We start from the raw sequence: 115,343 nt of genomic DNA, 5'->3' as shown, positions 1-115,343 counted from the left end.
CAAAAATTTTGAAAATTGAAAAGCTCGATGTGCTAGAAAGAGAAATTAGCCTTTTCAACAATATTGCAATTGTTAACACTCTTGAAAGTCGTCAAGGCAAATATTTGAGTCTTCATTTTAAAGCAAATTATCGGTTAACAAGAACTTGGAAATTCTGTAAAAATAAATGGATTTTAATTGCAACAAGTACCGTTATAATTTAGTTTATTAAATTTTTTTTTAAAATTTGAGCATACATTAAAATTAAAAATCTTATGACATCACACGAAATCGATTACCAAATTTTTGGTGAAGAAATGCAATATGTGGAAATTGAACTAGATCCGCAAGAAGCCGTTGTAGCAGAAGCCGGAAGCTTTATGATGATGGACAACGGCGTTTCAATGGAAACCATATTTGGGGACGGATCCAACCAAACTCAAGGCGTAATGGGAAAACTTTTCTCGGCCGGAAAACGTCTTTTAACAGGCGAAAGTCTCTTTATGACTGTTTTTCTAAACCAATTTCACGCAAAACGAAAAGTAAGCTTTGCTTCTCCTTATCCAGGAAAAATTGTTCCGATTGATTTGACAAATTATGGCGGAAAATTTATTTGCCAAAAGGATGCTTTTTTATGCGCTGCCAAAGGAGTTTCAGTGGGAATTGAGTTTTCAAGAAAATTGGGCAGAGGTCTCTTTGGAGGCGAAGGTTTTATCATGCAAAAGCTTGAAGGCGACGGAATGGCGTTTATTCATGCCGGAGGAACTTTAGCCAGAAAAGAACTTGCCGTGGGCGAAGTTTTAAAAGTTGATACTGGTTGCATAGTTGGTTTTACACAAGATGTAAATTATGATATCGAATTTGTTGGCGGTATTAAAAATACAATTTTTGGAGGCGAAGGTTTGTTTTATGCCACATTAAGCGGTCCCGGAATTGTTTATATTCAATCGCTTCCGTTTAGTCGATTGGCAGGAAGAATTTGGGCCACAGCACCACAAGCCGGCGGTAAACAGCGCGACGAAGGAAGTTTGCTTGGCGGAATCGGGAATTTGCTTGATGGTGACAATAGATTTTAAACTTATAACCATTTCAGAAAATCGTGTAAGATGATTTCTTTCGATAATTCTCAACTTTGTAGTCAACCTAAAAAACAATGATTATGAAAGGAATTGACAAATACATTTTCGCATTTTTGCTGATCGCATCATTGACAATGATTTTTGCTTCTTGTAAACAAACAAATAGCGAAGAAGATGCCGTTATGCAACAAAACTCAACGACTGAAACAGAAAAAACATACACAAGTGAAGGCACCATAAGTACTGGAACCAAAGACACCATGAACGACCACACAAATGGTGTTGATAATTCAAAAATGGACAACACAGCAGGCGAAGTTCCTGTAAAGGGGGAAATTCCGCCAGCAAGAAATTAAAACTTAGTATTATTTTTGGTCAAAAAAGTCACTCTCGCAGTGGCTTTTTTATTTTAAATTACTTGATTAAATATTTACAATAATTCCGTAATTTCATCATCTCAAAAAATTTACCACATGAAAATTAAAACGCTCTTGTTATGTCTGTTCTTATTAGGAACAATTTCTACCGTAAAAGCTCAAGAAAAAGCTTCGGTAATTCTTGAAAAAGCAATGACTCAGGCTAAAAAAGAAAATAAAAAAGTATTTGTAATGTATCATGCTTCCTGGTGTAGTTGGTGTAAATTGATGGAAAAAAACATGAATGTTCCGTTAATTAAACCTTTTTTCGACAGAAGTTATGTGACTGTTTTTTTAACCGTAAATGAACGAGGCGATAAGAAAAACCTCGATAATCCGGGAGCTTTGGATATGTTGAAAAAATCAAAAGCTGAAAATTCAGGAATTCCGTTTTGGCAAATTTTTGATACCGAAGGAAAACTTTTAGCCGATGCTTTTGATTCAAAAGGACAGAACTTGGGATGTCCATCGACGCAAGAAGAAGTGGCTGAGTTTACTTATAAATTGAAAAAAACTTCTGATTTAGACGAATCAGAAAGAAGAAATATCGCCACTGTTTTTACGGAGAAAAAGAAAAAATAGTTTTTAGCAATCATCAATTTTAAAGGCCCGATGATGACGTCGGGCCTTTTTATTTTTACGAAGTCAATATGGAATATGATAAATTTATTTTCAGTCTGGAAGCAGTTCCAGATGTAGAAAACGAACATGAAACAGAAACCACAAAAAGCTTGGAACAGCTCGCCATCCAAGGAATTGAAAGTATTTACCAAGTTTGTGATACTATTGAAAGTTTAGAAGAAAGTCTGACCGCGCTTCTTTATGACGACCACAATTTTACCAATTATGAGATCATTTATTTGGTGATGAAAGGCGAAGAAAATAACATTTGCTTGAACAATTATTATTACAGCTTGGAAGAAATTGCTGAACTTTTTGAAGGAAAAATGCGTGGAAAGATCATTCATTTTGCCAATTCAAAACCTTTAGATTTGACAGCCGAAGAATCGCAGTATTTTTTAGATATTACCGGAGCGCGCGCTATTTCTGGCTATGGAAATTACACCAGCAAAGTTACAAGCAGTAATCTCGATAAAGTTTTTTTCAGCTTATGCCAAGACGAAGATGACGTTGTGGAAATTGTGGAAACATTACACGAAAAACATTATACGATTTGCAAATTGCTTGATTTTCGGCTTTATTACTAGAAAATAATTTATAAAAAAAATCCAAGATTGGAAATTACCATCTTGGATTTTTTTAATTTATATGTAGAATTTTAAGAAAGTTCCCTTGTCAACCAACCTCTTTTTCCTGCAGTTGCAATTGCGTAAGGCATAATCCAGAATAATCCGAAGGTGTATAAAATACTATAAGTGTATGCCCAAACTGATTCTGAGATTCCGTGGCGTTTTGCGTAGAAAAATACTGGAAAACTTGCCGCAATCAAAATTCCTGCAAACGTTGAAGCAATAAATAATAAAGGATGTACCGCGATGAAAAAAAGCATAAATAACAAGAACGGATATGCCATTGCAATTGACAAAAATTGATTGATATACAATAATCTTGCTCCCGCTTTTGATTCTTTTCTGAAATTTGTAAAGACAAATTTTGCCATCATCAAGTTCTCACGAACGTTACTTCTTCCCCATCTGATGAACATTTTATATAATCCGGTGTATCTTTCTGGAACGTTTGTCAAAACATAAGAATTTCTTTGGAACAAAACAGTTTTCCCTTGTTTTAAGATCATATTTGTCATTGCTCGATCTTCACCAATATCAGATGGTTGGCCCATAAAAGTTTGGTTAATCCATTCTGGAAGACATTTAAAAACCGCTGAACTTCTGTAAGCGGCCAAAGCTCCTGGCGTGCATAAAACCGTTCCCAGCATGCTTTCTACCGAACGAATAAATTCAAAACTCATAACGAAACTTACATTCAACATCTTCGGAAGCATTGCTTTTTGATTGTTCAAAACTTGCACATTTCCTGCAACAGCTCCGCAATTTTCATTGGTTATAAATGGCGAAACTAAATTTCTTAAAGTATCTGGTTTTACAATCGAATCACTATCAATAGTTACAAAAATTTCTCCAGTTCCAAGATTAAATCCACGGTAAAGTGCGTGACGTTTTCCTGCATTTTTAGGCTGTTGAAAGATCTCAACGCGGTCGCCTAATTTCTTTTTGGCTTCTTGCATCCAATACCAAGTATCGTCTTTACTTCCGTCGTCGATCGCCAATAATTGCATTTTTTGCTCTGGAAAATCGCTTGCCACGACACTCATCAAAGTGTCATAAACCAACTTTCCTTCGTTATAAGCAGGAACAATAACGGTAACCGTTGGAAGTTCTTCATCACTCACAGACTCAATTGGCTTGTATTTGAAATATAAAACGACATTGTAGATAAAGAAAGAAAGTTTGAAAAAAAACAGCGCTCCGGCAACAATCATAAATGATAATCCGATTGTTGAATTCATTCTATCTAAATTAAACTGCTCAAAATCGTCTTGAAATTCATAAGCCAAATAAGCACCGCCAAATAACAACGCAAAAGTTCCCAAAATCACCAAAGTATTTAGTTTGCTGATTCTTGCAAAAGCGTTATCTAAAAAAGTTTGCTTAAATGTTAATTTGTTTACTCGAAGGATGAAGTTATTTAAAACTTGTTCATCGATAATCCCTGCATCATGTTCTGGGGAGTAAAATTCTTTTGATGTAATTGTATCGCCTTCCATACCGTTTGTCTTATTTGGTTTACATTTTTTTGTGGTGTAAACAATAGAGCAATGGTCGTGCCAACGAACATTTTGTAGCAAATACAGCTATTTCGGAGGTTTTAAGGTGGGTAATTGTGTGGAATTATTGCATAATTTGCACAATATTTCTACAATTATTTGTGTGAAGTTTCTCCTAATAAAGGATATGCCTCAATTTAATTTTGTTAATCAACATTTGATTTTGTAGCAGAATAAAAATGGTAAAAAAATAAATATCCATATATTTGGTCATTTATAAGAAGCCAACACTTTGATTTTAAAATACCTAAACGCAAAATATTTAAAAGCTATATTTCTTTCTATTTTGTTTTAAAAAAAACAGCTATTTTATTTAGAAAATCTTTAATAAATATTAAATTTGTAACATAACTTAAATAAAAATCATGAAAGATTTAATCGAGAAAATCAACGCAGAATTTGAAACATTTAAAACAGAATCAGAATCGTTAACTGAAAAAGGTGTAAAAGCTGCAGGTGCAAGAGCGCGTAAAGCAACTTTAGAGCTTGAAAAACTTCTTAAAGAATTTAGAAAAGTTTCTATCGAAGAGTCAAAAAAATAATATTTTGATGTTATAATTTTAAAGGCCGTCATAACAGACGGCCTTTTTTTATTGAAGTTTTTGTAATTTATAGGAAAACTAAAAATTCAATTCGATTAATCAAACGGGATTAAAATTAGTTTAAATATTAGTAAGCCAATAATTCTCTCAAGGCGTCTTCAAATCTTACTTTGCTTAAAAATTGGTCTTCAAGTGCTTTTGTAAATGGAATTGGAGAATCTAAACTCGCCACACGTTTCACGGGTCCGTCAAGATATTGGAAACATTCTTCCATAATCATTGCCGAAATATCGCTTGCAATTCCACCAAACATCGTGTCTTCTTGCAAAATAATCACTTTTCCAGTTCTCTTTACGGAAGCAAAAATAGCTTCGGTGTCCAAAGGTTGCAAACTTCTCAAATCCAATAAATCAGCGCTAATTTCTGGATTATTTTTTAAAGTATCCAATGCCCAATGAACCGCAGCTCCGAAAGCGATAATCGTTACATCTTTTCCCTCTTTCAATAAGGAAGCTTTTCCTAACGGAAGCGTGTAATAATCCTTCGGAACATCCTGGTAAACGCTTCTGTATAATTGTTTGTGCTCAAAAAACAACACCGGATTTGGGTCATTAATTGAAGTATTTAAAAGTCCTTTTGCGTCATAAGGAAACGCCGGATAAACTACTTTTAAACCAGGAGTTTTGGTAAACCAAGCTTCATTTGTTTGTGAATGAAACGGACCAGCTTGGGTTCCACCACCGCAAGGCATTCTAACCACAACATCAGCGTTTTCTAGCCAGCGGTAATGTGATTTAGCCAATAAATTTACAATTGGATTAAATCCTGTGGAAACGAAATCGGCGAATTGCATTTCAACGATTGCTTTGTGTCCGTTGATGGAAAGCCCCATTCCTGCTGAAACTACGGCACTTTCACAAATTGGCGTGTTGATTACTCTTTCTTTTCCAAATTGCGCCACAAAACCATCGGTAATTTTAAACGCGCCACCATATTCTGCAATATCTTGGCCCATGATTACTAGGTTTTCGTGGCGTTCCATCGATTGTCTTAAACTCTCCGAAATCGCATCTATCAAACGAATATTTACGATTTTTTCTGAAGGCGTAATTTCCTCAAAATCATAAGGTTTATACACATCATTTAATTCTCCTTCGTAAGTTGCTTCAATTTCTGGTTCAGCTTGAACAATTGCCCAATTTTCATCAATTTCTTTCTTGATTTCAGCACGAATTTCTTCGTCAACTTCCTCAGAAAGTACATCGGTCAACTTTAAATATTTTCTGTAATTATCAACAGGATCTTTGATTGCCCACATGTCCATCAAATCTTGTGGCACATATTTAGTTCCGCTCGCTTCCTCGTGGCCACGCATTCTGAAGGTTTTAAATTCCAACAAAACAGGACGCGGCGTTTCAATCATTGACGCTTTTAATTCTGATAATTTATTGAAAACTTCCAAGATATTATTTCCGTCTATAATATGTGATTCCATTCCATAACCGATTCCTTTATCGGCTAAATTTTCACAACGATATTGTTCATTCGTAGGAGTTGAAAGTCCGTAACCATTATTTTCGATGACAAACATCACCGGCAATTCCCAAACAGAAGCGATATTCAAAGCTTCGTGGAAATCTCCTTCGCTGGTTGCTCCTTCTCCTGTGAAAACGGCGGTAACTTTTCCGTTTTTCTTTAATTTATTGGCCAAAGCAATTCCGTCAGCAACCCCCAATTGTGGTCCCAAATGCGAAATCATTCCGATAATTTTAAATTCTTGTGTTCCAAAGTGAAAAGAACGATCTCTTCCTTTCGTAAATCCGTTTGCTTTTCCTTGCCATTGTGAAAATAATCGGTGCAACGGAATATCTCTTCCTGTAAAAACACCAAGGTTTCTGTGCATTGGTAAGATATATTCGTCTTTATCTAAAACCGCAGTTACGCCGCAGGCAATAGCTTCCTGCCCGATTCCTGAAAACCATTTGGAAACTTTTCCTTGACGGATCAGAATCAGCATTTTTTCCTCAATTAATCGAGGTTTTAAAATTCTTTTATATAAGTCTAATAATTGCTCGTTGGTCAGATTTTTTCTATCGAAATTCATAGTGGTTTACGAAAAGGTTTGCGTGATTTTATAGCTCGCCCAAAAGTATAAAAAAATAACAGTAATTAAATTGATTGTTATAGAATTTTCTGCAGTGGTTTTCGCCACGAATTCACAAATTAAAAAAGTCTGGAAATATGGGGTTATTCTTTTCAGCTCAGATTCAAATTAATTAGAAAAATTCGTGAATTCTTGGCTAAAAAGAAATCTGCGAATCTGTGGTAAAAAAATGTTGATAACTTTTGAAATTAGATTCTCAAAATAATTGATACATTTGTGATAATAAGGCTTAAAGCCGAGCAAAGTTATTAACATCTATTTTTAAAAGAGTATGCAAAATATTCCTAGTGTTGACTTGCGTGATTTCCTTTCGGACGACCCGAAACGTAAACAAAAATTTGTAAATGAAATCGGAAAAGCATTTGAAGAAATTGGCTTCGTTGCTTTAAAAGGTCATTTTTTAGATGACAAATTGGTGGATGAATTGTATGGCGAGATTCGAAACTTCTTCTCGCTTCCACTAGAAACCAAATATTCTTATGAAATCCCAGGAATTGGCGGACAGCGTGGTTATGTTTCCTTTGGAAAAGAGCATGCAAAAGGCAAAAAAGAAGGCGATTTAAAAGAATTTTGGCATTTTGGTCAATATGTTGACAAAGATTCAAAATGGGCTTCTGAATATCCTGATAATGTTGAAGTTAAAGAATTGCCTCGTTTCAATCAAGTTGGAAAAGAAGCGTATCAAATGCTTGAAAAAACAGGAATTTATGTTTTGAGAGCTTTGGCTTTACATTTAGGTTTGGATGAATTTTATTTTGATGATTTTGGAAAAGAAGGAAATTCAATCTTAAGACCAATTCATTATCCGCCAATTACACAAGAACCAGAAAATGCAATTCGCGCTGCGGCACACGGGGACATCAACTTGATTACGCTTTTAATGGGCGCTCAAGGAAAAGGTTTGCAGGTTCAAAATCACAATGGAGAATGGATTGACGCAATAGCAGAACCAGACGAATTGGTGATTAACGTTGGCGATATGCTTTCTCGTCACACCAACAATAAATTAAAATCTACAATCCATCAAGTGGTAAATCCGCCGAGGGAATTGTGGGGAACTTCAAGATATTCGGTTCCGTTTTTCATGCATCCGGTAAGCGATATGCGTTTGGATTGCTTGGAAAACTGTATCGATGAAGAGAATCCAAAATTATACGAAGACATTTCTGCTGGAGAATTCTTGCATGAACGCTTGGTTGATTTGGGATTAATCAAAAAATAAGTTTTACTTTTATATATTTGAAAAGACATTGAGTTTTGCTTGATGTCTTTTTTAATTTGTAAAATAGATTTTTTTAATCTGTCTCTAAAACATGTAGTTTACTTGGAACACAGATTAAAAAAATTTGAAAAATGGAGAAAATAAATTTAAACGCCAAACACAATTTTACATGAAGAACTTTCCGCATCAAGAATTGACGAAAAAAATTATCGGGATTTATTATGATGTTTATAATGAACTTGGTTATGGTTTTCTAGAAAGAGTTTACCAAAATGCGATGGTTATTGAATTGAAGAAAAGAGGTTATCAAGTTCAATGTAATAAAAAACTCGCAGTCTATTATAAAATGGAAGTTGTCGGAGAATATATCCCTGACATTATTATTAACGACTTAGTAATTCTTGAACTCAAAGCAGTCGAATATTTAACTGAACCTCATGAAAATCAAATCTTAAATTATTTAAAAGCTACAGATTGTGAAATTGGCTTGGTTTTGAATTTTGGGAAAGACCCGCAATTTATAAGAAAAATTTTTACTAATGATTTTAAGAAAAATAGATTTTAATTTTTTTTAGCAACACAGATTTGAGAAATTTTAAAAATCAAAAAAATGTAGCATCACTTAAAGATTTCTCTTATTTTTCCAATTTTTAAAATCTGTGTCCAAAACACATAGATATTTTTAGCAAGACCAATTTATGAAATTTACGTAATTGTAAAAATTGAAGCTCCACATGAGAAATTTCTCTAATTTTTAAAATTTCTCAAATCTGTGTTGCTAAAAAAAACAGAAAATTTTATGTCAATATAATATTATCTAATTAAAAATGGATTTACAAGACCAATTAAAAAACCTTTTCCCAGATCACCAACCTTCCCATGAAGTCGAAGAAACTTCCTCTGAACCAAAAGAACTTTGGGTACAGAAAGAACCAATGATCTGCAAATATGAAAAACGAAAAGGAAAAGCAACCACAATAATTTCAGGTTATACAGGCGAAGACGAAGATTTTAAAATTCTTGCCAAAGAAATAAAAAGCAAATTAGCCGTTGGTGGCAGTTTTAAAGACGGAGAAATCATCATCCAAGGCGATTATCGTGACAAAATAATGACTATTTTAAAAGATAAAGGCTTTAAAGTAAAGCGAGTAGGCGGTTGATCTGCCTCAGAAGCATTCAATTTTTAAATATTTAAATCATTCAATTACCAATGATACAATCATCAGAATTAATATTAAATCCGGATGGAAGCGTTTACCATTTGAATTTAAAACCAGAACATATTGCACACGATATTATTTTTGTGGGCGACCAAAACCGTGTAGAAAAAATCACGCAGTTTTTTGACAGCATTGAATTTTCTACGCAAAAAAGAGAATTTAAAACCCAAACCGGAACTTACAAAGGAAAAAGAATCACGGTAATGTCAACCGGAATCGGGCCTGACAATATCGACATCGTGATCAACGAATTAGACGCTTTGGTCAATATTGATTTGGAAACGCGCCAGCCGAAAGAAGAATTAACTTCACTAAACATTATCAGAATTGGAACTTCGGGTTCTTTGCAGAAAGATATTCCCGTGGACAGTTTTGTAATGTCAAAATTTGGATTGGGTTTAGACAACATGCTTCGCTCCTATTTGATTGACAAAATTACCTCTTATGCGATCGAAGAAGCTTTTTTAAACCACACTAATTGGGATATCCGAAAAGGAAAACCTTACGTTGTAAAATGTAGCGAAAAATTAGAAAAACTAATCGAAAGCGATAAGATTTTCAAAGGAATTACCGCCACAGCCGGAGGTTTTTATGGACCGCAAGGAAGAGTTTTGCGTCTTGAAATCCAAGACCCAGAATTAAATGCAAAGATGGACAACTTCAATTTTGACGACAATAGAATTACCAATCTTGAAATGGAAACCGCCGCAATTTATGGACTTTCAGCTTTGCTTGGCCATAATGCTTTGTCATTAAATGCGATAATTGCGAATCGCGCAAACGGCACTTTCAGCGAAGATCCGTATAAAGCAGTTGACGAATTGATTACTTACACTTTAAATAAATTGGTGGAATAGTTTTTGAATACAGACTGTCCACAATTTGCAATAAACAATAATGAAAACAATAAAAATAGCCGGAGTTCCAGAACATTTCAACTTGCCTTGGCATCTTTGCATTGAAAACGGTGAATTTGAAGCCGAAGGAATCGACCTTCAATGGTCTGATGTTCCAGAAGGTACAGGAAAATTATGCCAAATGCTTCGTGATAAAAAAACTGATATTGCCGTAATTTTAACCGAAGGAATTATCAAAGATATCGTTGCCGGAAACCCTAGCAAAATAGTGCAAGTTTACGTGCAATCACCATTGATTTGGGGAATCCACGTAGATGCAAAATCGAAACACGAAACACTTTCCGATCTAGAAAATACTAAAGTCGCCATCAGCAGAATCGGTTCTGGTTCGCAATTAATGGCTTACGTCAATGCTCATAATCAAGGTTGGAAAACGGATGATTTGCAATTTGAAATCATAAATACCATTGACGGTGCAGTTGAAGCTTTGTCAAACGGAACCGCCGATTATTTTATGTGGGAACGTTTTATGACTAAACCTTTGGTTGACAACGGAACGTTCCGCAGAATCGACGATTGCCCCACTCCTTGGCCATGTTTTGTGATAGCTGTTCGAAATGAAATTCTTGAAAATCATCCTGAAATCATCGAAAAAATATTGGAAATCATCAACCAAACGACTGAAGAATTTAAGGAAATTCCAAGCATTGACCGAACGCTTTCTGAACACTACAATCAAAAACAAGAAGATATTCAAGAATGGCTTTCGTTAACAGAATGGTCTCAAAAACAATTAAGTGAAAATATGTTAAACAAAGTTCAAAATCAACTCCTTGAACTTTCTATTATCGATAAAAAAGGTACTTTTGCTGAAATCGTCGCTGGTTAAAAAGCCTGCGCCATAAATTTGGAATGACAAAACTCGGAAACATTAATTTAAAAGAAATAAAAGCCAAGCTCCAGGTTAAAAAACCTTGGGACAGCGTGATTATTTTGCTATTAAATATCTTGATTGCGATTCCGGTTTTCATCATTATTCACCAGAAATTAATTGACCCGCAATGGCCATTTCAGCTCGATAGAATCCTGCTTTTCCTCGGAATCTTAATCGTTATTCAATTAATATTAAGACTCTTACGAACAATCATCATTGTTTGCATCGTTCTTTATTTATTGGTTTTAATCTTTGGAAGTTTGTTCGGAAACTACGGTTTTAACAGCGTTTTTGAAGATTACCGCTCGATGGTTTATGCCATGTCAGACGACCCAAATCCGCAGGACATCATCATCTCAAAACTGCTTCCGTTTCCCAATAAATCGAAGATTCTGAACGCAATAGAGTACGATAATCCAAAGGTCAGAAACTTTGCGCTTTTGGCTACGACCAAATATTTTAAGGACGTAAAAGGCTATCACGAATACCGTTTGCAAGTCCAATGTTTTGCTGTTTTTAAAGAAATTCAAAACCGTTGGAACTACGTGAACGACCCAAAAGGAAAGGAATATATCGCCCGCGCATCAGAATCGCTCATCCATTTTTCTGGCGATTGTGACGACCACGCCATTCTTATGGCCGCTTGCGTTCGCGCCGTCGGAGGCACGCCAAGGCTGATTCACACTGGAGGTCACATTTATCCCGAAGTTTTAATTGGCGATAAAAAAGACCTCGAAGCCATCAACTATTTGGTCAAAGAAGTCCTTTTTAAAGAAGAAAGCAAGGGAAAAGAATTGCATTATCACATTGACGAGCGCGGAAATATCTGGCTGAATTTAGATTACACGGCAAAATATCCAGGCGGTCCGTTTATGTCAGAAGAAATTCTTGGAGCCCTGACTTTAGGGTAGTTTTATTTTTATTTAAAGCCAAACAAAAGGCCTTTTTTAAACGAAATTCCTGCTGCAGGAACTCGCTTTCAACGGCTTTGTTCAGCCGTGAAAGAGCTCAAACAATTCCAGCATCAGGGCTATAAATCAAACTTTTAGGCTTCTTTTAAACGTCGTAACCTACTTTGTCGATAAACTTTGCTTGCAATAATTACCAGTGAATATCTTGTTTTCCAAGCGATTTCAAATAATTATTCGCTTTGCTGAAATGCTTATTTCCAAACCAAAAACCACGATTGGCACTCAACGGCGACGGATGTCCCGAATTTAAAATCAAGTGTTTGGAACCATCAATCAGCGATGCTTTCTTTTGAGCGAAACCGCCCCAAAGCAGGAAAATCACATTGGATTTTTCATCAGAAACTTTTTTGATAACCGCATCCGTGAAGGTTTCCCATCCTTTTTTCTGGTGGCTTCCCGCTTCGCTTTGTCTTACTGTTAGTGTTGCATTTAATAGCAAAACACCTTGGTCTGCCCAGCGTTCCAAGTTACCCGTTGGCGGAAGTGATACATTTAAATCGGTAGAAATTTCTTTAAAAATATTTTGCAAAGAAGGCGGAAACGGAATTCCGTCATTGACAGAAAAACACAATCCGTTGGCCTGATTTGGTCCGTGATACGGGTCTTGACCAATGATAACGACTTTTACATCGTCAAAATGGCAATGGCCGAAAGCCGAAAAAATTTGGCTTCCTTTTGGATAGCAAGTGTGTGTCGCATATTCCGACTTGACGAAGTTAATTAGATTTTCAAAATAAGGCTTTTCAAATTCCTCTGACAAAACTGATTTCCAAGAAGGATGAATGTTGACTTGCATAAATTGGGTTTAGCCACAAATTTCGGAAAGTTTTTCTGAAAAAGCGCTAAACAAATTATAAATCATTTAGCATTTACAATCGAAACAACTGCATTTCTTTGGCATAGTTTTTCGTATTTTTGCTATAAAATTCGCTAGCACAAAAAATGATAAGCATCACAGATAAAACATTACAAGATTTAGAATTTAATACCGTCTTGGAAGCCGTTTCCGAAATCTGCAACACCGATTTGGGAAAAGAAAAAGCGCTCAAAATCACGCCTTTTAGAAATAAGGAAGATTTGATGGACGCGCTGCACCAGACGTCAGAATACGTTTCTTCGTTTACCAACAATAACGCGATTCCCAACCACGGTTTCGAGTCGATTAATCACGAAATTAAATTTTTGGCGATTGAAGACAGTTTTCTGGAAGTGGGAAGCTTCCGAAAAATTGCGACTATTTCAGAAACGGTAAACGTTTTGTTGCTTTTCCTGAAAAAATTCAACGATTATTATCCAAAACTAAACGTAAAATCCTCGCAAGTCGAATACACCAAATTCATCGCCCAAAAAATTGATGAGAAAGTGGACAAATACGGAGAAATAAAAGATAGCGCTTCGCCGGTTTTAGTGGAAGTTCGCCGAAATATGAACTTGGTTCGTGGAAAAATAAACCAGAGTTTCGGATTAGCTTTGAGCCAATATAACGGACTTGGATATTTGGACGATATAAAGGAAAGTATTGTTGAAAACCGTAGAGTTTTGGCGGTTTCAGCGATGTATCGTAGAAAAATGAAAGGCACAATTTTAGGAAATTCTAAAACAGGAAGCATTACATATATCGAGCCAGAAGCAACTTTAAGATATTCACGAGAATTAAGCAATCTTGAATACGAAGAAAAAGAAGAAATTACCCGAATTTTAAAGCAATTGACGAACGATATTCGTCCGCATTTGGAGCTTTTGAAGACCTATCAAGCGTTTTTGAGTGACATTGATGTGGTTTCTGCAAAAGCAAAATACGCGAATAAAATCAACGGAATTCTTCCGAATATTATTGAAGAAAAAAGATTATTTTTTAGGGAAGCCTTCCATCCTATTTTGTATTTGAATAATAAAAAGAAAGGCGAAATTACGTTTCCGCAAACCATAGAATTGACTGATAAAAGTCGAATTATCGTAATTTCTGGACCAAATGCAGGTGGAAAAACGATATCGCTAAAAACAGTTGGATTACTTCAGCTAATGCTACAAAGCGGCATGCTGATTCCGGTTCACGAACGAAGCGAAACTTTTTTATTTGATAGAATTTTGACTGACATTGGAGACAATCAATCCATTGAAAATCATTTGAGTACATATAGCTACCGCTTGAAAAACATGAATTATTTCTTGAAGAAATGTAATGATAAAACATTGTTTCTGATTGATGAATTCGGGACGGGTTCAGACCCAGAATTAGGCGGTGCTTTGGCAGAAACTTTCTTAGAAGAATTTTACCATCGAGAAGCTTTTGGAATCATAACAACACATTATTCCAACTTGAAAATCTTGGCAAACGAATTGCCTTTTGCTTCCAATGCAAATATGCTTTTTGACGAAAAATCGCTGGAACCTTTATATAAATTGATTCTCGGTCAAGCCGGAAGTTCGTTTACCTTTGAAGTAGCGCAGAAAAACGGAATACCTTTTGGTCTAATCAATCGTGCGAAAAAGAAAATAGAAGGTGGAAAAGTGCGTTTTGACAAAACGATTGCCAATTTGCAAAAAGAACGTTCTAAATTAGAAAAAACTTCTCAAAATTTAAAGGAAGAAGAAGTTCGCGCGCGTGAAGAAAGCAGTAAAATGCAGAATATCAATGTGAAGATTCAAGACAAATTAGAGCGTTACCAAGAGTTGTATGACGCCAACCAGCGCTTGATTTATATGGGACAAAAGGTTGATGATATTTCTGAAAAATACTTTAACAACAAGAATAAAAAAGACTTGATTGGAGAGTTTCTGAAAATGGTGGAAATTGAAAATTCGAAGCGTAAAAAAGTTACGGTAAAAGAAAAGAAAGCCAAAGAAGTCATACAAAAAGAAATCATCAAGGAAGTTACTGCCAAAGTTGAAGAAATTCGTGAAGAGAAAAAAGAAAAGAAAATCAAGGCGATAAAACTCGAAGCAGAAAGGCCGAAACCTGTATTGAAACTTGGCGACCGAGTGAGAATGACCGATAGCAAAGCCATTGGAACAATTGACAAAATCGAAAAGAAAAAAGTGACTGTTAATTATGGTATTTTCACATCAAAAGTTAACATTGAAACTTTAGAATTGGTTGAAGCAAAAAAATAACTTATGGAAAATCTTCCAAAAAATAAAAAAATAATTCTGTTTGACGGTGTCTGCAACTTATGCGATTCGTCAATTCAGTTTATAATCAAGCACGATAAAAACGATATTTTTCGTTTTGTAGCATTGCAATCTGATTTGGGTTTAGAAATCATAAAACACATTGGCGTTGATGTTTCAAAAACAGATTCTATCATTTTATACGAACCTGGAAAAGCTTACTATTACAAGTCTGAAGCCGCTTTAAAAATAGCCAAAGAATTAGGCGGAATTTATTCGTTTATTAGTTGGTTTTCTGTTTTACCGAAAGGCCTGACCAATTCGGTTTACGATTATATTGCCAAAAATAGATATAAATGGTATGGAAAAAAAGATGCTTGCATGATTCCAACTCCTGAATTAAAAACTAAATTTTTGTAATAAAAAAAGCCAAACTTTAAAAGTTTGGCTTTTTGCTTTATTAAAAAATAGATTAGTTTTTGATAATCTTTTTAGTAATTGTTCCTTGATCAGAAGCAACGTTCATCATGTAAACTCCTGCAGATAAATCAGAAATGTTTACTTGAGAAGTAGATTCACCATTCAATTTTAAAGATTTTACAGTCCTACCATTTAAATCTGTAATAGTCGCTGAAATCATTCTAGCATTTAAGCCATTAGAAATATTAACAATTCCGTTAGATGGGTTTGGATATACTGAAAATGCTGTAGCATCAAAACTATCAGTACCTAAAGATGCTCCACAAACAATTGTACGGGTTCTATCAGTATTTTGAGTTCCACAAACGTTATTTGTATGAATATAAAACCTAATAACTTCTGTAGCAGTAGCAGTCCATGTAACTGGTGTTGTTCCTGATGCAGCGATAGCTGTTGGCGCAGCAGTTGTGCTAATTTTAATGAAATCTGTAGCTACAGAACTCTGAAATCTGTAAGTTTGACCAGCAACTACATTTATGTTAGAATATTCACCCGCATAAGTATCCGTAACTATTGTATTTGCAGTAGTTCCGTTACACGTTGTTGGCGTGTAGGCGGCGGCAGGATATAATGTCCCATCTAAACATGTTGCTGTTGGTGCAGCTGGTGCCGCACCTGTTGTAAAACTATATATTGTAGAACAACCAACCGCATCTCCACTTGCATTTGTAGGTAATGCTTGCCAATAGTAAGTTGTATTAGGTAAATTACCTGTAATAGTTACTGTTACATTTGCTGTTGTTCCCAATACTGTTAAACCAGCAATCGTTGTTCCATATCTTATTTTATAACCTGTTGGAGCACCACCAGTTGTTGGAGCGGTCCAAGCCAAAGTCAAATTGTTTGTAGGATTTGCAAGTGCCACATTTGTTGCCATGTTGGCTGGTGTGTTTAGCGTTGCACATCCTGGTACTTGCGCGTTTGCAATGAATATAGAACTAAAAAATAGTCCTACGATAAGTAAAGTTGTTTTCATATAAATATAATTTTTAAATAATAATACGAATGTATACATATTTATGATATAACGTTTTTTTATACAGTTAAAATTTTAACAAGATTTTACTTTTTGTCGAGTAAAAAATAATCAGCAATTACTAGCGCTGCCATTGCTTCAACGATTGGAACCGCTCTTGGGACAACGCAAGGATCGTGTCTTCCTTTTCCTTGCATTTCAACCAAATTTCCGTGAACATCTAACGATTCTTGTTTTTGCATAATTGTGGCTACCGGTTTGAAGGCAACTCTAAAATAAATATCCATTCCGTTTGAAATTCCTCCTTGTATACCGCCAGATAAATTTGACTTTGTAGTTCCATCTGTGTTGTGCAGATCGTTATGCTCACTGCCTTTCATCTTTGCTCCACAAAAACCGCTTCCGTATTCAAAACCTTTCACAGCGTTTATCGAAAGCATCGCTTTTCCTAATTCTGCGTGGAGTTTATCAAAAACTGGTTCGCCTAAACCAATTGGAACATTCTGAATTACGCATGTTACCGTACCACCAACAGTATCGCCTTCCTTGCGAATTTGCTTGATATATTCTTCCATTCTTTGCGCAGAAGCTTCGTCAGGACAACGAACCGCATTGCTTTCAATTTTACTAAAATCTAAGGCTTGATAAGGTTTGTCGATAAAAATTTCTCCTACAGAAGAAGTAAAAGCATTGATTTTAATTTCAGGAATCATTTGTTTTGCAATAGCTCCGGCCACTACTCTGCTTGCCGTTTCCCTGGCAGAACTTCTTCCGCCACCTCGATAATCTCTGATGCCATATTTTTTTTCGTAAACATAATCAGCGTGGCTTGGACGAAAAGAATCTTTTATATGTGAATAATCATCAGACTTTTGATTGGTATTTGGAATAACAAAACCAATTGGCGTTCCTGTTGTTTTTCCTTCAAAAATTCCTGATAAAAAATGAACTTCATCATTTTCTTTTCGTTGCGTTACAATTGAAGATTGCCCTGGTTTTCTGCGTTCCATTTCACGTTGGATAGCTTCAAAATCCAATTCAATTCCGGGAGGACATCCGTCAATAATGCCGCCTAAAGCTTCGCCATGAGATTCTCCAAAAGTGGTTACCTTAAATAGATTCCCAAAAGTATTTCCTGCCATTTTATTTTGATTTAAAGCAAATGTAAGGATTATGGTTTAGAAAATTCCTGCAATCCATACAGAATTAAATCATCAAAAGTTAACCTTGAAATAAATATCAGTTAATACTTGAAGATTTAATTTGTAAAACTTTAAATAACATCAAATTGAAAAAAAGAGCTGTAGAACTCGTAGTAATTTCAGATGTTCATCTTGGTACTTTTGGCTGTCACGCAAAAGAGCTTCACAATTATCTTTCTTCGATAAAACCCAAGATTTTAATTTTAAATGGTGATATTGTTGACATCTGGCAATTCAGAAAATCATATTTTCCAAAATCACATTTAAAAGTCATTAGGAAAATTATTGATTTTACTTCTAAAGGGACTCAGGTTTATTATATTACGGGAAATCATGACGAAATGCTTCGTAAATTTAGTGATTCCAGAGTTGGGAATTTTTCGATAATTGACAAACTCGTTCTTGATTTAGACGGAAAAAAAAGCTGGTTTTTCCACGGAGATATTTTTGATTCGTCGGTACAACACGCCAAATGGATTGCAAAATTAGGCGGTTTGGGATATGATTATCTTATTCTTTTAAACAGATTTATTAATTGGTGTTTAAAGAAATTAGGAAAAGAGCCTTACTCTTTTTCAAAGAAAATAAAATCGAGTGTCAAAAAGGCTGTTAAGTTTATCGGAGATTTTGAAGAGGCAGCAATTGACCTAGCGATCGAAAATAAATATGATTTTGTCGTTTGTGGTCACATTCATGAACCAAAAATTTTAAAACAGAAAACCAAAAAAGGGGAAACTCAATATTTGAATTCTGGCGATTGGGTCGAAAATCTAACTGCTTTAGAATACAATAAAAAGCGCTGGAAACTTTACAAGCACATTGAAAATATTGAAACTGTTGAGGAAGATTATTTTGAAATGGAAACGATTATAAGTGAAAAATTTATAACTGAGTTGCTGATTGCAAAATAGTTTCTTGCCCCGTTTTTAAGAAAAAAAAGTGTTATAAATATCATAATTTTAATGAGATAACTCGTGTATATTATTAACTTGTAGTAAACTCTAAATAAAATAAATTATGAAAAAACTATTTTTATCAGCATTTATGCTAGCAGGAATGGCGTTCTCGGCTCAAGCGCAGTCGATTGCAAAAAACGCTCTTGGACTTAGACTCGGAGACAACGACGGATTTGGAGCAGAGGTTTCTTACCAAAGAGGTCTTGGTGACAATAACCGTTTAGAACTTGATTTGGGATGGCGTGATTCAAAATATTATGACGCCGTAAAATTAGTTGGTTTGTACCAATGGGTTTGGAACATTGAAGGTGGTTTCAACTGGTACGCCGGTGTTGGTGGTGGTGTTGGAACATTTGATTACAATTATGATGGTCCAGGTCCTTTTAACAACGATTATGATGACAACGGAACTTTCCTTTTAGTTGCAGGTGATATCGGTATCGAATATAAATTTGATTTCCCATTGCAACTATCGCTTGACTTCAGACCAGAATTATATTTTGGTGATGATTACAGAGACGACAACTTTGGGCCAGACATCGCTTTAGGTGCTCGTTTTACATTTTAAAACAAACAAAACATCATACAAAAACATCCCGAGAATTTCGGGATGTTTTTTTTTTTAATTCAACTGAAATTTATTGAAAAACGATTTCCTTCGTAGAATTTATTTTTACAATTGTGTAAGGATTTGTGATTGCCATCGTAGCCATTTCGCCAGATTTTGGAGCTGTCTCTTGAACCGAAACATAAATCTTACCTGCTTTTTCTGAAACATCTGTTACTTTGATTGAAAATCCTCCAGAATTTTTCTGTCCTAAAAATAAAGCAACAATTCTTTCTTTAGAAAAATCAACTTTTGGGACTTGTTCGTCATTCACAGCTTGATATAATTTATGTAAAGATTGAGCGTCTTTAACTACTTCAAAAGATTTTGTTTCCTTTCCCTGATAATCTGACTCGCTTAAAACGGTATAGAGTTTTGCAGAAGCCTTTTGCTCTGTCACAGGTCTTTTATCTGATTCTGCCGTTTTTTTCGTGCTATTGCAAGAGAACAAAAGAATGGCAAACGGAACTAAAATTATCTTTTTCATAACAATATTTTTTTATTTAAAGCTTTTTCATAAACCGCTTCATACAGCGGAAGAATGTTCAAGATATCAAATTGTTTGGCAACTCCCAAGGCATTTTGCTTAAATTTATGTAATTCTTCATCGCTAATTAAAATTGAAACTGCATTTTTCGCCATAGCATCAATATCTCCAACATCGCTTAAATATCCAGAAATGCCTTCAAAATTAACCTCTGGAAGTCCTCCCGAATTACTTGAAATTACAGGAACTCCGCAGGCCATTGCCTCTAAAGCCGCAAGACCAAAACTTTCTGTCTGCGACGGAAGCAAAAATAAATCAGTATAACAAAGAATTTTGTCAATATCATTACTATTTCCAAAGAAAATCACTTTGTCGCTTATTCCAAGCTCTTCACAAAGCTGTTCTGCTTTTTCTTTTTCTGGACCTTCGCCCACCATCATTAATTTTGCCGGAATTTCTTTTTGAATTTTGTCAAAGATTTTTACAACGTCTGGAATTCTTTTTACTTCTCTAAAATTACTGATGTGTGTAATAATTCTTTCTCCTTTTGATGCCATCAAAGCTCTTTGGCAAGGCGCATTTTCGTCGATACGATTTTTATTTACTTCAATAAAATTCGGGATGACTTCAATTTCTTTTTTGATATTGAAAAGCTTGTAGGTTTCATCTTTTAGACTTTGCGAAACCGAAGTTACAATATCAGATTTATTAATACTAAACGTTACCGCAGGTTTGTAAAAAGGATGACTTCCTACCAACGTGATATCAGTTCCGTGCAATGTGGTTACCATCGGAATTTTAATTCCCTCATCTTTCAGCATTTTCTTTGCCATGTAACCTGCGTATGCGTGCGGAATGGCGTAATGTACGTGAAGTAATTCAATTTTATGAAGCTTCACCATATCCACCAATTTACTGGAAAGCGCCAATTCATAAGGTTGAAAATGAAACAGCGGATACTCTGGAACGTTAACTTCGTGATAGTGAATATTTGGATTCAAAAGTGCCAAGCGAACGGGCTGGCTATAAGTGATAAAGTGTATCTCGTGTCCTTTTTTTGCGAGCTCAAGGCCTAGTTCTGTGGCAACTACACCGCTTCCGCCAAAGGTTGGATAACAAACAATTGCGATTTTCATAATGAGGTATAAAATATAGTACGAAAGTACTTAAAAAAGAGAGGAAAAATATTAATTTAAATAAATTTAACGTCGTTAAATCATTCTTGGAATCATGAGTTATAAAATCAAAAATTCAAATTTAATAAAATATTATTAAGAAAAAAATTATGAATTTAATTAAACTTATTGATTTTTTATTCATATTTGCAATCTAACCAAAACCAATTATTATGAAAAAATTATTTTACGCAGTTGCCGTGATGGCTTTTATGTTTACTGGTTGTTCGAGTGATGACGACAGCTCGAATGCGGAAGCAACAAACATTATGATTGACAATGTGCCATTTAACCAATCTGGTGCTGTTGCTCCTTTTTTTAGTGCAAGTACAATGTTTGATTCTGATGATGAATCTAAAATGAGATCATTTCAACTTGCAAGTTTCGGTAATGGCACTTCTGCTGCTGAACAAATCGCTTTGTATATTACTTATCCTGCTTCACAAGCGAGCATCAACGGAACCTATCCTGTCGATTCTTTTGATGATGCGAATGCTGACGGCGGTTACATGAAAGGTGAAGACGGATACTTTTTTGAAGAAGGAACAGTAACAGTTACTGACTTGGGGAATAACAAATATAAGTTGCAGTTTAACAATGTTATCGCTGTTGATGAAGCAGAAACATTGCCAAATAAAACTTTCACCGGCTCTTATGAAGGTGTTTTTACTTCAATGTAATTTTAAAAAACAGCTAATTTTAAAGCCAATGCAATTGCATTGGCTTTTTTTGTTTCTGAAGTTTTTTTGAATTGAAATGTAATTTTCAGTAATTATACGCTATCGTTTTTTAAGCTATTCGTAATTCTTTTTGTTTAGTCGATGTTGTGACGATGTTCACCGATTAAAAAGTAAAATCCTAAACTAACCCTGATTGGCTGCAGTAGCTTTTTTTAATCCGTTTACGGTTAAAAAAACTACTGCAGAAAGCGGGAAAATGGATAACAAAAATGCCTGAACTTTTGTTTCAAAAAAAAATTATTTTTCGATGGCATCATAAATTACTTTCTGAATATTCTCGCGAACATTTTCTTTAGAAAGCGTGTTTGGCGCGTTTGAATCTGGGTAAGTTCTGTTTGACAAGAAGATATAAATCAAGTCTTTTTCTGGGTCGGCCCAAGCGATCGTGCCCGTGAAACCGGTATGCCCAAAACTGGATTTTGAAACGCCAGAATAAACCGGACCGGCGGTTCCCGGAGCTTGTGGCTTGTCAAAACCGAGCGCTCTTCTATTGCCTTCTTTGGCAAAATATGCGGTGTTGAACGCGTCGAAAGTGGCTGGCGAAAAGTAAGTTACGCCACCATAATTTCCTTTGTTCAAGTACATTTGCATGATTTTGGCAAGGTCAATTGAGTTGGAAAAAATTCCGGCGTGACCGCCTACTCCGTCTTGCATTGCCGCAGCCATATCGTGAACGTATCCTTGAATTGTGGAATATCGCCAATATTTATCTTCTTCTGTTGGCGGAATTATGCTCATGTCAAATTTTCTCAACGGATTGTAAGTGGTGCTGTTTGCGCCTAATTTTTTGTAGAAATTTTGCTCAGAAACGACGTCTAATTTTTTAGCAGTCATTCTTTCCACATATTCTTTTAAGATGATAAACGTGAAATCGCTGTATTTGTATTCTTTTTTTGGAAGCAACTTGCTACCAGCGATTTTCTTGATAATTGTGTCTTCGTAATCATTTCTCAAGAAAAGATTTTCTGAAACCTGCGATGTAAAATCAGGCATCATTGTTTTTCTATAATATTTTTCACTCGGAACTTTTTGTTCGTCAAGCGTGGATTGGTAAAACGGAATCCAAGCTTGAAGCCTTGCATAATGCGATAAAAGTTCTTTGAAAGTGATGTTCTTTTTGTCTGTATTTTCAAAAATCGGAAGCATTGTTCCTAATTTTGTTTCTAAAGTCACTTTCTTTTGGTCATACAATTGCATCACGTCTGGCAAAGTCGAAACCATTTTTGTCAACGACGCAACGTCATAAATATCTGTATTTTTAACTTTTACCGTATTTGTATAATCGTGAGAACCGTATGATTTTTGGAAAATTACTTTTCCTTTTCTTGCTACCAAAACTTGCATTCCAGGCGCCATATTTCTTTGAATTGCATTTTTTGCAATCAAGTCAATTCTATCCAAAACCTTTGCATTCATACCCACATTTCCTGCTGATGTAAATCCAAGACGGTTGAGTTTTTTGGTTCTGAGTCCGTCGTTTGTTTTAAATGCGGTTCCGATTGAAACGGGAAGTTTTCCCTTTGCTTCCACAGCTCCAAAAATCATTTGTGCCGAAACACTTTGCGCTACATCACTGTTTTGATATGAAACGACCAAACCTTCAATGTCACTAAAACTATTGATCGGAATTAACGAATATGGTTTTGTAAAAACGTCAAGAATTACTTTATTGTTCTTAGAAATTTCTTGGATTTTTACAATTTCATCCACCGTAAAATCGTGTTTTTTCCAAGCGCCGTCTGCTTTGTGATAACCGATAATTACGGTTGTGTATGCTTTTAAATCTTCAATCAATTTGGGCAAACTATCATTTGAAACTTCGGTGACTTCTGTATATTGTTTCAAAGTTCCTACGAAAGAACTATTTGAGTCATCGCCTAATTTTAAATAAGCAATCTTCTCGTTCTCAATATCTTTTATAGGAAGGATTTCTTGGTCATTTTTTAATACCGTAAGTGCATTTTCATACAATTCATATTGCAAATCTTCAGCCTCCAAACTATTAATATCGTCATACAAAAACGGAATATCGATTGGTTTGTATTGGTTTAAACCTGCCAAATATTTGTATTTCAAAATCTTTTTAACTGATTTTTCCAAACGCGATTCTGGAATCACCGTATCTTGAATTGCCACACAAATTTTCTCTAAAGCTAAAGGCACATTTTCTGCAAAAAGAAGAATGTCGTTTCCTGCTAAAAAAGCTTCCAAATCAATATCTCCGGGTGATTTAAAATTGCTGGCACCTTTCATATTCAAGGCATCCGTGAAGATCAATCCGTTGAAATGAAGGTCTGTTTGAAGAATATTTGTAACTACGTTATAAGAAAGCGAAGAAGGGTAATTTTCACGAGGTTCTAAACTTGGAACGTTCAAATGCGCCACCATTACGCTCGCCAAACCTTCCTTGAAAAGTCTTCGGTAAGGATAAAATTCCACCTGCTCGATTCTTTCTTTAGAGAAATTTACCGTCGGAAGTGTGTGATGCGAATCTGTTGAAGTGTCGCCGTGACCCGGAAAATGCTTTCCAGTTGCGAAAACGCCTTGTTTTTGAATTCCTTTCATCAATGCGGAAGCTCTTTCGGTCACATTAAATTTGTCTTCTCCGAAAGAACGGTTTCCGATAATTGGATTTTTTGGATTGGTATTGATGTCCAAAACCGGAGCGAAGTTGAAATGAACGCCAACTCTTCGGCTTTGTTTTCCGTACTGCTCGCCCACTTTTTCAATCAATTTCATATCTTGGATGGCGCCAAGAGTCATGTTCCACGGATATTTTATGACAGAATCAAGGCGCATTCCTAATCCCCATTCGGCATCAATTCCGACAAAAAGCGGAACTTTTGATTTTTTTTGGTAACGATTTGTCAATTTTGCCTGACGCATCGGGCCACCTTGAAAAAAGATGACACCACCGATATGATTTCTTTCAATAAGTCTATCGATGGAATTTACGTGCGCAGAATCTTTGTTAGAATAAGCGGCAACCATAAAAAGCTGTCCGATTTTTTCTTCCATCGTCATTTTATTATAGATGCTGTCCACCCAAGCAATTTCCTTAGTTCTATCTATTTTTATAAAATTTGAATCAGGAACGCTAGATTGTGCAAGAGCAATCTGACTGAAAAACAGTAGGCTAATAATAAAATATCTCATTAAAAAGTAAAATTTGTTTTTTAGAAAAAACGGCTATGCCAGCTTTCATTTGCAGGAACTTCCCAATATTCGTGCCATTCGCCAACAGTATTAACGAGATTATTAAAGACAATAGTATTTCCGGAAACGGCTTTTTCTTTTGCCATTTTCTTAAATTCAATCAACGGTTTGTGGGCAATGTGCTCCCCAAGTTTGAAAGTCACATTCATTTTATCTAATAAATCTACTGCGTATTTTTTCTCCAAATCTTGGATAAATTGCACAGAACTATCTATTGAACAACCGGTTGCATTTTGAACTTCTTGGTTTACGGACAAAATAATGAAACGATTGTATTTTAATTGGTAAGAAGCTTCAAGACTGGTTCCGTGTGCGGCCCAATTTTCTACAAAAGCTTTTAAATCAGTTTCGATTTCAGCCATTTCTTCATCTGAAAATTTTCTATTTGATTGGTAAATCCAGATTTTTGATTCGTCTGGTAAATTTTCAAAAGGAATGTACATAATTTTATATTTTTTTAATGCCTTGGATCACTTTGTAATATCTAAAATCCTTGGCTTTTGTATCATAGAATTCTTGTTCCCAGTAATCAACGGAAACTTTATCATTTTTCTTTAAAATCATATCTGTCAACAGATTAGAATCTTTAAAAAAAGTGAGCACCATCATTGAATGCGACCTTCCGGAATTATCTTTTACTGTAACAGTCAAAAATTGTTCTGGCTTGATTTCAACAATCTTGCCTTCAAGTGTGAGCGCTTCCTGTTCTTGTTCATCCTCTGAGCCAAACCCACTTTCAGCAAGTTTTAATAACACGTCTGGACAAATTGACGCCATTTTTAAGCCTACATCCATACCTAGTTGTTTCATCGAAGTGTCAGATTGAAGCACATCGCCATACTTTTGGATCACTGCCTCTTTGTGGGCCGAATAACTGGCAACAATACAAAAACCAAGTTCTAATTGAACTTTAGAAGACTCTTGTGCTTTTAATTCGTCGACCTTTGAAGCTGCGCAACTGCATACTTCATTGCCAACAATATCTAAAATATCTTGGCTGTTTGCGTTTACAAAATATAATGAAAATAAAAAAGCGAGTAGTGATTTTTTCATAGATTAATTTATTATAAATCTTTTGCGTTTGCAATAAGTTCTGCAATATCCATCACTTTAACTTGCGCTTCTTTTTCTTTATTTTTGACACCGTCAGTAAGCATCGTGTTGCAGAAAGGACAACCTGCGGCAATAATATCTGGAGCGGTTTCTAAAGCGTCTTCTGTTCTTTCAACATTGACTTCTTTATTTCCTGGCTCTGCGTCTTTAAACATCTGTGCGCCACCAGCTCCACAACACAATCCGTTGGCTTTTGAACGTTTCATTTCTACCAATTCCACATCTAATTTTTCAATCAAATCTCTTGGAGCTTCGTAGATTTTATTGGCTCTGCCCAAATAACAAGGATCGTGAAAAGTGATGCGTTTTCCTTTAAACTGACCGCCTTCAATGGTTAATCTTCCTTCGTCTAAAAGTGATTTCAAAAATTGCGTGTGGTGAACCACTTCATAATTTCCTCCTAATTCTGGATACTCATTTTTAAGCGTATTAAAACAATGCGGACAAGCCGTAACGATTTTTTTTGCTTCATAAGCGTTCAAAACCTCGATGTTCATCATCGCCTGCATCTGAAAGAGAAATTCGTTTCCAGCGCGTTTTGCAGGGTCGCCCGTACAGCTTTCTTCCGTTCCAAGAACCGCAAAAGAAACTTCAGCTCTGTTCAAAATTTTAACAAAAGCTTTGGTGATTTTTTTTGCTCTATCATCAAAGCTTCCGGCACAACCCACCCAGAACAAAACTTCTGGTTGTTTTCCTTCGGCTAACATTTCGGCCATTGTTGGCACAGATAAAACTTCTGACATCTTTTTTAGTATAATCGGTTAATCGTAAAAATGTTTAATCGGTTAAACACTTAACCGATTAAACGTTGAATACTACTCGTGTTTTCCGTCGTCAAAAACTTGGATGGTCACTTCTTTGTCAACCAAATCAGTGAATTTTCCTCTATAACGTGTTGCTTTAACCAAGTGATTATCAATCCAATGGTAGTTTCCTCCACGCGGTTTTCCCATTACCATTCCGTGGTATTTGAAACCGTGTAATTTTAACCATTGTTCTGTCACATCGCGGTGCGCTTCCGTTCTCGAAGTAAAGAAAAATATAATGTGCCCTTCGTCATACCAACGGTTTAATGTTGCTAATGCATCTGGATATAATTCTGCGGTAAGCATTCTTTCAGGCTCTTCATTTGGAATATCATCACAGATAGTTCCGTCAATGTCGATAAGATAATTCTTGATTCCTTCTGGAAGTATCGGACTGATTGCTTCTCCGTTTTCTGAAACGGCCAGTAAGTTTTTGTCGATGTCTTCTGTTTTCATTGTATTCTAAAATTTAGTGTGTTGAGGGGTAAGTTTTAATCGCAAGAAATGAAATTAATTTTCGTTTTTCCAATTCAGACGATCTTGCTGGCTATATTGCCAAGGTGCTCCGTTATTTTCAACGTTGGTCATCATTGCATTTAACGACATTGGTGCCGCGCTTTGTTCCATAACCAAGAAACGACGCATATCCATAATAATTGATAACGGACTAATATTTACTGGACATTCTTCAACGCACGCATTACAACTTGTGCACGCCCAAAGTTCTTCTGGCGTAATATAATCGTTCAAAAGCATCTTATTGTCTGGGACAAAAACGCCATTGTTTGCATCAATATTTTTTCCGACTTCTTCCGCTCTATCACGCGTATCCATCATGATTTTTCGAGGAGACAATTTCTTGCCCGTGATGTTTGCCGGGCAAGCCGATGTGCAACGACCGCATTCCGTACACGTGTAAGCGTTCATCAACTGCACCCAATTTAAATCTTGAACGTCGCTGGCGCCAAATTTCGTTGGAGTTGCATCTGCATCAGGCGCTGGCGCTGCAAAAGGATCAGCATTGGGATCCATCATCAATTTTACTTCGTTTGTAACCGATTGAAGATTGTCAAATTTCCCTTTTGGATTTAAATCTGCAAAATAAGTATTTGGGAAAGCCAAAAGAATATGCAAATGTTTAGAGAAATAAATGTAATTCATGAAAACCAAAATTCCTGCGATGTGCAACCACCAGAAAACTCTTTCGAAAACTATCAAAGTTCCAACCGACATCGATTCGAACATCGGAGCAATAAACTGACTGATTGGAAACGCTCCAGCTTTTGTGTAATGCTCCGCTCCTTTTAATTGTAATGCTAAATCTGATCCGTTTAAGAACAAGAAAAGTAGCATCAAGGTAACTTCAAAATAAAGAATGTAATTGGCATCGCTTTTTGGCCATCCTTTCAAATCACTGTGAATGAATCGCTTCAACTTGATGATATTTCTTCTTCCTAAGAAAACCAGAACAGCTACCAAAACTAAGAAAGCTAAAATCTCAAACGAAGCAATCAAAACATCATAAAATCCGCCCATAAAAGCGAAAACACGATGCGTTCCGAAAAGGCCGTCGATGATGATTTCAAGAAGTTCAATGTTGATTATAACAAAACCAACATAAACAATAATATGCAAAATTCCGGCAACGGGACGTTTGACCATTTTTGATTGGCCAAGCGCGATCATCGCCATATTTGCCCAACGCTCTTTTGGATTGTCAGAACGATTCACATCTCGACCTAACTTAATATTGCGGATTAGTTTTTTTACGTTTAAAGCAAAATATCCGAAACCTAAACCAAGTAATATGGCAAACAATATATTGTCTATGTAGCTCATCAGGCCGTTTTATTTAATAGTATCTTTTACCTTTTCGTCCTCTTTTGGAGCTACGTAAGGTTTTGGTTTTTTACCGAAAACAGAAAAATGCACGTAACGTTTTGGGTTTTCTTTCAAATCTTGGACAAGTTGTTTCATTTCTAAAGAAGCCCCTTCTAAATTATCATACATTCCGTCGTCTTTAAGCAATTTCCCTAAAGAACCTTTTCCAGATTGAACGTCGTTTACAATTTTGTCAACGTTTGTCAAAGCTTTGTCTAACTTTTTCATTGCGGCACCAATATTAGCGTTGTTCAATGAATCAGAAAGTTTAGAAAAATTGGCGGTTGCGTTGTCTAAGTTTGTGAAAGTTCCGTCTAATTTAGTTCTGTTATCTGCAATCAATCCGTTCACTCCTTTTGCAGCAGCGCTAAACTCTTTCATCGTTACAGACAATTCTGCGATTGATTTTCTAAGATTATCTTGTGTATTTCTATCAAAAACATTGTTCAAAGCCATTAATAAACTATCAGCTGTAACCACAGTTTTTTCCACTTTTGTTTGAAGTGGAGACAATCTGTCACCAATATTTGAAAGCATTCCCGGTTTTACATTCGTAGAAAGTTGCTGTCCATCTTCTGCTTCAACAGGGTTTTTAAAATCTGGAATAAGCGCGATGCTTTTTCCTGCTAATAATCCTGGCTCATAAATGGTAGCGACAGTAGATTTTGAAATTGGAAAATCAGTTTTAACTTGAATTTCTACCAATAATTTTCCGTCATTATGAAGCGTGATGCTTGTTACTTTTCCAACAGCGAGACCGTTGATAGTTACCGGAGCCGATGGTGCAAGGCCTTCGACTTCGTCATAAACAGCATAAAATGTTTTGTAATCGTTAAAAAGGTCTCTGCCTTTTAAGAAACTGTATCCCCAGATGAATAACAAAATTGATGAGATGACAAGAATCGCGGTTTTAATTTCTCTAGATATTTTCAAAGCTTGGTGTTTTTAAACAAATTTAAGTAATAAAATCAAAAGGATTTCATAAAATTATTTTAATGCTTCCTGCAAAGTGATTTTTTTACCGTTTTTAAATGCAATTAAGTAGGCCGTTGTAAAACCTTTTGCTTTTGCTTCCGCTAATTGCTGTTTTGCGGTGTCGTAATTATCAGATGATCCATACATATATTTATAAAGATTTCCTTCAGAAACTACACTAACTCCGTTCAAACCTTTAAAGTTGCTTGGCGTTAAATCTAATTTTGTACCGCTTGCAGAAATCTGAACTTTAAAAGTTACTCCTTTTGAGTCGGCTTCTGGTTTTGTTTCGGTTTTAACTTCTGGCTTTTTAACTTCTGGCTTTTTAGTTTCTGGAGTTTTTGTCGCAACCGTTTTTGAAGTATCTGGTTTTACAGGAACCACAACTTCTCTTGGTTTCTCTACTTTTAATTCTTCTTTATCGATTCTATTTTCGATTGAAGTTCCTCCAAAGTATTCTTTCTTATAATTCATAATCGCATCGGCAATCGCTTTTGCAATTTCGTTTTGACCTTCGTCTGAATTCAAATAAGCGCCTTCATTTTTATTAGAAATAAAACCCATTTCAATCAAAACCGCTGGCATCGCCGTTTTGTGCAAAACCATGAAAGGTGCTTGTTTAACACCACGGCTTTTTCTTTCTAATTGCGTTTTAAATTTATCTTGAACCACACTTGCAACCGCCATACTTTGGTTCAAATTTTCCTCTTGAATCAAAGTAATCCCAATTAAAGATTCAGGAGATTTTGGGTCATAACCCGCATATTTTAATTTATAATCAGACTCTAATGTGATTACCTCATTCTCGCTTTTTGCAACTTGAAGATTTGATTTTAATTTGGTCAAACCCATCACATAAGTTTCTGTTCCAGAAGCTTCAGAATTGTCGTTTGAATTACAGTGAATTGAAACAAACAAATCTGCTTTTGCGTGGTTTGCAATATTGGCACGTTCTACCAATTCTATGAAAACGTCAGTATTTCTAGTGTAAACCACATCAACTTTTGGCTGTTTGTCAAGTAATTTCCCCACTTTTAAAGCCACTGCAAGAGAAATATTCTTCTCAACAAAATTATTTTTAATAGCGCCATAATCTTTCGCGCCGTGACCCGCATCAAGAGCAACTTTAAAATTATCGCCCGATTGGCTAAAAGCAGAAACTGAGATGAAACAGGCGAATAAAGCGAATGATTGTTTAAATTTCTTGTGAATGTCCATATTTTGTTAAAGTTTATTTTAATAAAATTCCTATGGTTATAATTTTGTTATTTCCTTATTTTTGATGAAAAATATATGTAAGTTTGGCACGTCAAAAAGTGAGCCATATTTTTACAAAAATAGTATTTAAACCTTTGCGTACAAACTTATTTCATATCGTTTTATCAGCAATTTTCCTAACATTGGGAAGTGCGACACTTTATTCTCAAGAAGGAAGAAACAGAACTATCACAGTACCTGTTGAAAAACAGCCAACTAAGCCTTCAGACACGGCTTTTCAGACTGTAAATGTTGCTGATATTTTAATTCCAAAAGATTCTACAAAAATTGATTCGCTAAAGCCTAAAAAAAATCTTTTAGAAGGAATTGTAAAGCGAAAAGCAGTTGATTATGAAAAGATGGATCAGAAGAAAAAACTTTTGACACTTTACAACCAAGCCGAGCTTTATTACCAAGATTTTGAGCTAAAAGCGGGAGTGATTGTAATGGATTATTCTAAGAATGAAGTCTATGCAGGACGTTTCAAAGATTCTTTAGGTAACTACTCACAAAGACCTGTATTTAAACAAGGTAGCAATGTAATAGAACCCGATTCTATTCGGTTTAACACCAAGACAAAAAAGGCTTTAGTTTGGAATTCAAGAACCAAACAGGGCGAGATGAATATTATCGCCGAAACAACCAAAAAGATAAACGATTCTGTTTATTATATGGCGAAAGCCAAATTGACAACGTCAAAAGATATTGACAATCCTGAATATTATTTTTACGTAAGAAAGCTGAAATTTGTTCCAGGAAAAAAAGTGGTTGTTGGTCTGACAAATTTGGTAATCGCAGACGTTCCAGTACCTCTTGGTGTGCCGTTTGCGTTTTTTCCGATGTCAAATAAATCGACTTCTGGATTAATTTTGCCTTCGCCAAATGATTCAAACCGACAAGGATTTTCATTGCAAAACGGTGGACTTTACTTGGCTTTGTCTGATAATTATGATTTGGCAATCGTTGGAGATTATTACACAAATGGAAGTTATGCCATGCGTTTTGAGTCTAGTTATGGTGCACGATACAAATATAGAGGTAACGTAAATGTTCGTTTTGAAAATCAAATTCAAAGCGAAAGAGGTTTTCCAGATTATGCAAAATCTTCTCAATATAATATTCAATGGTCGCATTCTCAAGATGCAAAATCGAGTCCGAATTCAAGATTTTCTGCCTCTGTCAACTTAGGAAGCAGTAAATATTATCAGCAAACCATGAATCAATCAAATATTGGTTCGGCTTTAAATAACACTTTAAGTTCATCGGTTTCTTATTCAAAAACTTTTAATACTGTCCCGCAGGTAAATATGTCGATTACTGCGACACATTCTCAAAATACAGGAACAGAAACTATAAACATGACACTTCCTACTTTTCAGGCAAGTGTTGATAGAATTTATTTATTTGCTTCTGAAGATGAGCCGAAAAAAGGATTTATCAAAAATTTAAACTTACAATATAATATTAATGCCCAAAACCAAATTACTACAAACGACTCGTTATTCTTTAAACCTCAGATGTTTAGAGATGCGAAAATTGGTTTTCAGCACAGCATTCCATTAAGCACAAACTTTAAGGTTTTCAAATATTTTAGTGTAAGTACCGGGATGAATTATGAGGAAGTTTGGGCTTTAAAAACACTCGAAAAACGATATAACTACGCTGAAAGCAAATTAGATACAATTATTAATAATGGTTTTGACGCTTATAGAACTTATAGCTTTTCGAGTTCTGTTGGTACGACAATCTATGGAACTTTTAATTTTGGAGAAGATAAAAGGATTCAAGCAATCAGACATTTGATTAAACCCGCTGTATCTTATTCGTATCGTCCAAGTTTCGAAAAATATTATGACACATACGATCCTGACGGAAGCGGGACGATGTTAAAAGATTATTCACGTTTTGAAAACGGAATATATGGAGCTCCTGGAAAAAATATGTCGAACACTGTAGGATTCTCGTTGAACAATACGTTTGAGGCAAAAGTTACCGATCGAGATAGTACCAAAACAGAAGCAAAAAAGGTGATGCTTTTAAACAGCTTGAACTTTTCTACGTCGTATAATTTAAACGCCGATTCGTTAAAACTAGCGCCGATTCGAGTTTCTGCCGGAACCGTTTTGTTCAAAGACAAGATGAACATCAATTTTGCCGCTACTCTGAATCCGTATGCTTTAGATAATGCAAACAGAACAATTGAAAAATGGAATATCGATAACGGCGGAAGCTTGTTTAGAATGACAAGTGCAAACGTTACCATCAACTATTCGTTTTCGAGTACTGACGGCGCGAACAAAAAAGACCAATCTGATCCATTAAAAAATCAAAGTTTAAGAAACGGTGGTCGTGATGATGATTTGTTTGGTACAGCAAGAGATCTTGGAGACAACCGAACGAGCCAATTTAACGATGACGATATTGAGAAAGCTGAAGAAAATTCAAGTTTTTATAATGCTGTGATTCCGTGGGATGTTCGCCTTGCCTACTCGCTTACTTATGGAAATGAGCAACGACAAAGCGCAATAACGAGTAATTCATTGATGGTTTCGGGTAATATTGATTTGACGCCAAGATGGAAAGTGGGTGTGTCAACAGGTTATGATTTTGTGCAAGACGGTGTTACTTTTACGCAGCTTCGTTTTGAAAGAGATTTGTTGAGCTGGAGAATGGATTTCAACTGGGTTCCTATTGGAAATTATACGTCTTGGGGATTCTTTATTGGAATCAAGTCTTCTGTGTTGAGCGACATCAAATGGGACAAGAGAAACCAACCAAACAGAACTTTACGTTAATAAATTTAGTTATGAAAAAAATAATTTTTACAGAAAAAGCTCCTGCTCCAATTGGCCCATATAATCAAGCGGTTGCTTTTGGAAACACACTTTTTACTTCTGGTCAAATTGCTTTACATCCGGAAACGGGAGAATTGGTTTTAGACGATATCGAAACTGAAACCAAACAAGTAATGGAAAATATGAAAGCAGTTCTTGAAGAAGCCGGAATGACGTTTGAAAACGTAATCAAGACTTCAATCTTCATCATGGACATGAACAACTTTGCGAAAATAAACACCGTTTATGGAAGCTATTTTGACGAAAAAACGGCACCAGCGAGAGAAACGGTTCAAGTTGCAGGTTTGCCAAAAAATGTAAACGTTGAGATTTCTATGATTGCAATGAAATAAACAGATTTCAATAAAATAAAAAAGGCTTTGTCAATGGTGATAAAGCCTTTTTTTTATGTCGGATTTTCTAAAAATGAAGCGTAAAAAAACCTGCGATAAAGCAGGTTTTTTATTTTTTACAAAGTATTAATTTACTCTGTGATATTCAATCAAACCATCAATTGGACGACGTAAAACGTTTCCTAAGATTAGTCCGTTTTGTTCAAGGACAATTTTTAGTTCTTCTTTTAAGTAAAATGCAATTGAACCCACAAAATGTACCGGAATTTCGCGACAATTTTCAAACTGGGTGATGTAATTATCCACGAATTTTTGCATTGCTTTCTTCACAAATACATTGATGAAAACATCATCCTTATGTTTGATCAAAAACTTGGCGAAAGTGGCCAAATATGCGTTTGGATTTGGTTCTTTGTATAAATGATGCTTGATAACATCTGGATCAAGATCGTATTCTTTTTCAAATTCTTCGGCCAAGTGTTTTGGCATTTTTCCGAAGTGGTACGCACGAATTAATGAACGTCCGAAACGGTTTCCTGAACAATCATCCATCGCCATGTATCCAAGAGATTGGATTTTTTGGTGTAATTCTTCTCCGTCAAAATAACTGCAGTTTGAACCTGTTCCAAGGATTGAAATGATTGATTTTTCATTATTTGGATTGGTTGCATAAGCTGCCGCATACGTATCTTCTTTTACAACGATTTCCGCATTTGGAAAAAATTCTTTGAAGATGTCTGCCAAAAAGTTTTTCATTCTGTCTGTGCCACAACCCGCTCCGTAGAAAAAAAGATGTGTTACTGCTTTTCTATTTTGATAAATATCAAAGCGGTCTTCCAGGCGGTCAAGTACTTCTTTTTTATCTAAAACTTCAGGATTTAATCCTAAAGATTGTGTGGTAAACAGTTTATTGCCATTATCGTCTAATGCAATCCAATCTGCTTTTGTGGAACCACTGTCTACTAATAGTTTCATTTGGATTTTTGATTTAGGATTTAGACTTGAGATTTTTATCTCAAATCTAAAAAACTATATTAGTTTTTTTGTTAGTTTGTTTGATTTCTATTGGCGAAAATGGTTTAAAAAACGCCGAAAGATTGTATTCTAGCCCCGATTGCAGTGAAAATCCTTTTATTTTTTTTCTTTAAAAAAATAAAAGATTGTAACGGAAAGCGGGAATATGGCTTAAAAAAATCTTTGTGTTTGGCTTCAAATAAAAAAGTCCCGCCACAGGTTAATGACGGGACAAATTATTATAAATTACAATTGTGCAATATGTACAGATAAATCAATCAATTTGCTTGAATATCCGTATTCGTTATCATACCAAGATACAATTTTGAAGAAGTTTGAATTTAAACCAATTCCTGCGGTTGCATCAACGATTGAAGTTCTTTTGTCTGAGATAAAGTCTTGAGAAACAACAGCGTCTTCAGTGTATCCTAAGATTCCTTTTAATTCGTTTTCTGAAGACTTTTTAAGTACTGCCATAATTTCTTCGTAAGAAGTTTCTTTGGCAACTTTTACTGTTAAATCTACTACAGAAACGTCAGCCGTTGGAACACGGAAAGACATTCCTGTTAATTTTCCATTCAAGGCAGGAATTACTTTTCCAACTGCTTTTGCAGCACCTGTTGAAGATGGAATAATGTTGATTGCTGCTGCACGTCCGCCTCTCCAGTCTTTTCTTGAAGGTCCGTCAGCAGTCATTTGAGTTGAAGTTGTTGCGTGAACTGTTGTCATCAAACCTTCAACGATTTCAAAGTTATCGTGAATTACTTTTGCCAATGGCGCCAAGCAGTTTGTGGTACAAGATGCGTTTGAAACTACTAAATCTGTAGCTTTAGCTTCTGTATGGTTTACTCCCATTACAAACATTGGAGCGTCTGCAGATGGAGCAGAAATGATCACTTTTTTAGCACCACCTTTGATGTGTTCGTTTGCCGTTTCGATAGTTGTGAAAATACCTGTACATTCTGCAACTACGTCAACATCAACTTCGTTCCATTTTAAGTCAGCCGGATTTCTTTCTGCCGTGATACGGATATTTCTTCCGTTTACATATAATTTTCCTTCTTTTACTTCTACAGTTCCATTGAAACGACCGTGAACTGAATCATATTTTAATAAGTAAGCCAAGTGATCTACGTCTAATAAATCATTGATCGCTACTACTTCTACGTTATCTCTGTTGAAAGTTTCTCTGAAAACAATTCTTCCAATTCTTCCAAAACCGTTAATTCCTAATTTTACTTTTGACATTTTTTTACTTTGTTTAATCGTTTATTTGTTTTTTCGTTGAATCGTTTATCCAGCGAATCGAATTGACGATTGACCGAATTAACAATAAAACTTTCTATGTTGACATTATATCAGATACTCTCAATAATTCTCTGTCGATTGGATAATGACCTTTAATTGCTTGTTCTAAAGGCGTTAAAGTCACCACATCTTGATAGATTCCGACCATAAAGTTTGATTTTCCTTCTAAGATAGATTCCACAGCTTTAACTCCCAAACGGCTTGCCAAAACCCTGTCGAAGCAAGATGGCGCGCCACCTCTTTGCATGTGTCCTAAAACAGAAACACGAATATCATACTCTGGTAAATGTGACTCGATGTAATCTTTAAGTTCGAAAACATTCTTGCCCATTTTATCACCTTCAGCCACCACAACGATGCTTGAAGATTTACCCGAAGCTTTACTTTTTTGAAGTGATTCTAAAAGTCTGTCTAAACCTAAATCTTCTTCTGGAATCAAAATTTCTTCAGCTCCAGCACCGATTCCTGCGTTTAGCGCAATATGACCAGCGTCACGTCCCATCACTTCCACGAAGAAAAGACGGTTGTGCGAACTTGCCGTATCACGAATTTTATCGATACATTCGATTACAGTATTTAATGCAGTATCATACCCTAAAGTGTGGCTTGTTCCAAAGATATCATTGTCGATAGTTCCCGGAATTCCCATCACTGGAAAACCATATTCACTATTGAAGATTTCTGCACCGGTGAAACTTCCGTCTCCACCGATTACGACTAAAGCTTCTACTCCAACTTTATTTAAGTTGTCGAAGGCTTTTTTGCGTCCTTCTGGAGTCATAAACTCTTTCGAACGTGCCGATTTTAAGATCGTTCCTCCTTTATTAATGATATTATTTACTGAACGAGGTCCCATTTCTTTAAAATCGCCTTCAATCATACCTTGATAACCACGGTAAATCCCGACGCATTCAATTCCGTGGAAAGCACAGGTTCTTACAACAGAACGGATAGCCGCGTTCATCCCAGGAGAATCTCCTCCGGAAGTTAGTACGCCTATTTTTTTTATTGTTTTTGACATTTATTTGCTATTAATATTGTAAAATTAGCAAACATATATCACTTAACAGCACTGGTTTTTATTATTTTAAGAATTGCGGAGGGTTTCAAACGATTTCGTTAATAAGTTTTCTTGAATCGTATCGAAATGTTCATTAAATTAAAGGGATTTCAGAAAAAAACAGACTTAAAAATATGTTATTCTGATTCTGGAACGCGTTGTTGTTCGGTTTTAGGATTTTCTGGGCGTTTTCTTCGTTCTTGCGTCCATTGAATGAAATCTGGAGAAAGATCAGAATCTGGAACTTCATCAGAAGCGTTATTTTTCTCTTCTTGCGTTTTTATATTAAAGATTTTAAACCAAAGTTCGCGGAGAGTATCAAAATCGACCTCATACGAAACTCCAAGACCTTGGGTATAGCCAATTCCTTCTCCTATATAATTGATGTCGTTTTCACGATTAAACACACGAAGGTTTAAAGTTCCATCGTCATTCACTCGATATTTCACTTCCACGTTACCCACAATTACCGACTGGTTTACGCCACCAACAGGAACTCCAACTTTTCCATCAATGGAAATTCTATCAGAAAGTTGTGTGGTAATTGCAATTCCGAATTGGCTGTTGGTTTCTGCCGTCGGCGTTCTGTCGGCCATTTGATAATCTAAAGCCACGGTGAACTTACCATCCTCGTCTTGGAACAAATCATTAAATAAACCGCTTGCTCTTTCAAACAAACTTCCATAAACTGCTGTTCCTGCGTTATCCGCGCTCAAGAAATTTCCTGTTCCTAATAATGACAAAGCTTGGTTCACACGCGTATCTCGATCATCCAAACGTACTTGAAGTTCTGACTTTAAAACCGAACTCACCGTTGGGAAATTAATCGTGAAATCAGGCTCTGGATTCGTCAAGTTTCCTGTCAAATTGATGACTACTTCCACTGGAACTTTTCTGTTAAACGAAGCATTATCTTGCAAAACCGCTGGATTTGCCTGTGTTTTATAAACAGCATCGATGTTCAATCGGGCACGAATTGGGTCTCCATCCCAAGAAATATTACTTCCTTTTTTAACCGAGAATTTTTTATCAATAATTCCTCCGTATTTAAAATTGTATTCTCCTTCGGTTACGTCATACGTTCCAAACATATTGAATTTTCCGAGCGTACTAATTTCCAAACGAATATCTCCGTTTCCTTTTCCTTTTAAAGCGTGGCCTGTGTTTTTGTCGATGATAATCTCCACTTCCGCTTCTGGCGTAACTTTTAAATTAAACTGCAATTCAAGTCCGGCATTATTTACGACTGGTGCGATGATTCCTTTGTCTTGATTGTATTTTTCCTTCGGACTTAAAAAAGTGATAAACGAATTATTTCCAACTCCGGAAGCACTGCTAATCGGAATTTTAATATTTGTACCTTTTTTAGATTCGGCGTCCACCGTAATCAGCAAAGCATTTGTCGGACCTTTTAACGAGGCAGAACCTGCGATAAATGCGGTTCCATAATAAATGGCGTCGTCTGAATCTTTGGTGTCTAAAACCAACAAATTATCTGACTTTATATTCAAATCTAAAACCCAGTTTTTGAAATTTTGATGTTTGATACTTCCTGTCAAAAAGCCTTTGGTGCCGTTTTTTGTATCGGTCATTCGGGCGTCGTTAAAACGGAATTGATTTTCAGTCAAATCGACAATCGAGCGCTGATCAAATTCATAATCAACATTCAAATAAGGTACTTTTAAACCAACATTATCTAAAAATAATCGACCGTCAATTCTCGGATTTTTTAAGGTTCCGGCAAATCCTGCAGTTCCCGAAGCAAATCCACGAATCTTTGAAATCACGTTGCCTCCAAGCGGACTCAGCGCGCCAAGATTGAATTTATTAAATCTAAAATCTAAGTCAAAAATAGTTTCTTTATTCAAAATTCCGATATTTCCAGACGCGATGAAATTCTCCACGTTTTCATTCTCCAAAATAGAATTTACGCTGAAACGGTTCAGATTTTCATTTCCTTCAATATCCAAAGATAGATTTCCAAGCGAAATTTCATTGACGTGAAGACTGTCAATTGTGATGCCCGCGGAAGGTTGGTAAACATTCTTATTTTGCTTGAAATCAATTCGCCCATTCAGGTTTCCTGCAATTCGAAGGCTATCCATCGACGGAAGCAATTTGCCCAAACTCACGTCTTCAAAACTCAAATTGACATCTTTATAAGTACTGTCCCGAATAATTCCCTGAAGTTCCACACGCTGATTATCATGCGTCATCAAGATATTTTCGATTGAAAAATTCTTCAGTTTCTTATCAAACACAACGCGATTATCATTCGCGTCTTGCTCGTTTAAAAACCACATATAATCTTTGATATTTACCTGCGACTTTTTGATCCCAACAACGTTATTGTTTTTTTCGTCAATCGTATGGTAAATATTCAAATTATAAAAATCCTTATTGTCAACGCCACCTTTCATCTCGGTTCTAAAAAACAACGTATCTTCTAATTTTACCGAAATCGTACTAAAATCAGTAATTTTATATTTCTTTGTTCGAATGCTATCCATCTCAACATAAGCGTTATACAACGGATTTTGGTTATCAACTTCCAAAGAAACATTATCGAAATAATTTTCGTAAGCCTTAATTTCTGGCGAATTAAAATTCATCTTAAACTCCTTAGAATCAGATGTTATCCTTCCGGAAACGATGGTATTTGAACCCACAGAAACTTCTGGCAAGAAGATTTCAATCAACTTATTATAAATAGAAAGATTAAAATCTAAAAACTGTCCGGGCTTGACTTTGTTCGGGCGGTAATTGGTGTACAAACTTCCGATAGCATTTTCAACAATCTTCGGAACTTCTTTAAATTGGTATTTCCCAACAATTTTTCCTTGAATAATATCTGGCGAAGCGATTGAAATTGTTCTGATTCTATCGGCATCAAATCTTGATTGAACGGTAAAATCATCAAAGAAATAAGTGTCTTTTTCATTTTGGTATGAAGTCTGCGTAATCGCAATATCTCCGTACATATTATCCAAGCTATTTCCGGTAACTTGCATCGTAATGTCACCTTTAAACAACGAAATCGAATCTCTTTTAATCAATTTCAGCTTATTTAAATCGGCATAATCAATCAACGCGTGGAAATCATAACGATTTTCACGTTTGCTCAAATCAACCAAACCTTGAAAATCTAGTTTCAAATTTTCGTCATTAACCAAAACTTTTCCTTGAAATATTGGATTTTTAAAAGTTCCGTCAATATCAATATTTTTGTAATTGTAATTCATAAAGTTCAGGCTGAAAACCGTTCCCGAAACTTTTGTATTCAAATATTTTCTGGTAAAACCTTTTCCTTTCACTTCCAAATCTAACGTAGCAACGCCCAAATCCTTTTGTTTCAAGAATTTCCCGATGTTGAATTTATTGAAATTAATATTTCCAGAATAGGAAGCGTTGTCAATATTATCGATGTCGTACAATTCTAAAACTGTCGCCAGCTCACCAATATCGGTGGTCAAATATAAATCGGCTTTGACCGTGGTTTTCGTGACTTGCGCATTTCCGACCAAATCAAAATTTCCTAAATATTCTAAAGACGAAGGCAATTTCTCGCCCAAAATTCTAGGCAAAATCGTTTTTAAATTGGCATAATCTGAAGATAATTTCTTGAAATCGCCCTTAATCATAAAGGCATTTTTATCTGGATTGAAAAGATTTTTGAAATTAATATCGCCAACAATCTGCGATTTCTTATCCACAACCAATTTTAAATTTCTGGTAAAAAAATCATTCATTGTTCCACTTAAAATTGTAGAAAAATTAAATTTCTTGTTTTTTCCAAATTCATTGTAGAAAATATTGAGGTCATTTGTGGAAATCGAGGCAGAATCCACATCCACATCAAGGCGAACTTTGTTTACAAAATCAGCCAAACCGCCTTCTTTGTAAGTCAAAACTACGCTTCCTTTCAATGACGATTCTTTGGTCAGAAGATTTAATTCTTTAAGCAAAAGACTTTCTTTTGAATAGCTAAACTTTCCGTTTAAATCCTTGATAAACAAACCTCTGTGATCCATCATCGAAAGTTCTTTTATCTCGGTCGTGATGTCGCTTCCATAGATTTTAAACTTTCTAACGCGAGAATTCATCTTTGTAAAATCGATGCTGACTTTGTTGACCAAATTTTCATTGGTTACTTTGAAATGACTGGCATTCAAGTAAATATTATCAGCATTCAGTTGAAAAGGCTTGGTCGATTTTTTACCAGTATCAAATAATTTTACAAAAACATTAATGTTCGAATTCGTTTCGTCTTTGTAGGTTTTTAAGTTGAAAAACAATTTATCCGCATACAAATCTCCAAAAGCCAAATCGCCCGTTTTAAGCTTTTTAAAGCTCAAAATATTGGTTTTTATGGACATTGCAGAAATCAGCGTATCTTTGTGATGGTCCTTTATCAGTACATCACGGAGTTTTACAGTTAAAAAAACAGAGATGGCAACTTTGTCAACATAAATGTCTGTTCCATATTTTTCATTGAGAGATTCAGTGACATAATGCGCAATTTTTGTCTGAACAAAAGGTAGGGAAAGTGTAATGCCGAGTACCAGCAAAAGTAGGATTAAACCTAAAAAGGTTCGAAATACTATTTTTTTAAATTTTTTGATACTCTTAATTGTTTTATTTTTGTCAAATATAATTCAAAATCCGTGCCCTTCTATGGGAAATAATTCTCTTTTAATATTGGCCATTGAAAGTTCTTGCGATGATACTGCGGCAGCTGTGATGCAAGGCGATAAAGTCTTGTCAAATGTTGTTGCAAATCAAAGCATTCACGGCGAATATGGTGGCGTTGTTCCTGAATTGGCTTCGCGCGCGCACCAGCAAAATATCGTTCCAGTTATCGAAATGGCCATCCGTAAAGCAAATATCGACAAAAATCAGTTAAATGCAATAGCTTTTACACAAGGACCTGGACTTATGGGCTCACTTTTAGTAGGAAGTTCTTTTGCTAAATCACTAGCTTTGGCGTTGAAAATTCCGTTAATTGCTGTAAATCACATGCATGCGCATATTTTGGCTCATTTTATCGATGAAGAAGGATTTGAAAAACCTGAGTTTCCTTTTTTAGCGTTGACCATCAGTGGCGGACACACGCAAATTGTGAAAGTCAACGATTTTTTTGATATGGAAATTATCGGAGAAACTACTGATGATGCTGTTGGTGAAGCTTTTGACAAGAGTGCAAAAATCTTGGGACTTCCCTATCCTGGCGGACCTTTGGTCGATAAATATGCGCAATTGGGAAACCCGAAAACCTTTGTTTTTACAAAACCAAAAGTTCCGGGATTAGACTTCAGTTTCAGCGGATTGAAAACGGCAATTTTGTATTTTATCCAAAAACAAGTCAAAGAAAATCCGAATTTTATAGAGGAAAACCTGAACGATATTTGCGCTTCAATTCAATACACAATTATCCAGATTTTGATGGACAAACTGAAATTGGCCGTAAAAGAAACCGGAATCAAACGGATTGCGATTGGCGGTGGCGTTTCGGCAAATTCTGGAATCAGAAAAACGCTGAAAGAAGGCGAAGCAAAATATGGCTGGAAAACTTTTATTCCAAAATTTGAATACACAACGGATAATGCTGCGATGATCGGAATCGTGGGTTACCAAAAATATTTACACTCCAATTTTGAAGACAATTCAGTCGTTTCAAAAGCTAGAATCGAATTTTAATTATGCAATTATTTTACAATCCAGAAATTTCTGAAGACGCCGAAACCTTTTTTTTTGACAGAGAAGAAAGTAAACATATTATTAAAGTATTACGTAAAAAAGAAGGCGATAATTTATTTGTAACTAACGGTTTAGGATTTTTATTTAAAACAGAAATCACGCTTGCTTCTGATTCAAAATGTCAAGTAAAAATTGTTACTTCAGAAAAAGGAGAAGCTTTAAAATATCATTTGCATCTGGCAGTTGCGCCAACAAAAATGAACGACCGTTTTGAGTGGTTTTTAGAAAAAGCTACTGAAATTGGCGTTTCTGAAATCACTCCAATTATCTGCGATCATTCTGAAAGAAAAATAATTAAAACCGATCGTTTTGACAAGATAATTCAATCTGCGATGAAACAATCGTTGCATTATTATCTTCCGAAATTAAACGAACCGATTGCTTTTAAGGATTTTATAAAACAAGAAAACAAAGGCTTAAATTTAATTGCCCATTGCGAAGAAACTAATAAAAAATCGCTGAAAGCAGTGGTTCAGCCAAATCAAGATGCAACAATTTTAATTGGTCCCGAAGGTGATTTTTCTGAAAAAGAAATCAAATTGGCTCTAGAAAATAATTATCTTGCAGTAATGCTCGGAAATACAAGACTTCGCACAGAAACTGCTGCAGTTGTTGCTTGCCATAGCGTTGCTTTTATAAATGAATAAATTGATGAAAAAAATCTATTTTGCTCTGATTTTATTATTTTCTTTAGGAATAAATGCCCAAGAAATCGCTCTTTTGAAATACAATGGCGGTGGCGATTGGTATGGAAATCCAACAGCTTTGCCTAATTTGATCAAATTCTGCAATCAAAATATCAGTACAAAAATTACTTCGAAACCAGCGACCGTTGAACCCGGAAGTCCAGATTTACTTTCGTATCCTTTTATTCACATGACAGGCCACGGAAATGTGGTTTTCAGCGATTCAGAAATGATTAATCTCAGAAATTACTTGACTTCTGGAGGTTTTCTTCACATTGATGATAATTATGGAATGGACGAATATATTAGAAAAGAATTGAAAAAAGTGTTTCCAAATAATGCTTTGGTGGAAATTCCTGCAAATCACGCGATTTTTCAGAAACCTTATTCTTTTCCGGCTGGAATTCCAAAAATTCACGAACACGATAACAAGCGTCCGCAAGCATTTGGGATTTTTATCGAAAATCGATTGGCTTTGCTTTACACGTATGAAACCGATTTAGGCGACGGCTGGGAAGACCCAGAAGTTCATAATGACCCAAAGGAAGTTCGCGAAAAAGCACTGAAAATGGGCGCCAATATTGTTAATTATATTTTCAATAATTAATCTGATATTTTTTGAATTCTAGCAGTTTAGCCTCCAAGGAAAAATCTAATTTCTTAAAATTTTAGCTATACAGAATTTTTTGACTAAATTAGAGTAACAAAACTAAACTTATGGTAACCTCAAAAACAATCGGCAACGGAATTCTTCGTGCCTTAATTATTACGGCCGGAGCTTTGCTTCTCCTCTACATTTTATTTCTTATTCAGCCCGTTATTTACTTTCTTTTCATAGCTTTAATTGTAAGTATGATTGGAAGTCCGATTGTAAATTTTTTAGAAAAAAAATTAAAATTTAATCATATCGTTGCCGTTTTGGTCACGATGGTTTTCTTCATTTTGCTTTTAGCCGGATTTATAATGATGTTTGTGCCGCTGATCATTTCCCAAAGTGAAAATCTTTCTCTTTTAGACACGGGAAAACTTCAAAACGATTTAACTGAACTGGTTGACAAACTAAAAACTTACTTTTCAGATCATAATATTGACGCCGAAAACATGCTGAAAGAGTCAAATTTGGCGTCAAAATTAAACTTGAATTTTATCCCAAATTTCTTAAATGCAATATTAGGAACTCTAGGAAACATTGGGATGGCGATTGGTTCTATCATTTTTATCACCTTCTTTTTCTTGAAAGACAAGAAACTTTTTACGGTTAACGCAAAAAAAATATTGCCAGAAGGTCACGAAAGTAAAATCATCAATTCTTTTAGAAAAATCAACCATTTATTGAGCCGTTATTTCATCGGATTGATTGGTCAAGTAACAATTTTGTTTATTATGTACTTAATTGTTTTACTGGTTTTTGGCGTAGAAAACGCTTTTATTATCGCCTTTATTACAGCATTATTAAACATTATTCCATACATTGGACCGCTGATTGCCACGGCTTTAGTTGCTATTTTAACGATGCTTGGTCACATGGATCCGCAGTCTCAAGGCGAAATGCTTTCAACAACTTTATATGTTTTGATTGGATATTCTGTCGCGCAAATCATTGATAATAACGTAACTACACCTTTGATTTTTTCAAATAGCGTCAATTCACATCCGTTGGAAATTTTTATCGTAATTTTGGCGAGTGGTTTTCTTTTTGGCGTCTTAGGAATGATCGTTGCCGTTCCGCTTTACACGATTGCCAAAGTTGTTGCCAAGGAATTTTTTCCAGAAAACCCAGTCGTAAAAGTACTAACCAGAGGAATTTAAGTTGACTTCAGAAATTTTAAGACCAGAAATACAAGAATTTATAAACGCCAATATTCACAGCGATGTGGCAAAATTGGCGTTCAAAAAAAATCCTTTTCCAGAAATTGATTTTGCAGTGATTTTAAACCAAATTACTGCAAAATCAAAATCGGAAAACAAACTTCCTACTTGGTTCCAAACCGAAAATATCATTTATCCTTCAAAGATTTCTGTTGAGCAAACTTCTTCTGAAAAAACGGCTTTACACAAATCTGAAATTATTTCTGGCGAAAGCTTAATCGATTTAACCGGAGGTTTTGGCGTGGACGATTATTATTTTTCAAAGCAATTCAAATCGGTGGTTCACTGCGAAATGAATTATGAATTATCAGATATCGTCAACCATAATTTTCAACAACTAAAAGCAGAAAATATAAAATGTTTTGCGGGCGACAGTTTTGAGATATTAAAAAATTTAAACCGAAAATTCGATTGGATTTACATCGACCCTTCACGTAGAAGCGATGCAAAAGGCAAAGTTTTTATGCTGAAAGATTGCTTGCCAAATGTTCCAGAATTATTAGAAACTTATTTCAAATATTCTGAAAATATATTAATCAAAACCGCTCCCATTTTAGATATTTCTGCAGGTTTAATTGAACTTTCAGACGTAAAGACGATTCATATTGTTGCTTTAGAAAACGAAGTAAAAGAATTGCTTTGGGAAATCAAAAAAGGACATTCTGGTTCAATTGAGATAAAAACGGCCAATCTTTTAAAGGAGAAAACTGAAAAACTAGATTTTGATTTAAGCCAAGAATATTACGCAAATTTGGGGCTTCCAAAGAAATACATTTACGAACCAAACAGCGCTGTAATGAAATCTGGCGCCTTTGATGCAGTCAGCTCCTTGTTTGAAATCGACAAATTACACGGAAATTCGCACCTTTATACTTCAGAAGAAATTATTGATTTTCCTGGAAGAACATTTCAAATTCAGCAACTAATTCCTTACGCAAAAACCGAAATGAAAGCTTTTCTCCAAAATAAAAAAGCAAATATCACAGTGAGAAATTTTCCGGAAACGGTTGAAAACATTAGAAAAAAGTGGAAAATTTCAGATGGAGGAAATCAATACTGTTTTTTTACCACAGATTTGAATAATGACAAAATTGTATTACTTTGCACCAAAATAAAAACAGAATAATGAAACGATTGCTTTTAGTTGCCTTTTTAATGATTCAAGCCGGATTATTTGCCCAAAAAGATTGTGAATTCGGAACCAGTTTTACCGATTCTATCGGAAGTTATAAAGAAACAAAGCAAAAAATTATTTACGAAAAAGTCTTCGCCGGAAGTTCTAATAATATTTTCTTTTCACTTGTCAATGCTGGCGGAACTCCCGCTTTAAATTTTCAAAACATCCAAAGAAGTAAAGATTTTATGAAGGCAACGTGTTTTGACAGCGCTTCAAAAGTGTACTTGCAACTAGAAAACGGAAAGATTTTGACCATGCTTATTTCTGAAGAAGGAAATTGTGGCGCCACAGTTCGCGATGAAAAAACGGGCGCTTCCGTTCGAGTTACATCAGCAACTTTTCTATTCATGAAAAATTCAATTGAAGAATTGAAAAAATCTCCCGTTTCTTACATCAGAATAAAATATGCATCTGAAATGGTTGATTATATCATGAAAAAAGAAATGATTTCTGAATTGAACGGAGAAACTTCGTTTCCGCAAAATTTCTTCATCGATTACTTAAAATGTATCGAAGAATAATTATTTTTTACAATCCCAAGTAAAATTTGAAACCGGCATTGTTGAAGCATTTGCTAAATTGTAGTGCCACCATTCAGAAGCAAAAGTTTTAAAACCACTTTTTTGCATAATTGTTTTCAGCAACTTTCGGTTGGCGATAACTTCTGCAGATAGATTTTTATAATCGTGTGCCGCTTCTGGTCCAAAATGATCAAAAGAAGTACCCATATCCAGCTCGTTTCCGCTATAATCAGTTAGCGTAATATCAACAGCGCCGCCTCTGTTATGGATTGAACCCTTTGCCGGATCGGCCACATACGTAGGATTATTCACAATCGCCCACATCTTTTTTTGAACATCTAAAGGTCGGTAACAATCATATACTTTAATTTTATAGCCAAGTTTTACAAACTCCTGATTTGCTTTCATGAGCGCCTTCACAGTCTTCAATCTCAAATAACATTCTGGGCAATCATACACTTGAGTTTTCAGAAAATTGTCAGCGGTCGCATATTTCATATCATAAAAGAAGTCTTTTCCATATTCTTTTAAGTTCACAAAAGTAGTGTCGCTCAAGTTCATTTTTGCAGCGTCAAGCAACGTTGCATTCTCCTCAATATAATTTGTATTTGACAATAAAGCATCACTATAAACAGCTTCTTTTGGGTTTTTGCAAGCCGTTAAAAAAGTTAGGCACAATATTAGCAATGAGTATTTCATAATTATCAAATGTTTAATTTATAAATGCAAATCTATGTATTTGTATTAATTAATTTACTAATTTTAATTCAATTTAAAAACAAGAACCATGAAAAAATTTATCGCTTTAGGAATAGCATTATTATCCTTCGGATTTGCAAATGCGCAAGAAACTACCGTTAAGAAAACAAAAACTACTGTAGAACAAAAAACGGCAAAAGCCAAAACAGAAACAAAACAAGCGGCGAAAAAAGCAGAAACCAAAGCAGACGTGGCAGCAACTTCAGCTAAAAAAGACGTAGCAAAAGCCAAAGATAAAGCGGTAACTTCAAAATCTGAAGCTAAAGTTTCCGGTGCTGACAAAGCTTCTGGTGAAATGTACAACGGTAAAAAAGTGTACACAGGACCAAAAGGCGGGAAATATTACATTAACAAAAACGGAAATAAAACCTATATTGATCAGAAATAATACTTTTAACTAAAATAAAAATTCCCAATTGCTTCGTTGTAATTGGGATTTTTTTTTGCAGCCAAACCACCGAATTTTTTAAATGTAATTCCTGCTGGATGCACTATCTTTTTCGCTGAACCCCAGCGAAAAAAGGATAGTCACAACCATCAGGGCTATTTTCAAACGTTTAGGCATTCTTTAAACCCTGAACTACGTTGCCGATGTTAATTGTGGTAAATCCGCAATTTTTCCGTGAATTTAGATTTTATCACTAAAAATGAAACTGAACAAAAACAAAAAAACCTCACTATTTCTAGTGAGGTTTTTCGTGAAGGCAGAAGGATTCGAACCTTCGACCGCCTGCTTAGAAGGCAGGTGCTCTATCCAGCTGAGCTATGCCTCCATTTATCTTTTAAAACTTAAATGGTAAAAGTTTTGTAGTCGGGGTGGCAGGATTCGAACCTGCGGCCTCCTGCTCCCAAAGCAGGCGCGATAACCGGGCTACGCTACACCCCGAATAGACAAAAAAAGCGGAGAGTAAGGGATTCGAACCCTTGGTACAGTTTCCCATACGCATGTTTAGCAAACATGTCCTTTCGGCCTCTCAGGCAACTCTCCTTAAATCACAAAGAACTTATCTCTTTTTGCGGTTGCAAACTTAAGGCAACATTCCATAAATAACAAGCTTTTTTCGGTTTTTTTTTACTTTTTTTTTACTTAAAATTAAAAAACATTAAGGTTCAACAATATACGAAAAATCTTTTTTTAATTAATCTAAAAATTCAGTCAGTTTTGCACCATTAAAATGTCATCTGAAAATACTGATAATAATTTCGACACTTAAATGATTAAATTTGCATTCAAACTATATCGTTTTAGTTGAATTAAATTATTAATTTTGCAACCGCTTACATTTGGATAAAATTTAAAAATTCATTTTCAAATCGCTCCAGATTAATTAAATTCGCAAAATAAACAAAGAACTAAACAATTATGAATAAAAAAGTAGTAATCGTAGCCGCAGCAAGAACTCCAATCGGAAGTTTTATGGGAGCACTTTCAACAGTTACTGCTCCACAATTAGGAGCCGTTGCAATTAAAGGTGCTTTAGAAAAAATAAATTTAGACCCAAAATTGGTTGATGAAGTTTATATGGGTAACGTAGTTCAAGCTGGCGTTGGGCAAGCTCCAGCACGTCAAGCAGCGCTTTTGGCAGGTTTGCCGAATACCGTAATTGCTACGACTGTAAACAAAGTTTGTGCTTCTGGAATGAAAGCTGTTGTGATGGGAGCGCAAGCAATCATCAGTGGCGACGCAGAAATCATCGTGGCTGGCGGTATGGAAAACATGAGCTTGATTCCGCATTATGTTCACTTGAGAAACGGTTACAAATTTGGTCCGGCTTCAATGGTTGACGGAATGCAAAAAGACGGCTTGACCGACGCATACGACAATAACGCAATGGGAGTTTGTGCTGATTTATGCGCAACAGAATATAAAATTTCAAGAGAAGATCAAGATAAGTTTGCTATTCAATCTTATGAGCGTTCTGCAAAAGCTTGGGACGCGGGAAAATTTGATAACGAAGTCGTTCCTGTTGCGGTTCCTCAAAGAAAAGGTGATCCGATTATGGTGACAAAAGACGAAGAATATACTAATGTAAAATTAGATAAAATTCCTTCGCTAAACGCCGTTTTCACAAAAGACGGAACTGTTACCGCTGCAAATGCTTCAACAATTAATGACGGCGCCGGAGCTGTTATTTTGATGAGTGAAGAAAAAGCACAATCTTTAGGTTTAAAACCTTTAGCTTACATTAAAAGTTATGCTGACGCTGCTCAAGAACCAAAATGGTTTACGACTTCGCCTGCAAAAGCACTTCCAAAAGCTTTGGATAAAGCAGGAATGTCAATTTCAGATGTAGATTTCTTCGAATTTAACGAAGCTTTCTCTGTTGTTGGTTTAGCAAATGCTCAAATCTTAGGTTTGGATAATGATAAAGTTAACGTGAATGGTGGCGCAGTTTCTCTTGGTCATCCACTTGGTTGTTCAGGTGTTAGAATTATCATTACTTTAATGAATGTTTTAGAGCAAAACAATGCAAAAATTGGAGCGGCTGCAATCTGTAACGGTGGCGGTGGCGCTTCTGCAATTGTGATTGAAAGAGCTTAAAAAATAAGCAGAAATATATTACTTAATGATGGATTTTGGATTTAAATGATTTTGTATCTTTAAATCCGGAATTCATCATTTAATTTAAAGCAATTCTCAATGTTTGGAATTTGTAATTTAGCCATTATACCTTTAAGATCAGAGCCTAGTGACAGAAGCGAAATTGTATCGCAAGTACTTTTTGGTGAACACTTTACAGTTTTGGAACAAAATAAACAGTGGTCCAGAATCAAGTTGCAATTTGACGAATATGAAGGCTGGGTTGACGAAAAACAATTCCAAAATATTACTGAAAATGAGTTCAATCAGCTGTCAAATGAAGCGATTATTTTAAACGCTGACTTGATCGAATACATTACTTCGCCCAGTAATTTGCTGTTGCCAATTCCGCTAGCTTCTTCCCTTTCCTTTTTAAGCAATCCTGGAATCAACAAAGGAAATTATGATTTCGAAGGAATGAAAATTAGTGGCTTGAAACCAAAATCTAATTTGGTAAATACCGCTTTTATGTATTTGAACGCACCTTATTTATGGGGCGGAAAAACTCCGTTTGGGATTGATTGTTCGGGTTTAACCCAAATGGTTTACAAATTAAACGGATATAAATTATTAAGAGATGCTTCTGAACAAGCTACGCAAGGTGAAGCGTTAAGTTTTATCGAAGAAAGTGAACCAGGAGATTTGGCCTTTTTTGATAACGAAGAAGGAAAAATAATTCACGTGGGAATTATAATGGATGACAATTACATCATTCACGCCAGTGGAAAAGTCAGAATTGACAGACTTGATCACCTTGGGATTTACAATGCAGAAACCAACAGACACACGCACAAACTTAGAGTTATCAAAAAAATTATATAAAAAAAATCCCGAATTAAAAATTCGGGATTTTTTGTTTTTATGTTATTTATATCTATTATTACATTTTTGCTTTCAAAGCTTTTGCTTCAGCAGTCATTTCAAGGTAATTGTAAACATTTAACAATGTTGAAGTCGCTGCGTCATTTTTAGGATCAATTTCAACGGCTTTTTGTAAAAAAGGCATTGCTTTTTTAAACATAGCTTCTCTTTTTGCCTGTAACGTTGCATACTTTTTATTATCATTCGCTGATGTTCCCAATTTTTTCATTTCCTCAACGATTGCTGTGTCTTCAGCCAATTCTAAACCTGCTAAATTTACATAAGAATCAACATTTTTTGGATCAATTTGAATTGCCTTTTTATAGTAATCAGCAGCCTCTTTCGGATTTGAAGTAGAAGAAATTACACCTAAATTATAATAGCTTACAGCAGAATTTGGATTTTTTTCCAAATCCTTTAAAACCAAAGTTTTGTAAGTTGCATAATCTTTCGTTTGAAGATATAAATTTGCTTCAGTAGTTGATAAAGATTCATCCTCTGGATTTGCAACTCTAGCTTCCGCAATTTGCTTTTTAGCTTCCTCGACTTTTCCTTGTTGCACCAAAATCAGAGCCATATTTTTATAAATTTCTCCCCTTTTTGACGGCTCTTTTTCATCTCTTGGAGTTGTATGCGTTCCGATTTTTACAGCATTGTCTCTTGAAGCTTTTGAATCAAAAAAGTCTTCGTTGTCATTCACCTTGCTTTTAGCAAAATAATTTGTTTTTTCTCCAGAAAAATTTACTTTTTTAAGTTCTCCAAAATACAATAACGCGGTATCATAATCTTTACCATTTATGGCATAATTGGCCGCGTAATATAGTTTTTCAGGATCTTTTTTATCTAAAAGATAAACACTGTGCAAAACCGAAGTAGCATCTGCATAACGCTTTTGCTCACCTAGACTAACCGCATAACTAACAATTGTCGGTTTAAATTGCCCTACCATTTCTTCAATTTCTTTGGTATAAACTTGTTTGCCTGATTTTTTTTCAAATTCAGTAACTCTTTCAGAATTTTTAGCCAAATCAGCAATTGAAGCTGGCGTGAAAAATTTCATTGCCGCTTGAGGATTTTTAGCGTTTTCTGGTTTTGCCATAGCTTCACTCATTTCCACAAACGGAACAAGAGATTTGTAAAAACCAAAATAAACTTGATCCGCTTCTGTCGAATTAGCAACCAATGGTTCTGCTTTTGCGACAGTTGATTTGTATTCTGCTACATCTTTTGCAGACGGAACATCTTTGTCATAAATCTTTTTAAGCGTTTTTAATTCGTCTTTCTGAGCAAATGTTGCACTTGAAATTAGAAAAGCTGACGCTAGCAATACATATTTACTTTTCATATATTATTGTTTAAAATTATTCTTCTGTATCTTCTTGTTCTTCTGAATCTTCAGCTTCTTCCGTTGTCCCTTCAACAATATCATCAGAAATTTCAGGATTTGAGATTGCTTCTACGTTTAAAACTTCTTCTCCGTCAACAGTTTCTTCGATAACCGCTTCCTCACGGATTACTTTTGTAACCGCAGCAATTGAATCGCTTCCTTTGATGTTGATAAGTCGAACTCCTTGCGTTGCTCTTCCCATAACTCTCAAGTCAGAAACTTCCATTCTAATTGTCAATCCAGACTTGTTGATAATCATCAAATCATCAGCATCAGTTACGCTATTGATAGAAATCAAATCTCCAGTTTTTTCAGTGATGCTTAATGTTTTCACACCTTTTCCACCTCTGTTTGTAATTCTGTAATCATCAAGAGAAGAACGTTTTCCGTATCCTTTTTCAGAAACAACAAGAATTTCGCTTTCCATATCATTTACAGAAACCATACCAACAACTTCATCTTTGTCATCTCTCAACGTAATTCCGCGAACTCCAGAAGCGCTTCTTCCCATCGGACGCGTTTTTCCTTCTTCGAAACGAACTAATTTTCCAGATTTAACAGCAATCAAAATTTGGCTTTCACCGTTGGTCAATTTTGCTTCTAATAATTCATCATCTTCCTTAATAGTAATAGCGGCGATTCCGTTTACTCTTGGACGAGAATATTGTTCCAATAAAGTCTTCTTCACTTGACCTTGTTTGGTAGCCATAATTACATAATGAGAATTGATGTAATCTTGGTTTTTCAAATCTTGGGTACAAATAAAGGCCTTTACTTTGTCATCGTTTTCAATATTGATCAAGTTCTGGATTGCTCTACCTTTTGAAGTTTTTGAACCTTCCGGAATTTCGTAAACGCGCATCCAGAAACATTTTCCTTTTTGGGTAAAGAACATCATATATTGGTGGTTTGTCGCCACAAATAAATGCTCTAAGAAATCTTGATCTCTTGTTCCAGCACTTTTTTGACCAACTCCTCCTCTATTCTGAGTTTTGTATTCAGAAAGATTTGTTCTTTTGATATAACCTGCATGCGAAATTGTAATTACTACGTTTTCATCGGCAATCAAATCTTCAATACTCACGTCACCGCCAGCATATTCAATTTGAGAACGACGCGCATCGCCATATTTATCTTTGATTTCAGTCAATTCTTCTTTAATCAAGTCCATTCTCATTTCCTTGCTTGCAAGCAATTCTCTCAAATGGTTGATTAATTTCATAATTTCTTCGTATTCAGCACGCAATTTATCTTGCTCAAGACCTGTTAGTTGTCTCAAACGCATTTCAACAATTGCTTTAGCTTGAATCTCAGAAAGTTTGAATCTTTCGATCAATTTCTCTCTCGCTTGATCCGCATTGCTTGAAGAACGAATCAATTGGATTACTTCGTCAATATTATCTGAAGCAATGATCAAACCTTCTAAAATGTGTGCTCTTTCTTCTGCTTTGCGCAATTCATATTGTGCTCTACGAACCACAACTTCGTGACGGTGTTCTACAAAATAATGAATCAATTCTTTTAGATTCAGCATTTGTGGTCTTCCTTTCACCAACGCAATATTGTTCACGCTGAAAGAAGATTGCAACTGCGTAAACTTATATAAGGTATTCAAAACTACATTTGGAACCGCGTCACGTCTCAAGATATACACGATACGCATACCGTTTCTATCTGATTCGTCACGAATGTTCGAAATACCGTCGATTTTCTTTTCATTAACCAAATCAGCTGTTTTCTTAATCATATCAGCTTTATTGACTTGGTACGGAATTTCAGTCACGATAATGCATTCTCTTCCGTCAACTTCTTCAAAGCCAACTTTTGCGCGCATTACGATTCTTCCTCTTCCGGTTTTAAACGCTTCACGAACGCCGTCATATCCATAAATAATACCTCCAGTTGGAAAATCCGGAGCCTTAATATGGTTCATCAATTCGTCAATTTCAATATCTTCATTGTCGATATAAGCAAGCGTTCCGTCGATAACTTCTGTCAAGTTGTGAGGCGCCATATTTGTTGCCATACCAACTGCAATTCCAGAAGCACCGTTTACTAACAAAACAGGAACTTTTGTAGGCATTACTTTAGGCTCTTCTAAAGTATCATCAAAGTTCAGCTGAAAATCAACTGTTTCTTTGTCAAGATCTGCCATAATTTCTTCAGAAATCTTGCGCATTCTAGCTTCCGTGTAACGCATCGCAGCCGGACTATCGCCATCGACAGACCCAAAGTTACCTTGACCATCCACTAAAAGATAACGCAAACTCCATTCTTGTGCCATACGAACCATCGCGTCATAAACTGACGTATCGCCGTGTGGGTGATATTTACCTAGAACCTCTCCAACAATTCTCGCAGATTTTTTGTGTGCTCTATTAGAAAAAACTCCTAATTCATACATACCATAAAGTACTCTTCTATGTACGGGTTTCAAACCATCTCTAACATCAGGAAGCGCTCTTGATACAATAACCGACATCGAATAATCGATGTAAGATGATTTCATCTCGTCTTCAATGTTAATAGGAATTAACTTTTCTCCTTCAGACATAAGTATTTATATTAAAAAATTATATTCGTTTCAAAACGTGCCAATATACGCATTTCCGAAGTTTTAGAGCGAATTTTTTAACACAATTTTCAGGGATTTATCAACAGATTTCTACTACCTTTCAGTTAATAAATATATTTCCATTTAATTTTTATTTCTGATTATTTTTTTGTCACTTAGCTGTCAGTACTTCTGTCAAGGTATGATTTTTGCAAATACTGAACATAATCATTAAATTTACATTACCAATATTATATATTATGGATGATAATTTTTCACCAAGAGTAAAAGATGTAATCACTTACAGTAAAGAAGAGGCCTTGCGTTTAGGCCACGACTTTATTGGAACAGAGCATCTAATGTTGGGGATTTTAAGAGATGGAAACGGTAAGGCAATAAATATACTGAACAATTTATCAATAGATTTAGAGCATTTGCGCCGAAAAGTCGAAATATTAAGCCCAGCAAATCCTAATGTTGAAGTCAGCAATGAAAAGAAAAACCTTCATTTAACCCGTCAAGCGGAAAGAGCGCTGAAGACGACTTATCTGGAAGCGAAAGTTTTTCAAAGCCCTTCAATCAGCACAGCGCATTTGTTATTGTGCATTTTGAGAAACGAAAACGATCCCACAACCAAGTTGCTGAATAAGATGAAAATCGATTATGACGTGGCTAAAGAACAATATTTAAATATGACACCAAACAGCGAAGAAGAATTTTTGAATGACTTGCCAAAAAATGAGTCGTATAATGACGATTCAGGACAAGATGACAGTTTAAAAGAAGGTGCTTTCAATACGCCGGCAAACAAATCTAACAAGAAATCAAAAACTCCGGTTCTTGATAATTTCGGTAGAGATTTGACTGAAATGGCCGAAGAAGGAAAACTAGATCCTGTTGTTGGACGTGAGAAAGAAATCGAGCGTGTTTCACAGATTTTAAGCCGTAGAAAAAAGAACAATCCGCTTTTAATTGGAGAACCTGGAGTTGGTAAATCTGCTATCGCAGAAGGCCTTGCTCTAAGAATTATCCAAAAGAAAGTTTCTCGTATATTATTCAACAAACGTGTGGTAACACTTGATTTGGCAAGCTTAGTTGCTGGAACAAAATACCGCGGACAGTTTGAAGAACGTATGAAAGCCGTGATGAATGAACTAGAAAAGAATGACGATATCATTCTTTTTATTGACGAAATTCACACAATTGTTGGCGCTGGCGGAGCAACTGGTTCGCTTGACGCTTCAAATATGTTCAAGCCTGCTTTGGCAAGAGGCGAAATCCAATGTATTGGCGCCACAACTCTTGACGAATACAGACAATATATTGAGAAAGACGGCGCTTTAGAAAGACGTTTCCAAAAAGTGATCGTGGAACCAACTTCTGTTGAAGAAACGATTACGATTTTGAATAATATTAAAAATAAGTACGAAGACCACCACAACGTAATTTACACGCAAGAAGCAATCGAAGCGTGCGTTAAATTGACTGACAGATATATGTCAGAGCGTTTTCTTCCAGACAAAGCTATTGACGCTTTAGACGAAGCTGGTTCTCGTGTTCACATCACTAACATTGATGTTCCAAAGCAAATTTTGGATTTAGAACGCCAATTAGAAGAAGTTCGCGAGCTTAAAAATACTGTTGTCAAAAAACAGAAATATGAGGAAGCAGCCAAACTTCGTGATGATGAAAAACGCATTGAAAAAGACTTGGCAATAGCACAAGAACAATGGGAAGAAGATTCTAAAAACAACAGAATTCAGGTAACCGAAGACAACGTTGCTGACGTGGTTTCTATGATGTCTGGAATTCCTGTAAATAGAATCGCTCAGACTGAAAGCAATAAATTAGCTAAACTACCAGAACTTATTGAAAATAAGGTTATTGGACAAAAAGAAGCTGTGTTAAAAATTGCTCGTTCTATCCAAAGAAATCGTGCCGGATTGAAAGATCCAAATCGCCCAATTGGTTCGTTTATTTTCTTAGGTCAAACTGGTGTCGGTAAAACGCAACTGGCAAAAGTTTTGGCGAAAGAATTATTTGATTCTGAAGATGCTTTGGTTCGTATCGATATGAGTGAATACATGGAGAAATTCGCGATTTCAAGATTAGTTGGAGCGCCTCCGGGATATGTTGGATACGAAGAAGGTGGTCAATTGACTGAAAAAGTTCGTAGAAAACCATATTGTGTTGTGCTTCTTGATGAGATTGAAAAAGCGCATCCAGATGTTTTCAATATGATGTTGCAAGTTTTAGATGATGGATTTTTGACAGACAGTTTAGGACGTAAAATCGATTTTAAAAACACGATTATCATTATGACTTCTAACGTTGGAGCGCGCCAATTAAAGGATTTCGGACAAGGTGTTGGTTTCGGAACAGCTGCAAAAACAGCACAATCTGACGAACACTCAAAAAGTGTTATCGAAAACGCTTTGAAAAAAGCTTTCGCTCCTGAATTTTTGAATAGAATTGATGACGTAATTGTTTTCAATGCGCTGGAAAAATCTGATATTGATTTGATTATTGAAATCGAGTTGAAAAAATTATATGCTAGAGTTTCTGAATTAGGTTACAACTTAGATCTGTCTGATAAAGCCAAAGCATTTATTGCTGATAAAGGTTTTGACAAGCAATTCGGAGCGAGACCTTTGAAAAGAGCCATCCAAAAATATGTGGAGGACGCTCTTGCAGAAGAAATCATAACTTCAAAAATCTTGTCAGGTGACTTGATTTATATGGATTTAGATGAAACTGCTCAAGAACTTACAGTTGATGTAAAAAAAGCGGAGAATCCAGCTAGCTAAGCAGATTTCCCTTAAATAACAACCGCAGATTTACTGATTTTGAAGATAGAAATTATCCGAATAAATCTTTAAATCTGCGGTTTTTTTTAGTTCAAAACTTACCTTAATAATTACATAAAATTAATTTTTGATTCTAAAATAAGTAGTACATTAGTTTATTGTTACAATCAATAATTATATGTCCGCAAACAAAGTTATCCTTGGAAGTGAAGAATGGTGCTCGTTTCCAGAACTAGGAATTCCAACCATCAAAGCCCGTGTTGATTCTGGCGCAAAAACTTCTGCCCTTCACGCAGTTAACATTTCTCCTTTTGTAAAAGAAGGCGAAAATTGGGTCAAGTTTGACATCAATCCCATTCAAAATAATTCGAAAACAATTATCCACTGCGAAGCGAGATTGGTTGACAAACGAATCGTAAAAAGTTCGAGCGGTTTCCGCGAACAGCGTTATGTAATCTCAACTTCCTTAGTTTTTGGAGAGGAAAATTGGGCAATTGAAATGACGTTGACCAATCGAGATTCGATGGGTTTCAGGATGCTTTTGGGTCGTGAAGCGATGAGCGGACGCGTTTTGGTAGATCCAGAACAAAAATATCTATTAGGACAACCTACTTTAGACGAATTAAAATCATTATATCCAAATTCCGAAAAATCAAAAGATGGATTAAAAATAGCCGTTTTGGCAAGCAATCCCGAGCTCTATTCCAATCGGAGAATTATGGAAGCCGGAGAAATTCGTGGTCACGAAATGCATTTTTTGAATATCAAGGAATGTTACATGAAATTAGACGCAACAAAACCTGAAATTCATTACCGTGGAGGAAAGATCCTGAGCGATTTTGACGCTGTAATCCCAAGAATTCGTCCGAGTATTACCTTTTATGGTTGTGCTTTGACAAGACAATTTGAAGCGATGAAAGTTTTTTGCTTAAATTCTGCTTCGGCAATTACACAATCTCGCGACAAGCTGTATTCCTTGCAATTATTATTGAATCATGGCGTGGATATTCCAACAACTGGTTTCGCAAATTCGCCTTTGGATACCGATGATTTGATTAAAATGGTTGGCGGTTCTCCGTTAATCGTTAAATTATTAGAAGGAACTCAAGGAAAAGGTGTCGTTTTGGCAGAGACCAAAAAAGCAGCTGAGTCCGTAATTAACGCTTTCAAAAGCTTAAATGCCAATATTTTAGTTCAAGAATTCATCAAAGAAGCCAACGGAAAAGACATTCGCTGTTTTGTAATCGACGGAAAAGTTGTTGCAGCAATTCAAAGAGAAGCTTTGCCGGGCGAATTTAGAGCAAACATACATTTAGGCGGAACGGCTTCTATCATAAAAGTGACTTCCGAAGAAAAAAGAATTGCAATTAAAGCAGCAAAAGCAATGAATTTAAAAGTGGCCGGAGTTGATATTATTCGTTCGTCAAAAGGCCCACTTTTGTTAGAAGTAAATTCTTCTCCAGGTTTAGAAGGAATTGAAGGAGCCACAAACAAGGACATTGCCGGAGAAATGATCAAGGCAATTGAGAAAAATTTCAAGTGGAAATAATGAATCCGTATCTCGACATAATTCTCAGAAGCGTTGCCATATATTTTTTTATGGTCATCGCCTTGAGAGTTTTCGGAAAAAAGGAATTATCGCAATTAAATACAGCTGACGTCATTTTAATTTTACTGATAAGCAATTCTGTCCAAAATGCAATGGTTGGAAGCGACACGTCACTTTGGGGCGGTTTGGTTGCTGCAGGAGCATTATTTCTGATGAATTTTATTCTAAAGAAATTGATGTTTCGATTTAAAGGATTGAATAATTTGCTCCAGCAAAAGCCAGAAATTTTAATTCACAACGGAAAATTAGAATTTGAAACGTTGGGAAAATTAGGAATAACTTCCGAAGAATTAACTGAAGCCATGCACGAACACGGCGTTGAATTTTTCAAAGACGTGAAACTCGCAATGCTTGAAATCGATGGAAACATCAGCATTATTTCAGGAAGCGAAAATTTAAAACAATCGCATTACAAGAGGAAACGAAACCACAAATCTTTAGGTGGAATTGATTAAATAAAAAAGTTGGCCGAAAAAGCCAACTTTATGCTAATTATTACTAGGTTGCAACTTGCTTAAAACCTTTTCTATTGTTTCAATAATTACTTTTTTGTCAATTACAACAGAATATAACCTGCTAATTTTATCAATTGCGCAAGGTTGCCTCCAACCTTTCCAAAGAAATTTTATTTTATCATCAATTTCTAACATCATAATCAGATAAGCATCAGTAGTTTCATCTATTGAAATATGACAATTATTCCAAACCTCATTCTCTAAAACAGGCAAATAATCGGATTCAATGTTAAAATCGTTCTTTAGTTCATTAGATTTTAATATCAATTCAAATAGTTCTTGATCATTTCTATTGAAAAATTCTCTATGATATAAAAGCTTAGAATTGTCAGCAATTCTTTCTTTGACATTTCTCATTGAACTTAACCAAGTAACCAGATAGCAGGCTTCATTTTGATCACCGATAATTTGTCCGTTCAAAAATAAATGACAAAATGCAAAATTCGGATCATTTTTAATTAGCAAATACCGTATAAAAAAACCATCATTTTCTCCGATATATTCTACTGTTTGATCATCAATTTCCATATCGAATATTTATTTTTTTTTTAATTCTGAGCACTTTCATCAATCTGAAAACTCCTCAAAAACGCAATCGTCTTCTCTATATCATAATGCAAAATTCTGTCTTCGCTTACTAAAGGTACCTCTTCTCTATATGATTTCAAGAACATTTCAATAAAATCACTCGATTTCAAAGGTTCTCTAAAGTGTATTGCTTGCGAAGCATTCATCAATTCTATTGCTAAAATTCGCTCCAAATTATCCATAATTCGCAACGCTTTTGTCGCGCCATTTGCGCCCATACTTACGTGATCTTCTTGTCCGTTTGACGAAACAATGCTGTCAATACTTGCCGGAGTTGCCAATTGTTTGTTTTGACTGACAATGCTCGCCGCAGTATATTGCGGAATCATAAAACCAGAATTCAAGCCTGGATTATCAACCAAAAATGCTGGCAAACCTCTTAATCCAGAAATCAATTGATACGTTCTTCTTTCAGAAATACTTCCCAATTCTGCCAAAGCAATCGATAAGAAATCCAAAGCCAAAGCCAATGGCTGACCGTGGAAATTTCCACCAGAAATAATCTGATCGGTTTCAATAAACACATTTGGATTATCAGTTACCGAATTGATTTCCGTCTTAAATACTTTCTTTACATAATCAATCGTATCTTTCGAAGCTCCATGAACTTGCGGAATGCAGCGGAACGAATACGGATCTTGAACATGTTTCTTTTTCTGTTCGATAATTTCGCTTCCTTCCAAAAATTCTGAAACTCTTTTTGCCGTTACAATTTGCCCTTTATGCGGACGAATATAATGAATCAATTCGTTGAATGGCTCGATTCTTCCGTCGAAACCTTCTAAAGAAATTATCCCGATTAAGTCAGCCAAATACGAATACTTTGTCGCTTTAATCAAAATATGAGCGCCAAAAGCATTCATAAATTGTGTTCCGTTCAACAACGCCAAACCTTCCTTTGATTTCAAAGTTATCGGACTCCAGCCAAAATGATGCAACACATCAATTGCTTGCTGTTTTTTTCCATCAAAATACACTTCACCTTCGCCGATCAATGGCAAAGACAAATGTGCCAACGGAGCCAAATCTCCCGAAGCTCCAAGCGAACCCAATTCATAAACCACCGGATAAACTTCATTATTATAAAAGTCAATCAAACGTTCCACAGTTTCCAATTGAACTCCAGAATAACCATAACTTAGCGACTGAATTTTCAGCAGAAGCATCATTTTTACAATCTCCGTAGAAACTTCAGCGCCTGTTCCGCAAGCATGCGATTTCATTAGGTTTTCTTGTAATTTTGTAAGATTTTCGTTTGAAATTTTTATGTTGTATAAAGAACCAAAACCAGTGTTAATTCCATAAATCGGTTCTTCGTGCGACTCCATTTTTTTATCGAGATAATCACGACATTTCTGGATATTCACCTTCGCTTCTTCTGATAAAGCCAAAGTTTTATGATGATTTATAATTTCTTCTAAATTTTCAATAGAAAGTAATTCTGCACTTATATAATGTGTATTATCCATATTTGCTTGTAATTATTGGACTCCAAAATTCAGCAAATACTATCAAAAAAGCAACTTTTGTGGATAACATTATGACTTCTTTTTTAGCAAATTTTAATTAATCATCGATTTATTGAATTTAAAAAGATAATAATTCATAATAATATTGTTAAAATAAAATTATTCGCAAAAATATTTCTTAATTTTTATTTAATAATGCAATGTATTACATTTGAAATCAAGATTTTCATACTTATGATTCGAGGCAATAGAAATACGACTTCTACATTTACAGCAACTACGGCTGTAACTTCTGTTGCTACAACTACAACCCCTTAGGGGTTTCATTTCAAATATCATCCTATCCTATTTTTTGTTTGCATAAAACAGAAGCAAACGCATTTATCCATCACCAAAAACATCAAAATGAAAGTATTAAAATTTGGAGGTTCATCCGTGAGCAACGCCAATAATATAAGGCAAGTCATATCAATTTTAGAGCGAGAAAAAGAACCGTTAGCCGTTGTAGTTTCGGCTTTTGAAAAAGTAACCGACTTGCTTTTAGAAGCTTCAAATCTGGCTTCTTCAAAAGATATAAAATACAAAGAAATCCTTCAAATTATTGAAGAAAGACATATCGAAGCCACTAAAGAATTGATTCCGATTGCTGATCAAAGCGCAATTTTAAGCCAAGTCAAAAGAATGCTGAATCATCTGGAAACCTTGCTCGACGGCTGTTTTCTACTTGGAGAATTGTCAAATCGTTCTTCGGATGCCATTCTGAGTTTTGGCGAATTGCTCTCCTCCTATATTATTTCGGAAGCTGTAAAACAGAAAATTTCCAATTCAAGTTTTAAAGACAGTCGCGAATTAATTATTACAAACAAACACTTCGGAAAAGCGGTCGTAGATTTTACAATTACAAATAAATCGGTTGCTGCTTTTTTTCATAATGATAAATCCCAAATCGTGATTCTTCCCGGATTTATTGCAAATTCCAATGACGGACACACCACTACTTTAGGTCGAGGCGGTTCTGATTACACAGCCGCAATTATCGCTGGAGCAATTGACGCTTCGATTTTAGAAATTTGGACCGATGTCAACGGAATGTTTACGGCAAATCCAAGAATTGTAAACCAAGCGCAATCCATCGAAAAAATCACGTATCAAGAAGCAATGGAATTGTCGCATTTTGGCGCAAAAGTGCTTTATCCGCCAACAATTCAGCCTGTTTTGAACAAAAATATTCCGATTTTAATCAAAAATACTTTTGAACCAGAATTGGATGGAACTTTAATTTCTTCGGAAGTTTTTCCAAATGGAAATCCAATAAAAGGAATTACGCATATTGAAAATATTTCGCTTTTAACTGTCGAAGGTTCCGGAATCGTGGGCGTTGCTGGTTATTCAAAACGCCTTTTTGAAGTTTTATCCAAAGAAAATATCAACGTAATTTTCATCACGCAAGCTTCTTCAGAACATTCGATTTGCTTCGGAATTTTAGATTCTGATGCTGAAAATGCTGAGATTTCGATTGATTCAGCTTTTGAATTCGAAATTTCTCAAAAGAAAATTGAACCTTGTTTGGTGGAAAGTAACCTTTCAATAATTGCAGTTGTTGGCGAAAATATGAAGAATCACCAAGGTTTAAGCGGAAAGATGTTCAGCACTTTAGGAAAAAATAATGTCAACATCAGGGCGATTGCTCAAGGTGCTTCTGAACGCAATATTTCTGCCGTAATTATGCAAAAAGATGTCAAAAAAGCACTGAACTCTTTGCACGAAAAATTCTTTGAAGACGATGTAAAACAACTAAATCTTTTTGTAATGGGCGTTGGAAATGTAGGCGAAAAATTCGTTGACCAAATCCACCAACAGCAAAAATACTTACGCGAAAATCTTCAGATAAATCCCAGAGTTATTGCACTTTCTAATTCCAGAAAAATGCATTTTGACGAAGAAGGAATTGCTTTAAATGACTGGAAATTGACTTTAGATTCTGGTGAAATTGCAAACAAAGACGAATTTATTTCTAAAGTCAAATCATTGAATTTACGCAACAGCGTTTTTGTGGATGTGACTGCAAATCAAGAAGTTTCTCAAACTTACGAACATTATTTGAAACAAAACATTTCAGTCGTGACTTGCAACAAAATAGCCTGTTCTTCTGCTTTTGAAAATTATAAAAACTTAAAGAATTTATCTCGAAAATATAACGCTCCGTTTTTGTTTGAAACCAATGTTGGCGCAGGTTTGCCGATAATTGATACCCTGAAAAACTTAGTTGCTTCGGGAGATAAAGTCAATAAAATTCAAGCCGTTTTATCAGGAAGTTTGAACTTTATTTTTAATAATTTCAATGAAGAAAGTTCCTTTTATGATGTCGTAAAACAAGCCCAAAAAGAAGGCTACACCGAACCCGACCCAAAAATCGATTTGAGCGGCGTCGATGTGATGCGAAAGATTTTGATTTTAATAAGAGAAAGCAATTATGAAATGGAAATTGATGCGATTGAAAACAAATCATTTTTGCCGAAAGAATGCTTAGAAACGAATTCTGTCGAAGATTTCTTTGAATCACTAAAAACACACGCAGTACATTTCGAAAATATTTTGGCAGAAGCAAAATCAAAAGATTGCCGTTTAAAATATGTGGCAGAATTCATCGACGGGAAAGCAAATGTCAGCTTACAATTTATTCCGAAAGATCATCCTTTTTATAATTTGGAAGGAAAAGACAACATCGTTTTGTTTTACACGAACCGTTATGTTGACCAGCCATTGCTTATAAAAGGTGCCGGTGCTGGTGCTGAAGTTACGGCTTCTGGAATTTTTGCTGACGTAATCAGAATCGGAAATAATTAATTTTATGGAAGAAATAAAACTCTTTTGCCCTGCAACAATTGCCAATCTTTCGTGCGGTTTTGACGTTTTAGGTTTGTGCCTTGACAATGTCGGTGACGAAATGATTATCCGAAAAACTTCTGAAAAAGGAATCAAAATCACAAAGATTGTTGGAGCCGATTTGCCTTTGGAAACTGAAAAAAATGTAGCTGGAGTTGTCGCTTTAGCAATGATTTCCAATTTAAATTTAGACTTCGGATTTGAAATTGAAATCTATAAAAAAATAAAAGCCGGAAGTGGCATTGGAAGTTCGGCTGCGAGTTCTGCCGGAGCCGTTTTCGGAATAAATGAATTATTGGGAAGACCTTTTTCAACCAAAGATTTAATTCCTTTTGCAATGGAAGGCGAAAAATTAGCCAGCGGAAGCGCGCACGCAGACAACGTCGCTCCTGCGCTACTCGGCGGTTTTGTCTTGGTGAGAAGCTACAGTCCTTTGGATATTATTAAAATTAAAAGTCCAGAAGAATTGTATGCAACCGTAATTCATCCACAAATTGAATTAAAAACTTCGGACGCAAGGTCAGTTTTGAAGCAAAATGTGACGCTGAAACAAGCAGTTATTCAATGTGGCAATCTCGGAGGTTTGATCAGCGGTTTGTACACGAATGATTATGATTTAATCGGAAGATCGTTAAATGACGAAATTGTAGAACCTTTGCGAAGCGTTTTAATTCCGAAGTTCGATTTGGTTAAACAAAAAGCGATAGAAAACGGCGCTTTGGGTGGCGGGATTTCGGGTTCCGGACCATCTATTTTTGCTTTAAGCAAAGGAAAAGAAACCGCTGAAAAAGTCGCAAAAGCAATGAGTCAAGTTTACGAAGAAATGAATTTAAAATACGAAATCCACGTTTCAAAAGTAAATTCTGACGGAATAAAAATATTGTAAAATAACCGCAGATTCACAGATTTATAAAAAATGAAAAATCTGTGAATCTGCGGTAAAACATAAAAATATGAATTATTATAGTTTAAATAAGCAAGCTCCAAAAGTAAGTTTTCAAGAAGCCGTTGTTCAAGGATTGGCACCAGATAAAGGTTTGTATTTTCCGGAAAGTATTTCAAAATTACCACAAAGCTTTTTTGATTCTATTGAAAATCTTTCTAATGAAGAAATTGCTTTTGAAGTCATCAACCAATTCGTTGGAAATGAAATTCCCGAAAAAGAATTACGCCAAATAATTTCCGAAACGTTGTCGTTCGATTTTCCATTGATAAAAGTGGAAGAAAATATTTATTCGTTAGAATTATTTCACGGTCCGACAATGGCTTTTAAAGATGTAGGAGCCCGATTTATGTCGAGGTGTTTGGCTTATTTTAACAAAGGAAAAGATCTAAAAAATACGGTTTTAGTCGCAACTTCGGGCGACACTGGCGGTGCTGTCGCAGCCGGTTTTCTTGACGTAAAAGGTGTTGAAGTTGTGATTTTATATCCAAGTGGAAAAGTGAGCGACATTCAAGAAAAGCAATTGACGACTCTCGGTCAGAATATTACAGCTTTGGAAGTTGACGGCGTTTTTGATGATTGCCAAGAAATGGTCAAAAAAGCTTTCTTAGATGAAGATTTAAAATTTAAAAACCTGACTTCGGCCAATTCGATTAATATTGCGCGTTGGTTGCCACAAATGTTTTATTTTTTCTTTGCTTACAAAGAATTGAAAAAAGAAAATAAGCCGTTGGTAATTTCTTGCCCAAGCGGAAATTTTGGAAATATTTGTGCCGGAATATTAGCTAAAAAGTTAGGCTTGCCCATTGAACATTTTGTAGCTTCAACCAATATAAATGATACAGTGCCAAAGTTTTTAAAAACTGGAAAATACGACCCAAAACCTTCAAAAGCGACAATTTCAAACGCGATGGACGTTGGAAATCCGAGTAATTTTATTCGAATTCAAGAGCTTTATGGAAATGATTTGGAGAATTTTAGAAATGATTTTTCCTCCTATTCTTTTTCGGATGAAGAAACAAAACAAGCCATTTTAGAAATTTATAAAAAGTCGAATTACATTGCCGAACCACACGGAGCTGTTGGATTTTTAGGTTTGAAAAGAGAATTGGAAAAGTATCCAAATTCAATCGGAATCTTTTTAGAAACAGCGCATCCGATAAAATTTTCTGATTCGGTTCAAGAAATTCTTTCGGTAAAACTTTCTATTCCTGAACAGATTGAAAGTGTTTTGGATAAAGAGAAAAAAAGCTCAAAAATCAGCAATTATGAGGATTTGAAAGCTTTTTTGTTGTCTTGATTTAAAATATTTGGCTAAAGCCAAGAATTGGATTTTTTTTTGTGAACGGTCTAAAGCCCGTTCCTATTCAATGTGATATTTGATTCTTTTTGCAGCGATCCCTCCTTCGTCGGAATGACAAGATTGTGGGAATTAAGACCGTCTAAATTTTAGAATGAATCTAGTAAATTACTTATTCTTGAACTTCTTTTTTGGTTCGTCAGATTTTACAGCGACAGGATTTTTTGTTTGTAAAAGCTGATGCGCCAAGAGTTTTTCAATTAATTCGTCTTTTGTCAAATGATGAAAAACGGTTTTGATTTTATCTTTGAAATCTTTTGAAACTTCGTGATTGGGTTTGGTTTTAAAAATCTGTTTTGCCCATAAAAACGTATTGTTTTCTTCAATGCTTTCGGCAGAAGGTTTTTTAAATTCGCTAAATTTAATTCCTAATTCTTTTTCAAAATCAGCAATTTCTATTACTTCTTCGGGTTGCAAAACAGTCAGAGAAAGTCCCTTTGCTCCTGCTCTTGCCGTCCGTCCGCTTCGGTGAACATACGTTTCATATGTGTCTGGAAGATGATAATTTACTACATAAGCAATTTCTTTGACGTCAATTCCACGCGCCGCCAAATCAGTTGCGACTAAAATTGAAATATGACCTTCGCGAAACTGGTCCATAATTCTATCACGAATCGGTTGGGTCAAGCTTCCGTGCAAAGCACCTGATGAAAATTTATTTATGGCTAAGTTTTTGGCTAATTTATTTACCGCCGCTTTTGTTTTACAGAAAATAATTCCTCGTTGTCCTTCTTTAGAATTTAAAAAATGTGTCAAAACATCTAACTTTTCTTCCGGTTCAACAACAATATAGTTGTGGTCAATTCCTTGATTTCCAGAAGTGGCCATATCAGCGCTGACTTGCGTGACATTTTTCTGCATGTAATTCTGAACCAACTGTTTCATCGCTCCAGGCATTGTTGCAGAAAATAACCAGGTTCTTCTGTTTTTCGGCAATTCAGTCACGATTTCATCCAAACCGTCTTTTAAAGCCGACATCATTTCATCAGCTTCGTCCAGAATTAAATACTTACAATCTTTGATGTTGATTGCTTGTCTTTTAATCAAATCGATCAATCTTCCTGGCGTTGCGACAACAATGTGCGCACCTTGTGAAAGTCTTTCGATTTGTGGTTTGATTGGAATTCCACCGCATGTTGACGCGATTGAAATCGACGGCATAAATTTGGCGAAAGCCACTAAATTATCATAAATCTGATGGCCTAATTCTCTCGTTGGAACTAAAATTACAGCTTGAATTTTAGCATTTTCAGCCTCAATTAATTGCAATAAAGGCAAACCAAATGCAGCAGTTTTTCCTGTTCCTGTTTTGGCAAGACCGACAAAATCATCTGTTTTGCTCAATAAAACTGGAATCGCTTTCTGCTGAATTTCTGTTGGAACAGAAAAATTCAATTCGTTTATTCCTTTAATTATTTCGGCTGAAAAGCCAAATTCTGAAAATGCGTTAGCCATAAATTTGTTTTTATTTGAGTGAAAGGCGTGTAATTATTGAGAAAATCAATCTGGTTCGTTCATGATTTTTTCTCTATATTTTTTTCCTATTAATAAGGCAAGCTTCAATTTATAATCTTCCATTAGCCATTCGCGGTAATTTTTACTGCTTTTGCTTAAGCAATTTGTAAAATATTTTACGCGAGATTCAATATCATCTTCTAATTCTCTAGAAAGATTTTTAGCCTCTGGCAAAGTTTCGGTATTGTCCACACACATTGCCGCGTGCTGATCAATTGATTTGTCTAAAACCACTTTTGAACGCTCGTTTTTTGCGATAGCCAATTTGTGCTCTTCATCTACATCAAAACTCACATCGGCAGTTTTGCTGAACTTGGCACGCAATTCTGGTGGCATTGTATATTTAAAATGCAACTCAATTTCTGCATCATCACGAAGATTTTCTAAATAAAATTCTGGTGATTTGAAGATATGTTGCCAATCAATCGGCTCGCTCCAAAGTCCGAAACGTGCGGCGTTATTTCCTAAATCAATTACCGTAAAATTATCTTTTCCAGGTAATTTTCTTGAACCACGACCAATCATTTGAAAATATAAAGTCAATGATTTTGTGGCACGATTTAAGATAATTGTTTCCACAGTTGGTTCGTCAAAACCAGTTGTCAAAATTCCGACAGAAGTCAAAATCGCGTCTGGAGTATGCTTGAACCAACTCAAAATTTCTTTACGATCTTCGGTCGTTGTGGTGTTATCTAAATGGCGAATATCATAACCCGCTTCTCTAAAAGTTTCATAAACATATAAAGAAGTATTGATTCCGTTGTTGAAAATCAGCGTCTTTTTTCCTAATGATTTCTCTGTGTAGGCATGCAATAATTTCTCTTGCATCGCCATATTTGTATACAAATCATCAGAAGATTTTACAGTATAATCTCCGTTAATTCCAACTTTAAGTGACGTAAGACCAACATCATAGCTGTAAGTTACCGCTTTTGCAAGGAATCCGTTTTCAATCAATCGGTTGATCGGATCACCAACAATAAGTTCATCATAATTTTCATTCATCGGAAGCTTGATATTCGAGCTCAAAGGCGTTGCAGTAACTCCTAAAATAAATGAATTTTTAAACGAAGTCAATAACTTTCGGAACGAGTTGTAATGCGCCTCATCGATAATCACAAGACCCACATTGTCAATCTCTAATTTCTCGTCATTTAACCTGTTTTTCAGGGTTTCAACCATTGCCACAAAGCAAGAATATTCTTCTTGATCAGGCAATTCTTTGATAACGCTGTTAATGATTTTGTTCTTTACATTGAAGCTTTTTAGCATTTTTGAAGTCTGCTTGCAAAGCTCAATTCGGTGTGTCAAAACCACCACTTTTTTATCATATTCCGCCAAATATCTTCTGACGATTTCTGAAAAAATTACCGTTTTTCCGCCTCCTGTTGGAAGTTGATACAGCAAATGATGATTTTTTGGAGCGTTTTCTAGGCGGTCAAAAATGGCGTTTATATCCCCTTGTTGATAGGCATAAAGCTCTTTTCTTTCTTCTTTTTGGATCTCTGTTGTTGTTTGGGACATTGTGGTTTTTGATAATTTGCAAAAGTACGTCTAAAAAACCTTAAATGATACTTTTCAATTTATAATTTATGACAGTTGGGAAAAAACTTTATAAAAACATTAGCTAATGATATAACTAAAGGTGTTTTTTAAATGCTAATTTTGAATTCTTGTAAGAATTAGATTTAATTCTAGTTTTAAAAATCCGCTACTTTTATGCTGAACTATGATGATTTTACGATAGAAAGGGCGACAAATCTTCAACACGAAATGCGGAAAAACATCTCGTTGAAGACGTTGAATAAAAATATTACCACGATCGCCGGCGCGGATATTTCTCACGACGTTGGCAGTTCGGTTTTATTTGCGGGAATCGTAATTTTGAGTTATCCAGAATTGGTTCCGTTATCCTATTCTTTGGTTCAGGGAGAATCAAAATTTGAATATAAATCAGAGTTTTTAGCTTTTCGAGAAGTTCCTACGTTGATAAAAGCTTGGGAACAAATTCCGAATAAACCCGATTTATTAATTTTAGACGGACAAGGAATTACGCATCCGCGGAATATGGGAATCGCATCGCATTTTGGCTTGCTGACAAATCATCCCACGATTGGTTGTGCAAAAAATATGCTTCATGGAGAATACAGCGCTTTAGCGGACGAAAAATTTAGTATTTGTCCTATATATAAAGGAGAAGAAAAATTAGGCCACGCGTTGAGAACTAAAAACGGCGTGAAACCGGTGTTTATTTCTCCCGGACATCATATTTCTGTGGATGACAGCATCGAAATTATGCTAAATACAATTCAAAAATACAGAATTCCAGAACCAACACGACACGCACACCAAATGGTAAATCTATTTAGAACTGGCCAACGAAAAGAAGGATATTTTGAATTAAATTGCCAACTTCCGTTGTTTTAATCAAAGATATCTAAGACGTTTTCAAACTCATTTTTGTTTTCCCATTTCTGCTCAAAAGCTTTGTCTTTGATATCAAAAATCCTCTTTTTATATTCAGAAATTAATCCGTTTTCAATCGAATATTTTACGACTTGTTCGAAAGAATTCAAGATACTTTTGTAAAATGATGAATAACGCATTTCACGTTTTGCGCTGTATTTTTGGGCAACTTCAATATTATGCAACATCAAATCTGCCACCACAAAAGCGTCAACACCAAGGCTTAAGAAGTGTTTGATAATTTTTTGTGCTGTTGAACGGCGCAGTTTTGGACGTTTTCCTTTGATTGGAAAATATTCGTTCGTGATTTTCAACTTTGCTTCTTGCGAAAGTTTTTCCTCCTTTGGATTAAACACAAAATCATAATAAACTTTTACATCAGAAAACTTTTCATAAAGATCAATTAATTGCTCTTCAAGTTGTTCTTTGTTTAGTTCTTTTAGATATTTTTTTAAATCTCTTTTGCTCATTTCTTTAAATCACTTTTGCACAAAGATAACACAAGGTTTTGTTTAAATTTAATAAAATCAAAGGCTTGACGGTTTTTTATCCTCATTGAGAATGTGTAAATTTGTAAACCACAAAATACTTCAATGAACTACGAAATCACTCCCACTCCGGCCGAAAAATGGATTATTAATCCCATTACAAATTTTATTAGCAAATCAACAACAGGAGGAATTGTTCTTTTTGTAACTGCTGTTTTGGCGATTTTTTTGGCCAATTCGCAATGGCAAGATTGGTACCATCACATATGGGAACATAAATTTGGATTTTATATTGACGGAGAAAGCTACCTTAATTTAAGTCTTCATCATTGGATTAATGACGGTTTGATGGCTATTTTCTTTTTTGTAGTTGGTTTAGAATTAAAGCGAGAAATCATCGGAGGCGAATTATCGCAACCCAAAAAAGCGCTTTTACCGATTGTTGCCGCTATTGGTGGTATGATATTTCCAGCTTTGATCTTCACGATTTTTAATTTTGGAACAGAATCTTCTCACGGTTGGGGAATTCCGATGGCGACAGATATTGCCTTTGCTTTGGGCGTTTTATATTTATTAGGAGATAAAATTCCGCTGACTTTAAAGGTTTTTTTGACCGCATTGGCGATTGTCGATGACTTGGGAGCTGTTTTGGTTATTGCCTTTTTTTATACGGAGCAAATAAATTTTCTCGCACTCGGAATTGGTTTGGTTTTTTTAGCTTTCCTTTTTCTTTGTAGTAAATTAGGAATCAGAAGTATTTTATTTTTTGTTTTGATAGGAATTTTTGGAGTCTGGCTTCCGTTTTTGCTTTCTGGAGTTCACGCAACAATTGCTGCGGTTTTGGTTGCATTTGCAATTCCGGCTCGTTCTCGAATCGATGAAAATGTTTTTATAGCAAAAATTCAAAAATATTTGGAACATTTCAAAAAGCTTGATTCTACTGAAAATCCACTTTTAACCGAAGACCAATTGCACGTTTTAGAGGAAATCAAAGTCACTACAACAGACGCGATTTCGCCTTTACATCGATTGGAACATTCGCTTCATTCTTTCGTAAGTTTTATTGTAATGCCCATTTTTGCTTTGGCCAATGCCGGGGTAACTTTTTCTTCAGATATTATCGCAAATACCGCCAGCAATGTGACTTTAGGCGTTGCTTTAGGATTATTAATAGGTAAAGTTATTGGCGTTTTTGGTGTTTCTTCGATTTTGATAAAACTAAAAATTTCAGCAATGCCAGACGGAATGACTAACAAAAGTTTGTTTGGCGTTGGCCTTTTGGCTTCCATCGGATTTACGATGTCATTGTTTGTGACAGGCCTTGCTTTTAACAATCCACAATATGAGTTGCAGGCAAAGTTGGGTATCTTTGCGGCATCATTAATCGGAGGGCTTTTGGGATTCGTTATCTTGAAAAACTCTAAAAAATCACTTACTAATTTAAATACAAATGCTTAAACTTTTTAAAATTGTCGCAATTCTCGAGGGAATTTCTTATTTGGCTTTGTTCGGAAACATGCTGATTATCAAAAACATGAATCTTGACCTGTATAAATCGTTGCTTTTCCCAATTGGCATGGCGCACGGAATTTTGTTTATTGGTTACATCATTCTTTCGATCATGCTTAAAGTTGAAGAAAACTGGGATTGGAAGAAATTCTTAATCATTGCAATTGCTTCTGTGATTCCTTTTGGAACTTTTTATGTTGAAAAAAAATATTTAAGCAATAATTAATTATGACTGAAGAAATATTCAATTGGGCGTATAAACTATTTAAAAACTGGGGCTACAGCGAAGTTATTTCGACATATATCAACTTATTTGTCAATATGATTCAGCTGGCGATCTTCGTTTTTATTATACATTATATATTCAAGAAAATATTAATCGAAATTTTTAGCGCTCTAGCACAACGAACAAAAACGGAATTTGATGATCTTCTTGTGGCAAACAAAACCACAAAATACATTGCTTATCTCATTCCGTTGTTGTTTGTAAATGTAACCGTTCCCATAATCATGAAGCAATTTGTTTATTGGGAAGGAATTTTTACCAAAGGCCTTCAGATTTACATCGTAATTCTAGTTTTATGGATTATCAGAAGTATTTTAAATGCTGTGAAAGATTATCTGAAAAAGCTTCCGGATTTCAGCGACAAGCCGATTGACAGTTACATTCAGGTTGTAATGATCATCCTTTGGATCTTTGGAATCACATCGATGATTTTGATAATTTTTAATACATCGATTACTACTTTATTTGCCACTTTTGGAGCAATTTCTGCCATTGTTATCTTGATTTTCAAGGACACAATTTTAGGTTTTGTGGCGAGTATTCAGGTTTCTGTAAATGATTTGGTTCGAATTGGCGACTGGGTGACTTTTGAGAAATTTGGAGCTGACGGAGATGTCATTGAAATTAATTTGGCAACCGTAAAAGTTCAGAATTTTGATATGACAACAACCACAATCCCAACTTACAGCTTAATTTCTGATTCGTTCAAAAACTGGCGTGGCATGCAAAATTCTGGTGGAAGAAGAATCAAGAGGTCGGTTTTGATCAAAGTCAACAGCGTGCGATTTCTCCACACAGATGAATTGGAAGGATTGAAAAAAATACAATTGATTACGTCTTATTTAGAACAGCGCCAGCAAGATATCGAAAAGTTCAATATTAATAACAATGTTGATAAAAGCTTGACAATCAATGGAAGAAACATGACAAATCTGGGGATTTTCAGAAAATACATCAATCAATATTTGGCCACGCATCCGGGAATTAATAAGGATATGACTGTGATGTGCCGTCATTTGCAACCTACAGAAAAAGGAATTCCGATTGAGGTTTATGCATTTTCAAATGACAAAAGATGGATCAATTATGAATATATTATGGCCGATATTTTTGACCATATCATTGCATCTGTTCCTTACTTTGATTTAGAAATTTATGAATTGCCTTCAGGAAAAGGAATTTATACAGAAGAGTAATTTACTTTTTAACTCGGTCTTTTATAAATTCGATAGCCGTTTTTCCATGAATTGAAGGTCTTCCAAAGCTATCTAGATTTACCATCGTGATTGAGTTTACAGTAATAATGGTTTCCTTTGTCATAATATTTCTAACTTCACATTTTAATGTTATCGAGGATTTTCCAAATTTTACTACGTCAATTCCAATTTCGATAATATCTCCTTGTTTTGCTGAACTTACAAAATTAATTTCAGACATATGTTTGGTTACAACGCGCTCGTTTTCTAATTGAATTATCGAATAAAGTGCGGCTTCTTCATCAATCCAAGCTAATAATTTACCTCCAAATAAAGTTTGGTTAGGATTTAAATCTTCGGGCTTGACCCATTTTCTGCTGTGGAATCTCATTAATTATGGCTTTAATTATTCTGCAAAGTTACTAATTGCTGTACATAAGTATTAGACTACACCAAAATTAATTTACTAAACCGTTTGCGAGTTTACAATTTTTGTATAGAAATAAAAAATATAGAGAATTAAAAGAATTCCCAAATCAAGTGGCTTATTCCTTTTAAAGCATTCATCTTTAACATGATGCTTCTATATTGTTGCAAATATCTCAAAATTTTAGTTAAAAATTATGATAATATAATGTTATAGAATTACTAAATATATAATAAAGGTGGGAATTATGTAACATTAAAAGGGAAATGTTAAAATGTATTGCCTTATCTTTGTCAGGAATTTTAAAATTAAAAAACTTACAAATCGAATTAAAACTTAAAGCTTTAATTTAAAATCCATTTAAAAATTATGAAAAAGAACTTAACATTACTTTCGTTTTTAGTGGCTTCTTTCGCAGCGAATGCACAAGAAACTATGACGACTACAAGCACTACAACAGTGGAAACCTCTGAAGAAACTGTACCTTATGACAGATGGTCTATCGAATTAAATGGTGGTGTAAACAAGCCAACAAGAGCAATGACTTCTGGTTATTACACTGAAACATTAAATTTCTTTCATGCCGATTTGGGTGTTAGATATATGTTCAACCCAAAAATTGGTTTGAAACTTGATTTCGGATACGACAAATTTCAAGAGCATGATGATAGCGCTCCATTCGAAAGTACTTATTTAAGAACAAGCCTTCAAGGGGTTGTTAACATAGGTAGAGTTTTGAACTTTGAAACTTGGACAAACACGTTCGGTTTATTAGCACATGGTGGATTTGGTGTTTCTCAATTAACTGCACAAGATGGTGGTTTTGATGGAGAAGATTACATGGGTAATGGAATCCTTGGTTTAACAGGACAAATTAGATTAGGAAATAGCGTTGCATTAACAGGAGATTTAACTGGTATTGTTAACGGAAAACAAAATAATAATTTTGACGGAAGAAGTACAGTATCAACTGGCGCTTTTGACGGAGTTTTATTAAATGCTTCTGTTGGTTTGACTTTCTACCTTGGTGGTGCTGAAAAACATGCTGACTGGTATTCTGAAGATAAAAGCAAAGAGCTTAAAGAATTGGAAGAAAGAGTTGGTTTAATCGAAACTGGACTTGTAGATTCTGACAAAGATGGTGTGCCAGATATGTATGATTTAGAGCCAAACTCTATCGCTGGAGTTGCTGTAAATACTAAAGGTCAATCTATCGATAGAAACCAAAATGGTGTTCCAGACGAATTAGAAGGATACTTAGAAAAAACTTACGGACAAAACGGTAAAGGTGCTACAAACGGTACTATTGAAGAATTGATCAACGGTGGATATGTAAATGTTTACTTCGATTTTAATTCTACAAAACCAACAAATGCTTCTCTTTCTGGTGTTGACTTCTTAGTTAAATATTTGAAAGCTAATCCATCTAAATCTGCAAGCATCATTGGTTATGCTGACGAAATTGGAGATTCAAACTATAACAAAGATCTTTCTCAAAGAAGAGCTGATGCTGTGAAAGCTGTTGTAACAAACGCTGGAATTGATGCTTCAAGATTAACTGTAGTGGGTAATGGAGAAGACACTTCTGTGAACAAAGATTCTAAAGAAGCGCGTCAAATCGTAAGAAGAGTTACTTTCCAAGTAAAATAATTTCCTCATAAATATTTCAAAACCGCTGTAGCAATACAGCGGTTTTTTTTTATCTTTAAAAGAAAAACTATGGAAAATAGAGATGCTTTCATTTCTGAATTCAGGGGAGAAACTTTAGGAACAGTCACTAGCCAATCTTCACCAGACGAAGTTTTTCAAAATCAAGTATTAAGACCGATATTAAAACTACAAAACGACCTTTTTATCGACGTTTTTAAAAATTATGTCTCAAAATACAAGAATGATTTTTACTCATATTCTGTCGAAAAGAAATTGGCTTATATCGAAAATTCCATACACAAAGATATCAAGTTCAGAAACTCCTTAAAAGGCATTGTCATTGGATTATTTACCATTTCCGAATACAATACTTACATTCAAAATTCATCTTCCTTAAACAAACGAATGATGAATATGCTGATTGAAAGATTAAAAAACCAAGTGCAATTATTTGAATTGCAAGAATAAAAAAAGAGGCTTTTACGCCTCTTTTTTCTTTTGTAAAAAATTGTTTTAATCTACTTTTTTAAATATCGCTTTTGTTCCGTCTGGATTCAAAAGATACAACTTGTTTTCTTTTAATTCATATCTAGTTGTGCTTTGCAAAGCTTTGACCAAAGTCTTCTCAGTTTCATAATTATCACACATCATTTCTGTGGTAAAAACATCTGTAAATCGAAGCAAATCTTTTTCCGAAAACAGCTTTCCTCCTATTCTATTACATCCGGCCATTCCAGAGAAACGCGCTTCTTCAGCAAATATTTCTAAATTTGGAACTCCTTTTTTAAAATCTTCGGGATTGATTTTCTTTCCTTCTAATTCTTCTAAAGCCCAAATATCGTGAAGTCGATAATCAATGATGTAATTTCCGCAACCGCTTAAAAGCAATTCTTTTTGTTCACCGCGTTTTAAAGAAACTTTTACAGAATAATCAAAAACTTTGTCAGACATTCCGTCAGAACATTTTTCTTGCTGAATCGTAATTTCTAAATTGATATTGTCTGATTTAGCGCGGTACATCACCACATTAGCGTCCATAGCCTTTTGTGGCTTTTCGTATGACAACGAAAAATTATCCTTCTCTTCCAGCGTTGTAAATTTTATAGAATCATCAGAAATTTCAATTCCCCAGAACGGTTCTGTTCCAACGGCTTTAAAGAAAACATTGCTTGGAGCTTCAGAAATTGTGGCCACTTCAGGCTTTTTTACAGCGACAGAATCCACGCTTGAAACCTCCTTTTCAGCTGGTTTTGGCTTACAGTTTACAAATAAAATAGACAGTGCAAAAATTGCGATAATTGATTTTGGCTTACTCATTTTTATTTTTTTGTAAAGCAAAGTACTTTGTTTTCACTTCCGTCATAAAAATAAAGTTTTTTGCCTAGTTTGAATTTTTGGACTGTATTAAATGCTGTCATAAATTGATTTTCTCCAGAACCTTCGCAGGCCATTTTTGTTCCCATAATTGGTCCGAAAGTAATTTTGTCTTCTTCAACTTTAAAAGTTCCCGACATTGAGTTACATCCAGAATTTCCCGAAACTCTGCTTTCTGCTGGATCAAAATTTAGCGTTGGAATTTTGGCAAAATCTTGTTTGTCAATCGCTTTTCCGTTGATTTCAGCTAATTCCCAAGAAGATTTTGAAAGTTCGGTAACAGCTTCTGCGCCTTTTTTGCAAATGCAAGACTGTAATCCGACTAAAACGATAGCGCAGATAATAGTTAAAAATCTTGTTTTCATAATTTTATTTTTTTAGGTTTTTTATAAATTTACCGAAATAGTATGGTAAAAGAAAACCTGTTAAGAATAATTTGAGAATTCAAACCTCCAGAAAACTACTGTTATTTCGTTTAATTGTCATGAAAACACAAACTCCTTTTTCTGTATTATTTTCAATTTTGAGATCAATATGAAGCAAATCACACAGTCGTTTTACAATCGAAAGTCCAAGTCCTGTTCCTTTAATTTCAGGATATTCAGTTGAATTTGACCTATAAAAAGAATTAAATACTTTTTCTAAATCGTATTCCAAGATTCCAATGCCATTGTCACTTATCATGCAATACACATTATTTTTTTCAGATTTCAATTCAATTTCAATTTTTCCGTTTTGATTAGAATATTTTGTTGCGTTTGAAATTATGTTCCCGATGATTATTGAAAACAAATTCAAGTCAGTTTCAATAAAAATCTCTTCGTTAAATTTATTTAAAACCTGGATATTTTTAGTCGTTATTTTTTCAGAATATCTAGACAAAGTATCTAAAACAACGGCGTTTAAGTAAACACTTTCAATTTTCAGAGATTGCTTTTGATTTTCTAATCTGGCCAACATAAGCAATTCGTCAACAAGAAAATTTAACCTGTCAACTTCCTTGATACAAAAATTTATTTTTTCTTCGTATTCTTTCTGATCTCGAGGTTTTCTAATTAATACTTCAAGAGTTCCTTTAATGACTGCCAGTGGAGTGCGAAGTTCATGAGAAGCATCTGAAGTAAACTGTTTTTCTCTATTTACTGCATTTTCGATTCGATCTAAAAGATTATTTATAGTCTGTGATAACACAAAAAGCTCATCTTTATTCGATGGCAATGGTATTCGAGATTTTAAATTATCTCGAGAAATAATGTTAGAAGTTTCAATAATTGAAGCTACCGGCTTTATGCTTCTTCCTGCAATAATTCTGGCAATACCAAATAAAATTAATAGAATTAAAGGATATAAAACAAACAATATTTGGCTCAAATTGTTCATCACCATTATTGCGTCTTCCAGCGAAACTGCTACCAAAATATAACCAACAATTTTATTTTCCTGGTAAATAGGTATTTGCGATTGACGGATATTAAAGGATTGAGCTAATTGGGCATCGCGAAAATGATTGTCTGAAATGTCTTTTTTAAATTGAAGCTCTGATTTTTTTAAATTGGGCGATTTATCAATTATTTTGCCTTTTACATCTACAAATTGTATGAAAATCGGATTCACATCGAGCGTGTTGTGCTCTTTTTCTTTCCATTCATTTTCATCAATCAAATGAAAGGTATTGTTTTCAACTTTTATTTCTTCTAATAATTTTTTAGTTTCAATTCTTATATCGCCTTCCAAATGACTGTATACACTCGTTTTTATCGTAAAAAAAATCACTAAAAAAACAACCAATATCAACAATGCTGTACTGATTATATAATTAAAAGCGATTCTATTTTTAAACGAAAATGGAAGCATAAATTGTACTTAATCATTTGCAATATAACCTATTCCACGAATTGTTTTTATGTAGTCTTCTTCTTTTTTTAGATTTAATTTTTTTCGAATAGCGTTTATAAAAACATCAATAACACCCGTATCATATTCAAAATGTATGTTCCATACATCTTCAATAATTTGAGTTCTAGTGCGAACATTCCCTTTATTTTTTATCAAGTAAGCCAATAAATCAAACTCTCTTTGTGTAAGTGAAACTTCTTCATTTACCACAAAAACTTGATGTGTAGAAAGGTTTATTTTTATTTTTCCTAAATTTAATTGGCTGTTTTCGAACTGATTCCTGAAATGAATCTTAATCCGTTCTAGCAATTCTTCAAAACTGAAAGGTTTTTTGATATAATCATTAGCGCCCGCCTTTAAACCTTCTATTGTTTCTTGAATGGTATCTTTTGCAGTAAGAAAAATGATTGGAATTTTAGTGTCATTTTTCCTAATTGCTTTACAAACTTCAAGCCCTGTGATTTTTGGAAGCATCCAATCTAATAAAATCAAATCGGGTTTATTTTTTAAAGCCAATTCAAGTCCTTTTTCGCCTTCGTAAGCCACGAGAACTTCATAATTTTCTTCTTCCAAACCTTGTTTCAGAAAATTGGCAATCCCTATTTCATCTTCTACTACAAGAATTTTCATTTTTTATTGCTTGACAAATTTGATTCCGAAAGATACGATATTTGCGTCCAATCCGTCGCTTCTGGTATAATGATTAAACCTGAAATCGATGTTTTTGATGCCAAATTTCCAAATTTTACTTCCCGTGAAAATATCGGTATAATTGATTCCAAATCCATATTGATTCGCATTAAAGGTCGATAAATCATAATCGGACGTATAATATTTTTCAGTTGACAAATGTTCTTCATACGGTGCAAAATATTTAGAACCTGTTTGCGAATAATAACGATACATCGGGAAAACCGTAAACCTTTCGGTCAATTTTATAGGCAATTCAAAACTCGCTGTATGGGCTTGAACACCCCAATTATCGGTATAAAAACGGTAATAAGTTCTCAAAACAAAAGTCTCATTAATGTAGTAATTCAATCGAGCACCAAGTGGCAATTTGAAACGGGAATCGGGCAATCGCTCAATATCATCTGCCAATTGAAACTCATTGATAAAGGAATCGGCAACATCGCTAAAATAAATTCTTTGATAAGGTGTTGACAACAAACCTTGCTGTTGTAAGACATCTGCAAAAAGCGACAATTGCATTTTTTTATTGATTACTTGGGAAAAACTGAACGTTAAGGCAAACGAATTTCGGTTCTTGTTATCATGAAATTTAAACTTTTCAGGATTGTAATTGGTGTTTCCAATAATATCAAAACGATTGAAAATTCCACCGTTTAAATTATTTCCATTATCTGAAAAATCTTGAAGTTCCTTCGGATAAATTGGACTCCAAGTGTCCAAATATACATTGGCAGAAACATTGATTTCGGTGTTTTTATTATTGAATAATTTGGTAAAACCGCCACCAAAACCAATCGAAGAATAATCATATTCTACCGAACCCGAAGCGTGAGCGTTCCAAATTGTGTTTCGATCGTCTGAACTATGGCTGTAATTCACCACCAAAGTCGTCAACATATCTTGGGCTGATGCTCCTGAACTAGCCTGCCACGGACTTGGCGCGCTACTGTCAAACGGATTGATGTTTCCAGACGAAGCTGATGAATAGGCCGAAAGTCCTGCATCAACCGTCAACACATCGTCATCGTTTAACGGCATCGCCACCACGATTGTCGGTGTAATATCGGTCAATTCCTCCATTCCATTTCCTCCTGAAACAGCCGAGTGAACTCCGTCCTGCTTGTAATAACTCATCAAGAAATCGACTTCGGTAGTTTCTAAAACACGCTTTTTGAAAACTAAAGTAGAATCTTTTTCTTGTGCGAAAACGGTCAAGCCGAAAAGTAAAAATAACAATACGAGGTATCTTTTCATTTTTGTTTTTATCTGAATCAGATTATTTTAATTGCAACCGCAACCGCCACCTGTTTTTCCGCCATTTGCGCCAGCCGAAGCTTCTCGGTAGACTTGATAATTGGTTTCGAAACGCTCTGTTGAACGTGCCGTTAATTTCATATCAGGATCATTTATTTTTTCTTTTTCGTATTCTTTTACGGAACTGCAGGATTGCAAAACAACCAAGCTCAAAAGGGCAAATGCTACTTTTTTCATTATTGAAATTTTTTAATGTCTATATTTTTTGAAGAGTGCACCACACCCTTATCATCGACGATAATACAACCTATCCCTTTTAATTGATTGACCAAATCCAGACCAACATCAACACCCAAAACAAAAATTCCGGTGGCTAAAGCATCGGCAATTTCGGTCTGCTTTGCAAATACCGAAACACTCACGATTCCTGTTGCTGGATAGCCTGTTCTTGGATCGATAATGTGTGAATACCTGATTCCATTGAACATCACGAATTTTTCATAATTCCCAGAAGTTTCCACAGAGCTGTCTTCCAATGGAAAGGTGGCGAAGGCTTTATTTTTATTCATCGGGTTGACGATTCCAACACTCCAAGGCTTTCCGTCGGGTTGTTTTCCCCAAGCATTGATGTCGCCCGAAACATTCACAATTCCCGAAGTACAGCCTTTTGAAATCAACAATGTTTTGACTTTATCAGCAATATAGCCTTGCCCAATTCCGCCAAGGCCTAATTTCATCCCGACATCTTTTAGAAAAATAGTTTTATCCTTTTCGTTCAGAATTATCTTTTTGTAGCCAATTCTTTCAACTGATTTTGCAATGGCTTCAGCAGTTGGCATTGCCTTCATACTTCCGTCAAACTTCCAAATTTTGTCCATCGAAGCATATGAAATATCAAAAGCACCACTGGTTAATTCCGATACTTTGATGGCTCTTTGCACCAATTGAAATACTTCATCATCTACTTTTACAGATTGGATTCCTGCATTTTTATTGACTTGAGATATTGGTGTGGTCGGAATCCAATCGGAAATTTGGTTCTCGATTCGTTTTACTTCGGCTACAGCCAAATCAATAAATTCATTAGCTTTTATAGTGTCTTGAGCTACAACTGTAACCTCAAACGGACTTCCCAACATCGACAATTTTCTTTTATGGACAATTTGCCCAAAAGAGTTTGCGAAAGTGAGAACGAAAATTAGTAGGATTGCTTTTTTTATCATTTTTCAAAAGAATGAATGAGTTCTAGATATTCTTCGGCAGGAATGTTTTTGAAACTTTCCATTCCCAAAACTTTTCCGTTTTTATCCAAAAGAACTACTAAAGGAAAATTTCCTGATTTGTTGTATTTTTCAGCCAACGCCTTGTTTTCGTTCGTCAATTCTTCTGAAAGCTGGTTGCCTTTCTTTTTAGGAAAATCAGCTTTGTAAGTTACCCAGCGCTCTTTTGAAGCTTTTCCAAATGCTTTAGATTGCCAAACATTTTTATCCAACTTGATACACGGAGCGCACCAATCTGAACCTGAAAATACCAAAAGGATATTTTTATTTTCTTTAACCGCTTTGGATTTTGCACTCTTAAAATTTGATTCCCAGTTTTGAGAAAATGCCATTGAAGATATAGCTAAAAAAAGAAATAAGATTATTTTTTTCATGTCGATTAATTGTATACCAAATTTAACGAGGAATAGATTTGATTCTTGCACTTGCTATTCAATCTTAAGCCAATCTTAATTTAATTCTTTTTGCGATTTACAAATAGGTAATCCGCAGATTGATAGAATGAAATAGTTTCTTTCAAAAATTCATTACTTTTCGATATCGGAATTAAATTGTTGGTTGTTTTATTCCATCTATAAAAATTTTGCTTCTGCTGATTAGACAAAATCATAATTTTATCGTTTTTCATTAAGCCCAATTTTAAATAAGTTCCTACGAAAGCTCTTTCTTCAAAATCATTTGCCAGCACATTTTTTCCATAAAAATCAGAAGTATAATTCCAATGTAATATTTCAAAGAGAGTTGGAAGAACATCTATTTGGGAACATAATTTATTAGTTTTTTGAGGTACGATTCCGTCACCATAAATAATTGCCGGAATATGGTAATTGGCAACATCAATCTCGTCTTTTCCCGCAGAACTTGCACAATGGTCGGCCACAATAACAAAAATTGTATTCTTGAACCAAGGCTTAGTTCTTGATTTTTCAAATAACTTTTTTAAGGCAAAATCAGCATATTGAACAGCTCCATTTCTGCCCGTCCCTGAAGGAATTGCCACCTTTTTATTTGGGTAAGTGTAAGGTTTATGATTGGAAGTGGTCATTATAAAATTAAAAAAAGGTTTGTGTTTTGCATCATAATGATCTGCAATTTCAATCATCTTGTTGTAAATATCTTCATCGCAAACTCCCCAAGCATTTTCAAATGTAACTTCGCCATCGTTGATATTATAACGTTTCGCTTTTATATCTTCCTGCAGAATGCTGCCTCTGCCTCTATCGTAAATATCAAACCCGTTTCCTCCGAAGAAAGCGTTCATATTATCAAAATAACCATCGCCTCCATAAAAGAAATTGCACTGATAATTTTTGCTTTTAAAAACATTAGAAATTGTATAAAGTCCAGCGTTTTCAGGACGTTTCACAATACTACTTCCTGGAGTTGGCGGTATTGAAAGTGTTACAGCTTCCATTCCTCGAACGGTTCTTGTTCCTGTTGCATATAAATTTTTAAAAAGCAAACCTTTCTGTGCCAAATCGTCCATAAAGGGCGTTATTGACATTTTGTTACCAAACTCTTGCATAAAATCGGCACTCATGCTTTCCATCAAAACAAATACAATATTTGGAGTTTGTGAACTATTCAAACTATCTGAAATTTGTCTTTGAATTGAAAATTTGTCAGAAGTAAATCTCGAATTATTAGTTTTTAACTTATTTCTGACTATTTTAAAAGCTTCTTCATTTGGTATAGTCGAATAAAATGAAAGGTAATCAAGCTTATTATTTCGTAACTCGGCAAAAAAAGAGTAAATTCCAGCTTTAGAAATTTCGTTGTTATATCGATTTGAAGACCATTCAGCATCTGAGTTTTTCACATAAAAAACGTAGAACAAAACCATAAATATGGAAACCAAAAAAGGCACAATTCGTTGTTTAAAAGCAAGTTGATTAACGAAAGTTCTATTAAAATAACGCTTTTTAAAAAAGTAAAAAGAAATTCCAAAACAAATAAATAAAATTGCTGGAATTAATACAATCAATGGATAAGATTCATTGATATTTTCTACAACTTCAAAGGTGTAAATTAAATAATCGACAGCAATAAAATTGAAACGACACTTGAATTCGTCCCAAAAAGTGATTTCTGCAAAAAACGTGAAAACTAAAATCAGCAAAGTAATATTGAAAAAACAATAGATAACTATTTTGTCAAAAGATTTACCTATCCATTTTTTAGGCATCAAAAGAATGTAGAAACTTGAGAAAAGCCAAACGAAAGCCAACACACCTACATCAAAAAATAGTCCGTATGAAAAAGTTTTAATAATGGAAAACAAGGAAGCTGTCACTTCCGAAAATTGTAAAACAAAAAACAATAATCTGATTCCGAACGAAAATAGCAAAAACCATTTTGTAAAACCCACCAAAAGACTGTAACGTTCCTGTAATTTTAAATCTGAAAAAGTCATCCCTAATTTTTTTTCAAATTTGAGATTTAAAGATTCAGATTCCCTTAAGATAATCTAAAGACTCACTTAATCTTTGATTAAGAACAGCTTAAGAAACGCTTAATTTTAAAGCAAGCCGTGGTATTTTCTAATAAACCATTCTGAAGCTAAAGAAATCGCGATTAAAACTAAAAGCCAAATCCAGTCTACCAGCGGCGTTTTTTTGGTAATTGCTTTTTGAACGGCTTTGTAGTCTTCGTTTTCCAATAAAGATTTCACCAAATCATCCACTTGATTTGGATGGAAAAGTTTTCCGTTAGTTTGCGAAGCCAATTGTGTCAATTTATTCAAATCTGGATTCACGAATTGTTTTTCAATGTCAAAATCCAAAACTTCAAACGAGCTCGTGTAAGTCGCTTTTGATTTTGCTTCTACAACTTTAAAACTATAAATTCCAGCGGAAAGTCCGTCGAGATTTACTTTATAGGAGTTTGTTGATTTTAATAAATCATAGTTTTTGGTTTGCTTCGTAGCTTTATTTGTCAATGAAATGGTCAGTTTTGCATTTTCATCAAACTCATAATTCTTGTTAAAATATTGCGCATTGATTTCAATTGCTTCACCAGAATTGTAGAAACTTTCATGATTGACAACCAAAGATTTCTTCGCATTATTAGATGCCAAAAACTGGATGGTTTTATCTACAAAAACATCAAATTTATCGAAAGATTGATTGTCGATGTGGCTTTGCAGCCTCCATTTCCAGATATTTTCTCCCAAAAGAAATGCGCTTCTTTTTCCTTGATTTTCGGCATAAGCCAACAATGGCGAGCCTGTATTTACGTTTCTGATTCTTGACGAAAGCAAGACATCAACATTTTCTTTCGCGGTCACCGTTCCAAAAGAATTTTGCAGTGGCGGAAGATTTTCAAAACCAATATTATCAATCGCAAACAAATTAAATTGCGTGCTCAAATCAGCCAAATAATCTTCTTTCTGACTGCTCATTTTAAACTTCAAACTGTTTTGCATTTGGTTCAAAAAGTTAAAATCAGTATTTGTTCCGGTGATAATCCAAGTGTTTAGACTGGCATTTTTATTCGCTTCAAAAACAGATTTGAATTCAGAAGTTGGTTGGTACAAAACAAGAATATTATAATCTTGCAACGAACTGATTTTATTCGGATTAACAACGGTTACTTTACGTTGTAGATTAGTTTCAATGGAACGTTTTAAAGCACCAATATCTGGATGATTTATTGCAGAAATTATCGCCACTTCCGATTTTTGATCGATAACTTCAACTGCAAAATTCTTGATATTGTTGTACGTATTTTTCTCTTGTTCTTTTGAAGTAATCGAAGCTTTAAAAACTTGAACTCCGATGTTATTTGCAGGCAATAAAACATTTAAAACCTGTGATTTTTTGGAAGGAGAAAAGGAAATACTTTGTTTGCTTACAACCGAATTTCCTTGTGAAATACTGAAATCCGCTGTAACACTTTTGTTTCCTGAATATTGAAGAAAAACTTCTACCGGAAATTTATTTTTGTGGAAAGCGTATTTATTTACGTTCAGTTGATTGATTTTTAAGTCCAAAAAAGTGGTCGTGTCACCCAGAATTACTGGAAAAACTTTGTTATTTGGATTGAAACTGTAAACGTAATCGTTTCCCGAAGTTTGGTTTCCGTCGGTTAAAATTATCGTTGGGAACGTTGCATTTTTATTAATGCTTTTTAAGTTTTTGGCAACTTCATCAATATTGGTTTGGTTTCCCTTAAAATTAAAGTTGTCAGAAAGCTCAAATTCATTTGAAAATTGGTACGACTGAATCTCAAATTTTTCTTGTAAATCTTTATTAGAAACTAACTTTTTATAAATTTCTAACGACGTTTCATTTGCCTTTAACTCAGAAATAGAACTTGAATTATCAACAACAATCGGCAAAGGCGTTTTTACAATCTCAAAAGTATTGCTTGTAATCTTTGGATTAATCAGCAAAAGCAAAATCCCAAAGATGGAAAAAAAGCGAAGAAAGACTAAAAGAAGATTTGTTTTCGACTTATTCTTAGTCCGAAAAAAATATTGAAAAAACGACAAACCTCCCGCTATTAGTACTGAAAGTAAGATTAATAGGATTGTGTTTGTTGTCATTTTTTAGAGTTAAAAAATTTAATGATTGAAAGATTTAAAAATACTAAGCTCACGGCTAATAGTTAATCTGTAGAAAGTTTTGCATATCCATAATTATCAGACCATCCAGATTTTAAAGGTAATAGTTTTCTAGTATGTGCTTCTCTGAGCATTCCAACTTTTTCTAAAACTTTGATAGAACCAATATTTTCAACCGCGCAACCTGCTTCTATTCTATGTAATTTTAAATCATTGAAACCAAAATTTAAAATTTCGCTCAAAGCCTCAGTTGCAAAGCCTTTACCCCAAAATTCTGTGTCAAATTTAAACCAAACTTCAGCGTTTTTATATTTTATTTTTCCAATATTAATTCCAATTAAACCAATAAGCTGAGCGTCACTTTTCAATTCAATCGCAAATGTAAATCGCTGTGTGTTTTCTTTGCTATTTTCTAAAATCCAATTTTTAAGAATTGCCTTTGTTTCTTCAATACTGTGAGGAATTTCTGAAGTATTAAATTTAGCAATTTCTTCATTTGAATTTAAAAGATGAATTTTCGCAGTGTCTTGTTCTGTTACAGGCCTTAATATTAATCTTTCGCTTTTTGTTTTTAAATTTGTCATTTTAAGTTTTCCTTTTTCTCCTTAATTTTTCCTAGTATAAAAATTATTATTGATAAAGCTAGAAGAATTAGTCCGTAGGTTACCATTACCTGACCAGTTACAAAACCAATTTCAAATTTCCCATAAATAAAAAATATCCCAACAAGGATAATAATTATAGCGCATATTCCAATTCCTTTACTATTTTTCATAATATCATTTTGAGTACTCAATATTGACAATCAAAGTCATAGCCCCGATTGAAGCGGAAATCCTTTCATTAAAAAAATCTATTTTTTCTTAGCGTGAAAGAGCGACCAACGGAAGCTCCTTTCACGCCTTAGAAAAAAAAATTTTTTGATGAAAGATTGAAGTGAAAAGCGGGAAAAGCTTCAAAAAAGAATGGCAGATTTTAGTTTGCAGATTACAGTCAAACTGCGTACTGAAAACTGCTTTCTGCTATATAATATTAAGTAAGCATTCCTCCGTCCACGTTCATAACTTGTCCTGTGATGTACGCGCTCATGTCTGAAGCCAAGAAAAGACAGGCGTTCGCAACGTCTTCAGTTGTTCCGCCACGTTTCAACGGAATTCCGTCTCTCCAGCCTTGAACTACGTCGTCGTTTAATTTTGCGGTCATTTCTGTCTCGATAAATCCTGGCGCGATGGCGTTACAACGGATGTTTCTTGAACCTAATTCTAATGCTACCGATTTTGTAAAACCAATAACACCAGCTTTTGACGCTGCATAATTTGTTTGTCCGGCGTTTCCTTTCACTCCTACAACTGAACTCATATTGATGATCGAACCTTTTCGGTTTTTCAGCATTGTTTTTTGAACGGCTTTGGTCATATTGAAAACCGATTTCAGGTTTACGTTGATTACCGTGTCGAAATCTTCTTCAGAAATACGCATCAAAAGGTTGTCTTTTGTGATACCAGCATTATTGATCAAGATATCGATGTTTCCGAAAGTCGCGATTACGTCGTCAACTAATTTTTGCGCTTCGTTGAAGTCTGCCGCGTTTGACTGGTAGCCTTTTGCTTGAACGCCAAGGGCAGTCAATTCGTCTTCTAAAACTTTAGCCGCTTCTGCTGATGAACTGTATGTGAATGCCACGTTTGCTCCGTGTTTTGCAAAAACTTCAGCGATTCCTCGCCCAATTCCGCGACTTGCGCCTGTGATAATCGCTGTTTTTCCTTCTAATAATTTCATTCTATTTTAATTTAGTTTGCTCTTGTTAGGTTGACAAATATAAGAATTCAATTGCAATGAAATTGAGTATCGTTTAATCTTTCACGAATTTATTTATCCTTTTGTCCCAAGCCGAACTGTAAATTGCGATTATCATAAAAACCAACAAAATATAGTTGTACCAAGCATTTGAAATTAAGTCGAATAGCTGTAATTTTCCTTTGGCAAAACTTAAAATAAGCAAAACTTGTGCGCCATAAGGCAAAAGCCCTTGAATTACACAACTGAAAACGTCTAAAATTGTAGCGACTTTCTTTGGACTCAATTCAAATTCATCGCTGATTTCTTTAGCGATTTTTCCGGTGATTACGATGGAAACGGTGTTGTTCGCAATGGCCATATTTGTAATTCCGACCAAAGTTCCGATTCCCATTTGAGCGGATTTTTTGTTCTTTATTTTCGATTTTATTTTATAAAGTACATAATCAATTCCGCCTGCTGTTTGAACCAAAGTTGCCAAACCGCCTGTTAACATTGATAGCAAGAAAATATCGGTCATGCTTAAAAAACCTTCGTAGATTTTCTGCGTAAATTGTAAAAGTGTAAAATCGTTTCCGAAGAAGCCGATAATTCCAGCGATTAAAATTCCGATTAATAAAGTCATAAAAACGTTCACTCCAATTACGGCGAGAATTATGACCAAAATATAAGGAAGAATCGACAGCAATTGATAGTCGCCTTTTTCGATAACGACGGAACTTACTTCGGAATTAAATCCTAAATAAGCCAACAATAAAATCGTAATTATTGCCGCCGGAAGCGCGATAAACAAATTGACTTTAAACTTGTCACGCATTTCACAACCAAGCGATTGCGTTGCGGCGATTGTTGTGTCAGAAATGATAGAAAGATTATCGCCAAGCATGGAACCGCCCAATAATGAACCGGCAATTAACGGCATTGACGCGCCACTTTTATCGGCCAAACTTATGGCGATTGGTCCCAAAGCAACGATTGAACCTACGGAAGTTCCCGTGGCTGTTGATAAAAACGAAGCGATTAAGAAAATTCCCAATGGAAAATATTCGGGGTCAATATTATTTATTCCCAAATTCACTACGGAATCAACGGCTCCCATTGCTTGCGTTACCGTTGCAAAAGCACCTGAAAATAAATAAATCAGACACATTGTGATGATTTGGCTGTTGCCACAACCTTCAATTAAAGTATCGATTTTGGATTCTATGGATTGTTTGAAAATGACAAAGGCGACGATAATCCCAAGAACAACAGCAATTGGCGAAGGCAACGCATAAAAATCATTCAGAAGGATTCCGGCTCCCAAAAAGGTAAAAATAAAAACGAAAAAAGGAATTAAGGCGAATGCATTGCCTTGAATTTTAAGATGTTTCATCATCGATTTGCTTAAAAATTAATAAAGCTCACGACGAAAAGCTAACCGAAAAGAAATTGTGAAAACAACATTTTTTCCAAAGGATTTGGCTTATCGTTTTAGCACCTTGCTTGTTGCTGCAGGTTGCTATCTCTTTATGAGATTCGTGATAACGGATGCAAAGATAGATTTTATATTGAATTTAATTTAATCAGAATGCGATTTTTATGAATAATCAATAACAATCGAAATAAAAGTGTAACTCTCATAAAAATAAAAATGCTTTGCTGAATTATCAACAAAGCATTTTTTAAATTTTCGTTAAAATCTACCGATGTATTTCTGGCATAACTACATAACTGTCATCTTCTGGAACTTTTGGAAACTCTTTTTTTCTCCAACGTTCTTTGGCAACTTCTAGTTTTTCATTGCTTGAAGAAACAAAATTCCAATAAATAAAACGTTCTTCGGGTAACGGCTGTCCGCCAAAAAGAATAACGTGCGTATTTGGCATCAAGGTCATTGAACAAGCATCGTCTAATTTCGAAACCAGCATATTTCCTTTTTCAACGTGGTGCTCACAAGCTTGGATGGCTCCTTCTACAACACAAATTCCGATTTCTCCAAACAATTGACCTTCAGTATGTAAAAGATATTCATCTTCAGTTTTAATTTCAACCATAAACAAATCAGAATGAACCGGAACTGGCGATTCTTTTCCGTAACCTTTTCCTGCGACTAATGTAAAATCAGTTGTTCCATCTTTCCATCTTGGCAAATCATTTCTGTCAAAATGATGGAATTCTGGCTGCATATCTTCTTTTTCTTTGGGCAAAGCAACCCAAATTTGATAACCGTGAACATCGTGCTCCGAGCCATCTCTGAGTGTCGCAGGAGTTCTTTCGGTATGCGTGACGCCGTTTCCAGCAATCATCCAATTTACAGAACCTGGAGCTATTTTTTGTTCAGTTCCAAGGCTGTCTTTGTGCATAATTTCGCCTTCCAATAAAAAAGTCAAAGTCGCCAAACCAATGTGTGGATGCTGACCAACGTCCATGTAATGTTCAGGTCCCATTTTTGCCGGACCCATGTGATCAATGAAAATAAACGGACCGACCATTCTTTTCTTGCGAAACGGCAAAAGTCTTCCGACTAAAAAATCTCCGATATCACGTGGTCTTTCTTCTATTATTAGGTCTATGTTGGACATGTTTTTTTGGGTTTAGGGTTTTGGGTAATGGGTTCAAGTGTTTTGTGAGCAATCTAAATTACAAAATTATTTTAATGCTTCTATAATTGCTTCCCATTCTGATAATTTCTGTAAAAAACTTTTGGAAGCGTTCGCTCCGCTTGGCGAAGGAAGAATTGTGTATTTTAAATCTGATTTTCTTCCGATATATTTATCATAATAATTTGACGCATTTTTACTTGAGAAAAAGACGTGTTTTATGTTTGGGTACGTTTTATGGAAGCTCTCAAAATCATTTGGCACTTCGTTTTTGATATTACTGTCAAGGCTTCCTGTTCTTTCGCAGAATTCTAAAACATCCCAAAGAGCGATGTCATTTTCTATCAATAATTGCTTTTTTTCGGCAAAAGTTTCGGGCAAAGGTTGGTCAAATAATGTAAAAAGTAATTTCCAAAAACTATTTCCTTTGTTTCCATAATATTCTTGTAATTCCAACGACTTTTCCCCTGGCATTGTTCCAAGAATTATGATTTTGGAATCTTCGTTTACGAATGGTGCAAAAGCTTTTTTCATTTCTTAAAAGTAAAAATTAACGCAGAGAAACACAAAGATTTTTTGCAAAGATTTGCGAAATTGATTTTTTAGGTACAAAAAAAGCCTCACAAAAATTGCGAGGCTTTCTATATAAATTTATAGAAAAATTATCCCATGATTTCTTTTACTTTTTTACCGATTTCTGCAGGAGAATCAACAACGTGGATGCCGCATTCTCTCATGATGCGTTTTTTAGCTTCTGCTGTATCATCAGCACCACCAACAATTGCACCAGCGTGACCCATTGTTCTTCCTTTTGGAGCAGTTTCTCCAGCGATGAATCCAACAACTGGTTTTCTGTTACCGTCTTCTTTAACCCATTTTGCAGCATCAGCTTCTAATTGTCCACCAATTTCACCGATCATAATGATACATTCCGTTTCTGGATCATTCATCAACAATTCAACCGCTTCCTTAGTTGTTGTTCCAATAATTGGATCTCCACCGATACCGATCGCTGTTGTGATTCCCAAACCTTGTTTTACAACTTGGTCAGCAGCTTCATAAGTTAAAGTTCCAGATTTTGAAACGATACCAACATTACCTTTTTTGAAAACGAAACCTGGCATGATACCAACTTTAGCTTCACCTGGAGTAATTACACCTGGACAGTTTGGCCCGATTAAACGGCATTCTTTATTTTGGATATAAGCGTAAGCTTTGATCATATCTGCAACCGGAATTCCTTCTGTAATCGTGATAATTACTTTAATTCCAGCATCAGCAGCTTCCATAATTGCATCAGCAGCAAAAGCTGGCGGTACAAAAATGATTGTTGTGTCAGCGCCAGCTTGTTCAACAGCATCTTTAACTGTGTTGAAAACTGGACGATCTAAATGCGTAGTTCCACCTTTTCCAGGAGTTACCCCACCAACAACGTTTGTACCATATTCAATCATTTGAGAAGCGTGAAAAGTTCCTTCGCTTCCTGTAAAACCTTGAACAATTATTTTAGAATCTTTATTGACTAAAACGCTCATAATATATTTTTTAAATTTATTTTTTGAAATAGTGATGCAAAAGTAAGGTTTTGATGCCTAATTGAAAAGTTTTTTAAGCTTTATATTCGAACAAATTATGACAGCTGGCTCATTTGAAATCCCCTGAATAATTTATCTTCTTTTATTTCCCAAATGACCATAAAATGAGCTAAAAGCATTTCTTCTCTTGGGTTTTCAAATGTCTTTACATAGTGAGAATAACGCACAGAAACTTGATTGTCTTCTTCTAAAATATGACTTATTCTGATTTTTGATCTCACATAAGCAATGCTCAATTCAGAAGATAGCGCCAAGATTTCAGCAAGATTCATCTGAAGAAAACCCTTTGAGCTGTTCCAATCTAAAATTACTTCAGGATGTAAAAAAGATTCCATCGCTTTTATGTCAAGAAGTACATCTGATTTGTAAAAATTCTGAACAATTTCTTTTGCAGTCATCTTTATTTCAGTTTATTAAGAATATCTGGAATTTGTTTTAAGTGTGCCAACTGTTTCAGCTTCTCGCGAGATTCTTCAACCGGGGTTCCAAAATATGTTTTTCCGCCCTGAATTGATTTTGAAACTCCTGTCTGTCCTAAAACAACAGCCTTTGTTCCTATTGTGATACCGCTTGTTGTTCCAACTTGTCCCCAAAGCGTCACTTCATCTTCGATAATTACACAACCCGCAATTCCGGTTTGTGCTGCAATTAAGCATTTTTTACCAATAACTGTATCGTGTCCAACGTGAACTTGATTATCGATTTTTGTTCCTTCGCCAATTGTTGTATCGCCAGTAACGCCTTTATCGATGGTACAAAGCGCCCCGATGCCGACATTATTTTCAATAACAACTCTTCCGCCAGAAATCAATTGGTCAAAACCAGATTCTCGTTTTTTATAATAAAAAGCGTCTGCCCCAAGAATTGTTCCGGCGTGAATAATCACGTTATCGCCAATTATCGTATTGTCATAAATCGAAACATTGGCGTGAATAATACAGTTTTTACCAATTTTCACATTGTTTCCTATAAAACAATTTGGCTGAATGAAAGTATTTTCACCAATCTCAGCACTTAAAGAAATGGAAACAGTTGTTCCTTGAAATGGCCTGAAATGTCGTGTCAATTTATTAAAATCCCTAAAAGGATCGTCAGAAATCAAAAGCGCTTTTCCGTCAGGACATTCAACATTTTTATTAATCAAAATAATTGTCGCCGCTGAATTCAAAGCTTTGTCATAATATTTTGGATGATCAACAAAAACAATATCTCCAGGTTCTACGACGTGAATTTCATTCATTCCGAGGACTTGAAAATTGCCATCACCAACAAATTCGCAATCGATTAAGTTGGCAATTTCTTTAAGCGTATGTATGTTTGGGAACTTCATATATTTAATTAGAGAATGTGAAAATTAGATAATTAGATAATCCACAATATAGTGAACTTTCTAATTATCTAATTATCTAATTTATTAATCGTCTAATTATTCCTTAACACGCTCCATATAAGAACCTGAAGCGGTGTCGATTTTGATTTTATCACCTTCATTAATGAACAAAGGTACGTTTACAGTTGCTCCTGTTTCCACAGTTGCTGGTTTTGTAGCATTTGTCGAAGTATTTCCTTTAACACCTGGCTCAGAATAAGTTACCTCTAATACAACAGAAGCCGGCATATCAACAGATAAAGGTGCTTCTGTCTCTGCATTGATAATCACTTTTACCGTTGTTCCTTCTTTTAATAAATCTGGAGCATCAAGAATTGCTTTGTTCAATTGAATTTGTTCGTACGATTCTGTATGCATGAAGTTATACAAATCACCTTCTGCATATAAGTATTGAAATTCATGCGTTTCAACACGAACTTCATCAATTTTATGTCCAGCAGAAAAAGTGTTATCTAAAACTTTTCCGTTTGTTAAGCTTTTCAATTTTGTTCTCACGAAAGCTGGGCCTTTTCCTGGTTTAACGTGTAAGAACTCAATAATTTTATAAATATCGTGGTTAAATTTGATACACAATCCGTTTCTAATATCTGATGTACTTGCCATTTTTGTTTTTTGTTTATTTGTTGAACTACTTCAACTGTTTGTTTGTTATTTTTTAATCGTAACGGTTTTTGACTTTCGACTTTATAACGTTAAGACTTTTGACTTATTTGTGACTAATAAATTCCGGTATATCCTTTCATTACTCCTCTTGACGAATTTCTGATAAAAAGAATGATTTCATCACGTTCTGGAGTTGCTTCCATTTCAGCTTCAATAATTCCCAAAGCTTGAGTCGTATTGTAATTCTTTTGGTACAAAATTCTATAAATATCTTGAATCTCACGGATTTTCTCTGGTGTAAAACCTCTCCTTCTCAATCCGACAGAATTAATCCCTACGTAAGAAAGAGGTTCTTTAGCCGCTTTTGTATATGGTGGAACATCTTTTCTAACCAATGAACCGCCAGAAATCATTGCGTGATCTCCGATGCTGATGAATTGGTGAATTGCTGCCAAACCTCCAATAATTGCATAATTTCCAACAGTCACGTGACCTGCCAAAGCTACTCCGTTTACAATAATTGCGTTATCGCCGATGTGGCAATCGTGCGCAATGTGTGCGGTTGCCATAACAAGACAGTTTTTTCCAATGGTTGTCTGCCCCGAAGCCACGGTTCCTCTGTTGATAGTTACACATTCTCTGATCGTAGTATTGTCGCCAATAATTGCCAAAGAATCTTCGCCACCAAATTTTAAATCCTGTGGCACTGCAGAAATTACAGCACCTGGAAATATATTGCAGTTTTTACCGATTCTTGCTCCTTCCATAATCGTCACGTTGGATCCAATCCAAGTTCCGTCACCAATAACCACATTATTATGGATAGTTGTGAACGGTTCGATTACAACGTTTTTCGCGATTTTTGCGCCTGGATGAACGTATGCTAACGGTTGATTCATAAATTTTTTTTTAGTTAATTTTAGCGATTTGCGCCATTAATTCTGCTTCTGCAACCAATTTTCCGTTGGCGTAAGCGTTCGCTTGCATGTGACAAATTCCTCTTCTAATTGGAGAAATCAAATCACATTTAAAAGTCAATGTGTCACCAGGCAAAACTTTGTGCTTGAATTTCACATTGTCAATTTTCATAAAATAAGTAAGGTAATTTTCAGGATCTGGAACCGAGCTTAAAATTAAGATTCCTCCAGATTGCGCCATGGCTTCCACAATAATAACGCCTGGCATTACTGGCGCTCCAGGAAAATGTCCTACGAAAAAACTTTCGTTCATCGTTACATTTTTCATACCAACCACGTGCGTATCAGACATTTCGATAATTCTGTCGATAAACAAAAACGGTGGTCTGTGAGGCAAAATGCTCATGATTTTATGAATATCCATCAAAGGTTCTTGGTTTAAATCATAAACCGGAACTTGATTTCTTTGTTCTGTTTTGATAATCTTAGACAATTTTTTTGCGAATTGCGTATTCACAAAATGTCCTGGTTTATTTGCAATTACTTTTCCCTTAATTCGAGTTCCGATCAAGGCCAAATCACCGATAACGTCAAGTAATTTGTGACGTGCGGCTTCGTTTGGATAATGCAAAGTCAGGTTGTCCAAAATTCCGTTTGGCTTCACTGATATTTTTTCTTTTCCAAAAGCCACTTTCAGGTTTTCCATCGTGCTTTCAGAAATCTCTTTGTCAACATAAACAATAGCATTGTTCAAATCGCCACCTTTGATAAGTCCGTTTTCAAGCAGCGCTTCCAATTCGTGTAAAAAACTAAAGGTTCTGGAATCAGCAATTTCTGACTTGAAATCTGTAATATTTTTCATCGTTGCATTTTGAGTTCCTAAAACTTTAGTCCCAAAATCAACCATTGCAGTAACTTGATAATCGTCAGACGGCATCACAAGAATTTCGCTTCCTGTGGCTTCATCGGTATAAGAAATCACTTCTTTTACTACATAAATTTTTCGTTCTGCATCTTGATCAACAATTCCTGCTTTTTCAATTGCTTCTACAAAAAACTTTGAAGAACCGTCCATAATTGGTGGCTCAGAAGCGTCTAGTTCAATGATCACATTGTCAACATCACAACCAATGAACGCCGCCAAAACGTGTTCAGAAGTCTGGATTTTCACTCCTTTTTTCTCTAAATTAGTGCCTCGTTGTGTATTTACAACATAATTTGCATCGGCTTCGATAATTGGATGACCTTCTAAATCAACTCTCACAAAAGTAAAACCATTGTTTACCGGAGCAGGCTTGAACGTCATTTTTACTTCCTTTCCAGTATGAAGTCCGACACCTGTCAAAGAAACTTCGTTCTGAATAGTTTTTTGCTTAACCATTGTTTATGCTATTTTCGTTTGTTACTTGTTTTTTGATAGTGTCTAAATCTGATACTATTTTTGGTAAATTCTTAAAGTGTACGTAAGATTTATTGAATTCGGCATAGCCAAGACTTGGAGTTCCTTGAACTACTTCGCCATCTTTAAGATTTTTTGAAACGCCAGACTGCGCTTGAATTCTAACGTTGTTGCCAATCGTCAAATGGCCAACAATTCCCACTTGACCACCAATCTGGCAACCTGATCCAATTTTTGTGGAACCCGCAACTCCAGTTTGTGCGGCAATTACTGTGTTTTCGCCAATTTCAACATTGTGTGCGATTTGAATTTGGTTGTCAAGCTTCACTCCTTTTCGAATTACTGTAGAACCCAAAGTCGCTCTGTCAATCGTTGTACAAGAACCGATATCCACGTTGTCTTCAATAATCACATTTCCAATTTGTGGCACTTTGCTGTAAACTCCTTCCTCATTTGGAACAAATCCAAAACCGTCTGAACCAATAATTGAACCCGAGTGAATGACGCAATTTTTGCCGATTTCAGTTTCAGAATAAATCCTTGCTCCTGCAAAAATGATCGTATTGTCTCCTATCGAAACGTTATCGCCCACAAAACTATTGGGATAAATCTTTACATTTTCGCCAATCGTTACATTTTTTCCAAGATAACAAAAGCTTCCCAAATACAGGTTTTCGCCATAAGTTACACCTTCAGAAATCACCGACGGTTGTTCAATTCCAGACTTCATCAGCTTTACCTGATTGTAATATTCCAATAATTTTGAGAATGATTTATAGGCGTCTTCCACCTTAATAAGTGTAGTCGTGATAGGCGATTCAGGCGTAAATGTGTTATTTACGATGGTGATTGTCGCTTGAGTCGTGTATATATAGTTAAGATACTTTGGATTTGCCAAAAATGTCAGCGATCCTTCGGAACCTTCTTCAATCTTCGATAGCTTAAAAACGGTAGCATTTGGATCTCCAACTACTTCACCTTCTAAAATACCTGCTATTTGTTCTGCTGTGAATTTCATCCTGACAAAAATATAAAAATTTGAATTTATTTATGAATTTTCCGCAAGTACTTTTGGAAAACAAATAAAATATTTGGTTACGGGCTTTGAAAGCGCCTTTAAATTTAATTGATCCGAAGCTTCCACAACGTCTTCAATCGTTTTATCTTTCTTTAAAATCTTGATTGGTTCTGCATCTTTATTATACGCTTGATTTTTTATTTTTCCTTTAAAAATAAAATATGAAGCTTCATCTTTTGAGATTCCGAAGAAATTGGTCAGCTTTGATTTTAATTCTTCAACATCTTCTGTCGTATATTTTTCACTGTTCAATTTTATCTTCAATAAATCTCTGTTGATGATCATCTTGCTCAATGTTTTCAAGATAAAATCGTCGTTATTCTGCCAAGATTTTAAGGCCGAAATAATATCAGAATCATCCAACTGAGAAAACAAATCCAACGTCTTGTCATCAAAATTCTCCAATTCCACCTTATTATGAAGAAAAAACGACAACGGTTCTGAACAAGTAAGATTGATTCCTTTTTGAGTCAATTCTTTGGCACGTTTTAAAGTCTTCGTCAAAATCAATTCGGCAACCAAACTCGTTTTGTGCAAATAGGCCTGCCAGTACATTAAACGTCTGGCCATCAAAAATTTCTCAACCGAATAAATTCCTTTTTCTTCAATAACCAATAAATCGTCAACCACATTCATCATCTGAATCAATCGGTCTGAATTGATATTTCCTTCGGCAACGCCAGAATAAAAACTGTCGCGTTTCAAGTAATCCATTCGATCCATATCTAATTGGCTTGAAATCAATTGCAACATAAATTTTCGGTGGTATTCACCTTTAAAAACTTTTATGGCCAAGGTCAATTGTCCGCCAAATTCTGCATTTAATTTATCCATAAACAACAGCGAAATCGCTTCGTGATTTACATTCTCAACGATGCTGTGTTCCATCGCGTGCGAAAAAGGTCCGTGGCCGATGTCGTGCAAAAGAATCGCAATCAACAGTGCTTTTTCTTCTTCGTCGGAAATTTCAGTTCCTTTAAAACGCAACACTTCAACGGCTTTTTGCATAATGTGCATACAGCCTAAAGCATGATGAAATCTCGTGTGATGCGCTCCAGGATAAACTAAATATGAAAGTCCCATTTGAGAAATTCTGCGTAATCGCTGGAAATAAGGATGCTGGATTAAATCATACAGCAGCGTATCTGGAATGGTTATGAATCCGTAAATCGGGTCGTTAAATAACTTTAATTTATTGGTATGGCTCACTTTTTCTGAAATTGGAGTACAAATATAAGGAAGTTGGGCTGTTTTAAATCAAAAACCTTCAATTAACAATCATTATGATTTGCAGTTAAATTGCCGTTAATTGGATTGATTTCTTGCAAAAAGACAATTTTTAAGTCGTAAATTTAAGTAAACCAAAAATTCAAGCTATGAAAAATTTATTTATGGGAATTGCATTTTTTGCCTTTACCGGAATTGCAAGCGCCCAAACCGATATAGGAGATGAAATTGAAAACAATCAAGATCGAATTCAGCAACAACCTCCCAGAGATACGCAACGTTCAACAGAAAGAGCGGCAAAAGTAGAAGCTACAAAACAGCAAAGCGAGGCTGAAATTGATGCAGAAAAAGCGGCGAAAGACAAAGGACAATCAAAAAATTATACAAAGGTAAATCCAGATAAGATTTCACCTCAAAAAATTGACAGCACGCGAGGCGTTCAGCCCGTTAAGAAACCGAGAAATTAATAATTCATTATTAAGAGTATTGAAGAAAAGGTCTCCTAGTAGTTCAGGAGACCTTTTTTAAGATTTAGAAACAAAAACCAAACGCTATGGAACAAGATCGCTACAAAAGAGAAGACCAACCTCGTGATATAAATCCGAAGGAAGTCAACCGGAAAGACGATGCAAAAGACATCAAGTCGCAAGAGAAAATTGAAATTAAGGAAAGCGGACTTGGCAGAGATCAAGGCCAAACTCCCGCAGATGAACACGTGGAGGGAATTTCTCAAATTGATAAGGGAACCAAAAATCTGCACGATGAAAAACGAGCTAGTGAAGAGAAATATGATTTAAATTCAAAGGAAATTCCAGAGGAAGACAATCGTGACAAAGGCGATTCTACTGAAGATTGGAATGCGCAAAACAACCGAAGCGGAAGACACAAATAGTTAAACAATTCTAAAAATTTTGTAAAAAAATCTTATTTAAATGTAAGTAGGATTTTTTTGTTTTTTGGAAATTTGAAATTGAACAATCACAAAATCAATTTCAAAATGAAAAAAAGTACCACACTTTTATACTTGGCTTTATTGCTTGGTATATTAATCGGAGCCTGCACGCCGTGTGACGATGGCGATCCAGCTGATTCAAATTCGGTTGAATTAAACCAAACACATATCGACTCATCTAGCGTTGATTAGATAGTAATTATTTCTTTAAAAAAAGTTAGGTCCCTTTTAACCAAGCTTTTTTTAGCAACAAAAAAGCTCGTCATTTCTGGCGAGCTTTATATTTTAGTTTTTTGTTGAATGATTAAACTTGCGGGTTTATGTCGATGATTACCCTTGGTTCCTGAATTCTTAAATTTGATTTATTAAATGGATGCGCCCGATAATCAACGTGGTCTTCATTTAATGAATCTTCGAACATTTTTTGGGCTTTAGCATTGAATTCTTCTGACTCCAAATACTTTAAGTTTTGTGCATTGTTAAAGGCAACGATATTGCTTCCGCCATACCAAGCCTCATTCCCTTCAAATGGTTGTTTGTTTGCTTCCATAATGTCAAGGATTTAAGTTATAAATTAAATTTATTACTCAAAGGTACAAATTTTTCAAATCCCTGAAAAACAAAAGTTTATATATTTTAAAACATAAAAAAAGCGTATCGATTTGATACGCTTTTCGGGGTTTATTGTTCTGGGGAAATTCCAGTATCTGTTCTTGGAAGTCGGTCTCTTACAGATGTTTTTGAAACGCTTCTGTTTTTGTATTCCACATCTTCGTCGTCTTCATCAGCGTTATTTGTAACGTCAGCTTCTTTTGAAGAAAATGCCTCTGAATTCAAATCTTTTAAATTCTGCTTGTTGTGAAATTCAAGCGTACTGTCTTTCGAAAAATCTGGTTCTTCATTTGACTTTTTTTTGTCGTCGCGGTGGTCGTGATTCGTTGCCATAATATGTCTGTTTAATTGTTATTTCTATATTTATAAAGTTCCGCTTTTTGATAGAATTTTGCATTACAGCATTTTGCGGAATTGTTACAAGATTTTTTTGATAGCGTTTATCGACAAGATTGGGACTGACCTTTCCAAAAATGCAAATGGTTTGCCAAGTAGCCCCGATGGTGCCTTTGTTTGAGCTCTTGCTTTGGCGTTAGAAAAAGCAAAGCGAGTGGCACCAGCGGGAATTGCGATTACTGAAAATGCCTGAGGATTCGCTTTTTAAAAATTACCGCAGATTCGCAGATTTCTTTTTGCCACAGATTAAAAGGATTCAAATGATTTTATAAAAGACGACCCAAAGAAATCTGTGAAAATCTATGAAATCATTGGCAAAAAAATAAAAAATAATCTGCGAATCTGCGGTAAAAGTCACCTTTTTATTTTACATAAATTTTAAGAGATTCAAATCGCAAAAGTGTTAAATTGCAAGGCATTATTACTGACACAAATTGCCACAATATGGACAAAATAAAGATACTTTGGGTTGATGACGAAATTGATTTGCTCAAGCCACACATACTATTCTTAGAGAAAAAAAACTATGACGTGACCACGTGCAACAACGGACGTGACGCGATTGATATTTTTGAGGAAGGCAATTTTGATATTGTTTTTTTAGACGAAAATATGCCTGGAATGAGCGGTTTGGAAACGCTTTCTGAGATGAAAGAAAAAAAATCAGCGACTCCCGTAATTATGATCACGAAAAGTGAGGAAGAATATATTATGGAGGAAGCAATTGGTTCAAAGATTGCAGATTATTTGATCAAGCCGGTGAACCCGAATCAGATTTTGTTGAGCTTGAAAAAGAACTTGGATCACACAAGGTTGGTTTCTGACAAAACGACTTTAGATTATCAAAAGGAATTCCGCAAGATTTCGCTGGAATTGTCAATGGTAAATTCGTATGAAGATTGGATCGAATTGTACAAAAAACTGCTGTATTGGGAACTGGAATTGGAAAATATCGACGACCAAAGTATGTTCGAAATCTTGGAATCCCAAAAAGTGGAAGCCAATTCTCAATTTGGGAAATTTATTGAAAGAAACTATGAAGATTGGTACCAGCCAAAAGCAGACAAGCCGGTTTTATCGCACACGCTTTTTAAGGAATTAGTCGTTCCGGAATTAAAGAAAAAAGACCGTCCTATTTTATTTGTGGTGATTGATAATTTGCGTTATGACCAATGGAAAGCCTTTGAAAGCGTGGTGAACAACCACTATAAATTGGAAAAAGAAACGCCTTATTATGCGATTCTTCCAACGGCTACGCAATATGCGAGGAATGCCATTTTCTCTGGTTTGACACCTTTGGAAATGGAGAAAAAATATCCGCAGTATTGGAAAAATGATGTGGAAGAAGGCGGAAAAAATCTATTCGAAGCTGAATTTTTGACAGAACAATTGCGTCGTTTGGGAATGAATATCAAGCAAGATTATTTCAAGATCACGAATTTTGCCGGTGGAAAAAAATTGGTTGAAAATTTCAAGACACTAAAAAACAACGACTTAGTTACTATTGTCTATAATTTTGTCGATATGCTTTCTCACGCCAAAACAGAAATGGATGTTGTGAAAGAATTGGCTTCGAATGATAAGGCATATCGCTCGCTGACACTGAGTTGGTTCAAGAATTCTCCGCTTTTAGAAATCATTCAACAGGCACAACAAATGGGCTTTAGATTGGTTTTGACCACAGACCACGGAACAATTAATGTAAAAAATCCGTCGAAAGTTATTGGCGATAGAAACACAAGCTTGAACCTTCGATACAAAACGGGACGAAGCTTGACGTATGAAGACAAAGACGTTTATGCGATAAAAGATCCAAAAAGTGTGCAATTGCCTGCCATAAATATGAGCAGTTCTTATATTTTTGCAAAAAATGATTACTTCTTGGCGTATGTCAATAATTACAATCATTATGTCAGCTATTACCGAAACACCTATCAGCACGGCGGAATTTCATTGGAAGAAATGATTATTCCGTTCTTGGTGTTCAACCCAAAATAAGTCTTTAAATCAATGGAAATACAGTTTAAACTTGACGAAATTAATCAAGTTGCTCAAGAAATAATTGCCCAAAAACCACACAAAGTGATTTTGTTTCACGGAGAAATGGGCGCCGGAAAAACCACGCTGATAAAAGCTTTGTCAAAAACTCTAGGCGTTGCGAATGCCACATCAAGCCCGACTTTTTCGTTGGTGAATGAATATGAAGCCGACAACGGAGATTTAGTATATCATTTTGACGTTTACCGCTTGAATAGCGAAGCAGAAGCATATGACATGGGCATCGACGAATATTTGTATTCTGGAGAATGGTGCTTTATTGAATGGGCAGAAAAGATTCCGAGTTTGATTCCTTCAGAGCATTCTACAGTTACCTTAAAAGTGGGAAAAGACGGAAAAAGAACGCTTACTTTAAAATAAATTATCAATTAACCCTGTCAGAATTTAAAATCCTGACAGGGTAATTTATTTAAAAAATCCAAAACTTTTTCTAACATTTGCATTAGTCCAATTCATAACTTTTTCTTATTTTAGTACATTAATTTACAGCGGAACTATGTCATTTACACCATTTACAAAACAGCAGTTGATGCCTCAAGAGGAAAAACTGGAAGTCGCACGCAAAAAAAGCGACCTGTTTATCGGAATCCCAAAAGAATCTTCCCATCAGGAACGCCGAATTTGCTTGACTCCTGACGCTGTAAAGTCAATGGTTTCTCACGGACATCGAATTTTAATTGAAGCTGGCGCTGGCGAAAGTTCTAGTTATACAGATCAAGAATACAGCAAAGCCGGTGCTGAAATTACGCAAGACACCAAAAAAGTTTTCGGTTGCCCGATGATCTTAAAAGTCGAACCGCTTACTTTGCCCGAAATTGAAATGATGAACAGCAATTCGCTTGTCATTTCAGCACTTCAAATTAAAACTCGAAAGAAAGAATATTTTGAAGCGCTTACAAAAAAGAAAATCACAGCCTTAGCTTTTGAGTTTATAAAAGACGATGACGGTTCGTATCCAGCCGTAAAATCATTAAGCGAAATTGCGGGAACAGGTTCCATCTTGATTGCTGCCGAATTAATGATCAACAATCAATTTGGAAAAGGCTTGCTATTCGGAAATATTACTGGCGTTCCTCCTACTGAAGTTGTAATTATTGGAGCTGGAACTGTGGCAGAATTCGCTGCAAGAACAGCAATTGGTTTAGGTGCGAATGTAAAAGTTTTTGACAATTCGATTACCAAATTAAGAAGACTTCAGAATAATTTGAGCCAGAGAATTTTCACTTCAACAGTACAGCCAAATTCACTTTTAAAAGCTTTAAGACGTTGCGATGTGGCCATTGGAGCCATGAAAGGAAAAGACCGTTGCCCAGTTATTGTGACCGAAACAATGGTGGAACACATGAAAAAAGGCGCCGTGATTGTGGACGTAAGCATTGACACTGGCGGTTGTTTCGAAACTTCAGAAGTAACGACTCACGAAAAACCTACTTTTATAAAAAACAACGTAATTCATTATTGCGTCCCAAATATTCCTTCTCGATATTCAAAAACGGCTTCGCTTTCCATCAGTAATATTATCACGCCTTACTTATTGCAAATTGCCGAAGACGGCGGTATCGAAAGCGCAATTAGGATTAACAATGGCCTTAAAAATGGCGTTTATCTTTACCATGGAATTTTAACTAAAAAAGCCATTGGCGACTGGTTTGATTTACCAGGAAGCGACATCAATTTAATTGTTTTTTAGTGGTATATTTGCACCAAAATTAAAATTCAATGAAGTTTTCCGTTCGTTTAGCTTACTATTTAGGAGGTTTATTATTAGGAACCGTTTTTGTAGTTTATTTTCTCCAAGCAAAAGCAGATGCAAGAGATGTAAGTTTTTGTTATTTTCCGAATTGTAGGGTTTTACAAGATTTAAGAAGCAAATCTCTTGAAATTGCTCCAAAAGCAGATTCTATTTTTCAGAAAAAATGGGTAAATCTTGACGATGTTAAGAAAACAATGGACTATGGCGACGTAGATTTTTCAATCAGCAACAAACCTTTTGAAGGCGGAAAAATTTACTTCATCGAGGGCAAAAACACTAAAGGCGAATCAATTACGGTTACAATGGTAAACTATGAAAAGAAAGTAGTTTTAACCGACATCAAAAAAGATTAAAAAAAATTAAAAAAAGCCTTGCAGAAACAAATACTTCGTGTATATTTGCACTCGCAATCAAGGCAAACACTACGATTGTAAAAATAGGGCGATTAGCTCAGCTGGTTCAGAGCACCTCGTTTACACCGAGGGGGTCGGGGGTTCGAACCCCTCATCGCCCACCGATTAACTCCTTAAGAAATTAAGGAGTTTTTTGTTTTAGTAATTTCTGTCGCAGTAGAATATTTTAATGTTGATTAAAAGAGTTGATATTAAAACTGATGTTGGCCTATCAGTGGCAACTCCAGCCATGCGAAGACAAATAGAATATAGTTTAGCTAAATTAATGTAATTAATTCAAATTCCTAAATTCATTCGGAGTCATACCTGTTCTTTGCTTAAACAACCTATTAAAATGCTGTGGATATTTAAACCCCAAATCATAAGCAATCTGGCTGATTGACTTGCCACCATCAAAAACTTTTTCTTTGGCCACATCAATGATCTTATTTTGAATGTATTCTTGTGCCGTTTTTCCTGTTTCCTTTTTGATCAAATCTCCAAAATAATTGGCAGAAAGATGTAACTCATCGGCACAATATGAAACCGAAGGAAGTCCCACAGAATATGGCTTTTCTGAAGAAAAATAAGTATTAAGCAAATCTTCAAAACGCTCCAAAATTCCTTGGTTTACATTTTCCCTCGTAATAAACTGGCGGTCATAAAAACGCTCGCAATAGTTGAAAAACAATTCGATATTGGAAGCTACCAACTTTTTGCTGTGCTTATCAACAGACTGTTGCAATTCATAATTTATCTTCGAAAAAAGATCCAAAACCAACTGCTGTTCTTTCGCTGATAAATGAAGCGCTTCGTTCGTATTATAACTAAAAAAATTATAGTCCGAAATAATCTTTCCAAGAGCCGTTCCGTGCAATAAATCGGGATGAAAAACCAATCCGTGACCGCTTGGCTGGTAAGTGTCAATCTTGTTTTCTACATCCACAACTTGCCCAGGAGAAACAAAAACCAAAGTGCCTTGCTGATAGTCATAAGTGGCACGGCCATATTTTAAATCGCCGCATTTTACGTCTTTCAAAAATATGCAATACAAGTTAAAATTCATTTTTGAACCAGTCCTTTCATGCGCTTTAGAAAAATCGATAACGCTTACCAAAGGATGCAGAGTTTCGTGATTATTAAACTTATTATAATCGTCAACTGTCTCAAAATTAACTACCTTATTCATTTATTTTGTATTTTTATTAGACAAAACTACATATTAAATTGCTTCCTTTCTACTCACAATCTCAATATCAGTAATAATGGTTATAAAAGCAGTAATCCATATACAAACAAGACCGCCTTCAATTAAGAACTTTGTATTAATAAATTGAAAATCAGTTTAGGACAATAAAATATTTACGAATTATGGACTTTATAAAATTAAATAACGGATTAGAGATGCCAATTTTAGGGTTTGGAGTTTTTCAGATTCCAGACCAAAAAGAATGCGAGCAAGCAGTTTTAGATGCTATTGAAACCGGATACAGATTGATTGATACGGCCGCATCTTATGGAAATGAGGAAGCGGTTGGAAATGCGATCAAAAAAAGCGGTGTTCCAAGAGAAGAACTTTTCATTACCACCAAACTTTGGGTTCAAGATGCAGGCTATGAAAACACGCTGAAAGCTTTTGAAAAATCCTTAAAAAAATTGCAACTGGATTATTTGGATTTATACCTAATCCACCAGCCTTATGGCGACGTCTTTGGATCTTGGAAAGCAATGCAGGAACTTTATAATTCTGGAAAAATAAAAGCGATCGGAGTTGCCAACTTTCATCCCGACAGAATTGCCGATTTAATTTCCAACAGTGGATTTACGCCGGCAATCAACCAGATTGAAACACATCCTTTTCACCAGCAATTGGAATTACAGAAATTTTTAGCAGAAAACGATGTTCAGATTCAATCTTGGGGTCCGTTTGCGGAGGGAAAAAACAATATTTTTCAGAATGAAGTACTTGCTTCAATCGGAAGAAAATATGATAAATCAGTGGCGCAAGTCATTCTTCGCTGGTTAACACAACGAAATGTTGTTGCCATTCCAAAGTCGGTCCGTAAAGAAAGAATGGCTGAAAACTTCAATATTTTTGATTTTGAACTTTCTTCAGAAGACATTCAGAACATACAGAGGTTAGACACCAATGTGAGTTTATTTTTTGATCACAGAGACCCGAATATGGTCAAATGGTTAAGCGAGTACAAAATTAATGATTCAAAATAACACCAAAAAATGAACCGTAGAGATATTTTAAAAACCGTTGGATTGGCCGCCGCTGGAACTGCCTTTTTGCCCCTAGATTCTTTAGCCAAGGCATCGTCACTGAATTTTACAAATAATGATAATCTGAAAGACACCTTGGCAAGTCGCAGAAAACTTGGCAAATCATTGGAAGTTTCTGCCATTGGTTTAGGCGTTCAAAATATGAGCAGAACTTACCAGATGACGATTCCCACTCGAACTGAAATGCACAATATCATCCGAAAAGCTTTTGATAACGGTGTTACGCTTTTTGATGCCGCTGAAGCATACGGACCTTTTGAAGTGGAAAAAATTTTGGGCGAAGGCGTTGCTTCCTTTCGAGACAAAATTGTTATTGAGACCAAATTCGGATGGAATATCGACCAGCAAACAGGTCAACGTTTGCCTGGCCTTAACAGCAAGCCCGAACACATCAAAATCGTTGTGGAAGGAATGCTAAAGCGGCTTAAAACAGATCGAATCGATTTATTGTTCCAGCATCGCGTGGATCCAGAAGTTCCGATTGAGGATGTTGTGGGAACCATTAAAGATTTGATGAAGGAAGGAAAAGTTTTGCATTACGGACTTTCAGAACCGGGCGTGCAAACCGTGAGAAGAGCACACGCTATTCATCCCGTAACGGCAATCCAGAACGAGTATTCTTTATTGTGGCGCGGTCCTGAGGAAAAAATTATTCCGCTTTGCGAGGAATTAGGAATCGGTTTTGTGCCTTGGAGTCCGCTTGGCGTGGGATTTTTGACTGGTGCGATTGATGCAGCGACAGGTTTTGCGCAAGGAGATATTCGTGGCAATGAAAGCCGCTTCTCCAAAGAAAATATGCCGAATAATTTGGCTTTGGTTACAATTCTTAAAGATTGGGCAAAAAAGAAAAATGCCACACCCGGACAGATTTCACTTGCTTGGCTTTTACACCAAAAACCTTGGATCGTACCGATTCCGGGAACGACTCAAATGGCACACATTTTAGAAAATAACGGAGCTTCCGCAATTAAATTTTCTGCGGATGAATTACGGCAATTCAATAAGGAAGTAAATGCTGTCAAAATTTTAGGCGAAAGACTGCCTGCTTTTGTACAGCAATTTTCAGATGTGGAAGCGCCTCTGAAAAAGAACTAATTATAATTTAAAAGAACAAAATGGAAAAGAGAATACTAGGAAAAAATGGCTTGGAAGTATCAGCATTAGGTTTAGGATGCATGGGATTGAGCTTTGGATATGGAAAACCGACAGAAAAACAGGAAGCCATCCAATTAATTAAAGCGGCCTACGAACAAGGAATTACATTTTTTGACACCGCGGAATGTTACGGACCTTTTGCCAATGAAGAATTATTGGGAGAAGCATTGAAATCATTTAGAAAAGATATAGTTATTGCTACAAAATTTGGATTTCAGGATGGCGATTCCTCAAAAGGATTGGACAGCAGTCCGGCAAGAATCAGAAAAGTGGTTGACGAGTCCTTGAAAAGATTGCAAACCGATTATATCGACCTGCTTTACCAGCACAGAGTAGACCCAAATGTCCCGATTGAAGATGTGGCTGGAACAGTCAAAGATCTGATCCAAGAAGGAAAAGTAAAGCATTTTGGCCTATCAGAAGCTGGCGCGCAAACTATCAGAAAAGCAAACGCAGTACAGCCTGTAACCGCTTTGCAGAGCGAATATTCTTTATTTTACCGCGAGCCAGAAAAAGAAATCATCCCGACTTTAGAAGAATTGGGAATTGGTTTTGTGCCTTTCAGCCCATTAGGAAAAGGATTTTTGACTGGAGCGATCAACGAAACAACTCAGTTCGAAAAAAATGATTTCAGAAATATTGTTCCAAGATTCTCCGAAGAAAACCGCAAGGCAAACCAGGCTTTGGTCGATTTATTGAAATCAATCGCTACTGAAAAGAATGCTACTCCGGCACAAATTGCATTGGCTTGGCTTTTGGCCCAAAAACCTTGGATCGCACCAATTCCGGGAACCACAAAGCAAGATCGTTTGAAAGAAAATATCGGCGGTGCTTCCGTACTATTGACTGAAGATGATTTGGCTATTATTGAAACTGCCGCAGAAAAAATTAAAATTGTAGGGGAACGCTATCCGCAACATCTGCAGAAAAACGTTGGAAAATAAGATGAAAAAGATAAAATCAATTTTTACAATATTATTTACAATAACGAGCATGATAGCAACAGCACAGGAAAAAACAAAAAAACCATTCGGATTGGTTTATGGAGACGCGATCAAGGAAAATGTAAAAGGTAAAGTGAATATTCATCCAGTAACATACAAATTAAACGGTATTGATATCGCCGCAAATGTCTATACTCCTGCAAATTATGAGACATCAAAAAAATATCCCGCGGTTGTGGTCGCACATCCAAACGGCGGCATAAAAGAGCAGACTGCGGGATTGTATGCGCAACGCTTGGCAGAAAATGGATACATCACCATCGCGGCCGATGCAGCATTTCAAGGAGCAAGCGGTGGCGAACCGCGCCACACAGACAAACCTTTCTATCGAGTTGAAGACATCCACGGAATGGCTGATTTTATTTCGAAATATCCTGGAGTTGACGCCAATCGTTTGGGCGCTTTCGGAATTTGTGGCGGTGGCGGTTATACGTTGAAAGCAGCACAATCTGACAAAAGATTTAAAGCTGTCGCAACTTTAAGCATGTTCAATTCAGGCGAAGTCAGACGAAACGGTTTTCAGAATACTGCTTTGGCTACAATCCAAGATCGTCTGAAACAGGCTTCTGACGCGCGCGCTCAAGAAACTTCTGGCGGAAAAACAATTTATGCAGGTGTCGCAAGCATCACCGATGAAGAAATTGAAAAAACACCAACTGACTTGTATCGTGAAGGTTATGTTTATTATTACAGAACGCACGCGCATCCAAATTCAACATTTTTATACACGATGAGCAGCATGCTAGACCTGATGACTTGGGATGCCACAAGTAATATCGATTTGATCAACCAGCCGTTACTGATGATGGCAGGAAGCAAAGCCGATACAAAATACATGACGGATGAAGCTTTCCCCAAGGCAGTAAATGCAAAAACAAAAGAGCTTTTTGTCATTGACGGAGCTACGCACATCCAGACGTATTGGAAGCCAGAATATGTAAGCCAAGCGGCAACTAAACTGGTAGATTTCTTCGGAAAAAACATTTAATATAACCCTAAAAACTTATGAAAACAATACACAAAATAGCTTTTTTGATGATTATGAGTACACAACTGTCATTCGCACAAAGTTCTGAAGATCAAAAAATTATGCAGCTTTCAAAAGACAAATGGCAATGGATGTCTGATAAAAATGTAGAAACGCTTGCTGCTCTTTTTGACGAAAAATCGGTGTTCGTTCACATGGGCGGCTCTTGGGGGAAACAGCAAGAAATTGACGTCATTAAAAATGGCGGCATCTGGTATAAAAAAGCAACTATCCACGATGTTTCTGTAAATATAATCGACAACACGGCAATCATTCTCACCAAAATGGATTTACTCGCTGTTGTTGGTGGAAATGAAGTGACCAATCCGTTTATTGTAACCGAAGTTTATATAAAAAAAGACGGAAGCTGGAAATTGGGTTCGCTTTCGTTTACTAAAACTTTAAGTCCTTCGGGGAAATAAAAATTAAACAGCATCACATGAGAAAACTAGCGATTGCTTTAACCGTCATAATAAATTTTGGATGTTTTGCCCAAAATGAGAGCAGTAATGAAAAGTCTAACCAACCTACTGTTCGTATCTCTTCAGGACTTGTTCAGGGTTTGAAAAATGGCGATATTGAAAGCTTCAAAGGAATTCCGTATGCCGGTGCTCCCACGGGAGAATTCAGGTGGAGACCGCCACAGCCTACTCCTTCTTGGAAAGGAATTCGTGATGCCAGTAAATTCTGTGCAGATTGTGCACAGGCAGCTTGGCCAAGAACTTTAGGTACGATCCGTGAAAATACATCAGAAGACTGTTTGTTTCTAAATATCTGGAAACCTGCTAACGCCAAGACAGATAGAAAACTTCCTGTAATGGTCTGGATTTACGGTGGTGGTTTTGTAGGCGGAAGCAGTTCAGATTCACAGACTTCGGGCGAAAAATTTGCAAAGCAAGGCGTCATTCTTGTGAATTTTAATTACCGACTTGGAAGATTGGGACATTTTGCATTTCCAGCGTTATCCAAAGAAAATCCAACCGAGCCGAAAGGAAGTTATGCTTATATGGATCAGATTGCTGCGTTGCAATGGGTAAAAAAGAATATCGCCGCATTTGGAGGAGATCCTGAAAATGTTACCATTTTCGGTGAATCTGCAGGCGGTGTTTCGGTACAATCTTTATTGACCATTCCCGCTGCAAAAGGTCTCTTTCAAAAAGCTATCATAGAATCCGGCGGTGGAAGAGACGGTGTTCTTACCGGAAGACCGATCAGTAAAGAAGATATTGACCCTCATTATCCGGTTTCTGCAGAAACAATCGGTGTCAATTTTGCACGCAAGCATAAAATTGATGGAACTGATGCAAAGGCATTGGAAAAACTCAGACAATTAAGTGTCAGCGACATTGTGGATGGTGGACAGGAAGCTATCGAAGGAAGTAATGCAATTATCTATTCAGGACCAATTCTGGACGGACGTTTTGTAACTGAAACCGCAGAAAGTGCTTATAATGCAGGAAGAGTACCAAATATTCCAATTATCATTGGTTCAAACAGCGCAGAAGTTCCTGCTGGTTTTGTAAATGCGAGGTCAAGAGAAGAATTGGAGAGTTTTTTCGGAGAGATGAAAGACGATTTTTCTAAAGTTTATGACGCGGACGGCAAAACTGAATTCGCAAAAATCCTTACTCAGGTAAATACCGATAAAGTCTGGGCAGAACCTGCAAGATTTACGGCAAGGTCCTTTACCTCAAAGAAAATACCGGCGTATGTCTATCTTTTTTCTTACGTGCCTGATGCTTTGAAAACAAGAATGCCTTATGGCGCATCACACGCTTCAGAAATTCCATACGTCTTTAATAATCTTGCTGACAGAAATGGATTTACAGTTACTGAAAAGGAAAAAAAACTTTCAGTTATGATGAATACGTACTGGGTAAATTTCGCAAAAACAGGAAATCCAAACGGAGAAGGTTTACCAATATGGTCAGCTTACGATGCAGCCAAAAATCAAGTTTTTGAGTTTAAGCAGGATAGTTCAGCGTCAGATATTGAAGATTACCGAAAACCAAGACTTGACGTAATCGAAAAAGCGGTAACCAATAAAATAATCAAATAAAAGTAAAATATGAAAATCAAAAATAATTTCAAGAAATGGAGCATTATTTTTTTAACCTTGCTTTCCGTTTTCTCAATGGAAGCTCAGGAAAACACGTCAAAAAAGCCTTTATTAATTGAAGAACAAGGAAGTTTTGCCGTTGGCGGAACAATAATTACTAATCCTGGAACTTTTAATCCTCTTAAGCCAACTCCAGAAGGCCAGACTTTTCGTGGCGATCACGCTTATGTGTTTTACCAAATTCCTGCAAAGGCAAAGAAACTGCCGTTGGTGATGTGGCACGGTATCGGGCAATTTTCCAAAACTTGGGAAACCACTCCTGACGGACGCGAAGGTTATCAGAACATTTTTCTAAGAAGAAATTTTCCAGTCTATATTTTGGATCAGCCA

Annotated in this window: 110 protein-coding genes, 4 tRNA genes and 1 riboswitch (2 of these 115 running past the window's edge); of the genes, 56 read left to right on the top strand and 58 right to left on the bottom strand. The window is 35.5% G+C overall.

Features of this window, described 5'->3' with window-relative positions; all coding sequences use genetic code 11:
* From ACFPVY_RS04955 to ACFPVY_RS04935, 5 genes are all read left to right on the top strand, one after another.
* Window positions 1-203, top strand: partial view of a nuclear transport factor 2 family protein gene (locus tag ACFPVY_RS04955; RefSeq protein WP_379790728.1) — the 3' portion only. It extends 169 nt beyond the left edge of the window; the window shows 203 of its 372 coding nt (coding positions 170-372); its start codon lies beyond the left edge, outside the window; the stop codon is at window positions 201-203.
* A 51-nt stretch (window positions 204-254) separates the two neighbouring features.
* Window positions 255-1,055, top strand: a complete 801-nt coding sequence (locus tag ACFPVY_RS04950) for a TIGR00266 family protein (protein WP_379790726.1) — start codon at window positions 255-257, stop codon at window positions 1,053-1,055.
* An 83-nt stretch (window positions 1,056-1,138) separates the two neighbouring features.
* Window positions 1,139-1,414: a hypothetical protein gene (locus tag ACFPVY_RS04945; RefSeq protein WP_379790724.1), complete on the top strand. Its 276-nt coding sequence runs from the start codon at window positions 1,139-1,141 to the stop codon at window positions 1,412-1,414.
* Between the two features lie 117 nt (window positions 1,415-1,531).
* A complete protein-coding gene (locus ACFPVY_RS04940) occupies window positions 1,532-2,056 on the top strand; it encodes a thioredoxin family protein (protein ID WP_379790722.1) in 525 nt (174 codons plus the stop codon).
* Between the two features lie 68 nt (window positions 2,057-2,124).
* A complete protein-coding gene (locus tag ACFPVY_RS04935) occupies window positions 2,125-2,682 on the top strand; it encodes a DUF6642 family protein (RefSeq protein WP_379790720.1) in 558 nt (185 codons plus the stop codon).
* Between the two features lie 71 nt (window positions 2,683-2,753).
* Here the strand turns inward: ACFPVY_RS04935 and ACFPVY_RS04930 are convergent, their stop codons facing one another.
* The gene (locus ACFPVY_RS04930) at window positions 2,754-4,220 is read right to left on the bottom strand and encodes a glycosyltransferase family 2 protein (protein WP_379790718.1); all 1,467 of its coding nucleotides are present in this window, start codon (window positions 4,218-4,220) and stop codon (window positions 2,754-2,756) included.
* Window positions 4,221-4,645: 425 nt separating this feature from the next.
* On the opposite strand from ACFPVY_RS04930, the gene ACFPVY_RS04925 reads away from it, so the two are divergent.
* Complete coding sequence (locus ACFPVY_RS04925; RefSeq protein WP_379790716.1) at window positions 4,646-4,822, top strand: histone H1; 177 nt, start codon at window positions 4,646-4,648, stop codon at window positions 4,820-4,822.
* A 127-nt stretch (window positions 4,823-4,949) separates the two neighbouring features.
* On the opposite strand, the gene ACFPVY_RS04920 is transcribed toward ACFPVY_RS04925, so the two are convergent.
* On the bottom strand, window positions 4,950-6,926 hold the full coding sequence (locus ACFPVY_RS04920; RefSeq protein WP_379790714.1) for an alpha-ketoacid dehydrogenase subunit alpha/beta: 1,977 nt from the start codon (window positions 6,924-6,926) through the stop codon (window positions 4,950-4,952).
* A gap of 331 nt (window positions 6,927-7,257) precedes the next feature.
* Here ACFPVY_RS04920 and ACFPVY_RS04915 point away from each other — a divergent pair, with 331 nt between their 5' ends.
* The 6 genes from ACFPVY_RS04915 to ACFPVY_RS04890 all read left to right on the top strand — a co-directional run bounded on the left by ACFPVY_RS04915 (window position 7,258) and on the right by ACFPVY_RS04890 (window position 12,130).
* The gene (locus ACFPVY_RS04915; RefSeq protein WP_379790712.1) at window positions 7,258-8,208 is read left to right on the top strand and encodes an isopenicillin N synthase family dioxygenase; all 951 of its coding nucleotides are present in this window, start codon (window positions 7,258-7,260) and stop codon (window positions 8,206-8,208) included.
* Window positions 8,209-8,332: 124 nt separating this feature from the next.
* A complete protein-coding gene (locus ACFPVY_RS04910; protein WP_379790710.1) occupies window positions 8,333-8,773 on the top strand; it encodes a GxxExxY protein in 441 nt (146 codons plus the stop codon).
* A 262-nt stretch (window positions 8,774-9,035) separates the two neighbouring features.
* Window positions 9,036-9,368: a translation initiation factor gene (locus ACFPVY_RS04905; RefSeq protein WP_379790708.1), complete on the top strand. Its 333-nt coding sequence runs from the start codon at window positions 9,036-9,038 to the stop codon at window positions 9,366-9,368.
* A gap of 50 nt (window positions 9,369-9,418) precedes the next feature.
* Entirely contained in the window at window positions 9,419-10,285 is an 867-nt protein-coding gene (locus ACFPVY_RS04900; RefSeq protein ID WP_379790706.1) for a nucleoside phosphorylase, read from the top strand.
* Window positions 10,286-10,325: 40 nt separating this feature from the next.
* On the top strand, window positions 10,326-11,174 hold the full coding sequence (locus tag ACFPVY_RS04895) for a substrate-binding domain-containing protein (RefSeq protein ID WP_379790704.1): 849 nt from the start codon (window positions 10,326-10,328) through the stop codon (window positions 11,172-11,174).
* Window positions 11,175-11,197: 23 nt separating this feature from the next.
* Entirely contained in the window at window positions 11,198-12,130 is a 933-nt protein-coding gene (locus ACFPVY_RS04890) for a transglutaminase-like domain-containing protein (RefSeq protein ID WP_379790702.1), read from the top strand.
* 190 nt (window positions 12,131-12,320) lie between these two features.
* Here ACFPVY_RS04890 and ACFPVY_RS04885 read toward each other — a convergent pair whose 3' ends face one another.
* On the bottom strand, window positions 12,321-12,986 hold the full coding sequence (locus tag ACFPVY_RS04885) for a uracil-DNA glycosylase (protein ID WP_379790700.1): 666 nt from the start codon (window positions 12,984-12,986) through the stop codon (window positions 12,321-12,323).
* Between the two features lie 146 nt (window positions 12,987-13,132).
* Here ACFPVY_RS04885 and ACFPVY_RS04880 point away from each other — a divergent pair, with 146 nt between their 5' ends.
* Both ACFPVY_RS04880 and ACFPVY_RS04875 read left to right on the top strand, forming a co-directional pair.
* Window positions 13,133-15,304 (top strand): endonuclease MutS2, encoded by a 2,172-nt coding sequence (locus ACFPVY_RS04880; protein WP_379790698.1) that lies wholly within the window; start codon window positions 13,133-13,135, stop codon window positions 15,302-15,304.
* Window positions 15,305-15,307: 3 nt separating this feature from the next.
* Window positions 15,308-15,721 (top strand): thiol-disulfide oxidoreductase DCC family protein, encoded by a 414-nt coding sequence (locus ACFPVY_RS04875; protein ID WP_379790696.1) that lies wholly within the window; start codon window positions 15,308-15,310, stop codon window positions 15,719-15,721.
* Between the two features lie 52 nt (window positions 15,722-15,773).
* On the opposite strand, the gene ACFPVY_RS04870 is transcribed toward ACFPVY_RS04875, so the two are convergent.
* Both ACFPVY_RS04870 and aroC read right to left on the bottom strand, forming a co-directional pair.
* Entirely contained in the window at window positions 15,774-16,658 is an 885-nt protein-coding gene (locus tag ACFPVY_RS04870) for a T9SS type A sorting domain-containing protein (protein WP_379790694.1), read from the bottom strand.
* 185 nt (window positions 16,659-16,843) lie between these two features.
* Window positions 16,844-17,899, bottom strand: coding sequence for a chorismate synthase (aroC, locus tag ACFPVY_RS04865; RefSeq protein WP_379790692.1), 1,056 nt, complete (start codon window positions 17,897-17,899; stop codon window positions 16,844-16,846).
* 146 nt (window positions 17,900-18,045) lie between these two features.
* Between aroC and ACFPVY_RS04860 the strand changes: the two genes are divergently transcribed.
* Complete coding sequence (locus tag ACFPVY_RS04860; protein WP_379790690.1) at window positions 18,046-18,870, top strand: UDP-2,3-diacylglucosamine diphosphatase; 825 nt, start codon at window positions 18,046-18,048, stop codon at window positions 18,868-18,870.
* 106 nt (window positions 18,871-18,976) lie between these two features.
* The gene (locus ACFPVY_RS04855; protein WP_379790688.1) at window positions 18,977-19,483 is read left to right on the top strand and encodes a hypothetical protein; all 507 of its coding nucleotides are present in this window, start codon (window positions 18,977-18,979) and stop codon (window positions 19,481-19,483) included.
* Between the two features lie 70 nt (window positions 19,484-19,553).
* Here ACFPVY_RS04855 and ACFPVY_RS04850 read toward each other — a convergent pair whose 3' ends face one another.
* Together ACFPVY_RS04850 and bshA are read right to left on the bottom strand one after the other, a co-directional pair.
* Complete coding sequence (locus ACFPVY_RS04850) at window positions 19,554-20,009, bottom strand: protease complex subunit PrcB family protein (protein ID WP_379790686.1); 456 nt, start codon at window positions 20,007-20,009, stop codon at window positions 19,554-19,556.
* Entirely contained in the window at window positions 20,006-21,145 is a 1,140-nt protein-coding gene (bshA, locus tag ACFPVY_RS04845; protein ID WP_379790684.1) for an N-acetyl-alpha-D-glucosaminyl L-malate synthase BshA, read from the bottom strand. Before bshA ends, ACFPVY_RS04850 begins: the two co-directional genes overlap by 4 nt.
* A 212-nt stretch (window positions 21,146-21,357) precedes the next feature.
* On the opposite strand from bshA, the gene ACFPVY_RS04840 reads away from it, so the two are divergent.
* On the top strand, window positions 21,358-21,864 hold the full coding sequence (locus ACFPVY_RS04840) for a hypothetical protein (RefSeq protein ID WP_379790682.1): 507 nt from the start codon (window positions 21,358-21,360) through the stop codon (window positions 21,862-21,864).
* 297 nt (window positions 21,865-22,161) lie between these two features.
* Here ACFPVY_RS04840 and ACFPVY_RS04835 read toward each other — a convergent pair whose 3' ends face one another.
* The 8 genes from ACFPVY_RS04835 to ACFPVY_RS04800 all read right to left on the bottom strand — a co-directional run bounded on the left by ACFPVY_RS04835 (window position 22,162) and on the right by ACFPVY_RS04800 (window position 31,133).
* Window positions 22,162-25,080 carry a glycoside hydrolase family 3 N-terminal domain-containing protein gene (locus ACFPVY_RS04835; RefSeq protein WP_379790680.1) on the bottom strand — a complete coding sequence of 973 codons (2,919 nt, stop codon included), beginning with the start codon at window positions 25,078-25,080 and terminating at the stop codon, window positions 22,162-22,164.
* Between the two features lie 20 nt (window positions 25,081-25,100).
* Window positions 25,101-25,583, bottom strand: coding sequence for an ABC transporter ATPase (locus ACFPVY_RS04830; protein WP_379790678.1), 483 nt, complete (start codon window positions 25,581-25,583; stop codon window positions 25,101-25,103).
* A gap of 4 nt (window positions 25,584-25,587) precedes the next feature.
* The gene (locus tag ACFPVY_RS04825; protein WP_379790676.1) at window positions 25,588-26,193 is read right to left on the bottom strand and encodes a hypothetical protein; all 606 of its coding nucleotides are present in this window, start codon (window positions 26,191-26,193) and stop codon (window positions 25,588-25,590) included.
* 11 nt (window positions 26,194-26,204) lie between these two features.
* Window positions 26,205-26,996 carry a (Fe-S)-binding protein gene (locus ACFPVY_RS04820; RefSeq protein ID WP_379790674.1) on the bottom strand — a complete coding sequence of 264 codons (792 nt, stop codon included), beginning with the start codon at window positions 26,994-26,996 and terminating at the stop codon, window positions 26,205-26,207.
* 72 nt (window positions 26,997-27,068) lie between these two features.
* Window positions 27,069-27,515 carry an LNS2 domain-containing protein gene (locus tag ACFPVY_RS04815; RefSeq protein ID WP_379790672.1) on the bottom strand — a complete coding sequence of 149 codons (447 nt, stop codon included), beginning with the start codon at window positions 27,513-27,515 and terminating at the stop codon, window positions 27,069-27,071.
* A gap of 54 nt (window positions 27,516-27,569) precedes the next feature.
* Window positions 27,570-28,898: a 4Fe-4S dicluster domain-containing protein gene (locus tag ACFPVY_RS04810; RefSeq protein ID WP_379790670.1), complete on the bottom strand. Its 1,329-nt coding sequence runs from the start codon at window positions 28,896-28,898 to the stop codon at window positions 27,570-27,572.
* Window positions 28,899-28,907: 9 nt separating this feature from the next.
* Entirely contained in the window at window positions 28,908-29,873 is a 966-nt protein-coding gene (locus ACFPVY_RS04805; RefSeq protein WP_379790668.1) for an MlaD family protein, read from the bottom strand.
* Window positions 29,874-29,927: 54 nt separating this feature from the next.
* Entirely contained in the window at window positions 29,928-31,133 is a 1,206-nt protein-coding gene (locus ACFPVY_RS04800) for an N-acetylmuramoyl-L-alanine amidase (RefSeq protein ID WP_379790666.1), read from the bottom strand.
* An 83-nt stretch (window positions 31,134-31,216) separates the two neighbouring features.
* Between ACFPVY_RS04800 and ACFPVY_RS04795 the strand changes: the two genes are divergently transcribed.
* Both ACFPVY_RS04795 and ACFPVY_RS04790 read left to right on the top strand, forming a co-directional pair.
* Window positions 31,217-33,967, top strand: a complete 2,751-nt coding sequence (locus ACFPVY_RS04795) for a putative LPS assembly protein LptD (protein WP_379790664.1) — start codon at window positions 31,217-31,219, stop codon at window positions 33,965-33,967.
* 11 nt (window positions 33,968-33,978) lie between these two features.
* Entirely contained in the window at window positions 33,979-34,359 is a 381-nt protein-coding gene (locus ACFPVY_RS04790; RefSeq protein WP_379790662.1) for a RidA family protein, read from the top strand.
* 126 nt (window positions 34,360-34,485) lie between these two features.
* Here the strand turns inward: ACFPVY_RS04790 and ACFPVY_RS04785 are convergent, their stop codons facing one another.
* The 4 genes from ACFPVY_RS04785 to ACFPVY_RS04770 form a co-directional block, all read right to left on the bottom strand.
* On the bottom strand, window positions 34,486-35,334 hold the full coding sequence (locus tag ACFPVY_RS04785; protein WP_379790660.1) for a BadF/BadG/BcrA/BcrD ATPase family protein: 849 nt from the start codon (window positions 35,332-35,334) through the stop codon (window positions 34,486-34,488).
* Window positions 35,335-35,619: 285 nt separating this feature from the next.
* Window positions 35,620-36,621, bottom strand: coding sequence for a type I glyceraldehyde-3-phosphate dehydrogenase (gene gap, locus ACFPVY_RS04780; RefSeq protein ID WP_379790658.1), 1,002 nt, complete (start codon window positions 36,619-36,621; stop codon window positions 35,620-35,622).
* Between the two features lie 94 nt (window positions 36,622-36,715).
* Window positions 36,716-37,702, bottom strand: coding sequence for a 6-phosphofructokinase (gene pfkA / locus ACFPVY_RS04775; protein ID WP_379790656.1), 987 nt, complete (start codon window positions 37,700-37,702; stop codon window positions 36,716-36,718).
* A gap of 176 nt (window positions 37,703-37,878) precedes the next feature.
* A complete protein-coding gene (locus ACFPVY_RS04770; RefSeq protein WP_379790654.1) occupies window positions 37,879-42,309 on the bottom strand; it encodes a translocation/assembly module TamB domain-containing protein in 4,431 nt (1,476 codons plus the stop codon).
* Between the two features lie 106 nt (window positions 42,310-42,415).
* Here ACFPVY_RS04770 and tsaD point away from each other — a divergent pair, with 106 nt between their 5' ends.
* The 6 genes from tsaD to ACFPVY_RS04740 all read left to right on the top strand — a co-directional run bounded on the left by tsaD (window position 42,416) and on the right by ACFPVY_RS04740 (window position 47,751).
* On the top strand, window positions 42,416-43,438 hold the full coding sequence (gene tsaD, locus ACFPVY_RS04765) for a tRNA (adenosine(37)-N6)-threonylcarbamoyltransferase complex transferase subunit TsaD (protein WP_379790652.1): 1,023 nt from the start codon (window positions 42,416-42,418) through the stop codon (window positions 43,436-43,438).
* A gap of 2 nt (window positions 43,439-43,440) precedes the next feature.
* The gene (locus tag ACFPVY_RS04760) at window positions 43,441-44,145 is read left to right on the top strand and encodes a 16S rRNA (uracil(1498)-N(3))-methyltransferase (RefSeq protein ID WP_379790650.1); all 705 of its coding nucleotides are present in this window, start codon (window positions 43,441-43,443) and stop codon (window positions 44,143-44,145) included.
* A gap of 4 nt (window positions 44,146-44,149) precedes the next feature.
* Window positions 44,150-44,791 (top strand): DUF4159 domain-containing protein, encoded by a 642-nt coding sequence (locus ACFPVY_RS04755; RefSeq protein ID WP_379790648.1) that lies wholly within the window; start codon window positions 44,150-44,152, stop codon window positions 44,789-44,791.
* A 110-nt stretch (window positions 44,792-44,901) separates the two neighbouring features.
* A complete protein-coding gene (locus ACFPVY_RS04750) occupies window positions 44,902-45,993 on the top strand; it encodes an AI-2E family transporter (protein ID WP_379790646.1) in 1,092 nt (363 codons plus the stop codon).
* A 1-nt stretch (window position 45,994) separates the two neighbouring features.
* Window positions 45,995-47,179 (top strand): THUMP-like domain-containing protein, encoded by a 1,185-nt coding sequence (locus tag ACFPVY_RS04745; RefSeq protein ID WP_379790645.1) that lies wholly within the window; start codon window positions 45,995-45,997, stop codon window positions 47,177-47,179.
* On the top strand, window positions 47,179-47,751 hold the full coding sequence (locus ACFPVY_RS04740; RefSeq protein WP_379790643.1) for a hypothetical protein: 573 nt from the start codon (window positions 47,179-47,181) through the stop codon (window positions 47,749-47,751). Before ACFPVY_RS04745 ends, ACFPVY_RS04740 begins: the two co-directional genes overlap by 1 nt.
* Here ACFPVY_RS04740 and ddpX read toward each other — a convergent pair whose 3' ends face one another.
* Window positions 47,752-48,450: a D-alanyl-D-alanine dipeptidase gene (gene ddpX, locus ACFPVY_RS04735; protein ID WP_379790641.1), complete on the bottom strand. Its 699-nt coding sequence runs from the start codon at window positions 48,448-48,450 to the stop codon at window positions 47,752-47,754.
* Window positions 48,451-48,538: 88 nt separating this feature from the next.
* Between ddpX and ACFPVY_RS04730 the strand changes: the two genes are divergently transcribed.
* The gene (locus ACFPVY_RS04730) at window positions 48,539-48,898 is read left to right on the top strand and encodes a hypothetical protein (protein WP_379790639.1); all 360 of its coding nucleotides are present in this window, start codon (window positions 48,539-48,541) and stop codon (window positions 48,896-48,898) included.
* Window positions 48,899-49,209: 311 nt separating this feature from the next.
* Here the strand turns inward: ACFPVY_RS04730 and ACFPVY_RS04725 are convergent.
* From ACFPVY_RS04725 to ACFPVY_RS04715, 3 genes are all read right to left on the bottom strand, one after another.
* Window positions 49,210-49,283: transfer RNA gene (locus tag ACFPVY_RS04725), tRNA-Arg, on the bottom strand.
* 38 nt (window positions 49,284-49,321) lie between these two features.
* Window positions 49,322-49,396 (bottom strand) — tRNA-Pro (locus ACFPVY_RS04720).
* Between the two features lie 15 nt (window positions 49,397-49,411).
* Window positions 49,412-49,498: transfer RNA gene (locus ACFPVY_RS04715), tRNA-Ser, on the bottom strand.
* Window positions 49,499-49,873: 375 nt separating this feature from the next.
* On the opposite strand from ACFPVY_RS04715, the gene ACFPVY_RS04710 reads away from it, so the two are divergent.
* On the top strand, window positions 49,874-51,052 hold the full coding sequence (locus ACFPVY_RS04710) for an acetyl-CoA C-acyltransferase (protein WP_379790637.1): 1,179 nt from the start codon (window positions 49,874-49,876) through the stop codon (window positions 51,050-51,052).
* 99 nt (window positions 51,053-51,151) lie between these two features.
* Window positions 51,152-51,913: a C40 family peptidase gene (locus ACFPVY_RS04705; RefSeq protein WP_379790636.1), complete on the top strand. Its 762-nt coding sequence runs from the start codon at window positions 51,152-51,154 to the stop codon at window positions 51,911-51,913.
* A gap of 58 nt (window positions 51,914-51,971) precedes the next feature.
* On the opposite strand, the gene ACFPVY_RS04700 is transcribed toward ACFPVY_RS04705, so the two are convergent.
* Both ACFPVY_RS04700 and gyrA read right to left on the bottom strand, forming a co-directional pair.
* Complete coding sequence (locus ACFPVY_RS04700; protein ID WP_379790634.1) at window positions 51,972-53,297, bottom strand: tetratricopeptide repeat protein; 1,326 nt, start codon at window positions 53,295-53,297, stop codon at window positions 51,972-51,974.
* 16 nt (window positions 53,298-53,313) lie between these two features.
* Entirely contained in the window at window positions 53,314-55,893 is a 2,580-nt protein-coding gene (gene gyrA, locus ACFPVY_RS04695; protein ID WP_379790632.1) for a DNA gyrase subunit A, read from the bottom strand.
* Window positions 55,894-56,153: 260 nt separating this feature from the next.
* Between gyrA and ACFPVY_RS04690 the strand changes: the two genes are divergently transcribed.
* From ACFPVY_RS04690 to ACFPVY_RS04680, 3 genes are all read left to right on the top strand, one after another.
* The gene (locus ACFPVY_RS04690; protein ID WP_379790631.1) at window positions 56,154-58,700 is read left to right on the top strand and encodes an ATP-dependent Clp protease ATP-binding subunit; all 2,547 of its coding nucleotides are present in this window, start codon (window positions 56,154-56,156) and stop codon (window positions 58,698-58,700) included.
* A gap of 178 nt (window positions 58,701-58,878) precedes the next feature.
* On the top strand, window positions 58,879-60,249 hold the full coding sequence (rimK, locus tag ACFPVY_RS04685; RefSeq protein ID WP_379790630.1) for a 30S ribosomal protein S6--L-glutamate ligase: 1,371 nt from the start codon (window positions 58,879-58,881) through the stop codon (window positions 60,247-60,249).
* Window positions 60,249-60,764 carry a DUF421 domain-containing protein gene (locus ACFPVY_RS04680; RefSeq protein ID WP_379790628.1) on the top strand — a complete coding sequence of 172 codons (516 nt, stop codon included), beginning with the start codon at window positions 60,249-60,251 and terminating at the stop codon, window positions 60,762-60,764. The genes rimK and ACFPVY_RS04680 overlap by 1 nt, the downstream gene beginning before the upstream one ends.
* 33 nt (window positions 60,765-60,797) lie before the next feature.
* On the opposite strand, the gene ACFPVY_RS04675 is transcribed toward ACFPVY_RS04680, so the two are convergent.
* Both ACFPVY_RS04675 and hutH read right to left on the bottom strand, forming a co-directional pair.
* Window positions 60,798-61,352: an Imm42 family immunity protein gene (locus ACFPVY_RS04675; protein ID WP_379790626.1), complete on the bottom strand. Its 555-nt coding sequence runs from the start codon at window positions 61,350-61,352 to the stop codon at window positions 60,798-60,800.
* Between the two features lie 20 nt (window positions 61,353-61,372).
* On the bottom strand, window positions 61,373-62,881 hold the full coding sequence (gene hutH / locus ACFPVY_RS04670) for a histidine ammonia-lyase (RefSeq protein ID WP_379790625.1): 1,509 nt from the start codon (window positions 62,879-62,881) through the stop codon (window positions 61,373-61,375).
* A gap of 195 nt (window positions 62,882-63,076) precedes the next feature.
* Between hutH and ACFPVY_RS04665 the strand changes: the two genes are divergently transcribed.
* From ACFPVY_RS04665 to thrC, 4 genes are all read left to right on the top strand, one after another.
* Entirely contained in the window at window positions 63,077-63,199 is a 123-nt protein-coding gene (locus ACFPVY_RS04665) for a hypothetical protein (RefSeq protein ID WP_379790623.1), read from the top strand.
* An 87-nt stretch (window positions 63,200-63,286) separates the two neighbouring features.
* Complete coding sequence (gene thrA / locus ACFPVY_RS04660; RefSeq protein WP_379790622.1) at window positions 63,287-65,728, top strand: bifunctional aspartate kinase/homoserine dehydrogenase I; 2,442 nt, start codon at window positions 63,287-63,289, stop codon at window positions 65,726-65,728.
* A 4-nt stretch (window positions 65,729-65,732) separates the two neighbouring features.
* On the top strand, window positions 65,733-66,653 hold the full coding sequence (locus ACFPVY_RS04655; RefSeq protein WP_379790621.1) for a homoserine kinase: 921 nt from the start codon (window positions 65,733-65,735) through the stop codon (window positions 66,651-66,653).
* Window positions 66,654-66,720: 67 nt separating this feature from the next.
* The gene (thrC, locus tag ACFPVY_RS04650) at window positions 66,721-68,010 is read left to right on the top strand and encodes a threonine synthase (protein ID WP_379790619.1); all 1,290 of its coding nucleotides are present in this window, start codon (window positions 66,721-66,723) and stop codon (window positions 68,008-68,010) included.
* Between the two features lie 168 nt (window positions 68,011-68,178).
* Here thrC and ACFPVY_RS04645 read toward each other — a convergent pair whose 3' ends face one another.
* Together ACFPVY_RS04645 and ACFPVY_RS04640 are read right to left on the bottom strand one after the other, a co-directional pair.
* Window positions 68,179-69,525, bottom strand: a complete 1,347-nt coding sequence (locus ACFPVY_RS04645; RefSeq protein WP_379790617.1) for a DEAD/DEAH box helicase — start codon at window positions 69,523-69,525, stop codon at window positions 68,179-68,181.
* Window positions 69,526-69,570: 45 nt separating this feature from the next.
* Window positions 69,571-71,109, bottom strand: a complete 1,539-nt coding sequence (locus ACFPVY_RS04640) for a DEAD/DEAH box helicase (protein ID WP_379790616.1) — start codon at window positions 71,107-71,109, stop codon at window positions 69,571-69,573.
* A 195-nt stretch (window positions 71,110-71,304) separates the two neighbouring features.
* Here ACFPVY_RS04640 and ACFPVY_RS04635 point away from each other — a divergent pair, with 195 nt between their 5' ends.
* Window positions 71,305-72,012 carry an endonuclease V gene (locus tag ACFPVY_RS04635; protein ID WP_379790615.1) on the top strand — a complete coding sequence of 236 codons (708 nt, stop codon included), beginning with the start codon at window positions 71,305-71,307 and terminating at the stop codon, window positions 72,010-72,012.
* On the opposite strand, the gene ACFPVY_RS04630 is transcribed toward ACFPVY_RS04635, so the two are convergent.
* Entirely contained in the window at window positions 72,009-72,521 is a 513-nt protein-coding gene (locus ACFPVY_RS04630; RefSeq protein ID WP_379790613.1) for a DUF6155 family protein, read from the bottom strand. The genes ACFPVY_RS04635 and ACFPVY_RS04630 overlap by 4 nt on opposite strands.
* Before the next feature lie 123 nt (window positions 72,522-72,644).
* On the opposite strand from ACFPVY_RS04630, the gene nhaA reads away from it, so the two are divergent.
* Genes nhaA through ACFPVY_RS04615 form a run of 3 tightly spaced genes read left to right on the top strand, consistent with a single transcriptional unit; the run spans window position 72,645 to window position 75,530 of the window.
* Window positions 72,645-73,997: a Na+/H+ antiporter NhaA gene (gene nhaA, locus ACFPVY_RS04625; protein ID WP_379790612.1), complete on the top strand. Its 1,353-nt coding sequence runs from the start codon at window positions 72,645-72,647 to the stop codon at window positions 73,995-73,997.
* Window positions 73,990-74,274 (top strand): DUF3817 domain-containing protein, encoded by a 285-nt coding sequence (locus tag ACFPVY_RS04620; protein WP_379790610.1) that lies wholly within the window; start codon window positions 73,990-73,992, stop codon window positions 74,272-74,274. Before nhaA ends, ACFPVY_RS04620 begins: the two co-directional genes overlap by 8 nt.
* A gap of 2 nt (window positions 74,275-74,276) precedes the next feature.
* Complete coding sequence (locus ACFPVY_RS04615) at window positions 74,277-75,530, top strand: mechanosensitive ion channel family protein (protein WP_379790609.1); 1,254 nt, start codon at window positions 74,277-74,279, stop codon at window positions 75,528-75,530.
* 1 nt (window position 75,531) lies between these two features.
* Here the strand turns inward: ACFPVY_RS04615 and ACFPVY_RS04610 are convergent, their stop codons facing one another.
* Window positions 75,532-75,921, bottom strand: a complete 390-nt coding sequence (locus tag ACFPVY_RS04610; RefSeq protein ID WP_379790608.1) for an acyl-CoA thioesterase — start codon at window positions 75,919-75,921, stop codon at window positions 75,532-75,534.
* Between the two features lie 405 nt (window positions 75,922-76,326).
* On the opposite strand from ACFPVY_RS04610, the gene ACFPVY_RS04605 reads away from it, so the two are divergent.
* Together ACFPVY_RS04605 and ACFPVY_RS04600 are read left to right on the top strand one after the other, a co-directional pair.
* Window positions 76,327-77,607: an OmpA family protein gene (locus ACFPVY_RS04605; RefSeq protein ID WP_379790607.1), complete on the top strand. Its 1,281-nt coding sequence runs from the start codon at window positions 76,327-76,329 to the stop codon at window positions 77,605-77,607.
* A 69-nt stretch (window positions 77,608-77,676) separates the two neighbouring features.
* Window positions 77,677-78,075, top strand: coding sequence for a glyoxalase (locus tag ACFPVY_RS04600; protein WP_379790606.1), 399 nt, complete (start codon window positions 77,677-77,679; stop codon window positions 78,073-78,075).
* A gap of 45 nt (window positions 78,076-78,120) precedes the next feature.
* Here ACFPVY_RS04600 and ACFPVY_RS04595 read toward each other — a convergent pair whose 3' ends face one another.
* The 24 genes from ACFPVY_RS04595 to ACFPVY_RS04480 all read right to left on the bottom strand — a co-directional run bounded on the left by ACFPVY_RS04595 (window position 78,121) and on the right by ACFPVY_RS04480 (window position 101,238).
* On the bottom strand, window positions 78,121-78,924 hold the full coding sequence (locus ACFPVY_RS04595) for an META domain-containing protein (protein WP_379790605.1): 804 nt from the start codon (window positions 78,922-78,924) through the stop codon (window positions 78,121-78,123).
* Window positions 78,925-78,926: 2 nt separating this feature from the next.
* Window positions 78,927-79,346 carry an META domain-containing protein gene (locus ACFPVY_RS04590; RefSeq protein WP_379790604.1) on the bottom strand — a complete coding sequence of 140 codons (420 nt, stop codon included), beginning with the start codon at window positions 79,344-79,346 and terminating at the stop codon, window positions 78,927-78,929.
* 79 nt (window positions 79,347-79,425) lie between these two features.
* Window positions 79,426-80,835 (bottom strand): sensor histidine kinase, encoded by a 1,410-nt coding sequence (locus ACFPVY_RS04585; RefSeq protein ID WP_379790602.1) that lies wholly within the window; start codon window positions 80,833-80,835, stop codon window positions 79,426-79,428.
* A 9-nt stretch (window positions 80,836-80,844) separates the two neighbouring features.
* Window positions 80,845-81,507: a response regulator transcription factor gene (locus tag ACFPVY_RS04580; RefSeq protein WP_379790601.1), complete on the bottom strand. Its 663-nt coding sequence runs from the start codon at window positions 81,505-81,507 to the stop codon at window positions 80,845-80,847.
* Window positions 81,508-81,510: 3 nt separating this feature from the next.
* Window positions 81,511-82,824: a DUF3570 domain-containing protein gene (locus tag ACFPVY_RS04575; protein WP_379790600.1), complete on the bottom strand. Its 1,314-nt coding sequence runs from the start codon at window positions 82,822-82,824 to the stop codon at window positions 81,511-81,513.
* Between the two features lie 27 nt (window positions 82,825-82,851).
* On the bottom strand, window positions 82,852-83,061 hold the full coding sequence (locus ACFPVY_RS04570) for a DUF4266 domain-containing protein (RefSeq protein ID WP_379790598.1): 210 nt from the start codon (window positions 83,059-83,061) through the stop codon (window positions 82,852-82,854).
* Complete coding sequence (locus ACFPVY_RS04565; protein WP_379790978.1) at window positions 83,061-84,044, bottom strand: FAD:protein FMN transferase; 984 nt, start codon at window positions 84,042-84,044, stop codon at window positions 83,061-83,063. Before ACFPVY_RS04565 ends, ACFPVY_RS04570 begins: the two co-directional genes overlap by 1 nt.
* Complete coding sequence (locus ACFPVY_RS04560; protein WP_379790597.1) at window positions 84,044-84,478, bottom strand: thioredoxin family protein; 435 nt, start codon at window positions 84,476-84,478, stop codon at window positions 84,044-84,046. Before ACFPVY_RS04560 ends, ACFPVY_RS04565 begins: the two co-directional genes overlap by 1 nt.
* A gap of 80 nt (window positions 84,479-84,558) precedes the next feature.
* Window positions 84,559-86,517, bottom strand: a complete 1,959-nt coding sequence (locus ACFPVY_RS04555) for an LTA synthase family protein (RefSeq protein WP_379790596.1) — start codon at window positions 86,515-86,517, stop codon at window positions 84,559-84,561.
* Window positions 86,518-86,622: 105 nt separating this feature from the next.
* On the bottom strand, window positions 86,623-88,650 hold the full coding sequence (locus ACFPVY_RS04550) for a hypothetical protein (RefSeq protein WP_379790595.1): 2,028 nt from the start codon (window positions 88,648-88,650) through the stop codon (window positions 86,623-86,625).
* 62 nt (window positions 88,651-88,712) lie between these two features.
* A complete protein-coding gene (locus tag ACFPVY_RS04545; RefSeq protein ID WP_379790594.1) occupies window positions 88,713-89,252 on the bottom strand; it encodes a GNAT family N-acetyltransferase in 540 nt (179 codons plus the stop codon).
* Window positions 89,249-89,443, bottom strand: coding sequence for a hypothetical protein (locus ACFPVY_RS04540; protein ID WP_379790593.1), 195 nt, complete (start codon window positions 89,441-89,443; stop codon window positions 89,249-89,251). Before ACFPVY_RS04540 ends, ACFPVY_RS04545 begins: the two co-directional genes overlap by 4 nt.
* 257 nt (window positions 89,444-89,700) lie before the next feature.
* Window positions 89,701-90,447, bottom strand: a complete 747-nt coding sequence (gene fabG / locus ACFPVY_RS04535; RefSeq protein ID WP_296149526.1) for a 3-oxoacyl-[acyl-carrier-protein] reductase — start codon at window positions 90,445-90,447, stop codon at window positions 89,701-89,703.
* Between the two features lie 73 nt (window positions 90,448-90,520).
* Entirely contained in the window at window positions 90,521-91,843 is a 1,323-nt protein-coding gene (locus ACFPVY_RS04530) for a Na+/H+ antiporter NhaC family protein (RefSeq protein ID WP_379790592.1), read from the bottom strand.
* A 57-nt stretch (window positions 91,844-91,900) separates the two neighbouring features.
* Window positions 91,901-91,997, bottom strand: a riboswitch (SAM-I-IV-variant riboswitch).
* Between the two features lie 150 nt (window positions 91,998-92,147).
* Window positions 92,148-93,029 (bottom strand): pirin family protein, encoded by an 882-nt coding sequence (locus tag ACFPVY_RS04525; protein ID WP_379790591.1) that lies wholly within the window; start codon window positions 93,027-93,029, stop codon window positions 92,148-92,150.
* Window positions 93,030-93,095: 66 nt separating this feature from the next.
* Window positions 93,096-93,581 (bottom strand): DNA-deoxyinosine glycosylase, encoded by a 486-nt coding sequence (locus ACFPVY_RS04520; RefSeq protein WP_379790590.1) that lies wholly within the window; start codon window positions 93,579-93,581, stop codon window positions 93,096-93,098.
* A 128-nt stretch (window positions 93,582-93,709) separates the two neighbouring features.
* Window positions 93,710-94,582, bottom strand: a complete 873-nt coding sequence (sucD, locus tag ACFPVY_RS04515; protein WP_379790589.1) for a succinate--CoA ligase subunit alpha — start codon at window positions 94,580-94,582, stop codon at window positions 93,710-93,712.
* A gap of 95 nt (window positions 94,583-94,677) precedes the next feature.
* Window positions 94,678-95,040, bottom strand: coding sequence for a nuclear transport factor 2 family protein (locus ACFPVY_RS04510; RefSeq protein ID WP_379790588.1), 363 nt, complete (start codon window positions 95,038-95,040; stop codon window positions 94,678-94,680).
* 2 nt (window positions 95,041-95,042) lie between these two features.
* On the bottom strand, window positions 95,043-95,972 hold the full coding sequence (locus tag ACFPVY_RS04505; RefSeq protein WP_379790587.1) for a UDP-3-O-(3-hydroxymyristoyl)glucosamine N-acyltransferase: 930 nt from the start codon (window positions 95,970-95,972) through the stop codon (window positions 95,043-95,045).
* A gap of 96 nt (window positions 95,973-96,068) precedes the next feature.
* Window positions 96,069-96,635 (bottom strand): elongation factor P, encoded by a 567-nt coding sequence (gene efp / locus ACFPVY_RS04500; protein WP_379790586.1) that lies wholly within the window; start codon window positions 96,633-96,635, stop codon window positions 96,069-96,071.
* Window positions 96,636-96,748: 113 nt separating this feature from the next.
* Window positions 96,749-97,534: an acyl-ACP--UDP-N-acetylglucosamine O-acyltransferase gene (lpxA, locus tag ACFPVY_RS04495; protein ID WP_125011687.1), complete on the bottom strand. Its 786-nt coding sequence runs from the start codon at window positions 97,532-97,534 to the stop codon at window positions 96,749-96,751.
* Window positions 97,535-97,544: 10 nt separating this feature from the next.
* A complete protein-coding gene (locus tag ACFPVY_RS04490; RefSeq protein WP_379790584.1) occupies window positions 97,545-98,933 on the bottom strand; it encodes a bifunctional UDP-3-O-[3-hydroxymyristoyl] N-acetylglucosamine deacetylase/3-hydroxyacyl-ACP dehydratase in 1,389 nt (462 codons plus the stop codon).
* Complete coding sequence (gene lpxD, locus ACFPVY_RS04485; RefSeq protein ID WP_379790583.1) at window positions 98,926-99,969, bottom strand: UDP-3-O-(3-hydroxymyristoyl)glucosamine N-acyltransferase; 1,044 nt, start codon at window positions 99,967-99,969, stop codon at window positions 98,926-98,928. Before lpxD ends, ACFPVY_RS04490 begins: the two co-directional genes overlap by 8 nt.
* A gap of 30 nt (window positions 99,970-99,999) precedes the next feature.
* Complete coding sequence (locus ACFPVY_RS04480; RefSeq protein WP_379790581.1) at window positions 100,000-101,238, bottom strand: HD domain-containing protein; 1,239 nt, start codon at window positions 101,236-101,238, stop codon at window positions 100,000-100,002.
* Window positions 101,239-101,405: 167 nt separating this feature from the next.
* On the opposite strand from ACFPVY_RS04480, the gene ACFPVY_RS04475 reads away from it, so the two are divergent.
* From ACFPVY_RS04475 to ACFPVY_RS04465, 3 genes are all read left to right on the top strand, one after another.
* Window positions 101,406-101,723 (top strand): hypothetical protein, encoded by a 318-nt coding sequence (locus ACFPVY_RS04475; protein ID WP_379790579.1) that lies wholly within the window; start codon window positions 101,406-101,408, stop codon window positions 101,721-101,723.
* Window positions 101,724-101,809: 86 nt separating this feature from the next.
* Window positions 101,810-102,148, top strand: coding sequence for a hypothetical protein (locus ACFPVY_RS04470; protein WP_379790578.1), 339 nt, complete (start codon window positions 101,810-101,812; stop codon window positions 102,146-102,148).
* Between the two features lie 105 nt (window positions 102,149-102,253).
* The gene (locus tag ACFPVY_RS04465) at window positions 102,254-102,400 is read left to right on the top strand and encodes a hypothetical protein (RefSeq protein WP_379790577.1); all 147 of its coding nucleotides are present in this window, start codon (window positions 102,254-102,256) and stop codon (window positions 102,398-102,400) included.
* 112 nt (window positions 102,401-102,512) lie between these two features.
* Here the strand turns inward: ACFPVY_RS04465 and ACFPVY_RS04460 are convergent, their stop codons facing one another.
* Together ACFPVY_RS04460 and ACFPVY_RS04455 are read right to left on the bottom strand one after the other, a co-directional pair.
* Window positions 102,513-102,758, bottom strand: coding sequence for a hypothetical protein (locus ACFPVY_RS04460; protein WP_379790576.1), 246 nt, complete (start codon window positions 102,756-102,758; stop codon window positions 102,513-102,515).
* 131 nt (window positions 102,759-102,889) lie between these two features.
* On the bottom strand, window positions 102,890-103,153 hold the full coding sequence (locus ACFPVY_RS04455; RefSeq protein ID WP_379790574.1) for a hypothetical protein: 264 nt from the start codon (window positions 103,151-103,153) through the stop codon (window positions 102,890-102,892).
* Window positions 103,154-103,660: 507 nt separating this feature from the next.
* Between ACFPVY_RS04455 and porX the strand changes: the two genes are divergently transcribed.
* From porX to ACFPVY_RS04430, 5 genes are all read left to right on the top strand, one after another.
* The gene (porX, locus tag ACFPVY_RS04450; RefSeq protein WP_379790572.1) at window positions 103,661-105,214 is read left to right on the top strand and encodes a T9SS response regulator signal transducer PorX; all 1,554 of its coding nucleotides are present in this window, start codon (window positions 103,661-103,663) and stop codon (window positions 105,212-105,214) included.
* A gap of 12 nt (window positions 105,215-105,226) precedes the next feature.
* Window positions 105,227-105,634: a tRNA (adenosine(37)-N6)-threonylcarbamoyltransferase complex ATPase subunit type 1 TsaE gene (tsaE, locus tag ACFPVY_RS04445; protein WP_379790571.1), complete on the top strand. Its 408-nt coding sequence runs from the start codon at window positions 105,227-105,229 to the stop codon at window positions 105,632-105,634.
* Between the two features lie 136 nt (window positions 105,635-105,770).
* The gene (locus ACFPVY_RS04440) at window positions 105,771-106,964 is read left to right on the top strand and encodes an alanine dehydrogenase (RefSeq protein WP_379790570.1); all 1,194 of its coding nucleotides are present in this window, start codon (window positions 105,771-105,773) and stop codon (window positions 106,962-106,964) included.
* A 29-nt stretch (window positions 106,965-106,993) separates the two neighbouring features.
* Complete coding sequence (locus tag ACFPVY_RS04435; protein WP_379790569.1) at window positions 106,994-107,380, top strand: DUF4258 domain-containing protein; 387 nt, start codon at window positions 106,994-106,996, stop codon at window positions 107,378-107,380.
* Window positions 107,381-107,466: 86 nt separating this feature from the next.
* Window positions 107,467-107,541 (top strand) — tRNA-Val (locus ACFPVY_RS04430).
* Window positions 107,542-107,711: 170 nt separating this feature from the next.
* Here ACFPVY_RS04430 and ACFPVY_RS04425 read toward each other — a convergent pair.
* Window positions 107,712-108,608, bottom strand: coding sequence for a helix-turn-helix domain-containing protein (locus ACFPVY_RS04425; protein WP_379790568.1), 897 nt, complete (start codon window positions 108,606-108,608; stop codon window positions 107,712-107,714).
* A 182-nt stretch (window positions 108,609-108,790) separates the two neighbouring features.
* On the opposite strand from ACFPVY_RS04425, the gene ACFPVY_RS04420 reads away from it, so the two are divergent.
* The 7 genes in view from ACFPVY_RS04420 to ACFPVY_RS04390 are tightly spaced (at most 49 nt apart) and all read left to right on the top strand, a layout consistent with a single transcriptional unit that may run on beyond the window.
* Window positions 108,791-109,648, top strand: coding sequence for an aldo/keto reductase (locus ACFPVY_RS04420; RefSeq protein WP_379790567.1), 858 nt, complete (start codon window positions 108,791-108,793; stop codon window positions 109,646-109,648).
* A gap of 9 nt (window positions 109,649-109,657) precedes the next feature.
* Window positions 109,658-110,803, top strand: a complete 1,146-nt coding sequence (locus tag ACFPVY_RS04415; protein ID WP_379790566.1) for an aldo/keto reductase — start codon at window positions 109,658-109,660, stop codon at window positions 110,801-110,803.
* 20 nt (window positions 110,804-110,823) lie between these two features.
* Window positions 110,824-111,807, top strand: coding sequence for an aldo/keto reductase (locus tag ACFPVY_RS04410; protein WP_379790565.1), 984 nt, complete (start codon window positions 110,824-110,826; stop codon window positions 111,805-111,807).
* Window positions 111,808-111,856: 49 nt separating this feature from the next.
* The gene (locus ACFPVY_RS04405; protein WP_379790563.1) at window positions 111,857-112,855 is read left to right on the top strand and encodes an alpha/beta hydrolase; all 999 of its coding nucleotides are present in this window, start codon (window positions 111,857-111,859) and stop codon (window positions 112,853-112,855) included.
* Between the two features lie 17 nt (window positions 112,856-112,872).
* A complete protein-coding gene (locus ACFPVY_RS04400) occupies window positions 112,873-113,316 on the top strand; it encodes a nuclear transport factor 2 family protein (RefSeq protein ID WP_379790561.1) in 444 nt (147 codons plus the stop codon).
* A gap of 17 nt (window positions 113,317-113,333) precedes the next feature.
* Window positions 113,334-114,953 carry a carboxylesterase/lipase family protein gene (locus ACFPVY_RS04395; protein ID WP_379790559.1) on the top strand — a complete coding sequence of 540 codons (1,620 nt, stop codon included), beginning with the start codon at window positions 113,334-113,336 and terminating at the stop codon, window positions 114,951-114,953.
* Between the two features lie 9 nt (window positions 114,954-114,962).
* Window positions 114,963-115,343, top strand: partial view of an alpha/beta hydrolase gene (locus ACFPVY_RS04390; protein WP_379790558.1) — the start only. The gene runs 705 nt beyond the window's last position; only the first 381 of its 1,086 coding nucleotides appear in the window; it begins with the start codon at window positions 114,963-114,965; the stop codon falls past the right edge of the window.

The sequence above is a fragment of the Flavobacterium qiangtangense genome (genome assembly GCF_042658345.1).
GTDB classification, from domain to species: Bacteria; Bacteroidota; Bacteroidia; order Flavobacteriales; family Flavobacteriaceae; genus Flavobacterium; species Flavobacterium qiangtangense.
This window is presented reverse-complemented; position numbering and strand designations above follow the sequence as displayed.

Bases quoted from the DNA above. Each gene is read 5' to 3' on its own strand.
- ACFPVY_RS04950 (WP_379790726.1), top strand. From the start codon at position 255: ATGACATCACACGAAATCGATTACCAAATTTTTGGTGAAGAAATGCAA.
- ACFPVY_RS04945 (WP_379790724.1), top strand. From the start codon at position 1,139: ATGAAAGGAATTGACAAATACATTTTCGCATTTTTGCTGATCGCATCA.
- ACFPVY_RS04940 (WP_379790722.1), top strand. From the start codon at position 1,532: ATGAAAATTAAAACGCTCTTGTTATGTCTGTTCTTATTAGGAACAATT.
- ACFPVY_RS04935 (WP_379790720.1), top strand. From the start codon at position 2,125: ATGGAATATGATAAATTTATTTTCAGTCTGGAAGCAGTTCCAGATGTA.
- ACFPVY_RS04930 (WP_379790718.1), bottom strand. From the start codon at position 4,220: ATGGAAGGCGATACAATTACATCAAAAGAATTTTACTCCCCAGAACAT.
- ACFPVY_RS04925 (WP_379790716.1), top strand. From the start codon at position 4,646: ATGAAAGATTTAATCGAGAAAATCAACGCAGAATTTGAAACATTTAAA.
- ACFPVY_RS04920 (WP_379790714.1), bottom strand. From the start codon at position 6,926: ATGAATTTCGATAGAAAAAATCTGACCAACGAGCAATTATTAGACTTA.
- ACFPVY_RS04915 (WP_379790712.1), top strand. From the start codon at position 7,258: ATGCAAAATATTCCTAGTGTTGACTTGCGTGATTTCCTTTCGGACGAC.
- ACFPVY_RS04905 (WP_379790708.1), top strand. From the start codon at position 9,036: ATGGATTTACAAGACCAATTAAAAAACCTTTTCCCAGATCACCAACCT.
- ACFPVY_RS04900 (WP_379790706.1), top strand. From the start codon at position 9,419: ATGATACAATCATCAGAATTAATATTAAATCCGGATGGAAGCGTTTAC.
- ACFPVY_RS04895 (WP_379790704.1), top strand. From the start codon at position 10,326: ATGAAAACAATAAAAATAGCCGGAGTTCCAGAACATTTCAACTTGCCT.
- ACFPVY_RS04890 (WP_379790702.1), top strand. From the start codon at position 11,198: ATGACAAAACTCGGAAACATTAATTTAAAAGAAATAAAAGCCAAGCTC.
- ACFPVY_RS04885 (WP_379790700.1), bottom strand. From the start codon at position 12,986: ATGCAAGTCAACATTCATCCTTCTTGGAAATCAGTTTTGTCAGAGGAA.
- ACFPVY_RS04880 (WP_379790698.1), top strand. From the start codon at position 13,133: ATGATAAGCATCACAGATAAAACATTACAAGATTTAGAATTTAATACC.
- ACFPVY_RS04875 (WP_379790696.1), top strand. From the start codon at position 15,308: ATGGAAAATCTTCCAAAAAATAAAAAAATAATTCTGTTTGACGGTGTC.
- ACFPVY_RS04870 (WP_379790694.1), bottom strand. From the start codon at position 16,658: ATGGCAACAAATGTGGCACTTGCAAATCCTACAAACAATTTGACTTTG.
- aroC (WP_379790692.1), bottom strand. From the start codon at position 17,899: ATGGCAGGAAATACTTTTGGGAATCTATTTAAGGTAACCACTTTTGGA.
- ACFPVY_RS04855 (WP_379790688.1), top strand. From the start codon at position 18,977: ATGAAAAAACTATTTTTATCAGCATTTATGCTAGCAGGAATGGCGTTC.
- ACFPVY_RS04850 (WP_379790686.1), bottom strand. From the start codon at position 20,009: ATGAAAAAGATAATTTTAGTTCCGTTTGCCATTCTTTTGTTCTCTTGC.
- bshA (WP_379790684.1), bottom strand. From the start codon at position 21,145: ATGAAAATCGCAATTGTTTGTTATCCAACCTTTGGCGGAAGCGGTGTA.
- ACFPVY_RS04840 (WP_379790682.1), top strand. From the start codon at position 21,358: ATGAAAAAATTATTTTACGCAGTTGCCGTGATGGCTTTTATGTTTACT.
- ACFPVY_RS04835 (WP_379790680.1), bottom strand. From the start codon at position 25,080: ATGAGATATTTTATTATTAGCCTACTGTTTTTCAGTCAGATTGCTCTT.
- ACFPVY_RS04830 (WP_379790678.1), bottom strand. From the start codon at position 25,583: ATGTACATTCCTTTTGAAAATTTACCAGACGAATCAAAAATCTGGATT.
- ACFPVY_RS04825 (WP_379790676.1), bottom strand. From the start codon at position 26,193: ATGAAAAAATCACTACTCGCTTTTTTATTTTCATTATATTTTGTAAAC.
- ACFPVY_RS04820 (WP_379790674.1), bottom strand. From the start codon at position 26,996: ATGTCAGAAGTTTTATCTGTGCCAACAATGGCCGAAATGTTAGCCGAA.
- ACFPVY_RS04815 (WP_379790672.1), bottom strand. From the start codon at position 27,515: ATGAAAACAGAAGACATCGACAAAAACTTACTGGCCGTTTCAGAAAAC.
- ACFPVY_RS04810 (WP_379790670.1), bottom strand. From the start codon at position 28,898: ATGAGCTACATAGACAATATATTGTTTGCCATATTACTTGGTTTAGGT.
- ACFPVY_RS04800 (WP_379790666.1), bottom strand. From the start codon at position 31,133: ATGGACATTCACAAGAAATTTAAACAATCATTCGCTTTATTCGCCTGT.
- ACFPVY_RS04790 (WP_379790662.1), top strand. From the start codon at position 33,979: ATGAAAAAAATAATTTTTACAGAAAAAGCTCCTGCTCCAATTGGCCCA.
- ACFPVY_RS04785 (WP_379790660.1), bottom strand. From the start codon at position 35,334: ATGAAACTATTAGTAGACAGTGGTTCCACAAAAGCAGATTGGATTGCA.
- gap (WP_379790658.1), bottom strand. From the start codon at position 36,621: ATGTCAAAAGTAAAATTAGGAATTAACGGTTTTGGAAGAATTGGAAGA.
- pfkA (WP_379790656.1), bottom strand. From the start codon at position 37,702: ATGTCAAAAACAATAAAAAAAATAGGCGTACTAACTTCCGGAGGAGAT.
- tsaD (WP_379790652.1), top strand. From the start codon at position 42,416: ATGGGAAATAATTCTCTTTTAATATTGGCCATTGAAAGTTCTTGCGAT.
- ACFPVY_RS04760 (WP_379790650.1), top strand. From the start codon at position 43,441: ATGCAATTATTTTACAATCCAGAAATTTCTGAAGACGCCGAAACCTTT.
- ACFPVY_RS04755 (WP_379790648.1), top strand. From the start codon at position 44,150: ATGAAAAAAATCTATTTTGCTCTGATTTTATTATTTTCTTTAGGAATA.
- ACFPVY_RS04750 (WP_379790646.1), top strand. From the start codon at position 44,902: ATGGTAACCTCAAAAACAATCGGCAACGGAATTCTTCGTGCCTTAATT.
- ACFPVY_RS04740 (WP_379790643.1), top strand. From the start codon at position 47,179: ATGAAACGATTGCTTTTAGTTGCCTTTTTAATGATTCAAGCCGGATTA.
- ddpX (WP_379790641.1), bottom strand. From the start codon at position 48,450: ATGAAATACTCATTGCTAATATTGTGCCTAACTTTTTTAACGGCTTGC.
- ACFPVY_RS04730 (WP_379790639.1), top strand. From the start codon at position 48,539: ATGAAAAAATTTATCGCTTTAGGAATAGCATTATTATCCTTCGGATTT.
- ACFPVY_RS04710 (WP_379790637.1), top strand. From the start codon at position 49,874: ATGAATAAAAAAGTAGTAATCGTAGCCGCAGCAAGAACTCCAATCGGA.
- ACFPVY_RS04705 (WP_379790636.1), top strand. From the start codon at position 51,152: ATGTTTGGAATTTGTAATTTAGCCATTATACCTTTAAGATCAGAGCCT.
- ACFPVY_RS04700 (WP_379790634.1), bottom strand. From the start codon at position 53,297: ATGAAAAGTAAATATGTATTGCTAGCGTCAGCTTTTCTAATTTCAAGT.
- gyrA (WP_379790632.1), bottom strand. From the start codon at position 55,893: ATGTCTGAAGGAGAAAAGTTAATTCCTATTAACATTGAAGACGAGATG.
- ACFPVY_RS04690 (WP_379790631.1), top strand. From the start codon at position 56,154: ATGGATGATAATTTTTCACCAAGAGTAAAAGATGTAATCACTTACAGT.
- rimK (WP_379790630.1), top strand. From the start codon at position 58,879: ATGTCCGCAAACAAAGTTATCCTTGGAAGTGAAGAATGGTGCTCGTTT.
- ACFPVY_RS04680 (WP_379790628.1), top strand. From the start codon at position 60,249: ATGAATCCGTATCTCGACATAATTCTCAGAAGCGTTGCCATATATTTT.
- ACFPVY_RS04675 (WP_379790626.1), bottom strand. From the start codon at position 61,352: ATGGAAATTGATGATCAAACAGTAGAATATATCGGAGAAAATGATGGT.
- hutH (WP_379790625.1), bottom strand. From the start codon at position 62,881: ATGGATAATACACATTATATAAGTGCAGAATTACTTTCTATTGAAAAT.
- ACFPVY_RS04665 (WP_379790623.1), top strand. From the start codon at position 63,077: ATGCAATGTATTACATTTGAAATCAAGATTTTCATACTTATGATTCGA.
- thrA (WP_379790622.1), top strand. From the start codon at position 63,287: ATGAAAGTATTAAAATTTGGAGGTTCATCCGTGAGCAACGCCAATAAT.
- ACFPVY_RS04655 (WP_379790621.1), top strand. From the start codon at position 65,733: ATGGAAGAAATAAAACTCTTTTGCCCTGCAACAATTGCCAATCTTTCG.
- thrC (WP_379790619.1), top strand. From the start codon at position 66,721: ATGAATTATTATAGTTTAAATAAGCAAGCTCCAAAAGTAAGTTTTCAA.
- ACFPVY_RS04645 (WP_379790617.1), bottom strand. From the start codon at position 69,525: ATGGCTAACGCATTTTCAGAATTTGGCTTTTCAGCCGAAATAATTAAA.
- ACFPVY_RS04640 (WP_379790616.1), bottom strand. From the start codon at position 71,109: ATGTCCCAAACAACAACAGAGATCCAAAAAGAAGAAAGAAAAGAGCTT.
- ACFPVY_RS04635 (WP_379790615.1), top strand. From the start codon at position 71,305: ATGCTGAACTATGATGATTTTACGATAGAAAGGGCGACAAATCTTCAA.
- ACFPVY_RS04630 (WP_379790613.1), bottom strand. From the start codon at position 72,521: ATGAGCAAAAGAGATTTAAAAAAATATCTAAAAGAACTAAACAAAGAA.
- nhaA (WP_379790612.1), top strand. From the start codon at position 72,645: ATGAACTACGAAATCACTCCCACTCCGGCCGAAAAATGGATTATTAAT.
- ACFPVY_RS04620 (WP_379790610.1), top strand. From the start codon at position 73,990: ATGCTTAAACTTTTTAAAATTGTCGCAATTCTCGAGGGAATTTCTTAT.
- ACFPVY_RS04615 (WP_379790609.1), top strand. From the start codon at position 74,277: ATGACTGAAGAAATATTCAATTGGGCGTATAAACTATTTAAAAACTGG.
- ACFPVY_RS04610 (WP_379790608.1), bottom strand. From the start codon at position 75,921: ATGAGATTCCACAGCAGAAAATGGGTCAAGCCCGAAGATTTAAATCCT.
- ACFPVY_RS04605 (WP_379790607.1), top strand. From the start codon at position 76,327: ATGAAAAAGAACTTAACATTACTTTCGTTTTTAGTGGCTTCTTTCGCA.
- ACFPVY_RS04600 (WP_379790606.1), top strand. From the start codon at position 77,677: ATGGAAAATAGAGATGCTTTCATTTCTGAATTCAGGGGAGAAACTTTA.
- ACFPVY_RS04595 (WP_379790605.1), bottom strand. From the start codon at position 78,924: ATGAGTAAGCCAAAATCAATTATCGCAATTTTTGCACTGTCTATTTTA.
- ACFPVY_RS04590 (WP_379790604.1), bottom strand. From the start codon at position 79,346: ATGAAAACAAGATTTTTAACTATTATCTGCGCTATCGTTTTAGTCGGA.
- ACFPVY_RS04585 (WP_379790602.1), bottom strand. From the start codon at position 80,835: ATGCTTCCATTTTCGTTTAAAAATAGAATCGCTTTTAATTATATAATC.
- ACFPVY_RS04580 (WP_379790601.1), bottom strand. From the start codon at position 81,507: ATGAAAATTCTTGTAGTAGAAGATGAAATAGGGATTGCCAATTTTCTG.
- ACFPVY_RS04575 (WP_379790600.1), bottom strand. From the start codon at position 82,824: ATGAAAAGATACCTCGTATTGTTATTTTTACTTTTCGGCTTGACCGTT.
- ACFPVY_RS04570 (WP_379790598.1), bottom strand. From the start codon at position 83,061: ATGAAAAAAGTAGCATTTGCCCTTTTGAGCTTGGTTGTTTTGCAATCC.
- ACFPVY_RS04560 (WP_379790597.1), bottom strand. From the start codon at position 84,478: ATGAAAAAAATAATCTTATTTCTTTTTTTAGCTATATCTTCAATGGCA.
- ACFPVY_RS04555 (WP_379790596.1), bottom strand. From the start codon at position 86,517: ATGACTTTTTCAGATTTAAAATTACAGGAACGTTACAGTCTTTTGGTG.
- ACFPVY_RS04550 (WP_379790595.1), bottom strand. From the start codon at position 88,650: ATGACAACAAACACAATCCTATTAATCTTACTTTCAGTACTAATAGCG.
- ACFPVY_RS04545 (WP_379790594.1), bottom strand. From the start codon at position 89,252: ATGACAAATTTAAAAACAAAAAGCGAAAGATTAATATTAAGGCCTGTA.
- ACFPVY_RS04540 (WP_379790593.1), bottom strand. From the start codon at position 89,443: ATGAAAAATAGTAAAGGAATTGGAATATGCGCTATAATTATTATCCTT.
- fabG (WP_296149526.1), bottom strand. From the start codon at position 90,447: ATGAAATTATTAGAAGGAAAAACAGCGATTATCACAGGCGCAAGTCGC.
- ACFPVY_RS04530 (WP_379790592.1), bottom strand. From the start codon at position 91,843: ATGATGAAACATCTTAAAATTCAAGGCAATGCATTCGCCTTAATTCCT.
- ACFPVY_RS04525 (WP_379790591.1), bottom strand. From the start codon at position 93,029: ATGTCCAACATAGACCTAATAATAGAAGAAAGACCACGTGATATCGGA.
- ACFPVY_RS04520 (WP_379790590.1), bottom strand. From the start codon at position 93,581: ATGAAAAAAGCTTTTGCACCATTCGTAAACGAAGATTCCAAAATCATA.
- sucD (WP_379790589.1), bottom strand. From the start codon at position 94,582: ATGAGCGTTTTAGTCAATAAAGATTCTAAAATAATTGTTCAAGGTTTT.
- ACFPVY_RS04510 (WP_379790588.1), bottom strand. From the start codon at position 95,040: ATGACTGCAAAAGAAATTGTTCAGAATTTTTACAAATCAGATGTACTT.
- ACFPVY_RS04505 (WP_379790587.1), bottom strand. From the start codon at position 95,972: ATGAAGTTCCCAAACATACATACGCTTAAAGAAATTGCCAACTTAATC.
- efp (WP_379790586.1), bottom strand. From the start codon at position 96,635: ATGGCAAGTACATCAGATATTAGAAACGGATTGTGTATCAAATTTAAC.
- lpxA (WP_125011687.1), bottom strand. From the start codon at position 97,534: ATGAATCAACCGTTAGCATACGTTCATCCAGGCGCAAAAATCGCGAAA.
- ACFPVY_RS04490 (WP_379790584.1), bottom strand. From the start codon at position 98,933: ATGGTTAAGCAAAAAACTATTCAGAACGAAGTTTCTTTGACAGGTGTC.
- lpxD (WP_379790583.1), bottom strand. From the start codon at position 99,969: ATGAAATTCACAGCAGAACAAATAGCAGGTATTTTAGAAGGTGAAGTA.
- ACFPVY_RS04475 (WP_379790579.1), top strand. From the start codon at position 101,406: ATGAAAAATTTATTTATGGGAATTGCATTTTTTGCCTTTACCGGAATT.
- ACFPVY_RS04470 (WP_379790578.1), top strand. From the start codon at position 101,810: ATGGAACAAGATCGCTACAAAAGAGAAGACCAACCTCGTGATATAAAT.
- ACFPVY_RS04465 (WP_379790577.1), top strand. From the start codon at position 102,254: ATGAAAAAAAGTACCACACTTTTATACTTGGCTTTATTGCTTGGTATA.
- ACFPVY_RS04460 (WP_379790576.1), bottom strand. From the start codon at position 102,758: ATGGAAGCAAACAAACAACCATTTGAAGGGAATGAGGCTTGGTATGGC.
- ACFPVY_RS04455 (WP_379790574.1), bottom strand. From the start codon at position 103,153: ATGGCAACGAATCACGACCACCGCGACGACAAAAAAAAGTCAAATGAA.
- porX (WP_379790572.1), top strand. From the start codon at position 103,661: ATGGACAAAATAAAGATACTTTGGGTTGATGACGAAATTGATTTGCTC.
- tsaE (WP_379790571.1), top strand. From the start codon at position 105,227: ATGGAAATACAGTTTAAACTTGACGAAATTAATCAAGTTGCTCAAGAA.
- ACFPVY_RS04440 (WP_379790570.1), top strand. From the start codon at position 105,771: ATGTCATTTACACCATTTACAAAACAGCAGTTGATGCCTCAAGAGGAA.
- ACFPVY_RS04435 (WP_379790569.1), top strand. From the start codon at position 106,994: ATGAAGTTTTCCGTTCGTTTAGCTTACTATTTAGGAGGTTTATTATTA.
- ACFPVY_RS04425 (WP_379790568.1), bottom strand. From the start codon at position 108,608: ATGAATAAGGTAGTTAATTTTGAGACAGTTGACGATTATAATAAGTTT.
- ACFPVY_RS04420 (WP_379790567.1), top strand. From the start codon at position 108,791: ATGGACTTTATAAAATTAAATAACGGATTAGAGATGCCAATTTTAGGG.
- ACFPVY_RS04415 (WP_379790566.1), top strand. From the start codon at position 109,658: ATGAACCGTAGAGATATTTTAAAAACCGTTGGATTGGCCGCCGCTGGA.
- ACFPVY_RS04410 (WP_379790565.1), top strand. From the start codon at position 110,824: ATGGAAAAGAGAATACTAGGAAAAAATGGCTTGGAAGTATCAGCATTA.
- ACFPVY_RS04405 (WP_379790563.1), top strand. From the start codon at position 111,857: ATGATAGCAACAGCACAGGAAAAAACAAAAAAACCATTCGGATTGGTT.
- ACFPVY_RS04400 (WP_379790561.1), top strand. From the start codon at position 112,873: ATGAAAACAATACACAAAATAGCTTTTTTGATGATTATGAGTACACAA.
- ACFPVY_RS04395 (WP_379790559.1), top strand. From the start codon at position 113,334: ATGAGAAAACTAGCGATTGCTTTAACCGTCATAATAAATTTTGGATGT.